Source organism: Aeromonas sp. A600620 (assembly GCF_029479985.1).
GTDB lineage: Bacteria > Pseudomonadota > Gammaproteobacteria > Enterobacterales > Aeromonadaceae > Aeromonas > Aeromonas veronii_A.
The window spans coordinates 57,458-153,411 of sequence record NZ_JAAKXB010000012.1 but is presented as its reverse complement, the minus strand read 5'-3'; the positions used below and the strand labels follow the sequence as shown (position 1 = coordinate 153,411).

Annotated in this window: 77 protein-coding genes, 3 tRNA genes and 2 pseudogenes (1 of these 82 cut by a window edge); 47 read left to right on the top strand and 35 right to left on the bottom strand. The window is 56.0% G+C overall.

Going from position 1 to position 95,954, the window contains the following annotated elements:
* Positions 1–272, bottom strand: a pseudogene (locus G5533_RS15360) (IS3 family transposase); the annotation flags it as partial.
* Between the two features lie 381 nt (positions 273–653).
* On the opposite strand from G5533_RS15360, the gene dptF reads away from it, so the two are divergent.
* From dptF to G5533_RS15330, 6 genes are read left to right on the top strand one after another with little or no spacing between them, the layout of a single operon-like run.
* A complete protein-coding gene (dptF, locus tag G5533_RS15355) occupies positions 654–2,273 on the top strand; it encodes a DNA phosphorothioation-dependent restriction protein DptF (RefSeq protein ID WP_441255004.1) in 1,620 nt (539 codons plus the stop codon).
* A 2-nt stretch (positions 2,274–2,275) separates the two neighbouring features.
* Positions 2,276–3,604: a DNA phosphorothioation-dependent restriction protein DptG gene (gene dptG, locus G5533_RS15350; protein WP_441255003.1), complete on the top strand. Its 1,329-nt coding sequence runs from the start codon at positions 2,276–2,278 to the stop codon at positions 3,602–3,604.
* Complete coding sequence (gene dptH, locus G5533_RS15345; protein ID WP_421231550.1) at positions 3,585–8,687, top strand: DNA phosphorothioation-dependent restriction protein DptH; 5,103 nt, start codon at positions 3,585–3,587, stop codon at positions 8,685–8,687. Before dptG ends, dptH begins: the two co-directional genes overlap by 20 nt.
* Positions 8,687–9,322: a hypothetical protein gene (locus tag G5533_RS15340; RefSeq protein WP_421231549.1), complete on the top strand. Its 636-nt coding sequence runs from the start codon at positions 8,687–8,689 to the stop codon at positions 9,320–9,322. Before dptH ends, G5533_RS15340 begins: the two co-directional genes overlap by 1 nt.
* Positions 9,319–10,020 carry a hypothetical protein gene (locus G5533_RS15335; protein ID WP_421231548.1) on the top strand — a complete coding sequence of 234 codons (702 nt, stop codon included), beginning with the start codon at positions 9,319–9,321 and terminating at the stop codon, positions 10,018–10,020. Before G5533_RS15340 ends, G5533_RS15335 begins: the two co-directional genes overlap by 4 nt.
* Before the next feature lies 1 nt (position 10,021).
* A complete protein-coding gene (locus tag G5533_RS15330; protein ID WP_421231547.1) occupies positions 10,022–12,217 on the top strand; it encodes a hypothetical protein in 2,196 nt (731 codons plus the stop codon).
* A gap of 23 nt (positions 12,218–12,240) precedes the next feature.
* Here G5533_RS15330 and dndE read toward each other — a convergent pair whose 3' ends face one another.
* From dndE to dndB, 4 genes are read right to left on the bottom strand one after another with little or no spacing between them, the layout of a single operon-like run.
* The gene (gene dndE / locus G5533_RS15325) at positions 12,241–12,606 is read right to left on the bottom strand and encodes a DNA sulfur modification protein DndE (RefSeq protein WP_421231546.1); all 366 of its coding nucleotides are present in this window, start codon (positions 12,604–12,606) and stop codon (positions 12,241–12,243) included.
* Complete coding sequence (gene dndD / locus G5533_RS15320) at positions 12,599–14,578, bottom strand: DNA sulfur modification protein DndD (protein ID WP_421231545.1); 1,980 nt, start codon at positions 14,576–14,578, stop codon at positions 12,599–12,601. The genes dndE and dndD overlap by 8 nt, the downstream gene beginning before the upstream one ends.
* Positions 14,575–16,239 carry a DNA phosphorothioation system sulfurtransferase DndC gene (gene dndC, locus G5533_RS15315; RefSeq protein WP_421231544.1) on the bottom strand — a complete coding sequence of 555 codons (1,665 nt, stop codon included), beginning with the start codon at positions 16,237–16,239 and terminating at the stop codon, positions 14,575–14,577. Before dndC ends, dndD begins: the two co-directional genes overlap by 4 nt.
* Positions 16,236–17,327 carry a DNA sulfur modification protein DndB gene (gene dndB / locus G5533_RS15310; RefSeq protein ID WP_421231543.1) on the bottom strand — a complete coding sequence of 364 codons (1,092 nt, stop codon included), beginning with the start codon at positions 17,325–17,327 and terminating at the stop codon, positions 16,236–16,238. Before dndB ends, dndC begins: the two co-directional genes overlap by 4 nt.
* Before the next feature lie 35 nt (positions 17,328–17,362).
* On the opposite strand from dndB, the gene dndA reads away from it, so the two are divergent.
* Positions 17,363–18,550, top strand: coding sequence for a cysteine desulfurase DndA (dndA, locus tag G5533_RS15305; protein ID WP_421231542.1), 1,188 nt, complete (start codon positions 17,363–17,365; stop codon positions 18,548–18,550).
* Positions 18,547–19,368 carry a restriction endonuclease gene (locus G5533_RS15300; RefSeq protein ID WP_211162445.1) on the top strand — a complete coding sequence of 274 codons (822 nt, stop codon included), beginning with the start codon at positions 18,547–18,549 and terminating at the stop codon, positions 19,366–19,368. The genes dndA and G5533_RS15300 overlap by 4 nt, the downstream gene beginning before the upstream one ends.
* Here the strand turns inward: G5533_RS15300 and G5533_RS15295 are convergent.
* On the bottom strand, positions 19,365–21,392 hold the full coding sequence (locus tag G5533_RS15295; protein ID WP_421231541.1) for a DNA phosphorothioation-associated putative methyltransferase: 2,028 nt from the start codon (positions 21,390–21,392) through the stop codon (positions 19,365–19,367). The two genes, G5533_RS15300 and G5533_RS15295, sit on opposite strands and share 4 nt — an antisense overlap.
* Positions 21,392–21,841, bottom strand: coding sequence for a hypothetical protein (locus G5533_RS15290; RefSeq protein WP_441254998.1), 450 nt, complete (start codon positions 21,839–21,841; stop codon positions 21,392–21,394). The genes G5533_RS15295 and G5533_RS15290 overlap by 1 nt, the downstream gene beginning before the upstream one ends.
* 359 nt (positions 21,842–22,200) lie before the next feature.
* Here G5533_RS15290 and umuD point away from each other — a divergent pair.
* A pseudogene (gene umuD, locus G5533_RS15285) lies at positions 22,201–22,643 on the top strand (translesion error-prone DNA polymerase V autoproteolytic subunit).
* Complete coding sequence (umuC, locus tag G5533_RS15280; RefSeq protein ID WP_227342628.1) at positions 22,624–23,883, top strand: translesion error-prone DNA polymerase V subunit UmuC; 1,260 nt, start codon at positions 22,624–22,626, stop codon at positions 23,881–23,883. The pseudogene umuD and the gene umuC overlap by 20 nt, the downstream one beginning before the upstream one ends.
* A 202-nt stretch (positions 23,884–24,085) precedes the next feature.
* On the opposite strand, the gene G5533_RS15275 is transcribed toward umuC, so the two are convergent.
* A tRNA-Asn gene (locus G5533_RS15275) sits at positions 24,086–24,161 on the bottom strand.
* 2 nt (positions 24,162–24,163) lie between these two features.
* Positions 24,164–24,239: transfer RNA gene (locus G5533_RS15270), tRNA-Asn, on the bottom strand.
* 487 nt (positions 24,240–24,726) lie between these two features.
* Between G5533_RS15270 and dauA the strand changes: the two genes are divergently transcribed.
* Together dauA and G5533_RS15260 are read left to right on the top strand one after the other, a co-directional pair.
* Entirely contained in the window at positions 24,727–26,463 is a 1,737-nt protein-coding gene (dauA, locus tag G5533_RS15265; protein WP_441254996.1) for a C4-dicarboxylic acid transporter DauA, read from the top strand.
* 183 nt (positions 26,464–26,646) lie between these two features.
* Positions 26,647–26,734: transfer RNA gene (locus G5533_RS15260), tRNA-Ser, on the top strand.
* 360 nt (positions 26,735–27,094) lie between these two features.
* On the opposite strand, the gene G5533_RS15255 is transcribed toward G5533_RS15260, so the two are convergent.
* The 9 genes from G5533_RS15255 to G5533_RS15215 form a co-directional block, all read right to left on the bottom strand.
* Positions 27,095–27,862, bottom strand: a complete 768-nt coding sequence (locus G5533_RS15255; protein ID WP_441254995.1) for an SDR family NAD(P)-dependent oxidoreductase — start codon at positions 27,860–27,862, stop codon at positions 27,095–27,097.
* Positions 27,863–27,904: 42 nt separating this feature from the next.
* Entirely contained in the window at positions 27,905–28,594 is a 690-nt protein-coding gene (gene ompL, locus G5533_RS15250) for a porin OmpL (RefSeq protein WP_216953422.1), read from the bottom strand.
* 95 nt (positions 28,595–28,689) lie between these two features.
* A complete protein-coding gene (locus G5533_RS15245; protein ID WP_441254993.1) occupies positions 28,690–29,556 on the bottom strand; it encodes an NAD(P)-dependent oxidoreductase in 867 nt (288 codons plus the stop codon).
* On the bottom strand, positions 29,553–30,440 hold the full coding sequence (locus G5533_RS15240; protein WP_216978947.1) for an SMP-30/gluconolactonase/LRE family protein: 888 nt from the start codon (positions 30,438–30,440) through the stop codon (positions 29,553–29,555). The genes G5533_RS15245 and G5533_RS15240 overlap by 4 nt, the downstream gene beginning before the upstream one ends.
* Positions 30,433–31,326 (bottom strand): aldose 1-epimerase, encoded by an 894-nt coding sequence (locus tag G5533_RS15235; RefSeq protein WP_441254991.1) that lies wholly within the window; start codon positions 31,324–31,326, stop codon positions 30,433–30,435. The genes G5533_RS15240 and G5533_RS15235 overlap by 8 nt, the downstream gene beginning before the upstream one ends.
* Complete coding sequence (locus G5533_RS15230; protein WP_216978945.1) at positions 31,326–32,114, bottom strand: HpcH/HpaI aldolase family protein; 789 nt, start codon at positions 32,112–32,114, stop codon at positions 31,326–31,328. The genes G5533_RS15235 and G5533_RS15230 overlap by 1 nt, the downstream gene beginning before the upstream one ends.
* 11 nt (positions 32,115–32,125) lie before the next feature.
* Positions 32,126–33,880: an L-arabinonate dehydratase gene (gene araD / locus G5533_RS15225; RefSeq protein ID WP_441254989.1), complete on the bottom strand. Its 1,755-nt coding sequence runs from the start codon at positions 33,878–33,880 to the stop codon at positions 32,126–32,128.
* Between the two features lie 64 nt (positions 33,881–33,944).
* Positions 33,945–35,402 carry a glycoside-pentoside-hexuronide (GPH):cation symporter gene (locus G5533_RS15220; RefSeq protein ID WP_216953426.1) on the bottom strand — a complete coding sequence of 486 codons (1,458 nt, stop codon included), beginning with the start codon at positions 35,400–35,402 and terminating at the stop codon, positions 33,945–33,947.
* A gap of 62 nt (positions 35,403–35,464) precedes the next feature.
* Positions 35,465–36,853, bottom strand: coding sequence for a glycoside-pentoside-hexuronide (GPH):cation symporter (locus tag G5533_RS15215; protein WP_421207035.1), 1,389 nt, complete (start codon positions 36,851–36,853; stop codon positions 35,465–35,467).
* Positions 36,854–37,142: 289 nt separating this feature from the next.
* Between G5533_RS15215 and G5533_RS15210 the strand changes: the two genes are divergently transcribed.
* Both G5533_RS15210 and G5533_RS15205 read left to right on the top strand, forming a co-directional pair.
* Complete coding sequence (locus tag G5533_RS15210; RefSeq protein ID WP_421207033.1) at positions 37,143–39,164, top strand: alpha-glucosidase; 2,022 nt, start codon at positions 37,143–37,145, stop codon at positions 39,162–39,164.
* Between the two features lie 96 nt (positions 39,165–39,260).
* The gene (locus G5533_RS15205; RefSeq protein ID WP_421207032.1) at positions 39,261–39,680 is read left to right on the top strand and encodes a GNAT family N-acetyltransferase; all 420 of its coding nucleotides are present in this window, start codon (positions 39,261–39,263) and stop codon (positions 39,678–39,680) included.
* 145 nt (positions 39,681–39,825) lie between these two features.
* Here the strand turns inward: G5533_RS15205 and G5533_RS15200 are convergent, their stop codons facing one another.
* Both G5533_RS15200 and G5533_RS15195 read right to left on the bottom strand, forming a co-directional pair.
* A complete protein-coding gene (locus G5533_RS15200; protein WP_421207031.1) occupies positions 39,826–40,857 on the bottom strand; it encodes a LacI family DNA-binding transcriptional regulator in 1,032 nt (343 codons plus the stop codon).
* A gap of 468 nt (positions 40,858–41,325) precedes the next feature.
* Positions 41,326–42,051, bottom strand: a complete 726-nt coding sequence (locus tag G5533_RS15195) for a DUF2982 domain-containing protein (protein WP_441254988.1) — start codon at positions 42,049–42,051, stop codon at positions 41,326–41,328.
* 214 nt (positions 42,052–42,265) lie between these two features.
* Between G5533_RS15195 and recR the strand changes: the two genes are divergently transcribed.
* The gene (recR, locus tag G5533_RS15190) at positions 42,266–42,868 is read left to right on the top strand and encodes a recombination mediator RecR (protein WP_019444931.1); all 603 of its coding nucleotides are present in this window, start codon (positions 42,266–42,268) and stop codon (positions 42,866–42,868) included.
* 165 nt (positions 42,869–43,033) lie between these two features.
* Entirely contained in the window at positions 43,034–44,947 is a 1,914-nt protein-coding gene (gene htpG, locus G5533_RS15185; RefSeq protein ID WP_441254987.1) for a molecular chaperone HtpG, read from the top strand.
* A gap of 104 nt (positions 44,948–45,051) precedes the next feature.
* Here htpG and G5533_RS15180 read toward each other — a convergent pair whose 3' ends face one another.
* The 6 genes from G5533_RS15180 to pspF form a co-directional block, all read right to left on the bottom strand.
* Complete coding sequence (locus tag G5533_RS15180; RefSeq protein WP_005333681.1) at positions 45,052–45,837, bottom strand: peptide ABC transporter ATP-binding protein; 786 nt, start codon at positions 45,835–45,837, stop codon at positions 45,052–45,054.
* Positions 45,838–45,871: 34 nt separating this feature from the next.
* On the bottom strand, positions 45,872–46,870 hold the full coding sequence (locus G5533_RS15175) for a peptide ABC transporter ATP-binding protein (protein ID WP_139429591.1): 999 nt from the start codon (positions 46,868–46,870) through the stop codon (positions 45,872–45,874).
* The gene (locus tag G5533_RS15170; protein WP_421263232.1) at positions 46,870–47,763 is read right to left on the bottom strand and encodes an ABC transporter permease subunit; all 894 of its coding nucleotides are present in this window, start codon (positions 47,761–47,763) and stop codon (positions 46,870–46,872) included. The genes G5533_RS15175 and G5533_RS15170 overlap by 1 nt, the downstream gene beginning before the upstream one ends.
* 35 nt (positions 47,764–47,798) lie before the next feature.
* The gene (locus G5533_RS15165; RefSeq protein ID WP_429034859.1) at positions 47,799–48,758 is read right to left on the bottom strand and encodes an ABC transporter permease; all 960 of its coding nucleotides are present in this window, start codon (positions 48,756–48,758) and stop codon (positions 47,799–47,801) included.
* A gap of 2 nt (positions 48,759–48,760) precedes the next feature.
* On the bottom strand, positions 48,761–50,356 hold the full coding sequence (gene sapA, locus G5533_RS15160; RefSeq protein ID WP_441255005.1) for an ABC transporter substrate-binding protein SapA: 1,596 nt from the start codon (positions 50,354–50,356) through the stop codon (positions 48,761–48,763).
* Positions 50,357–50,464: 108 nt separating this feature from the next.
* Positions 50,465–51,493, bottom strand: coding sequence for a phage shock protein operon transcriptional activator (pspF, locus tag G5533_RS15155; RefSeq protein ID WP_441254984.1), 1,029 nt, complete (start codon positions 51,491–51,493; stop codon positions 50,465–50,467).
* Positions 51,494–51,689: 196 nt separating this feature from the next.
* On the opposite strand from pspF, the gene pspA reads away from it, so the two are divergent.
* The 18 genes from pspA to G5533_RS15065 all read left to right on the top strand — a co-directional run bounded on the left by pspA (position 51,690) and on the right by G5533_RS15065 (position 68,176).
* Positions 51,690–52,376, top strand: coding sequence for a phage shock protein PspA (gene pspA, locus G5533_RS15150; protein WP_005361184.1), 687 nt, complete (start codon positions 51,690–51,692; stop codon positions 52,374–52,376).
* A gap of 3 nt (positions 52,377–52,379) precedes the next feature.
* Positions 52,380–52,616: an envelope stress response membrane protein PspB gene (pspB, locus tag G5533_RS15145; RefSeq protein ID WP_005333672.1), complete on the top strand. Its 237-nt coding sequence runs from the start codon at positions 52,380–52,382 to the stop codon at positions 52,614–52,616.
* Positions 52,613–53,017, top strand: coding sequence for an envelope stress response membrane protein PspC (gene pspC / locus G5533_RS15140; protein ID WP_005333670.1), 405 nt, complete (start codon positions 52,613–52,615; stop codon positions 53,015–53,017). Before pspB ends, pspC begins: the two co-directional genes overlap by 4 nt.
* Before the next feature lie 102 nt (positions 53,018–53,119).
* Positions 53,120–54,526, top strand: coding sequence for a YcjX family protein (locus G5533_RS15135; protein ID WP_421310004.1), 1,407 nt, complete (start codon positions 53,120–53,122; stop codon positions 54,524–54,526).
* A gap of 53 nt (positions 54,527–54,579) precedes the next feature.
* Positions 54,580–55,611: a YcjF family protein gene (locus G5533_RS15130; RefSeq protein ID WP_421310006.1), complete on the top strand. Its 1,032-nt coding sequence runs from the start codon at positions 54,580–54,582 to the stop codon at positions 55,609–55,611.
* 190 nt (positions 55,612–55,801) lie between these two features.
* Positions 55,802–56,725 carry a LysR family transcriptional regulator gene (locus G5533_RS15125; RefSeq protein ID WP_005346246.1) on the top strand — a complete coding sequence of 308 codons (924 nt, stop codon included), beginning with the start codon at positions 55,802–55,804 and terminating at the stop codon, positions 56,723–56,725.
* A 197-nt stretch (positions 56,726–56,922) separates the two neighbouring features.
* The gene (locus G5533_RS15120; RefSeq protein WP_213387350.1) at positions 56,923–58,068 is read left to right on the top strand and encodes an ABC transporter substrate-binding protein; all 1,146 of its coding nucleotides are present in this window, start codon (positions 56,923–56,925) and stop codon (positions 58,066–58,068) included.
* Positions 58,069–58,211: 143 nt separating this feature from the next.
* A complete protein-coding gene (locus G5533_RS15115) occupies positions 58,212–59,225 on the top strand; it encodes an ABC transporter ATP-binding protein (protein WP_219263761.1) in 1,014 nt (337 codons plus the stop codon).
* Positions 59,222–60,190 carry an ABC transporter permease gene (locus G5533_RS15110; RefSeq protein ID WP_441254982.1) on the top strand — a complete coding sequence of 323 codons (969 nt, stop codon included), beginning with the start codon at positions 59,222–59,224 and terminating at the stop codon, positions 60,188–60,190. The genes G5533_RS15115 and G5533_RS15110 overlap by 4 nt, the downstream gene beginning before the upstream one ends.
* A gap of 35 nt (positions 60,191–60,225) precedes the next feature.
* Positions 60,226–61,053 carry an ABC transporter permease gene (locus G5533_RS15105; RefSeq protein WP_005352644.1) on the top strand — a complete coding sequence of 276 codons (828 nt, stop codon included), beginning with the start codon at positions 60,226–60,228 and terminating at the stop codon, positions 61,051–61,053.
* A gap of 29 nt (positions 61,054–61,082) precedes the next feature.
* Positions 61,083–62,513 (top strand): gamma-aminobutyraldehyde dehydrogenase, encoded by a 1,431-nt coding sequence (locus tag G5533_RS15100; protein ID WP_005361166.1) that lies wholly within the window; start codon positions 61,083–61,085, stop codon positions 62,511–62,513.
* A 152-nt stretch (positions 62,514–62,665) separates the two neighbouring features.
* Positions 62,666–63,460, top strand: a complete 795-nt coding sequence (gene phhA / locus G5533_RS15095) for a phenylalanine 4-monooxygenase (RefSeq protein WP_421207020.1) — start codon at positions 62,666–62,668, stop codon at positions 63,458–63,460.
* Between the two features lie 63 nt (positions 63,461–63,523).
* Complete coding sequence (locus G5533_RS15090) at positions 63,524–63,862, top strand: 4a-hydroxytetrahydrobiopterin dehydratase (RefSeq protein WP_019444917.1); 339 nt, start codon at positions 63,524–63,526, stop codon at positions 63,860–63,862.
* The gene (locus G5533_RS15085) at positions 63,859–63,981 is read left to right on the top strand and encodes a 4a-hydroxytetrahydrobiopterin dehydratase (RefSeq protein WP_370688904.1); all 123 of its coding nucleotides are present in this window, start codon (positions 63,859–63,861) and stop codon (positions 63,979–63,981) included. Before G5533_RS15090 ends, G5533_RS15085 begins: the two co-directional genes overlap by 4 nt.
* A 148-nt stretch (positions 63,982–64,129) precedes the next feature.
* Positions 64,130–65,677, top strand: coding sequence for a transcriptional regulator TyrR (gene tyrR, locus G5533_RS15080; protein ID WP_005333656.1), 1,548 nt, complete (start codon positions 64,130–64,132; stop codon positions 65,675–65,677).
* 189 nt (positions 65,678–65,866) lie between these two features.
* Positions 65,867–66,424: a YfiR family protein gene (locus G5533_RS15075; protein WP_421207018.1), complete on the top strand. Its 558-nt coding sequence runs from the start codon at positions 65,867–65,869 to the stop codon at positions 66,422–66,424.
* A complete protein-coding gene (locus G5533_RS15070) occupies positions 66,421–67,662 on the top strand; it encodes a diguanylate cyclase domain-containing protein (RefSeq protein ID WP_421207016.1) in 1,242 nt (413 codons plus the stop codon). Before G5533_RS15075 ends, G5533_RS15070 begins: the two co-directional genes overlap by 4 nt.
* 25 nt (positions 67,663–67,687) lie before the next feature.
* On the top strand, positions 67,688–68,176 hold the full coding sequence (locus G5533_RS15065; RefSeq protein WP_227342665.1) for an OmpA family protein: 489 nt from the start codon (positions 67,688–67,690) through the stop codon (positions 68,174–68,176).
* Positions 68,177–68,248: 72 nt separating this feature from the next.
* Here G5533_RS15065 and G5533_RS15060 read toward each other — a convergent pair whose 3' ends face one another.
* Entirely contained in the window at positions 68,249–68,977 is a 729-nt protein-coding gene (locus G5533_RS15060) for a TerC family protein (protein ID WP_421207012.1), read from the bottom strand.
* Between the two features lie 120 nt (positions 68,978–69,097).
* On the opposite strand from G5533_RS15060, the gene G5533_RS15055 reads away from it, so the two are divergent.
* The 3 genes from G5533_RS15055 to G5533_RS15045 all read left to right on the top strand — a co-directional run bounded on the left by G5533_RS15055 (position 69,098) and on the right by G5533_RS15045 (position 72,354).
* Positions 69,098–70,213: an ATP-NAD kinase family protein gene (locus tag G5533_RS15055; RefSeq protein ID WP_441254980.1), complete on the top strand. Its 1,116-nt coding sequence runs from the start codon at positions 69,098–69,100 to the stop codon at positions 70,211–70,213.
* 99 nt (positions 70,214–70,312) lie between these two features.
* Positions 70,313–70,591, top strand: coding sequence for a YfcL family protein (locus G5533_RS15050; protein ID WP_139740389.1), 279 nt, complete (start codon positions 70,313–70,315; stop codon positions 70,589–70,591).
* Positions 70,592–70,689: 98 nt separating this feature from the next.
* Positions 70,690–72,354, top strand: a complete 1,665-nt coding sequence (locus G5533_RS15045; RefSeq protein WP_042052884.1) for an AMP-binding protein — start codon at positions 70,690–70,692, stop codon at positions 72,352–72,354.
* 109 nt (positions 72,355–72,463) lie between these two features.
* Here G5533_RS15045 and G5533_RS15040 read toward each other — a convergent pair whose 3' ends face one another.
* Positions 72,464–73,627, bottom strand: coding sequence for a trans-sulfuration enzyme family protein (locus tag G5533_RS15040; protein WP_042052882.1), 1,164 nt, complete (start codon positions 73,625–73,627; stop codon positions 72,464–72,466).
* A 133-nt stretch (positions 73,628–73,760) separates the two neighbouring features.
* Positions 73,761–74,804: an isopenicillin N synthase family dioxygenase gene (locus G5533_RS15035; protein WP_421212106.1), complete on the bottom strand. Its 1,044-nt coding sequence runs from the start codon at positions 74,802–74,804 to the stop codon at positions 73,761–73,763.
* Between the two features lie 142 nt (positions 74,805–74,946).
* Here G5533_RS15035 and G5533_RS15030 point away from each other — a divergent pair, with 142 nt between their 5' ends.
* Entirely contained in the window at positions 74,947–75,180 is a 234-nt protein-coding gene (locus G5533_RS15030; RefSeq protein ID WP_236322564.1) for a hypothetical protein, read from the top strand.
* 53 nt (positions 75,181–75,233) lie between these two features.
* On the opposite strand, the gene G5533_RS15025 is transcribed toward G5533_RS15030, so the two are convergent.
* Positions 75,234–75,872 (bottom strand): NAD(P)-dependent oxidoreductase, encoded by a 639-nt coding sequence (locus G5533_RS15025; protein WP_159143871.1) that lies wholly within the window; start codon positions 75,870–75,872, stop codon positions 75,234–75,236.
* 101 nt (positions 75,873–75,973) lie between these two features.
* Between G5533_RS15025 and G5533_RS15020 the strand changes: the two genes are divergently transcribed.
* Positions 75,974–76,855, top strand: coding sequence for a LysR family transcriptional regulator (locus G5533_RS15020; RefSeq protein WP_441254979.1), 882 nt, complete (start codon positions 75,974–75,976; stop codon positions 76,853–76,855).
* 7 nt (positions 76,856–76,862) lie between these two features.
* On the opposite strand, the gene G5533_RS15015 is transcribed toward G5533_RS15020, so the two are convergent.
* The gene (locus tag G5533_RS15015; RefSeq protein WP_441254978.1) at positions 76,863–77,768 is read right to left on the bottom strand and encodes a LysR substrate-binding domain-containing protein; all 906 of its coding nucleotides are present in this window, start codon (positions 77,766–77,768) and stop codon (positions 76,863–76,865) included.
* Positions 77,769–78,045: 277 nt separating this feature from the next.
* Between G5533_RS15015 and metE the strand changes: the two genes are divergently transcribed.
* On the top strand, positions 78,046–80,310 hold the full coding sequence (gene metE, locus G5533_RS15010) for a 5-methyltetrahydropteroyltriglutamate--homocysteine S-methyltransferase (RefSeq protein ID WP_421255437.1): 2,265 nt from the start codon (positions 78,046–78,048) through the stop codon (positions 80,308–80,310).
* Between the two features lie 176 nt (positions 80,311–80,486).
* The gene (locus G5533_RS15005; RefSeq protein WP_441254977.1) at positions 80,487–81,236 is read left to right on the top strand and encodes a substrate-binding periplasmic protein; all 750 of its coding nucleotides are present in this window, start codon (positions 80,487–80,489) and stop codon (positions 81,234–81,236) included.
* A gap of 46 nt (positions 81,237–81,282) precedes the next feature.
* Here G5533_RS15005 and G5533_RS15000 read toward each other — a convergent pair whose 3' ends face one another.
* Positions 81,283–82,146, bottom strand: coding sequence for a LysR family transcriptional regulator (locus G5533_RS15000; protein ID WP_021231364.1), 864 nt, complete (start codon positions 82,144–82,146; stop codon positions 81,283–81,285).
* Positions 82,147–82,313: 167 nt separating this feature from the next.
* Here G5533_RS15000 and G5533_RS14995 point away from each other — a divergent pair, with 167 nt between their 5' ends.
* The 4 genes from G5533_RS14995 to pflB all read left to right on the top strand — a co-directional run bounded on the left by G5533_RS14995 (position 82,314) and on the right by pflB (position 89,260).
* A complete protein-coding gene (locus G5533_RS14995; protein ID WP_021231363.1) occupies positions 82,314–83,747 on the top strand; it encodes a glycoside hydrolase family 1 protein in 1,434 nt (477 codons plus the stop codon).
* Between the two features lie 193 nt (positions 83,748–83,940).
* The gene (gene ycaO / locus G5533_RS14990; protein ID WP_005352574.1) at positions 83,941–85,701 is read left to right on the top strand and encodes a 30S ribosomal protein S12 methylthiotransferase accessory factor YcaO; all 1,761 of its coding nucleotides are present in this window, start codon (positions 83,941–83,943) and stop codon (positions 85,699–85,701) included.
* A gap of 381 nt (positions 85,702–86,082) precedes the next feature.
* Positions 86,083–86,931 carry a formate transporter FocA gene (focA, locus tag G5533_RS14985; protein WP_005333620.1) on the top strand — a complete coding sequence of 283 codons (849 nt, stop codon included), beginning with the start codon at positions 86,083–86,085 and terminating at the stop codon, positions 86,929–86,931.
* A gap of 46 nt (positions 86,932–86,977) precedes the next feature.
* Entirely contained in the window at positions 86,978–89,260 is a 2,283-nt protein-coding gene (gene pflB, locus G5533_RS14980; protein WP_005352571.1) for a formate C-acetyltransferase, read from the top strand.
* Between the two features lie 362 nt (positions 89,261–89,622).
* Here pflB and G5533_RS14975 read toward each other — a convergent pair whose 3' ends face one another.
* Together G5533_RS14975 and G5533_RS14970 are read right to left on the bottom strand one after the other, a co-directional pair.
* Positions 89,623–90,057: a YcgN family cysteine cluster protein gene (locus tag G5533_RS14975; RefSeq protein WP_421255472.1), complete on the bottom strand. Its 435-nt coding sequence runs from the start codon at positions 90,055–90,057 to the stop codon at positions 89,623–89,625.
* A 412-nt stretch (positions 90,058–90,469) separates the two neighbouring features.
* Complete coding sequence (locus G5533_RS14970) at positions 90,470–90,955, bottom strand: cell division inhibitor (RefSeq protein ID WP_421244962.1); 486 nt, start codon at positions 90,953–90,955, stop codon at positions 90,470–90,472.
* Between the two features lie 230 nt (positions 90,956–91,185).
* Between G5533_RS14970 and G5533_RS14965 the strand changes: the two genes are divergently transcribed.
* Positions 91,186–91,383 carry a DUF4250 domain-containing protein gene (locus G5533_RS14965; protein ID WP_005333612.1) on the top strand — a complete coding sequence of 66 codons (198 nt, stop codon included), beginning with the start codon at positions 91,186–91,188 and terminating at the stop codon, positions 91,381–91,383.
* Between the two features lie 375 nt (positions 91,384–91,758).
* Entirely contained in the window at positions 91,759–94,233 is a 2,475-nt protein-coding gene (locus G5533_RS14960) for a glycogen/starch/alpha-glucan phosphorylase (RefSeq protein ID WP_216978915.1), read from the top strand.
* A 366-nt stretch (positions 94,234–94,599) separates the two neighbouring features.
* Here G5533_RS14960 and G5533_RS14955 read toward each other — a convergent pair whose 3' ends face one another.
* Positions 94,600–95,954, bottom strand: the 3' portion of a protein-coding gene (locus G5533_RS14955) for an SLC13 family permease (protein ID WP_421249919.1). 31 nt of this gene lie beyond the right edge of the window; 1,355 of the gene's 1,386 nt are visible here — the last part of the coding sequence; its start codon lies off the right edge, out of view; its stop codon occupies positions 94,600–94,602.

Genomic DNA, 95,954 nt, shown 5'->3' with positions numbered 1-95,954 from the left:
AGCTGTTGCTCGAGTTCCTTGATGCGCTGTTCTGGCGTCTGGTTGTCGGGGTCAGGCATGGTGATGCTCCTGCCGGCGCGCACAGAAGCCCCCTGGCTCCAATCTTGCCGACCATGTTTACGTAACCATACCAGAATGGTCGAATTGCCCTGAATGCCATATCGGGCTTGTGCTTGCTGGCAACTGAGCTCGCCTTTTTCAATCTGCTCGACCAGTGCCAGTTTAAAAGTCAGTGAGTAATCGCGCTGTGTCCGTTTCACACCTTGTCCCATCGGGTTCTCCATTTATTGGGGGGGAAAGGTGTAAACCATATTCAGGACGGGACACTAACCAAGTGTCCGGATTTAGTTGACCACTACAGCCTGCTAGAAAGCACCAAGTGTAGCGTTCATCTGGGGTAGAGAGGAGGTAATGACATACAGGTTGATTTGGGAAAAAACGGCAAGAAAATCTCAAGAGTAATGCTATTTGTGCTGAGGGAAATTTAGACTAATAGCTGAATAAGTGGACTATGTGCCTGTATAAGATAAAAACAAATGTGAGTTCAGATTTGACGAACGTCAAGGATTCATACAAAGACTCATCCTTTCTTGTAGTCTCCCAATGATTCAATCAGTTAGTATCTGTCAGATATGAAATGATAGGGTTATACCGTGAGCACAATCTCCCTTCGCAAGGCCCTCGGGGTTTTGGCTAAATCTTCTTCCTTCTCGGTCAAGACGACAACACAACGTCAGAGAGATCTGTTTGATGACCTCAAGGATTATCTCTACGTTACACCCGAAATCGAGGATGATTTTGAGAAGTGCCTCCGTTCATTGCAGCCTGGTGAGTGCGTGTTTTTATGCGGCAGCAGTGGTGATGGTAAATCTGAAATATTGTCACGTAGCTATGACCAATATAAAAACAGATATACCTTCCATCTGGATGCAACCCATAGCTTTTCGCCTCATCAATCAGCAATCGATGCGCTAAACGAACTCTTTGATCGTGCAGGAGACGGGGCTCAACCCCTGGTGATTGGTATCAATATCGGTATGCTGGCCAACTTTGCCAAAGAAGGGGCTGAGCGGCACAGTGAGTTGCGTGGCGTGATCGAGCGTTTTTTGGATAGTGGCGAGAGAACGCAAGGGGCATATCACTTTCTGGATTTCGAGTCCTATCCAAAATTTCGTTTTAATGATGACGCTGGCAGCTATTCAAGCTTTATGCGTCAACTGCTCAAGCGGTTAACTCAGCCAACCGATGACAATCTGTTTCATGCTATTGCCCTTGCAGATGAGCAACGCCAACGCGATATGCGCCTCATCGCCAATTTCAGGCTGCTGGCCAATGAGCACGTGCAAGAGATTATCATTACCACTCTGTTCAAAACCCGTTTGATCAAGGATCAATTCATTACGACTCGTGCCTTGCTGGATCTGTTGCATCAGCTTCTGGCCGGGGAGCATTACCTCTTTGACAACCTGTTTCTGGCTAAAGACAGCGAGCTAAGCCTGCGTCTTGCTGACTTTGATCCTGCCTTGATTCATACCCAAGCGGTAGACCAGTTTGTGCTGCGTTATGAGCTGAATCTACCGGATGAGGCGCTGGATGCCTTTATGGTCGAGCTGGCAAAACTGGGGCTCATATTCAACGAGCCTCGTGATAAAGCGGGTCAAGCCGCATCCCTTCTGCGCCTTTTTTATCTGCTTAAGGACTGTGAGCTTGGCAATAACTACCATCACCAATTCAAAGTCGATTTTGAAGAGCAGGTACTTGAACACTATGCCACTGTCTGGCTGCAGCATAGTCAGTATCTTGGGGAGGGTGGAAGCCAGCTGGCCTTGCGCAATTTCTATGTGAAAGCGCTGATCCCGGCCATTTTTGTCTATGCCAACCGCAATGCCCCTGAGTTGTCAAAGCGAGAGCTTTCTCTTGGTCAATTTGGCCAGTGTCATGTCGCGGCACCTGTCGAGCTGAAAGCTGATTACGGCGCAATTCAGCGTCAGCATGTCGAGAAACACGATCATTTCAGCGCCTATCTGAAGGTTGATGATCAGCCCTTGGCACCAATGGCAATCAACCTCAATCTGTTTGAGCTGATCTGGAAGCTCAACAATGGCTATCGACCAAACAAGTACGACAAGAATGCCATCGTGTTGCTTGATGAGATGGTTGAGCAAATCCGCGCTGTCGCTAAAAAGAGCCCTGTTCTTCACTATTACGAAGGTGATCAGCATTACCGTCTTGGTTTGGATGACGGCATGATCACTGTAGAAGGAACCAGATAGTCATGTCTCTGTATCCAATTCCTGCCGGATTAGCTCCGGTTGATAAAAACAAGCTCACCAACTACTGGCCCATTCGCAACAAAGGCAATGAGTTTGACTGGGATACCGTGACAGGTGTCTTGCTGGGGCTTTCCTTGCGCAAGCAGGTGACTGCCTATGAATTCGAGCAGTTTAAGGAGGAGTGCAAAGCCCGGTTTGCAGGCAAGCTCGACGATCCTGATTTTTGGCAGGTGCTTGAGCGAGCCTATTTTTCAAATGATGCACTCTTTCATATTTCACCGCTGTTCCTGTTGTTCAAGGCCAAAGGGAAGAAGAGTGGGCAAGCCGATCTCAGCGCACCAGATACGCGGTTGTGCAAATTGTTTGCAGGTCTGTTGGGGGATTTCTTCCTGGAAGATGCGCTCGATGACAAGCTCAACTTTGTCGAGCAAGAACTGTTGTCCGTTTTGCAAGGCAGGCTGCAAAGCGGCAGCTTGGTAAAAAATGAGGATGAGCAACCTTATCTACCTTTTTTGAATGCCGTATTTCGTGAAGATATTCGCTTTTTGGCTGCGCATCCCCAGTATCTGCTGCAAGCCTTGCCTGGCACGCTCAAGCTGTATGCCTTTGCTTACTGTGCTCAGCTGGCACTGAATGTGACCGATTGGCAACATGAGCCCCAAAGCAAGCCTCTCTACTTTATTCTCGATTCGGAAAAGGCCAGCTCTGAACGTACTTCGGTAAAACGTTCTGGCTACAAGCTGCTGGCTGCTGCCAGCGAGCGGGTTTTCCCGCTGCTTTCCGCCCTTGACGTGCTCCAGTTGCCAGGGGATGCCAAGAAAAGACCGCTTTGGCAGGTTTATCACGATGCCACGCAATATGCTGACCAGACTCAGTTGCTGGAAGATTTGAACAACTATCTGCAGGCCTTTAGAGAGAAGCGTGGGTTACGGCCTGAGCGCCCTCTCACAAACAGCGTGGCAGAAGCCTTTGAGCAGCTCAAAGAGTTGGCTCTGGAGCAATTCCGTGATGCCAATACCTCCCGTGGCGGCGTGAACAAGAAATATGTCAAAGAGCTGGAGGAGAAGCTGCTCAGTGATTTTATTCAGGCACGGGGGGCCGCTGGCCGCACTCTGGTGCTGAATCAGGATCAGCTGTTGCTGTTGACCAATCTCACCATCGGCAAGGCCGACAAGCTGCGCCTGCACGATCTGCGCAAAGGCTTCGAGCAGCGCGGTTTTTATCTTGATAACCAGTCATTGCAGCAACTGGTCAGCTTCTATGAGCGCATGGGCAATGTAGAACGAATGAGTGACAGTGGAGACGCCGTATATGTCCGCAAGACCCTTTGAGCATTTTCTGGCCGAACGTTTCATCGAGTGGGTCAGTGCCGACATTGAACCCGGCTCTCGTTACCAGTTCAAATCCCCCAGTGCAGAAAACGGTCTGGTGCTCTATCAGTCACTGGTGACCTTTGCTGCCACAAATACTCTTGCTACGGCCGATGGCATTGACCTGCCATACGTAGAGTGCAATGGCGTGCGGGTTTTACCTGTGTTGCATGGTGAGGCTCCGGGATTTACCGAAAACTACATTTCCCGTTTGCGTGATCTGGTCGCAGGGCGCAGTGCAGAATTTGAAAAAGCTGCCCTGCTCATTATCCACAACAGCATGCTGGATACTCTGATCAACAGTGCGCTTGATTTGGGGGCGCCCGGTGCTGTCTGGCATCCGGATAGTCTCTCGCAGCAGCTTGGCGCGCTGATTGATGTTGGCAGCAGTAACAAGGAGCTGTCAGCCTGCCTGCTTGAAGAGCAACTGGCCCTCATCACCGAAGAGGGGGCGACTGTATTTGGTTTTGCTCCTCTGTTTAGTGCACTTGATCAAGATGGTGTTCTGGAGTTTGATGAGCTTCAGCTATTCAATGACCCGGTCATTTTGAGCTGGAGTGGCAAGAAGGCCCAGATCAGCAAGCGGCTCCAAGCAAACCGTAAGCTGCGACGCGAGATTGAAGATGCGGTTGAGCATTATGATCTCGATCAGCTCGAGAGTGTCCTGAAAGAGTTCAGCGCCAAGTTTATCCGCCAGCATTTTCAGGATGAGAGCTGGCGTGATCTGGAATTCGAGGCCTACCTCAAAGAGATTGACGCCAACAAAGCGCAAAAGTTGCTATTGGAAGAGGTGGCCGTTGACAGTGGTTCACTGCAACAAAGAGCCAAAAGCCAGAGCAAGGCGGGACAACGTGACCTGAGTCTGCTGATCCAGCTCCCGCCGGGAGAGAAAACCCTCAACCTCTCTTTGACCTTCATCGGTAATGATCTGGACGAGAGCCAGTTCAAACTGATGCACAATGGGCCGCTCAAAAATGCGGTCACTTATTCTGTCAGCCGTGTCGGTGGTAAACGTTGCTGGGCGACGGTGACCTTGCCCGTCACAGGAGAACCCACCTTTTTTAGCCTTGAGCTTAAACGCGATAACCGCTCCGAAGAGTACAAGTTCCGCTGTCTAGTGGTAGAGCAGGGGGATTTCTATTTCGATGAGTTGCTGCACTGCTTCCGAGTTGATGCGGGCAAGAAGTGGCTGACCCTGCTGCTGGAAGAGAACAAGTTCAAGGTCAACCCAGAGCAAGACGCCATCATGCATCTGGTTGACGATGAGGGCGAAGTGGACTGCAGCGCCTGTGGCTGGGTGAACTTTGATGCGCTGGCCGAGCAGAGCGAACAAATCCAGTTTGAGCTGGTCAATGGCGAGCGTCGCTTGCCCATCAATATTGAAGGCCCGGCCGCCGATGAGAGTATTTGCGTTCCGCTGCTGTTTGACCGGGACCGTTTCGCCAAGCTGCTCAGAGATGACCGTAATGCCGAGTATCTGCGGGCCAAAGGCAAGATCATTTTCGATAACAGCGAAAGTGGTGTGGCCGGGATCCGCCAGCAGCTGCTGAACCTCGAAGCTAGGATTGTTGATGAACGGGCCTTGTATATCGGTCTGACTGCCGATCCAATGCCACTTGCGGCGATTAGTGCAAGGTTCCCTGATTTGCATGGCGCTTATGCCGCCCTGTTTGACTATCTGCAACACCATAAAACCTTGCCGAGCCTGGTGGCCTGGGGTGACAGCTATTGCGCCCTGGTGCAGCGGGTGCTGGATGCCTACGAAGCGGCATTAAGCGAGATACCGACCAATGCGGTGTTGGCGCTCGAGCACAAACAGTTGATGCGCATCGGTCTGTGCCGCCAGGATGAGTGGCACCGCCTTAGCCCGCTGCACCCCTTGGTACTTGCCTATCACCTGCAACTGGTGGCCGAGATAAAAGCCGATCGCGATGAAGATGGCGTCAGCTCTTTTGCCGAATTGCCAGAGGTGACCCGCGAGCGCCTGGTGGCATCTGGCTTGCTGCCTTTCGTCTATGACAATGACTCTGGTTACGCCCATTTGCTGCCGGTGCGGGAGAACAGCTTCTGGCTCGATGTAGTGCCACAAAAGCAGGAGAGCTACAGCTACATCAAGCGTTTGGTGCGCGACAAATTGGCCGAGTTTACCCAGGCCTATTCCCGGCTGTTCAGTGCCGGGGCCAAGAGCACCCTGATCGTCAATGCCATCAATCAGGCGAGTGCGGCAGAGCTCTTCCTCGGTTTGATCGAGCACTTCAAGCTGCACAAAGAGCAGGCGATCGCCATTCATGTGAACTTCTACGATGAGCGGTTGCAATTCAATGACTTCGACCGCTTTGCCGAAACGGCCGCTTATGACGAGCTGAAAGCTTGGCTTGGCTTGAACACCACTGCGCTGCGTGCTGAGGCCGATATGCTGATCGACCTTATCCGCAGCCGTCTGACCTACAGCAAGTTCACCCTGCCCAACGAGCGTGAGCAGTTTGCCTATGCCCATCTGGCGTTCTTCCGCAACCAGGAGCCGGTAGAGTGCCATCCCATCAATACCGATGAAGCTCTGAGTGGTGTGCTGTGTGATGGCTTGATCGCCGGGGAAGCGGCCGAAACGAAAGGGGCGGCCTATTTCACCGCCTTTGGTCTGCGTGGCGTGCCCTATCAAGGGATACAGTCGCTGCGGGTGGCCCGCCTGCTGGGCAACCTGTGGCAACCGGCCAGCCAGAGCAATGCCCAGTATCTAGCAACCAGCCTAGGGCTGGCGGTCAGTGCCGATTTCAAGGCACTGCTGACCCGCTCTTATGACAGCGCACTGTGGACCACCATCATCGATCCCAAGGTAACCCTCGATTTCTTCACCAGTCAGCAGGATGTGGTGCTGATCCACTACTCGGATCAATACACCAGTGCGGCCGGTTATGACGCCATCACGGTAACCAAGCAGGTAGACCTCTTTAAACGCTTGCTGCAAAAAGAGGGTCACGGACAAGGTGAGACGTTGCTCTCCGAATTTAATGCCTTCAACGGCGAGTGGCTGCTCAAGCTGCTCACGGCCAACGACAAGGAGCGCAAAGAGAAGAACGGCATCATCGGTGCCTACAAGTTTGTCTCGGCCTTGTTGCGGCAATCCGATATCTGCTGGGTCCCCCTCTCTGTGGCCGAGATGATCCGCGTCTCCGGCAATGTTGGCCTCAAGATGAGCGACAGCGAGTTCTCCCGTCAGGTGCATGGGTATCGCAAAGGGGCCATTTCCGATGACGTGCTCTTTGTCGGCTTCAAGGGCAAGCAACTCTATCTGCTGCCTCTGGAGGTCAAGACCGGTGCCAGACCTGACTTTGCCTATGCCGGGCAACAGGCTCTGGAGCTTAAACGTTACCTGATGGAAGAAGTACTTGGCCCCAATACCCTGGCTGCGCGGCTCTACCGTGGTCTCTTTATTCGCCAGGTGCTGATGCAGGTCGACAAGCTTTGCCTCTATGAAGTGATGCAGCCGGCGCAGCTTGCACCGCTGTTGACCGAGCGGGAGTGGTGGCTCAAAGGGGAATATACCCTGTCCAGCGTGCCCGACTATCCCGAAGGCTTTGTGGTCGCCCATATCGAAAACGACAGCTTCTTTGTGCCTCACTACCAGATGACCGAGCGGGGGGTATTGCAGGTTGAACTGCCCTACGCCTTGCTGGGTAGCCTTATTCAGGCCTGTAGCGCTCCTGCGCTTGATGAGTTGGTGACCCTGTGCCATGTAGACCAACAATATCTGCTGGGGCCCAGAGAAGAGGCGGCTAAGCCTGAATCCGGCTCTCAACCGCAGCCAACAGAAGGGGGCAATCAGGCGGTGGATATGGCGCCAGTGGAAGCAGCCACTGATACCCAAAACACCGACCCGGTTACCCCAGTACCGGTGGAAACGGGACTGACCGGCGAGCCGACAAAACCCATGCGTATCCTGTTTGGCCACGAGGCGCTGCGGCAAACGCCGCTCTATTGGGAGCCGACCAATACCGCCCGCTTTATGAATACCAATACCGGCATCATCGGCACCATGGGCACCGGCAAAACCCAGTTTACCAAATCGCTGATCACCCAGCTGATGCGCCAGCAAGACAACAACGTCGAAGGCGCACGGATCGGTCTGCTGATCTTCGATTACAAATCTGACTATGTGGATGATGCTTTTAGCGAGGCCAACCAGAGCAAGCGGCTGCGGTTGTATCGCCTGCCGTACAATCCGCTCTCGCTCTATGGCGATATGCCGATGTTGCCGGTGCATACCGCGACCGGGTTTGCCGAGACCCTGGCCAAAGCTTTTGGCCTCGGGCCCAAGCAGCAGCTGCGACTGCGCAAGTTGATCCTCGATGCCTATGAGCTGGCGGGGATCAGCAAGTCTGACGCCAGCACCTGGTCAAGGCCTGCGCCTACCTTGGCCCAAGTGTGGGATCTCTATCTTGAGCAGGAGAAGGTGGAGGAGGACTCCCTCTATGCCGCGCTCGACTCACTGGTCACTTACGAGATCTTCGAAACCATGCCGGATAAGGTGAGCTCCCTCTATGAGCTGCTCGATGGTGTGACTGTGATCGAGCTGGCGGGCTACTCACCCCAGATCCAGAACCTGGTGGTAGCTCTGACGCTGGATCTCTTCTATTCGCAGATGCAAAAGCGCGGCAAACCGCAAGTCAACGGCGATTATCGCCAGATCACCAAGATGATCCTGGTCGATGAGGCCGACAACTTCATGTCGCAGGACTTCCCCAGCCTGCGCAAGATCCTGAAAGAGGGACGCGAGTACGGGGTTGGGGTGATCCTCTCAACCCAGGACTTAAGTCACTTTAAAACCGGGGAAAACAACTACGGCTCTTATATTTTGACCTGGGTGGTGCATCGCGTCGCCGAAATCAAGAATGCCGATATCAAGGCCATCTTTAATAAAGATGATAAGACCGAGCAAGAACAATTAATGGAAACCATCCGTAAGCTGGATAAGCACTTTAGTCTCTATATTGATGGAGATAAAAAGGTATCTATGATGCGGGATAGAGCGTTTTGGGAGTTATAATGCGTGAGTTTTTAAGTAGGCTGTTATGCCTGATTGTTTTTGCTCTAATGTCTATAATGCTTCCAGTTATATTTTATTTTATGTCGTTCGGTTACCCGTCCTCAGTTGATGAGATTGAGAAGTTTAGTGGTATTATTTCTGATATATCTGGACCATTGCTTTCATTTGTCGGTGTAATTGGTGTTGTAATGGCTATATGGGTGCAGCTTAATGAATTGAATGAGACCAGAAAGGAAATGCGGTTATCTACAGAGGCGTTGCAAAAACAACAAGAAGAGAAAACACGTGAGGTAGAAATCTCCTTGCGAAACTCTAAAAAAGAAGATTTGTTTAGGATTATTGATTTCTTGAATGCTGACATAAATTTAATTTTAGATAAGGTCATTGGTCACCCTATACATAGTGGTGTCAGCCTGTCGTTAGGAGAGCTAGTTATTTCATCTAAAAATAATATTTCATTGTTACAGAGTATAGATAAATCGACATATAGTGAGTTACAAAGATTAAAAAGACAACTGGATATGGTTGTTGAATATTCAAGTCAATATGATGTTATTAGTAGTGCAAAAATATCTGATATTGAAATGGATAAATTTGGTGAAGTATTAAATGTTTTAAATGAGCTTATTAAATGAAGATAAGTACCCAAGTATTAGAGTATACTGAGCTGCACAAGGCCAAAAATAAACCAGGAATTTACGCATGGTATGCCAAACCAAGTATTGGTGAGATGGATATATCTCATGATGATAACTTTCAGTCATTAATTAATATAATGAGTGGCTATATGACTGCTCATCATCCACCTATTCTTGACGTGAAGATAGAGGCATCATTTTATCACCGGTGGGAACATCAAATTGACGAAAACAGCCACAAAGAATGGCGTTCAAATCTAACAAATAAGATTAGGAAGCTTGATGAATTAGGCTTTTTTAAACATGAAGATGCAAAAAAAATAATAGTCGAAATGTTTAAGGCTACAGTACCATATATAGCATCACCTTTATATATAGGTTCAACTGGAAATTTATATAGGCGTCTAGATGAACATAAAAGAGAGTTAGATGAAGTATTCATGCTTACCAAAGGGGGGGCCAATGATATTGAAACTCACGAATTGGATTCGTTTGCTAAACGAGCTATTCATAGGAAGTTTCGACCAGCAAACCTAATGGTCTGGGTTATTTTTATTGAGTCAGAGTCAGAGTCAGAGTCAGAGTCAGAGTCAGAGTCAGAGTCAGAGTCAGAGGATCCTGGCTTGCGTTTATTATGTTATTTTGTCGAGTGGGTTTTGAACGGTTGTCACGCACCAAAATTAGGAGAGCGATAACATGAGCGATCTATTTAATTATGATAGTGTAAAAAAGAGTGAGTTTGATTGTGTTGCAACCGGTCGACTTGGTACGTTTAATAGTATTGCTGGTACTGTTGAATATATAATGACAACAGCTACACTAAAGGTAAATGCAGATGATGAGTCGTCAAAACTGACTAAGCATTTACTTCCAATCAGGGAAATAGTGGATGCAACTCAATTAGATTTTAATGAAATTCTTCAACGTGATTTAGATGATCATCGTGTTGCAACAAAACTAATTCCTTACTTATTGCAAGAGTCTAAAAATGGTCCATCATATTTTCCTCCGATTGTAGCAGTATTGTTACCATACAAGGATGGACGATTAGATGGAGAATTCCCTCATGGTATAAAATTTACCGATAGTGACTTTGCGTCATGGAGTGGAGAAATCTATGGCGATTATATGTCCCGAGAGGCTCTCGTAAATCCAAATACTCAAAAAAATCTTCCTCTAAACATAGGTCGTTATAAATGGAATTCCGATTTAACAAAATTGGTAGTTATAGATGGGCAACATAGGGCTATGGCATTAATTGCTTTATATAGAACGATTACATCTAAAGGATGGGAAAAGGCACAGCATGGGGGGGCTAAATTCCAATTCTATTATAAACAACGAATTGAGCGGTTATTTGAAACTTTAGGTGATAGAGATAGCTCAATTGAAAAACTAAAAGAAATGGAGTTTCCTGTAACAATTTTAAGATTCCCTGAAACTGAAACAAAACCGTTCAAGATTGCTAGAAAATTGTTTGTTGATGTTAATAAAAATGCAAGGCAGCCTAGTGAGTCTAGGATTAAACTTTTATCAGATAGCTCTCTGGTTGACATATTCACTAGGGAAGTTTTGAATAGATCAAAAGGTGGAGATAATAGCCTTCCTATCTATGCTATTGAATATGATTACCCTGGTGAAGGCAGTAGTTATACTCGTCCAGGGAAATGGAGTGCATTGATTAACTTGAATATGCTCTCATTGGCTGTATTACGGATGACTTTTGGCCCATCTAAGTACCTTGATAATATGAATATATCCTTTGGCGGTAAGGCTAATTGGACGGAAAAAAATGCATTTTTTAGAAAGAAGCTTGATATAGAAAATAACATCCCATATATGATTTCAGATGAAAAAGGAGAATATAATAGGGATGATATAAAAAATGATAGTTTTTCATCTTCAGTTCTACCAAGATTAAAAGACCTTTTCTGGGAGAAAGTTGGAAAACAACTTTCATATATAACTGCCAATATTCATCCATATAAAGTTCATATTGATGCATTAAATAAGCTAAAGCATGATTGGTTGGATGACGATACTGTCGGAGCTTTAGCAAAAGAAGCAATCTATAGTGGTGTTGGTGTGTATTGGACGCTACGAGATACATATCAACACTGGTCTGAGTTTGAGAGTGATACTACGGGTGCATCAGAACTTTCACTAGAAAAACCTGATGTAATAAAAGCTTGGCAATCAGTCTCTCACAGGGAGACGAGTTTCAATGAAACAAGAAACAAGATGTACTATGCAACAAGAGGTAATGAAATTCCTACTAATTCTAAAGCAAGTGTAGAGGTATATAATAAAACCAATACAAATGCATTTTACCTTGGCTTGATGTTAACTTATATGACGTTACGCCAATTTGCTTCGGTAAAACAAGAAGATCTAGAATTCGAAAAATTATTTGTTCAGGTTTTTAATACGGGATTGTTGGAAAAAAATAAAAAAGGGAAAGATCGTCTGGACATTTTTTCAACCAATATAGAAAATCCTATTAATTTAATATCAAAAATGGACACAAAGCATTTTGTATTTTTTAGATATTTCATTCTGGAAATATTGAATGCTTCCCCATTGTTTGAGGTTTTTGAAAAATTCAGTATAACTAAAGTTACGCTTTTAAAACTTGTTTCTGATGCTAGAAAAGCATATTTTTCATATCTAAAAAATGAAGAAATTAAGCGACTGGATAAAGACATTGCTATGCTTGGTAAATCAAAGAGCAATATTGAAAACCTGGCTATAATAAATGTGGCTCATAAGCTCAATGCATCACTATTATATTGGTTTGATTATGAACAGCTAGTGATTACACCTAGTGATTGTAACGAGACATCCACTGAAATTGAAAATATAAATTCATTTGATAATGATGAATCTGAATAATATCGTAATAATTAAAGAGCCGCTTATGCGGCTCTGTTATTAACTATACTATCTATAGATATAGCTTTAGATGAAAGATATGATATGCCTCTATGAATATGTAATTTGAAGAAAACACCAAATGGTATACGGATTATAGAGTTATAGCTATGATAACGCTGTAACAAGATAGATTGTAAAATTTCACTCTGCTCTCCTGTGAAAATCTTCCATGACATTTCAACCGAGCTATCGGTTTGAATATCTTCAAAAGGAGGGATAGATTCTTCTGCTAATGATAAACATAACGCCCAACGACAAAGCACATTCCAGTTCTCTATACCTGTCTTGCGCTTGATAACAATTAGCTGCTGTTTCGCTTTTTCTGACAAACGAATATTATCAATCATGTTTTCTCTCCGGGAAATATCCAGGATTTATCGTAGAGGTAAAATTTTGTTCCTCGAAACAAATATGATACTCCTTGGCTATATAAGGCTTGAGTTCCTTATAGTATTTGCCTTGGATCTCTTCATCGGTCGATAAAAGAATCACTTGAGGTGCAGCCTGTGGGAAATAGTGCTTGATTAAATGGCTTCTATGTTGTCCATCAAGGCGTCCCATGGGGGTATCAATAATCGTTGGTAACTCTTTACCTGACTCGTCGGCGAGCCCCCATAAGACGGCTATGGCCAGCAGTTGTCTTTCACCAGCGGAGAGCCGAGCAGGGGAGATAGGTTTATTATCTTGTGCATATAGAGTTAACACAAATGCATCAGCATCGATTTCAATCTTGGTGATTAGACTGTCTTTACGTTTGACCTGATTAAACTTGGAGATGATCTTGGTTTGTAGCTTATCGATATTATCTTTGATGAGATCTGCTTTAAAGGAATCCACAATATCTTGTAGTCTTCCCATATGAGCAAAGAGTTGCTGCTGCCGCTGCTGCTCAAAATCGATAGCATTACCTTGTACCCGAATTGAGGTAACCTGTATTTCTGCCTGTTCGATATCAGTTACCAATTTTTGTGCAGCTACAAGTAAATCATCTTTTTCTTTTTTAGCCTTGTCAAGTTCACTATCTGCGCTCACTGAGCGTGTAATGATATGTTCTACAGATGCAAATTCAGGAATGGCAGCTAGTTGCTGTTCTACGAATTGCAGCTCTTCGTACAATTGTTCTTTTTTCTGAATCAGATATGACGCTTCCTGCTCTTCGGCAGCTATCCTTTCAGCAAGACCATCGAAAATTGCAGGGCTACTGTTTAAATAGCAGGGTTCAGAGTAGAGCTGATCGGAAGCCTCTCTCTCTTTAGATAACTCGGTTTGCAGAGACTGGATGATACTATGATCCGTTCCTCGTTCATTTAATAATCCAAATATTTTATTCTCTTGGTTAATAAGTAAAGAGCGAGCGGTATGATAGCGTTTTATCTCATCTTCTTTATAAAGCTGAGACTTGGTCTGTTCTATTAATGAAGAGACAAGCTTCAAAGGTAAGACCCCAGCAGCAAGTTTGATCAACTCGCTATTGATGCCATCTATCTTTGTTGTAATTTCAACTTGTTGACGAGAGATCTCATCTTTTTTATGTAAAAGATGAGCTCCATTATCTTTCAGTTGTTGTCGCCAATAGGCGACTTCTGCTTCTTTATCTAGAATCTGTTCATCTATATCAATTAGGTTATTCTGTAATATCTTTTGAGCTTCCCGAAAGGCTTCAAGCCGAGCTTCAGCTTCTTCCAGTTTCACCTTTTGCTTGGGATCCAGCAGCTGGTTTTGACCGCGTTTTTTAAGCACGTCAAGGTCAATATTGAGCTGTGACAGCAATTCAAGACCGAGAAGGCTTTCGATACCCGTCTTTACCAGACTAGCGGAACGAGCGGGATCTGCAAGATGTTCAATTTTTTCACCGTCAAAAAAGAACAGTTCAGATAGTGATTGCGGGATAAATTCATTGATAAATTCTCCCCAATGCTCACTCAATAGTGCATCTGGATGACCGTTATGGCTAACAACAACAACTTCTTTGCACTCTTTGTCAGCCTCTTTCTCCCAAGCTCGATTTATTTCATAAGTATGATCTTTCCCGAGAATGGTATGTCTGAAGCGCAGTGAGAGAGAGGCTTTTTTTTCCGTTGCATAACGATTTATCGCCTGCTCCAGATATGCTGGATAGCTAAGGCGACCACGATTGGAGCATTTGGCATGCTTGCCATAGAGAGCCAACTGCAAGGCATCTAAAAAGGTTGTTTTACCACCACCATTGAGTGCACCAAAGAGGATTATCGGTCTTTTATGATCGGGGCTATCAAGGTCAACCTCATGGCGTCCTTTATAAATACCAAAATTTTCTAACACGAGTTGTTCAAAAATCATGCTGATAGCTCTTCAATATCAATTTGTTCATCTTCCAAGAAATGACTATTGTTCGTCAAAGCAAGTTGCAGCTTCTCATTTTCCCACAATAGTTGTTCTTTATCCTGCTCAGGTAAATTGGGCTGTAATAGCTTTATCTTGTTTTCATTGAGTTTTCTTTTCAGTGCAAAGTCTCTGGCCTCTTGAATATTGTTGAAGGCCATGGTCTGCAAGCTTGTATCCAGCTCTTTATATAGATTTGCACGACGCAGCATATTGCTATGCTTATCTTCAATTGAGATCAGTGTTCTAATTTGTTCGTATAGTAACCCATCCGGATCATTGTACGTGGAGCATTTATACCTCAGTTTGCTCATCACATTGCTATTCAATAAGCTATGGTGTGAGCGTTTGGTACCGGGATACTTTTTTCCCAGCGCACGTTCATAAATATGAGGGACGCTATCTTCGACTTCGTGTTTATCTTCCACCCATATATGACGAATTGCTTCCAAATCTTCCAAAGAGAGTAGTTCTAGGTTGCGAACTTCATCTGGACCTATCTCTTGTACGAGTTTTTGTGCTTCAAGCACTTTTTTGAGCATATGCTCTCTAAATGGCTGCCGATAAGGACCACGCACCAGATCTGCTCCATATTCATTGATATGAACGGTTAAGGAACCATTCATTCGACGAAAATCACGACGCTCCTTGTCAGCCTCTATTTTTTTACCTTTACGCTCTTTATTTGAATCATTAATGTCGATTTCGTTGCGGAGCTGCAGTAGAGGCAACATCCACTCTTTTTCAGTGTCATTTTGAATCATGGCTGCCATAGATTTATCTTCACCTACCATGGTACAGACATAACAGCCAAAACGACTATCTCCACAACTAGGTGTTGACTTATCAACGACCAGAGGACATTCACCATCCGCAGTTGCACCTTGATACATACCAAGTAGCTCTTGATTTTTAAAACCCCATGGATTTTTAACTTGCATCAGGTATTGCCAGACATCGTCATTACTCCAGTCGGCGATAGGAGTATATATCCAGACACGATCAAGCTGTTTGTTAACAGTTAATCCAACAGCGCTACGAGTATTATCTTCTCTGTTCTCGTAACTTTCCATTGTTGCTGCTCTTGTCGCGCTCTCCGCTTTTCGCGTACCAAGAACAAGAATCGCCTCACCGTTATTTTTAACGACTTTCTTAATAAAGTTATTAGATGGACTGATTTTTAGTCGATCGGTACACCAGCGAAACTTATAGCGAGGAGCAGGGTAACCACGACCAATCAAATTGACCCAGAAGCGATCTTTTACTTCTGGTGTCAGGCGATGTGGAATAATATTTAAGTGTTGCTCAGCTACCGCTTGTCGCATCTGTTCCAATGAGCGTCCTACCCACATGGCAACAATCGGATTTTCAACAAGCGTATCAGTACTGATCACATGGACAGGCTTATTGGCTTTACCTTCGGCATGCAGTTCTTGCATGGCATACCACACTAGTTGGAGTATAGCGGTGGAGTCTTTACCACCACTGTAACCAATTACCCAGGGGATCTGATCACTAAGATAAAGTGATTTGGTGCGGTCAACCAAGAACCGAATTGTCTCTGTAAACCCGGCCGCATCAAATGCGGAGCGGGAAGGGGTATGTATTTCGGTACTCATGCCTTACCTTTTCTAAATAGATATTCAGCTTGTTCCTCTCCTTCAGAGAGGGGGAGGCCAAGGTGTTGTTTGATCAGTGTTGCAGTTAATAACGTCGTATTTGATGTCTTTTGAATACGGCCAGCGATTAGAGCCCGACCTTCCCATATTTCTGCATTTTGACGTAGCCAATCTAGTGTCAATAGCCCAGATAGGGATTGCTTCAGGTCATAATTCTTTTCAAGAAGAGCCTTACCAACCAAACCTAATGCGTGCAGTGTTACGGCATGGCTATGGATAAAGTCTTCACGAACTTCCCCAGCAGTCAGTTTGGATAGCCTGACGAGTTTCCATTCTGGTATGACATTATCTACTTCATTCCAAAAACGGCATGCCTCACGGGTCGCTTTAGTTATGTCAATACTTTCCCAATTGCTAAACAAGGCATGAGTTGCCTGATGAATAGCGCTAAGAGTAAAGAGTTTGCGGGAGCGTTTACCAAGTTTGTTTTGCTCCATATCGACAATCCCTTTAAAGGCTTTGGATTTGGATGCAACAGCCCGAGCGACAGCAGCACTCTTATCTCGTTGGTCGTATGCGATGGCCAGAGATTTGCTGGCTTTGACCTGATTCTGATTGAGGTCTGTAAACATCTGCTGTGAACGCGCTAATCCCTGATCGAGGAAAAAAACCACAGAGATGCTTTCATCTGCCAAGGATGGATCTTCTTTTAGGGCTGCTTCAATCGCAGCTCTGCGATGTTGTCCATCATTGATGATAAATTGTGCGTCCAACCCAATTCTGAGGGCCCCGATACGGCTCGCTTCACCACTGGTTCCCATTGGTTCAAATCTCACATCTCCGTCAATCGAGGCGGTGATGGCAGAAAACACGTAGGAATCTCTATTGCGAACTATATAGTCAGCCATCACCGGGATCCGCCCTACGTTGAGGGTTCTCTGTGCGCGCAGTTCAGGCGAGAGATCCTCATCATCAAACCTGAAGATGCGTGGCAATAGCTTGAGAGGACACATTGACACGTAGTACTCAGAGCCCGCCTGGATACCACGAATTGCTGGAAAAACGAACTCAAAGGAGGGTTCAAACATGGTAACCTCTTGCGCTCCACACTGTATGTGACACCATGTCGATGGGTTCGAACAAAAGTCGTGTGTACGTACGAACATTGAAAGAGGTGGCAAGGATAATGGCAGTTTACTTGGATTGCAATGCGACAACCCCGGTTTCTTCAGGGGTCGCAGAGGTTGTCATGCGCTATATGACTGAGGAATATGGTAATTCTGGGAGCCGTACTCATGAGTTCGGGGTTGTAGCAAAGCAAGCTGTTGAGAGGGCGAGAGGGCAGGTTGCAGCTGTTGTTGGTGCTGACAAGTCTGATGTCTATTTCACCAGCGGTGCAACCGAAAGCAACAATTTAGCTATTTTGGGACTCGCTCAATATGCGGAACAGCAGGGACGCAAACATATCATCACAACGCCTATTGAGCATAAGGCTGTATTGGAGCCAATTGCTCAACTTGAGGCTAAAGGATTTGAGGTCACGTATTTGCCGATGGATTCTTCAGGCATGGTGGATCCTGCGCATCTTCGTGATGCATTGCGCCCCGACACCGCGCTGGTTTCGATCATGCACATTAATAACGAAACTGGGTCTATTCAGCCAATCAGCGAGTTGTGCGAAGTGCTTACTTCCCATGATGCTTTTTTCCATGTAGATGCGGCTCAGAGCTATGGAAAATATTCTGAGGTTCTTGAAGATCCACGTATCGACATGATCAGTGTCAGTGGTCATAAAATGTATGCTCCAAAAGGTGTGGGTGCTTTGTTACTGAAGCGGCGCAATTTTAAAAGGGCACCTCTTACCCCGCTGATGTTTGGTGGTGGGCAGGAGAGGGGCTTGCGCCCAGGCACTCTTCCTGTTGCCTTGATTGCAGGTTTAGGTCAAGCCTGTGAAGAAGCCAAACGCGATAGCGAGCAGCGTCGTCGTTATTGCGAGCAGATCAAGGAGCAATTACGTTCTGCCCTTCGCCCGCTCGGGTGTATTGAAAATGGCCAGAACACGGCTAGTCATGTTTTGAATGTCTCAATTCCTGGGATCAACTCTGAAGCGGCACTCGTTGTGCTTAAAGGTATCGTTGCGTTATCGAATGGTTCTGCATGCACCTCTCAAAGCTATGTGCCCAGCCATGTCTTGGTGGCTATGGGTCTAGATGAAGAAAGAATTGAAGGTGCGATACGGATCTCTTGGTGCCACATGACAAAAGACATACCATTGGCAGAACTTGTTGATCGGATTAAGAAATTACAGTGACTAATCGAACCATCGTTGAAGCAGCTAAGCAGGCTTTGTTATTGATTGGGCATTCTGCCTCGGTAGATGAGGTGTATGACGTAATCGTGACACATCAGCTATATGAGTTTGGGGCCAAATCACCTCACTCGGTGATTCGTGTCACCATGGATCGTCACTGTGCCAACAAGTCACTAGGCTCCATGCATAAGCAGCGTTTTTTCCAAAAGAACGATGATGGGTCATATGAGCTGCTGTCAGATGTGAAAGAAGTCCTACAGCCTGAACAGAATACCTCTTCTTCGGAACAGCAACGCTCTGCTCAGGAAGTTGAGAACTATATAGAGCAGATTCTTGATTTGGCTGCTGTCCAGCGTGAGAAAGTAAAAGCTGAAATTTTAAGCAGCCTGCGGAGCTTTTCTCCTGAGCAGTTTGAATCGTTTTGTCGCTTATTTTTATCAAAATATGGATTTACTCGTATGGAGTTAACATCTCGTGGTCGAGATGGCGGCATTGATGTAAGAGGATTGTTGAAAATGGGGCTTGCTGAAATGCGCGTAGCAGTGCAGTGCAAGCGATATGCAGAAGATAATAAGGTCGGGCGTCCATCAGTATCTGCATTTCGGGGTGATATTACCGGCGATTTTGAGCAGGGAATATTCATGACGACCAGCGGATTTACCAAAGAAGCTGAGGAAATTTCATTCAAGCCTGGCTGTGTTCCTATTATTCTGATTGATGGTGAGCAACTGGCAGATATTATGATAGATAAAGGAATTGGTGTTCAGCGCCAGCTCATTGATGTATTTGATTTTGATGCCTCATTGTTTATCAATTAACGTTTTTTGCCTCGATGTATTCGGTAACCAATGATTTTCATATCAGCATGATCTAGTGCACTGCTAAATTGAGAGCGGCTCAGGTTGAGGTCCTGAGCCAAGTCTATTGCTAGTAACTTGCTCAATCTTTGCTCCAGCGCTCGTTGTGCCTTGAAGCTCGGATCATCCGGTGCCATCAGATAGCTTTTGTTGAGCAGTGGTGGCCGGGTCTGCTCATTGATGTAGTCAAAGAAGTCGACCTCCTGCTCGGCCATCTTGATCTTGACCCGCTCCACCAGATGGGGGATGGGCTTGCTGAAGTCGTCATACCCCATCAGGCTCACCTTGCCGGAGCGGATGTGCAGCTTGATCACGTCGATATCGGTCAAGTCACCGTAGAGCTGGCAGGCCGCCCCGAGGTAGACACGCAGCAGCGGCGGTAATTGCGGAATAAAGCATTTGTGCAGCAGCAGTGAATGGCTGGGATAGAGCAGGCTGTTGGGGAGCTGTTGATGGGCCAGCTCGCAGGCCTGGTTGATGAGGGCGATATCCGCAATCTGGTAGAGCAGTGCTCTGGCTGCCTGCTGTGCCTGCGGGTTGCTACCGAAAAAGGCTTTGATATCCCGCTGCAGCTCGCTGGGGTACTGGGTATAGGCTTGGCGTTTGCCAAACAGGTTGAGTGCCAGGTAGACCAGCAAATCTTGCTGCCGCTCCAGCTCGGCCTGCTTTAACTGGGCAAGGTCAAAATGCTGGCCAAGCAGGGTCATGGCTTTGCGATGACTGCCTGCTATATCTCTTAACTCGTCGCTTTGTTCAAATTCGTCATTGGCCGGGATTCGGCCAAGGGTCAGCGCCCGCTGCCAGAAGGCTTCAAACAGCGTTTGATGACGAGTGATCAGTAGTGCTGCTGCGGCCTGATTGTTGGGGGTGGGCGAGGTCAGCTGCTGCCAGCTGTGGCTTCGGCGTTGACGCTGTGCCAAAAAGCGTTGCTCTTCGAGCTTGTCTTTGAACACGTAAAAGATGCCGGGCCCAACGGCGATGGCATTTTCATCCAGTGTTTTGTCTATGTAGTGCTTGAGCTCGCTTTGGTTGTAGTAGCGCTGAAAGGTGTTGCGCGAGGTGATAACGCCATCTTTATAAGGGGTGAACTGGGCAATAAAGCTGTCGTTGGCCAGCATGGCCGAGACGACCAGCAGGGTTTGGGTCAGCTCCCAGGCGCCGAGCAGCGCCTCCATTCGCTCATCTTGATCCTCAATCACGTTGATCACAAAACCGAGATTGACCAGATGGGAGATCACCTTCTCGCCATCCGGGCGAAAGTTCGGGTCCCAGCCCAGCGCGTCAATACCGTGTGCTTCGAATTCCCGCAGGTCATCCCCTCGGCCGCAACCGTAATCAAACAGCGCATAGTCGCCGTTGAGATAACCATGGCGTGCCAGCATCTTCATGGGGGCCGAGAGTTCATGACGAACCAGCGCGGTTTTATGGCGATCAATTTGTGGGCCACCCTCTTTGGGCGGCAGGGCGGAGATGCGAAACAGGCGCCCATCAACCAGTTGGTAGCCGTGTCTTGCGATAAGCCGTTCCCACGAGGCTTTGAAGCCAATCATGCGGGGATGATCGTAAAGTCCCGCCAACTCCCCCTCTTCGGTGATCTGGCGACAGCTCTCTGCCTGTGGGTGATCGGGGGTCAGCATGCACTCTTTGCGATGCAGAATGGGGGGATTGTCCTGGCTGTCGTAGCGGGTAACGGTATGGCTTAGTTTGGCCAGGTCAACGGTCACGCTCTGCTTGAGGCTGGGGTAGGCCTCTTCGAAGAAGGTGGGGTAGCTGAGCAGGGACAGCCTAAAGTCCTGCTTTGCCAACTTCACCAGATCCCATTCACACTCCGGCAGTTTGAGCGCTTGTGCCACCGCACAGACAAAGCGGTAGAGCTGTGGGCTGGTTGTGGCCAGGGTCTCTTTGTGCAGATAGACCGCGTCGGGCAGCACTTTTTTGTATGGCAGGGCAGCGACCAGTTGCGTGAAGCGCTCGGGGGTCAGCATCAGCACATTCCTTTGAGTTGGGTGAGTGTCAGCCGCTTGGGCATTCGTCTTCCATGGTGAGTGGTGAGTTTGACCAAGGCGCGGTTTTGCTCGGGCCCATAGCTGATATGCAGTGGCCGGTCTGGGCCATAGAGATAGAGACGATCAAACGGGGTGTGTTGCGCCAACCAAAGGGCTACCTGATAGCTGTTCTTCCCTGGGTATATCAGATCAACCGCGGCCCCTTGCCGAGGACAGATAACGCTTCCTCGCTGATTGAGTTCACAGGCCGCATGTTGGTCCAGTGTGGGGGCTATACCGGGGGAGGCGTTGGAAAGAATAGCTTTGCGCAGTGTTACCCCACAAAACCCATAGGTCAGCAATGGGTGACCAAATGTTTCTACCAGCGGATCGAGAATATGCGTTGCCAGTTCACGGTAGGCCAGCCAGCTCTCGGTTTGTTCAGGCAAGTTTGTGCATTGGATGCGTTGCCAAGTTTCACCACAGTGAAACAGCATCTCGAAGGTGAAATGTTGGCTGCAGGATTCCTTTATATCTATGGAGATGCCCCCTAACAGCTATCACAAATGGGAATGAACATGCCACGTTAGGCTGGGAAACCACATTCTGCCTTGACGGTATTATCTGTGGGGTTCCTAGCCAGAAAGCAAAAATTAGCACGCGGTGAGCTTTTCCTGCTATGCCCTTTTGTTGGTGGAAGCATTGGAACTGTGAGTGTGCGTGTGATTCATGCATCTGTGGATGAGGACTTGCGCTGGTTCAAAGGTGGTGCGCTATAATGGCTGTATATAAATACAGGTGTTTTGCCATGAAGCTGTTAACCCCAGACCCATCACCCGCCGAGGTGACCATCCCGCTGTTCTTGCACCGCGCCTCTTGCGGCTTTCCCAGCCCAGCCAGCGACTATCTGGAAGGGAAGTTGGACCTCAACACCCACTGCGTGGCCACCCTGCAGCAACCTTCTATCTGCGTGCCGAGGGGGAGAGCATGACCGGGGTCGGCATCTTTCCCGGTGACTTGCTGGTGGTCGATAAGAGCCTCACCCCGCGCCATGGTGATGTGGTGATTGCACTACTCGATGGCGGCTTCACGGTAAAGACCTTGCAGCTCAAGCCAAGGTTGCGGTTGTTGCCAGCCAATCCGGCGTTCGCGCCTATCGACCCTTGTATGAGCCTCTCCCTGGAGTTGTTCGGAGTGGTCACCCATGTGATTGGCAATCTGAGGCAGCGTGATGGCTATAGCGCTCGTTGATGTAAACAACTTCTACGCCAGCTGTGAGCGGCTGTTTCGCCCTGAGCTGCGTGGCCGCCCGATCGTGGTGCTCTCCAACAACGATGGATGCGTGGTGTCGCGCAGCCCCGAAGCCAAGGCGCTGGGTATCAAGATGGCCGGGCCCTACTTCAAGATCCGCGAGCAGTTCGAGGCGCATGGCGGTGTGGCATTCAGCTCCAACTACGCGCTCTACGGCGATATGTCTGGCAGGGTGATGAGCACGTTGGAGACCATGGCCCCTGAGCTTGAGGTCTACTCCATCGATGAAGCGTTCATGGCGTTGTCGGAGTCGTTTGCCGGGGACCTGACAGCCTATGGACAACAGATCCGGCAGCGAGTGTGGCAGTGGACCGGCCTAACGGTAGGGGTCGGGATCGGCCCCACCAAGACCCTCGCCAAGCTGGCCAATTATGCAGCCAAGAAGTGGCCTGCCACTGGCGGCGTCGTGGACTTGCGTGACGAGCTGCGCCGTGCCCGGCTGATGGCTATCACCCCGGTGGACGAGGTGTGGGGCATAGGACGGCGCTTGGGGGCCAAGTTGGTGGCACAAGGTATCAATACCGTTGCTGACCTGGTGGCTAGCGACGCCAAAGGGTTACGCACCCAATACGGCGTGGTGGTCGAGCGGATCGTACAGGAGCTGCGTGGCCTGCCTTGCGCAGAGCTGACCGTTGAACCGGCGGCGAAGCAGCAGATCCTCTCGAGCCGTTCCTTTGGTGAGCGCGTGACTGACCGTGGAGAAATGGCTCAAGCGTTGTCAGGCTTTATGGCTCGCGCAGCCGAGAAGCTGCGGGCCGAGGGGATGTGTTGCCAGCGGGTGCACCTGTTCGTGCGAACCAGCCCCTTTGACGAACGAGCGCCTTACTACAGTGAGCAGGCTGGCGTCCGGCTGGTCTGCCCTAGCGATGATACCCGGTTGCTGCTGCAGCAAGTGAACGTGCTTCTACCGCAGATTTGGCGCGACGGTTACCGCTATCAGAAGGGGGGCGTCATGCTGAGTGAGTTCACCCCCAAGGGGCAGCAACAGGCCGATCTGTTTGCCCCGTCCTCCGCTCAATCAGATGCGCTGATGGCAGTGATGGACCAGATCAAAGCCAAGGGATTGGGGCGCGTAGGTTTTGCCAGCCAAGGCACGGGGTCGCCTGAGTGGATGATGCGACAAGAGCACCTGAGCCCCTGTTACACCACCCGCTGGGAGGACCTGCCGGTGGCTAGGTAACCAAGGCACAAGGAACCTGCTACTTGGCTGTAGTAGGACGTTTTGGAAGTTAGTCGAATTTGAGTTGAGAGAAAACAGGGAGAGTGGATCGTTCACTGCGAGGGGAATGTGGCAGAGCAAGCGGTGAGGGGTAGCTGGCTCAGCTTGAAACAATGGAGAGATGGATATGAAAAAGCCCAGTTCGAAAACTGGGCTTCAAATGTGGCTCCCTCGACAGGACTTGAACCTGTGACATACGGATTAACAGTCCGCCGTTCTACCGACTGAACTACGAGGGAATTGGCTCCTCCTACTGGACTTGAACCAGTGACATACGGATTAACAGTCCGCCGTTCTACCGACTGAACTAAGGAGGAATTGCCTGTCTCGTTAAGGCGGGGCGAATATTAATGACCAGGGCGGCGGGTGTCAACCCGCGAATTTCTCGAAAACCGGATTTTCGGATTGTTTGCCCAAAAGTTGCGCTTTGCGGTTTATTTTCAGCACAATCAGTCCCTTGCCATCGCTCCCCCCAACCGGCGCAGGGGGCATTGGTTCGGTTCGCATCAACCTGATGATGACAGCATGATGTCGCGAACGTGCTGGTAACCAGGTGAGGCTCAAATGGTAATCTTTGTGGCTAAAAGGGGGAGAGCTGGAGTCAAGATCGGCGATTTGGCGGTAAATGGGCCAAATCATGGGGCAGAGTGCTTTTCATTGATCCTGCCCATCGAAAAAATGGCCCGTCTGGAGTAAGGTTACGCAGGATACCATCGCCGCGTCGACAGCCCTGCCGGCCCTTGATGATGATCGGGCGCCGGATCTCTCCGGCCTTTATCTCCCTCTTCTGGTATTACGATATACATGCACAAGCAAGCCTCTTTAAATAGCGTGAAGCTCGCCATAGCCTTACGCCAGTCCTGTATTGATGAACCCTATAGCATGGCCCGCTTCGGCCGTGATCTTATCGCCGGTGTGACGGTGGGCATCATCGCCATCCCGCTCGCCATGGCACTGGCCATCGCCAGCGGTGTGCCGCCGCAACACGGTCTCTATACCGCCATCATTGCTGGAATCGTGATCGCCGTGACCGGTGGCTCCCGCTACTCCATCTCCGGCCCGACCGCTGCCTTTGTAGTGATCCTCTATCCGGTCGCCCAGCAGTTCGGGGTCGGTGGTCTGTTGATGGCGACGCTCATCTCCGGCCTCTTTCTGGTGGCGATGGGGATGGCCCGTCTTGGCCGCCTTATCGAGTACATTCCCCCGTCAGTGACGCTGGGCTTTACCGGTGGTATCGCCATCGTGATCGCCACCTTGCAGATCAAGGACTTCTTTGGCCTAAGCGTGCCCGAGATGCCGGATACCTATCTGGGCAAGGTCGAGGCGCTGGCCGCCGCCCTGCCAAGCTGGCAGTGGGGCGATACCCTGGTGGGGGTCGCAACGCTGGCCGTGCTGCTGCTCTGGCCACGCCTGCGTCTGCCGGTGCCCGGCCACTTGCCCGCGGTGCTGGTCGGGGTAGGTCTGGGTTTTGGCCTCCATTACTTTGGGGTGGATGTGGCCACCATCGGCAGCAAGTTCAGCTATACCCTGGCCGACGGCACCCAAGGGATGGGGATCCCGCCCATCGCGCCGACCCTGGTGATGCCCTGGGCCTTGCCCGGACCTGATGGCTTGCCAGTTGAATGGAACCTGGCGGCTGTTGAGCGGCTGCTGCCTGCCGCCTTCTCCATGGCGATGCTGGGGGCGATCGAATCGCTGCTCTGCGCCGTGGTGCTCGATGGCATGACCGGTCGCAAACACAGCTCCAACGCCGAGCTGGTGGGGCAGGGGCTTGGCAACATCTTCGCCCCCTTCTTTGGCGGCATTACCGCTACCGCTGCCATCGCCCGCTCTGCCGCCAACGTGCGTGCCGGTGCTACGTCCCCTATCTCGGGGATTGTTCATGCGCTGGTGGTGCTGGCCGCCATTCTGGTGCTGGCCCCCTGGCTCTCCTGGTTGCCGCTTTCGGCCATGGCTGCCTTGCTGCTCATCGTGGCCTGGAACATGAGTGAAGCGCACAAGGTGGTGGAGCTGATCCGTCGCGCCCCCAAATCCGATGTGCTGGTGCTGCTGGTCTGCCTGTCACTCACCGTCATTTTCGACATGGTCATCGCCATCACCTTCGGGGTGATCCTGGCCTCCCTGCTCTTTATGCGCGAAATCGCCAAGATGACCAAACTGCACGATTTGGCCGAGCACAAACGCTATGCCCGCGAGGTGCCGGACAACGGCCTGCTCTACAAGATCAACGGCCCGCTCTTCTTCGCAGCGGCCGAACGGGTCTTTGCCGAGCTGGAATCACAAGTGAAAGGGCACAAGGTGCTGGTGTTGCAGATGGAGGCGGTTTCCATCCTCGATGCGGGCGGCCTGTCTGCCTTCCTCCACTTTGGCAAGCAGATGGCTAAAGCCGGTGTCGAGTTGCGGGTGGCCGAGTTGCAGTTCCAACCGCTCAAGACCCTGGCCCGTGCCAAGGTGCGGCCGCAGCCCGGCAAGCTGGAATTTTACGGCTCGCTGGAAGAGGCGCTCAAAGGTGAACATTTGCACGAAGCGGCAGTAAATTGATTGAAAGGGATACGAAACGGCATATTTTTAGTCACTTGGTTCGTATATTGAGCAAACGAACGCAAAAAGTAAAAAATTGCATTGACCAAAAGCCATCGTATCCCTTACATTACGCCCCGTCGCCGCGGCATGGTCCGCCAGCGAATGTGCAGCTCAAGCACATAAAACAGTGAGCAAAAATTTGGTGAGGTGTCCGAGTGGCTGAAGGAGCACGCCTGGAAAGTGTGTATACGGCAACGTATCGAGGGTTCGAATCCCTCCCTCACCGCCAAACAGTAAACCCCTGCTTTAGAGCAGGGGTTTTTCTTTATGCATGATTTATTATGCGCCCCGACTATCTCAACTGTTGGTGGTTTGCATATCAGTTGATCGCATCATTCTGAAGATGGTGGGATCTTCTTCCGGTACCCTCAGATGTAAGAGAGGGTCATGGAGACCACTCTTGCTCGGATTAATGGCGTTTTCCCCATTTGCATCGAGACCTGTCCCATCTAGCCAAGCGCGTATCTATAAAAACAAGCAATATCTGCAGCATTTGCCTCTTCTGGATTGCCCGGCATGGTTGAATGCCATGCCAGCCAGATATTGCTCAAACCTCATCATTTCAAGCAGACAGCCTTGGGACAGAGCCCTAGTTCAGAGTAAGCCCTGCATCAACAATGAAATCTTGGCCGGTACAGCCATTGGATTCGTCAGAACCCAGGAAGAGGGCCATGCGAGCACAATGTGAGCCATCGAGACGGAATTTGAGAGCTTGCAGTTCGACAAACTGGTTCACCGTGGCAGGGTCGAGTTGCGCCCACATCGCATCCTGTTTGGGGGTGCGGATTGCGCCTGGTACCAGGCTGTTAACCCGAATGCCTCTCGCGCCCAACTCCTGCGCCAGGGTACGGGTAAAACCATGGATGGCGGCTTTTGACAGGGAGTAGCAGACTCTCCCGGGGCGGCCCCGCATCCAGTTGATGGAGCCCATATTGATGATGCTGCCGCTCCCTTTTTGCTCCATGCCTGGCAGCACGGCTTGGATCGCAAACAACTGGTGACGCAGATTGATATTGATGCGGTTTTCGAAATACTCCTCGGTCAGATCCTCAATTTTATGGTGATCATCGCTGCCCGCGTTGTTGATCAGGATATCGACACTGCCCAGCTGTTGTTCAATGGTCGTAAAACACGCTTTGAGCAGAGTCAGGTCGGTGACATCGCAAAACAGAAACAGGCAGCCGAGCTCATGCGCGAGTGCTTCGCCTGCTGATTTATCAAAATCGAGGAAGGCGACTTTGGCTCCTTGGCTGACAAATGCGCGCACCAACTCTTCGCCAATGCCACTGGCGCCACCTGTAATAACGGCGACCTTGCCGGCAATAGAGTGATATTGTACTTGCTGGGAATAGTTCATAACTGCTCTCCGTGAGTCATAGATTGAATTCATCTGGCAACATTAGAAAAAGTATTTAACACCAATACGGATCCGGTATGCCTCTGCATCATAGGCAATATTTCTATCGTACCACTGTAATTCCAGATAAGGCATCCATTGTGGATTGATTCGATAGCGGGTTTGACTGGTTAGCTCCCAGTGATGATCTTTCCCATTAGCACTGTTGAAATTATTAACGCGAGAAAAATAGTGCGATTCAAAAGTATGGGTCAAAGCTGGCGTTATTTTATTGACAATATACAGTGCGTATTCATTGGTATCGTTATTATCGCCATAACCATCAAGATCCGTAGTTAGATAATTTTGATGATTGTAACGGTATCGTGCAATAACGGAAAAGTTATCGGTAAAGTTGTACTTTCCATCCAGATACGCAGAGCCACCAGAGCCAGAGCTAGAGGAGTTAACCAAACCACCGGCATTGACCGAGAGTTTGGTGGTTAAATTTAATAGCGGATACCACCCTTCAATTTCGTTATAACTGTGCTTTAGCTTGTCTAGTTTATCGGTATTATACGCATTGCTGGCCATAATACCCGCACCAGATTCCCAGTTATAGCCGAGTCGCAACAATAACTCATGTTGGTCGGTAGCAAAGTTAAATGCCTCACGGCTTTCAAAATAACCGCCCGCGAAAGCTGCGTTGCAGCATATAAGAGGGATTAAGCATATTTTGGGGTGGATACGCATAGTGATTGACTCGCCAATGGTAAATTGATATTAAATCGTGCAGCGATTGGCATGAGGTAAATTAATTACCTCATGCGATGGTTTTTATCAGCCGGCTATTGAATGTTTTGCTTTACCAACTTATAAGTGGCACAGAAATCCTCACTGCCCAAACCGTTATTCAGGCCTTGCTGGTAAATGTTATTCACCAATTCGACTCCGGGCAGGGTCAGCGCTTCTTCGCCCATGAGGTTCTTCATAATGCCGATATCTTTGGCCATGTTCTCCAGCGAGAAGACAGTGTTGTAGTTCTCGGCGATCAGGGCACCTATCTTGCTGGTCAGATAGAAGTTGCTGCCGCCACCGTAAGAGACGGCGGTGTTGAAGCTCTCTTTATCGATGCCGAAATGAGCGGCGGTGGCCAGCATTTCGTTGACACTGTTCTGAATTTGGGCGACCAAGGTGTTGTGCAGCACCTTCATGATCAAACCACGGCCGTTGCCCCCCAGGTGGATCTGGTTGCTGCCCATCATGGCCAGCAACGGCTTGACCTTTTTGTAGGCGGACAGGTCGCCACCTATGTAGATCCCGAGCTCGGCAGCCACGGCGGCAGGGACCGATTTGACCACGGGCGCATCGAGCATCACGGCACCGGTTTCTGCTACCTGGCGGGATAAGGCGATTGACACGGCCGGGTCAATGGTGGACATGTCGATGGTGATCTTGCCGGGGCCAAGGTGTGGCAGCAGTTCGGTATAGACCGCTTTGACGTGTTCGGAGCGCGGTACCATGGAGATGATCACATCCGCATCGGCTGCCAACCTGGCAATGGAAGGGGAGGCGATGGCCCCTGCATCGACCACCCGGGCGACAGCCTCCAGATTGATATCGAATACCAACACATTGCCATCAAATTTTTTGACGATGTTCTTTGACATCGCTTCGCCCATCAGACCAAGACCGATAAAGCCAATAGTTTTCATCTGTTGTTTTCCTTAAATGTGGGTTTAGCAAGACCGGCGATGTCAACACGCATGCTGAACAGCGCACCTGAGAGCGGACGTGCTGCCAGTTCGGCGGCGTCCATATTTTCGCGAGTGGTGGTGATGAAGAGGGTCTTCATGTCTTCACCACCAAAACAGACCATGGTGGGGCAACGTACCGGCAAGGGATATTCGGCCAGCAATACCCCCTCTGCAGAGAAGCGGGCGATACGATGGCCATCAAACAGGGCGCTCCAGTAGCATCCTTCGACATCGATTGCAGCCCCATCCGGGCGCCCTTCGTCGGCGCGGGCTGCAAACTCGCGCAGCAGTTGCCGTTGACCGAGTGAACCGTCGCGGGCCAACGGAGTGCGATAAAGGCGGCGGTTGGGGGTATCAGTGGTGTACATCCAGCGCATGTCTGGGCTGAATGCCAAGCCATTGGCTCCCAGAATGTCGCACTGGATCACCGACATCTGCAGCTCGGCATCAACCCGGCATAGCAGGGCGCCGTTGTAATCTCGTGGGCTCCAGTAAGTGCCCGCATAGAAACGACCCGCCTGATCGGTACCGCCATCATTAAAACGTGCCAGCGCTGGGTTATTGGGGTTATCGGCGACTTTACGCTCAATTTGCCCGTGTTGATCACACAGATAGATCCCGGTGCGCATCGCTGCGATAAAGCCACCCTGTTCGCGCAGGGCAAAACAGCCCACTTCTTCGGGGAAGGGGATTGTCGTCATGGCGCCGCTTTCGGGGTGATAGCGGTGCAGGCAACGCTCGAGAATATCGGTCCAGTAGAGCGCCTGTTCATCAGTGCTCCAGGTCGGGCACTCGGGCAGATGGCCGCGGTAGTCGGCAAGTAGCAGAGCAGGATTAGGCATAGTGAGAAACCTCAAGCAGCATGGAGATCTGCAACTGCCCATTGGCTGGCACAGTGGCCATGGCCAGCGCAGGGTCACCAAAGCCACCGTTGTTGATGGCATCATTGATATGAGAAACCGGCTCGATGGCGATGAAGTCACGATCGGCGGGCGGCAGAAACAGGATGGCGTGAGGCGCATCGGGTGAGCTCAGGGTCACCATCAGCTTCTCATCTGGCCAGCGCACCCGTGCACAGCCACTCCAGTGATGGAAGCAGTTATCGACACTGGCGGGTTCAGGTTTGCGCCAAGTGCGATAGTTCCATTGGGTCGGTAGTGGCGCGAGACCAGTGGGCAGGGACTTGTGGTCGTTGAGTACCACACCGCCTGCGTCGAACTGGATCTCGGCGTGCGCCGCACGGGGAAAATAGGGGTGAAAGCCCAGCCCAGCCGGGACAGCGTGATCGGCCAGATTGTGGTAAGTGAGTATGATATGCAGCGCATTCTCTTGCAGGGTGAAGCGCTGAGTTGCCCGATAAGGCCAGGGCCATTGCGCCGCGGATGCTCCCTGTGCGTCATGGTGCAGGGTCAGCACGACAGAGTCATCATCTGCATCCCCTTCTTGCCATGGCTGCTGCCAGCCGTTGCCATGAATTGAGTGGGGATGATCGCCAAAGTTACGCAGCAGGGCGTAATCATATCCGGCGAAGTGAAACCGTCCATGAGCAATACGGTTGGAGTAAGGTACCAGGGGAAAACAGCCCCCCTGGTTGACTGTGACGCTCTGACCATCGGGCAGGGAGCGCAAGATCTCCCTGCCATGCCAGGTCAGTTTGCCGATAGCGCCACCAAGCTCGGGGATGAGCTCCAGATCAAGCGGGCCGCTTTGGCGGTGAAGCCTCTTCATCAGTAAACCTCGCCACCGGATATGCTCAGACGTTCCCCCCGGATCGCGGCGAGCTGTTCACGGGCGCGAGCCAGCAGGTAACTCATGTCGGAGCCGAGCGCCACGAAGCTAAAACCCATCTCTTGATATTTGTTCACCAGCTCGGGGTTGCCACCGACGATCCCGCAAGGCAATCCCAAGCGCTGGCACTTCTCCAGCCCTTCACGGATCTTGGCTTGCACCTCGGGGTGAGAGGGATTGCCAATATGGCCCATGGCTGCGCTCATATCGCCGGGGCCGATAAAGAAGCCGGTCACTCCTTCAATGGCCATCTCTTCCATGGCATCAATGGCGTCAGGGGTCTCAATTTGCAGGATAAGGCAGAGCTCTTCCCGGGCTTTACGCACGAATTCGGGTTCGGCACCGTAACCGGACGCACGATGCACCGCGGCAAAGCCGCGTTTGCCTAGGGGAGGGTAGTAGGCCGCCTCTACCGCTTTGCGGGCTTCTGCTGCACTGTTGACAAACGGCACCATCAGCGACGTTGCACCGCCATCAAGCGCCCGTTTGATCAACACAGTGTCGTTCCAGGCCAGGCGGTAGAGTGGGGTGGTGGCCGGGTTGCTGGCACGAATGGCGCGATCGATACGGATCGCATCCAGGCTATCGACCGGCACATGTTCCTGGTCCAGCACCAAGAAATCGAAACCGACAGTCGCCATGGCTTCCGCCACCGTATCGCTGCCAGTCATCATCCAGGTGCCCAGTGGGCGTGGACCTTGAGTAATCGCAAGTTTGAACGGATTCATTGTTTGCTCCTTTAGAAAATCGGGGGCTCGGGCACTTTGCTGCCAGCCTGGAGGAAATCGAAGTCACAGCCCTGATCGGCCTGGGTCACATGTTGTTGATAGAGTGCGGCATAAGAGCGTTCATAAACTTTGTGTACCGGTTTGAGCGTGCGGCGGCGCTCGGCCAGCTCTTCATCACTGACCAGCATGTTGAGGCGGCCATTGGCGATATCGAGCTCGATGAGGTCACCGGTACGTACCAGTGCCAGTGGGCCACCAATGGCCGCTTCAGGGGCAACGTGCAGGATACAGGTGCCATAGTGAGTACCGGACATGCGGGCATCGCTAATCCGCACCATGTCGGTGACGCCTTGTTGCAGCAGCTTTTTCGGGATCGGCAGGTTGCCCCACTCCGGCATGCCCGGCGCGCCGACCGGGCCGGCATTGCGCAGGATAATCACTGATTCCTTGGTTACCTCCAGGGCGGGGTCATCGATGCGATCCGAGAGCTCTTGATGGCTGTCGAAGACGATGGCAGGGCCCTTGTGGTGGCGCAGTTCGGGTTTGGCGGCAGATGATTTCATCACAGCCCCGTTGGGGCACAGATTGCCGCGCAATACTGTCAATGCACATCCACGGGAGAGCGGTACCACAGGGTTATCTAGCGAGCGGATCACGTTGTCGTCATAACAGGTCGCGTTGGCAATCCACTGTGCAACGGGACGATTGGTGACCCCGATCGCATCGAGGTGGAGGAATGACTCCACCTTTTTCAGCTGGGCCATCAGACCGCCGGCGAAGAAGAACTCCTCCATCAACTGATCACCAGAGGGAAACAGATTGGCCAGCACAGGGACTTCCCGTGCCACCGACTCCATGTCTTCCAGAGTGAGGTTGATGCCCGCCCGGTTGGCCATCGCAATCATGTGGATCGCGGCATTGGTGGAGCCGCCGAGCGCCATGTAGGCTACTACGCCATTGAGGAAGTTGGCTCGGGTCAGCCAGCGGGAAGGTGTGTGATCATGCCACACCATGTCGACGATGATTTGGCCGCATTGGGCTGCCATCTGGACGTGTCGCGAGTCAGCGGCGGGGATGGAGCTGGCCCCCGGCAACATAAAGCCCATGGCATCGGCGATGGAGGTCATGGTGGATGCCGTGCCCATGGTATTGCAGGTGCCGATGGAGCGAGTCATCGCCCCCTCCAGTTCGATCCAGTCATGCTGGGTAATGGCCCCCAAGCGTAATTGATCCCAGAACTTCTTGGTATGGGTACCGGCACCGGTGACATGACCGCGCCATTTGCCGCTCGACATGGGGCCTGCGGGGCAGAAGATCACTGGCAAGTCCATCGAAATGGCGCCCATCAGCAGGGCTGGCGTGGATTTGTCGCAACCGCCGAGCAGCACGGCCCCATCGATCGGATGCTGGCGCAGCAGCTCTTCTGCCTCCATCGCAAGAAAGTTGCGATAGAGCATGGTGGTCGGCTTGACCAATACTTCCCCGACCGACAGCGCGGGCAATTCAACGGGGTAGCCTCCCGCGGCCCAGACGGCTCGCTTGACGGCCTCGGCGCGCTCACGCAGGTGGCTATGGCAGGGGCTCATTTCACTCCAGGTATTGATGATCCCGATCACGGGCTTGCCCATGAATTCGTCGCGGTTCAAGCCACTTTGCTGACTGCGCTGACGGTGAGCGAAGGCACGGATGGTGTCGGGGGCATACCAGCGTTGGCTACGCAGCGCCGAGATATCGAGCTTGGCCAGGTTTTCACTGTTGAATGACATAGGAATAGCGCTCTCTTTGTCTGATTTGATTAAGGATTAATTCAATAAAAACAGTATGTTAAATTCAGCCGTTCTGACCTGCGCGAAGAGGATGGCTGTCAGGCGATGGAGTAGATTGCTCATTTATCCGGTGATGGGGTCTCCGGGGAGAAGCAAGGGCATGGCGTTGTGCCAGCTCCCGGACGATCTGTTGATAGCGGGCATCAGTGAGCGGGTAGAACAGCAACATCAAGGCTGCAGCGCAAATCAGGGCGCAGATCGGGTAGAGAAACATCAGATTGGCGATGCTGCTTTGGGTCTCGGTGCTTTGCGTCGCGTTGGGAACATAGCCTGACCATGCCAGCACCAGCCCGGGAATGAGGCCCGCAAGCGCGGCCGAGCATTTGCGGCAGAAGGTCAGACTGCAGTAGACCAGCCCCTCGGTGCGGATGCCGGTTTTCCATTCCCCATACTCGACGGTGTCAGAGATGAACGCCCAGTTGAGACTGTTGACGAAAGCGGATCCCCACAGGGCCAGGGAGGTGAAGAGGATGTAATCGAGAGCACTCTCGCTGTAGAGGTAGTTGAGCAGGTCACCGCATATCCACACGCCAATGCCGGCCAGATAGACAGGCAGTTTGCCAAAACGGTGCACGGCAAAGGGGACCAGCAATACACCCAGGTAGATACACCCTATGCTGATGAAGCTCATGTAGGCGATCATCGATACGTCGCCAATCACATATTGGGCGTAAAAAACCTGAACAATCAGCTTGGTGTTGAACGCTGCTAGCGTCAGCAGATTGGCCAGCGCCAGGATGCCCAGCGGACGGTTTGCCAGCACGGCCCGTGCGTTGGTTTGTACTGCCGAAAACCCCGATTCGTTGACAACCGATGGCAGCACATGGCGTTCACGAACTCTGCTGTAGCAAAAGAGTACTGCTGCTGCCCCCATGACCGAATAAATCAGTACCGCAACGCTATAGCCGACCTGTGGTTTGTCAAACAGCAATACCAGCGGCATGAACCCCACCGAGCAGAGCAGTAATCCGGTATTGGCTCCGCCCTGGCGCCAGGCGGCGAGCTCGGCTCGGTCCTGGAGTCGCTTGGTGAGGGCCGGGACCATGGCGCCATAGGAGGCATTGCCAAAACTGTAAAAGGCACCAAACATCATGAACAGCAGGGTAAACAGTACTGTTTTAGCGATGACCGGGAGCTCAACGCTGGTAAACAGGGCGGTGTTGATAAGAGCCAGTGGCACTATGGTCCAGAGCAGGAAGGGGCGAAATTTACCTCTGGGGCCGAGCTCGGAACGATTATCCAGCACGCTGCCGGTCACCAGATCGGTGCAGGCGGTAAAGAACTTCGAAACCAGAAAGATTGCTCCGGCCCATGCTGCCGGAATGGCTGCCACATCGGTCAGGAAGATCAGCAAATAGAGAGTTGTGCAGTTGAGCAGGAAGTTATAGCCGAGATCACCCACTCCGTAGGCCATCTTTTCCTGCCATGCCAGACGGTCACTTGCCACATTGCGATATGTCATGGGATCACATCCTTGAAGAGAGCAACAGCGTAGCCAGCACGCCGCTGCCAGTTGCATGAGAGTCAGCTTTGGGTGGTCGCCACACGGCGGGCACCAAGGCTGGCGATGATCTCTTGATAGCGCTGCTCGTTGAGGGTGTAGAAGAGGGCCATCACCAGTGCCGTTACGATGGCCAGGCTTGCCGGGTAGATGAAAATCAGTCCGGTGATCCCGGCTTTGGCGGCATCGGTTTGCTCCACATTGGGCATGTAGCCAACCAGTGCCAGAGCAAACCCGGGGACGAACCCTGCGATAGCTTGCGAACACTTTCTAAAGAAGGTCATGCCGCAGTAGACCAAGCCTTCGGTACGGGTACCGGTTTTCCACTCACCGTACTCAACGGTATCTGAGACAAACGCCCAGTTAAGGCTGTTGACGAAAGAGGTGCCAAAGAACGCCAGCGAGGTGAACAGCACGTAACTCATGACGGTGCCACCGAACAGGTAGTTGGCAATGTCGCCGGAGATCCACAGGCACAATCCGGCCAGATAGACAGGTTTTTTGCCAAAGCGACGTACCAGCGCAGGCACAGACAACACCCCGAGGTAGATGCACCCCATGCTGACAAAGCTCATGTAAGAGACCATGGAGACATCACCCAGAATGTACTGGGCGTAGAAGACCTGCACGGTGAGTTTGACGTTGAATGCGGAGAGGGTCAGCAGGTTGGCTACTGCCAGCACCAGCAACTGGTTGTTCTTGAGTACCGCCTTGAGCCCCTCCTTGATGGTGGGCTTCTCGACTATCTGGTCAGGGTCATTACCTATGATGGTGTGGTGTTCTTTGACGTTGAGGTAGCAAAAGAGCACCGCCGCCAAGCCGACCGAGGTGTAGGCCAGGGCTGCCACCATGTAGCCGGTCTCCTGGGATTCAAACAACATGGCGATGGGCATGAAACCGACGGTGGCTAACAACAGGCCGGTGTTGGCTCCGCCCTGACGCCATGCTGCCAGCTCTGCGCGATCCTGAACATTTTTGGTCATAGAGGGCACCATGGCGCCATAGCTGGCATTGCCCAAGCTAAAGAACAGGCCAAAGGCCATAAAGCAGACGATGAACAGGGTGGTCTTGGTCTCGCTGTTGAGCTCAAAATTGCAAAACAGCAACATATTGCAGACAAACAGGGGCACTATGGTCCAGAGCAGCATCGGACGAAACTTGCCGCGAGGTCCGAAGCTCTTGCGTGTGTCGAGGAAAATGCCGGTGCCCAGGTCGGTGAAGCCGGTGAACACTTTCGCCACCAAAAAGATGACGCCTGCCCACGCCGCATTGATACCTGCTACATCGGTCAGAAATTTAAGCAGGTAGAGGGTGGTGATATTCAATACAAAGTTGTAACCAAAATCGCCGACGCCATAGGCAAGTTTTTCCCTAAAAGGCAGTCTGCTTTCGATATGCGCCTGAACAACCATTTTATTCTCCATAGTGTGGAACCCATCCGGCACGACAATAATCGTAGCGATGCGATTGCGGGCGCAAGGGTGATTGTTAAAAAGTGGGATCCAGATCGAGAGATTGCGCTGGTGGTTAAGGATTCTCTTACAAATGGTGTTTGCAAACGAGCCAAACGTTTTCGTGTGGCGAGTGTTGATTGGTGATCGAGATCGCTGTTTGGGTTTTACGCGATTGAAATGAAATCGTAGCGCTATTATTGTGTTTGCGAGCAAGCGGGGATGGCCCGACTAAACAGGAGCTTATGCAATGCAACTCGAATTTTCGTCACAGGCGTTAACGATTCAGCACCAGCAGCAGTTGTTATTTTCTCATCAAGCGGATGCCCCGGCGTTTTATATAGGTAAGGGCCGGGAAAAAATGGAAATTTATCGCGGCAATTTTGATATCGAAGACTATATCGAGTCTCGCGTCGCATTGACTCATATCGAACAGGTTGACAACAACCTGTTCGTTTTTGCCCCGAATGCCTTGACCCCGGCTTTGCTACAGGTGGCTGTGGTGTGTGATGGCGATGATGTGATGCTTTATCCGACCATACTGGACGAGGCATATAACCGCTTTTGGGTCAGATTGCCGGCCGAACGTAAAGAGCATGTCTGGGGTTGTGGCGAGCAGATGTCCTATTTTGATTTGCGTGGCCGTCACTTTCCGTTGTGGACCTCAGAGCCCGGTGTTGGTCGCCATCCCCACAGCGAGATCAAATGGAAAGCCGATGTGATGGGCAAAGCCGGTGGGGATTACTACCACACCAACTATCCGCAACCCACGTTTGTCTCCTCTCGCAAATACAGCTGCCATATCGACACCACCGCTTATGCCGATTTCGATTTTCGTCACGAAGGGTTTCATGAGCTGCAAGTGTGGGCGATCCCGCAGGCCATCGAGTTGCGCACCGCAGAGAGCTATCTGGGCATTATCGAAAAACTGTCTGCCCGGTTTGGCCGCCAGCCCAGGTTGCCGGAGTGGGTTTACAAGGGGGCGATCCTTGGTCTGAAGGGGGGGGAGGTCAATACCTTCAGTCGTCTGGAAAACGCCCTTGACCATGGTATCAAGGTTTCGGGTCTGTGGAGTGAAGACTGGTGCGGCTTGCGGGTCACCTCGTTTGGCAAGCGCCTGTTCTGGGACTGGGATTGGCAGCACCATCAGGATCGCTACCCCAATCTGCCCGCCAGGATCAAGGCGCTCAATGACCAGGGCATCGAGTTCATGGCCTACGTCAACCCCTACCTGTGTGAAGATGGCAAGCTGTTTCCAATCGCCAAAGAGTTCGGCTATATGGCGCTGGACAAGGATGGTCAAGTTGCGCTGGTCGACTTTGGCGAATTCTATTGCGGCTGTGTCGACTTTACCAATCCAGACGCCATGGCCTGGTTCCGTGATACCGTGCTGCGTAAAAACATGCTGGACATGGGGATCAAGGGGTGGATGGCTGACTTTGGCGAGTACCTGCCGACCGATAACATCTACCTGCACAACGGTGTCGATGCCAAGCTGATGCACAATGCCTGGCCGACTCTGTGGGCCCAGTGCAACGCAGAAGCGATCGCGATGAACGGCCAAACCGGTGATGCCCTTTTCTTTATGCGAGCCGGTTACACCGGGGTGCAGCAATACTGCCCGCTACTGTGGGCAGGCGATCAATGTGTCGATTTCAGCCGTCACGACGGTCTGGTTACGGTGATCTCGGGGGCGCTCTCCTCCGGTATGTTGGGGAACGCGTATCACCACTCGGATATCGGTGGCTACACCTCACTGTTTGGCAACCGTCGAACCAAGGAGCTGTTTGACCGCTGGGTTGAAATGGCTGCCTTTACCCCAGTCATGCGTACCCACGAAGGTAACCGCCCTGATGAGAATTTCCAGTTTGACCAGGATGGCAGCACGTTGGCGCATTTTGCCCGGATGACCCGAGTTTATTGCCACCTGACTCCTTACTTGCGTAGCCTGGTGGATGAAGCGGCCGAGAAAGGGTATCCGGTTCAACGTGCCCTGATGCTGCATTTTGAACATGATCCCGAGACCTACGTCATACAGGATCAATACCTCTATGGGTCAGAGTTGCTGGTGGCACCGGTTCACCAAGGGGATGTGCGTGAGTGGACAACTTACCTGCCTGCAGGTGAGCAGTGGACGCATGTCTGGAGCGGCCAACGCTTTACAGGGGGCCAGCGGGTCACTCTGCCTGCACCGATTGGCCAGCCCCCGGTGTTCTATCGTGCCAAAAGTCCCTGGGCTTCGCTGTTTGCCGAGCTAAAGGATCTGGCGTAAATCGCACCGGCGTTCGCCATAGAGGATGCGACCCAGATAACCCATGGCCGTGACAATGTTCACGGCCATTATGTTTCACCAGAGGAGCAGAGCAGCATGATTGACACTCTTGACGTTGTGCAAAACCCCAGCCAGGACGACATCGATTTTTTACGAGACAACCTGATCAAAACCAATCGTGAGTTTGTCGGTGAACAGATACGTCGCCCACTTGCCATCTTCTATCAGGATGAGCAGATGCGTCGTGCCGGAGGATGCAGTGGCCATACCTACGGTAACTGGCTCTATATCGAGTATCTGTGGGTGGCCAGTAGCCTGCGGGGGCGCGGTGTAGGAGGCCGGTTATTGGCAGCAATGGAGCAGGCTGCCCTAGAGCGCGGCTGCCGTTTTTCACAGCTCGATACTTTTAGTTTTCAAGCAAAGCCTTTTTACCAAGCGAGGGGTTATTCCGTCGTGATGACGTTGGAAAAGTGCCCGGTGTTTCATCAGCGATATTACTTAACCAAAATCTTGTAGCGCTGGCAGTGACTGGTGCCCTGCTTAAAAATATCTGACGCAATGGATAGTGTTCTGGTAGATACATGGGGGGCATTTATCTTTATGGGCTATTTATCAAGGCCATGGTTTTGTGATGGTTCATGGTGTGACTATATTGGCTTGGTCACAAAACAAACCGGGTACTCTGTCTGGGGATCAAGTCAAATCCGGCATCAATGATCTCGCCTTTATAATCGGGATCGCGAGCCATCCGCAACATCATAGATGCAGCTTGGCTGGCAACAGAGTGAATATTGATATTGATACTGGACAAGGTCACGGGGGCCAGATAGCCGCTGCCTGGAAAATCGCCAAACCCGATGATAGATAGTTGCTCTGGTACCGGGATATTGCGTGCAATCGCCTCCATCAGCAATGCAGTACCAATGGTATCGTTTGATGCAAAAATGCCGTCGAGTTTGCGCTCTTTGAGCAGTGTCTTGATGAGTAGTTCGCGTGTGGCGGGGTAAATATTGTCGCTGTAAGGGATTTCGACCAACAAGGGATCCATACCCGCCGTCTCAAGTGCCTGGCAAAAGCCGCTGTAGCGGCTCTGCGCACGCACGTCATCGTTAAAACGGGTCGTGAAATAGGCAATTTTATGGCAGCCGGAGCGTATCAGGTAAGATGCGGCATCGTAACCCACCTGAAAATGATCTATACCGACCTGCGCGACAAACGGACTGGCTTCACCGATTTGCCATGCTTGAACCACAGGCACCGCACTGTGCTCCAGCATACGAATCGTAGTATCACTGTGCTTCGCGCCAGTGAGGGTTATGGCGGCAGGAGACCATTGTAAAATGGAGCGGATCTGCTGCTCCTCTTTTTCCATTGAGTGATCATGAGATGCGATATAGAGCTGAAAACCTGCATCACTCACGATATGTTCAATCTGCTGGACAAAGGTACTAAAGGTAATATTGGAAATGGAAGGAACGATAATTGCCATTGCCGAGCTTCGCCCGGCAGTAAACTGACTGGCAATTTTGTTGTGCACATAACCCAATTCATCAATGGCACGCTGAATTTTATGGCCGGTATTGGCTTTTACCTTGTCTGGATGACGTACATAAAGTGAGACTGTCGAGGGGGACACCTTGGCCAAGGCCGCGACATCATCAAGCTTGACGGTTTGTTTGCTTCTCGAGGACACGTGTTCTGCTTCCTGATTGGTTTTACTCGGCTCGACATCCTTCGTTATCTGAGGGAAAAGCCATCCAATAATCTCCCGACATGTATTTAAGTGTATAAAAAATAAGGCTTAAATAAAAGTGATGATTCGCTGTAGGAGGTGCGTCGGCAATTCGGGTTACTTGTATGGTAATTAGATTTTGGTTAGCCATTACAAATAAAAACGTGTTGCCAAGAGCGCTTGAGCGTTTTGGCATCCAATGTCGAAAAATGAGCCTCTTTAACTGCCATGACCCATGGCAGTTAACTGTTCAAATAAACACCGCACCACATGGTGAAGGGTGGTTACTTCAGGGTATGAGTATTTAGTGTTATGGGAATCGGTAGTTCTCATCAGCACTCTCTGCAATCGTCTAATGGGTGTTACAACCGCGTTGGATAGCTCACCGTTCAGTGCCTGGGACGTAGCGACAACCACTTGGCAGGGGGGTTATTGAGCGTGTGGCTCTGATGAAGGTAGTGGAGAGACGATCGCCTCCTGCCTGTATTGGCGCAGCAGTTTGAGGAAATCATCCGGTTCCCGATCCAGGCTGCCTACCGGGATCAACAGGTCATAACCGAGCAAGTGGCGCATGCGAATCATCCGTTGAGCCAGCATGGCCAATGCGCCATCGTAGTGCAGCCCTTGCGGGGAGCAAAAGTGACTCTCCTCCAGCCAGTCGATGCCTTGTAAGGGGTCATTTGTATGCACTGGCTGCCCATGGAGCTGCTCATTATGCAGGGCATGCAGCAACACAGGGCGCTGCTCTGTCAACAGATGCACGGCCAGTCTGGGAGTGATCAGTGTCAGAAACTCGTCATACTGTTTTATCTTGAAACCGATATAGGGCAGGGGCTGGAGATCCCAACCAACATGGATTCTGGGTTGATCGATACGCTGGATGTTGTGCCACCTCAGTGCCCAGCCGCCATATTTGTGGTGATAGTGGAGGGAGTGCTGGCATAGGGAGAGGCTGATCGGGGGCTCATTGAGCTTGAACCAGCCTATCAAGGTTATCATCATGCCACTCAGTAGCAACAATATATAGGCCGGGAGCACCGGGCCTTCCACAAGCAACCAGAGTAGTAATAGCATCAGGCTGGTGATGAGCCCCCCGGCCCAGATCAGGGTTAGTCCGTTTCGGCGGACCAGAGGCTTTATATGTTGTGTCTCCATTTAACCTCCTTGTCCTGATGAGGGGAGCGATCTTTTATTACACCACCCGTTTGTCTTTGACCAAGTATAAGCGCCGCGTTTTTGCGCTGGCCAGCAAAGCAAATGGCAGTCATGGGCCGGCTCGGGTATAGTCCTGCGCCATTGGCTTTATCCTGTTTTGCTGACCCGTCGTGGCCCTAGTGGTGGCGAGGGGCAGGCCTGTGTAAGGAGTGTTATGAAGTTCAGTCCCCTGCTCGATGAGATGATGAAAGCCCTGCAGGTATTGCCGGGGGTGGGGCCTAAGTCTGCCCAGCGGATGGCCTTTACCCTGCTCGAGCGTGAGCGCAGCGGCGGCTTGCGGTTGGCCCAACTGCTCTCTCGCGCCCTGACCGAGATTGGCCACTGCAGCCACTGCCGCACCTTTACCGAGAACGATCGCTGCGATATTTGCGCCAATCCCAAGCGGGAAGAGAACGGTCTGCTCTGCGTGGTGGAGAGCCCGGCGGACGTGGCCGCCATCGAGCAGACCGGCCAGTTCTCCGGCCGCTACTTCGTGCTGATGGGCCACCTCTCGCCGCTGGACGGCATAGGCCCGGAGGAGCTGGGACTCGATATTCTCGAGCGCCGCCTGAAGGAAGAGCACATCAGCGAACTGATCCTCGCCACCAATCCCACCATCGAGGGGGATGCTACCGCCTGGTATATCGCTGATATGGCCCGTGCTGCCGGGGTAGAGGTGAGCCGCATCGCCCACGGTGTGCCGGTGGGCGGAGAGCTGGAGCTGGTGGATGGCACCACGCTCTCCCACTCCCTGATGGGGCGTCAGCGCCTCAAATAAGGGGCGGGATAGGGCTGTATCATTGCGGCTTGATCAGAAAATCGGCAGTTGAATGGAAAAAGGGGGCGAATGAGCAGGATTGCACATTCGCCCCCTTGATATTTGATTGGCCGTCCCCATCTAGGTTGGGCATATGTTCAACCCGATGTTTCTGAGGATTGGTCCATGACCCAAAGTGTTCATGCCGAAACCCACGGCTTTCAGACTGAAGTCAAACAACTGCTGAGCCTGATGGCTCACAGCCTCTACTCCAACAAAGAAGTATTCCTGCGCGAGCTGATCTCCAACGCATCCGATGCGGCGGACAAGCTGCGCTTCAAGGCGCTTTCCGATGCCTCTTTGTTTGAAAACGACGGCCAGTTGCGTGTGCGCCTGGTGGTGGACAAAGAGAAGCGTACCCTGACCATCTCCGATAACGGGATCGGTATGACCCGTGATCAGGTGATCGAGCATCTGGGTACCATCGCCAAGTCCGGCACCGCCGAATTCTTCAAAAACCTCTCCGGCGATCAGGGTAAGGATTCCCAGCTGATCGGTCAGTTCGGGGTCGGTTTCTACTCCGCCTTTATCGTGGCCGACAAGGTGACCGTGGTCTCCCGCGCCGCCGGCACCGCGCCGGAGCAGGGCGTACAGTGGGAATCGGAAGGGGAAGGCTCCTTCACCGTGGCTGACGTGACCAAAGAGGGTCGCGGTACCGATGTTATCCTGCACCTGCGTGCCGAAGAGGACGAGTTCCTCGACGACTGGCGTCTGCGCTCCGTGGTGGGCAAATATTCCGATCACATCAGCGTACCGGTCGAGATGTTCAAAGAGGGTACCCCGGATCGTGAAGAGGATGGTGAAACCATCGTCGGCACCCCGGGCGAGTGGGAGCAGGTCAACCGCGCGACTGCACTGTGGACCCGCAACCCGAAAGATATCAAGGACGAGGAGTATCAGGAGTTCTACAAGCACGTCGCCCACGACTTTGAAGATCCGCTGCTCTGGGGTCACAACCGGGTGGAAGGGGCGCAAGAGTACACCAGCCTGCTCTACGTACCGGCCCGCGCACCGTTCGACCTCTACAACCGCGAGCAGAAGCACGGTCTGAAGCTCTACGTACAGCGCGTCTTCATCATGGATGACGCCGAGCAGTTTATGCCGACCTACCTGCGTTTCGTCAAAGGGGTGCTGGACTCCAACGATCTGCCGCTCAACGTCAGCCGTGAAATTCTGCAGGACAACAAGGTGACCGCTTCCCTGCGCAAAGCTTGCTCCAAGCGCGTCCTGACCATGCTCTCCAAGCTGGCGAAAGACGATGCCGAGAAGTACGCCAAGTTCTGGAAAGAGTTCGGTAACGTGCTCAAAGAGGGCCCGGCCGAGGATTACGCCAACCGCGAAGAGATCGCGAAGCTCCTGCGCTTTGCCAGCACCGCTGGCGAGGGCGAAGCCCAGACAGTCTCTCTCGAGGATTACGTTGGCCGCATGAAGGAAGGTCAGCAGAAGATTTACTACATCACCGCCGACTCCTATGCCGCTGCCAAGAACAGCCCGCATCTCGAGATCTTCCGCAAGAAGGGTGTCGAAGTGCTGCTGATGTGGGAGCGAGTGGACGAGTGGCTGATGAGCCACCTGACCGAGTTCGACGGCAAGCAGCTCATCTCCGTCACCCGTGGCGAACTGGATCTCGGCGATCTGGAAGATGAAGCCTCCAAGCAGGCGCAGGAAGAGGCCGAAAAAGCTAACGCCGGTCTGGTGGCGCGGGTCAAGAAGAGCCTGGGCGATGCAGTGAAAGAGGTGCGTGTCACTCACCGTCTGACCGATTCACCCTCTTGCATCGTCACTGACGCCTACGGTATGAGCACCCAGATGATCAAGCTCATGCGTGCGGCTGGCCAGCCGGTACCGGAGCAGAAGTACATTCTGGAGCTCAACCCTGACCATGCGCTGGTGAAGAAACTCGACACCATTGAAGACGAGGCTCTGTTCGGTGAGTGGGTCACCCTGCTGCACGAACAGGCCCAGCTGGCCGAGCAGGGCGGGCTGAACGATCCGGCGAGCTTCGTCTCCCGTATCAACCGTCTGCTGCTGCAAGCCTAAGCAGCAACGCCGGTAACAGAAAGCCCACTGCATGCAGTGGGCTTTTTTGATCTCGCCGAGTGAGCTCGGCGAAACACAGCGGCAAGGGAGCGGCCAGCGCCTCTCTATTTGCGGTATTCGTTGTTGTAGTTCTGGATGAGACGGCGAGTCACCTCATGCTGGGGATCGGCAAACACCTTGAGAGTCTTGCCGCGCTCCACCACCCGACCTTCGTGCATTACCAGCACCTCGTCGCTGATATGGCTGACGATGCCCAGATCGTTGGCTACCAGCACATAACTCAGTCCCATGGTCTCCTGCATCTCCAGCAGCAGATTGATGATCTGGGAGCGTACCGAGATATCCAGGGTGGAGAGCGCCTCATCGGCCACCACTATCTTGGGGTTGAGGATCAGCGCGCGTGCCAGCGCCACCCGCTGTTGCTGACCGGAGGAGAGCATCTGCGGATAGAACAGGGCGTGGTCCGGCAGCATCCCCACCATGCGCAGGGTTTGCACCACCTTCTCACGGCGCTCCTCCTCGGTCATCTCGGTGTTGAGACGCAGCGGGGTTTCCAGGATCTGGCCGACCCGGATCTTGCGGTTCAGCGAGGTGTTGGGATCCTGAAAAATCATCCGCAGCAGTTTGCAGCGAGTCTGGTAATCGCCATGCACCATCAGCTGGCCGTCGATGGCGATGTCGCCGCTGGTGGGTTCGATCATGCCAGCCAGAATGCGGGCGAGGGTACTCTTGCCGGAGCCAGCTTCGCCGACGATGGCGAGGGTCTGACCCACCTCGAGATCGAACGAGAGGGGCTTGATCGCCTCCACCGCCTGACGACGGAATAGACCGGTGCGGTTCTGGTAGGTTTTGCTAAGGCCTCTGACCTGCAACAGGGATGGCTCGATCACAAGCGGGGCTCCTTCATGGGGGCATTAACGGTCATCATTTTTTTGGCTCCTCCATGTTCAGCGGGAAGTGGCAGCTGAACTGATGGCCCTTGATCTTGTTCATCAACGGAGTCTGCACGCACTGCTTCTGGGCGTAGGGGCAGCGCGGCCCCAGACGGCAGCCGATGGGCAGGTGTTGCAGCGGCGGGATGACGCCGGGCAGGGTCTCGAGGCGCGACTTGTGGCGCACCAGCTTGTCAAAGTCGGGGATCGATTTGAGCAGGGCATCGGTATAGGGGTGGTGCGGGGTCTCGAGGATCTGCTCCCGGGTGCCCACTTCCACCATCTGGCCGCAATACATCACGTTGATGGTATCAGTCAGATTGGCGATGGCGGCGATATCGTTACTGATGATCAGGATGGTGGTATTACCCAGCTTGTTCATCTTGTCCAGCAGTCGCAGGATCTGGGAGTGGGTGGTGGACTCCATGGCGCTGGTGGGCTCGTCGGCTACCAGCAGACGCGGCTGGTTGGCAATGGCCATGGCGATCATCACCTTCTGGCACATGCCATCCGACAGCTCATGGGGATAGGCGCGCATCACCTTGCGGTGATCCTTGACGCCTACCCGGTGCAGCAGGGCGATGGCCCTCTTCTTGCGCCACTGGAAGCGCTGCCAGAATTGTCCCTCGAACGAATCGGTCGGGATCGCCTCTTCCAGCTGGGTGCCGATCTCCTCGGAGGGATCGAGACAGCTGATGGGGTCCTGGAAGATCATGGCGATCTCGCGGCCCATGATGCGACGGCGCTCCTTGGGGGCCATGGTCAGCAGATCCATATCGTTGAAGCGCATCCGGTCGGCACGTACCGTCCAGTTGTCCTTCTCGATGCCGACGATCACTTTGGCGATCAGGCTCTTGCCTGAGCCGGATTCACCCACCAGACCGCGGATCTCCCCCTCGGTCAGGGTCAGGCTCACCTTGTCCACCGCCTTGACCTTGCCTTGCGGTGTGTCGATCTCGATGGTGAGATTGCGAATATCGAGCAGCGGCATCAGTCATTCCCCTCTTTGAGTGCTTCGCGGATGCCTTCACCAACCAGGTTGGTGGCCAGCACGCTGAACAGGATAGCCATGCCCGGCAAAGTGACGGTCCAGGGGGCGAGATAGATGAGGTCACTCGAATCGGCCAGCATGGTGCCCCACTCCGGTTGAGGGGATTGTGCGCCGAGGCCGAGAAAACCGACTGCCGAGATATCGAGAATGGCCGCAGACAAGGTGCGGGTGGTCTGGGCCACCAGGGTCTCGACGATATTGGGCAAAATAGCCAGCCGCATGATCCTGAAGGGGGGCGAGCCATCGAGCCGACTGGCAATGATGTACTCCTTCTGCATCTCGGCATGCACCGCGTTGTAAGTGGCCCGGATAAAGGGGGGGATCAATGCCAGGGTAATGGCGATCAGGGTATTGCCAAGGCCCGGCCCCAGAATGGCAACCATGATGATGGCCATCAGCAGGGAGGGGATGGAGAGCAGGGTATCGAGCAGGTGGTGCAGCACGCTCGATTTCAGCCCCTTGCTCATGCCGCCGAGTATGCCGATGGCGGAGCCCACCACCATGGCGATCACCACCACGACAAGGGCACAGCCGAAGGTGAGACGTGCCCCCACCACCAGCCGGGAGAGCATGTCGCGCCCCAAATCATCGGTGCCAAGGAAGTAGTCGATATTGCCGGTCGCCGCCCAGGAGGGGGCGAGCAGCAGCCTGTCGGTGTGCTGTTCATCAATACCGTAGGGAACGACCAGCGGCCCCACCAGCGTGATAAGCAGCAACAGCAAAAAACACCAGAGCCCCGCCATGGCGAGCGGATTGCGGCGATAGGATGCCCACGTCTGCTCAAGGGGCGAGAGGATCTTGAGTTCGGGATAGATGTTCGATTTATCTTGCATAGAGTACCTGGCTCCTGGTCACGCCATGAGCGCGTTCAATCCTGTTTGGCATAGAGCTCTTTGCGCCGTGCCGGATAGATAAGGGTGGTCAGCAACTCTGTGCTGACGCTGATCAGAATCACGAAACTGGCCACCACCAGAGTGGCGCCGCGGATGGCCGCGTAATCCTGCAGGGCGATGCTGCTGATGAGCCAGCGGCCGATCCCGTGCCACTCGAACACCACCTCGGTGATCATTGCGGAGGTGAGCACACTGCCCAGTTGCAAACCCAGCAGCGGCAGTACCGGCGGCAGGGCGTTCTTCAGACCATGGCGCCAGACGATCTGCGCCTTGGAAAGGCCCCGGCTCGCCGCCGCCTTGATGTAGTTCTGCTTCATCACGTCGATGAGGGAGCTGCGCACATGGCGGATCACCTCGGTGGTGGGCACCACCGCCAGCACCAGTGATGGGAGAATGAGGTGGCGCAGGGCATCGTGCAGCGCCGCTTGCCGCCAGGGCTCGTTGCTGAGCAGCACATCGATCACCGCGATGCCGGTAATGGGGGGCACGTCGTAGAGCAGGCTGATCTGGCCCGACGCCGGCAGCCAGCCGAGATCCAGTGAAAAGAGCATCACCACCAGCAGCGCCAGCCAGAACACCGGCACCGCATAGCCGATAAGACCGGCAGTCATGATGGAGAGATCCAGCGTCTTGCCCTGTGACAGGGCCGCCAGGGTGCCGAGAGGAATCCCCACCAGCAGCGAGATGGCGAACGCCGCCAGACAGAGGATCAGGGTCGCCGGGAAGTAGTGGCGGATCTCGTCCAGCACCGGCAGTCCGGAGACGCTGGAGAGCCCTAGGTCGCCTGCGAAAATGCGGCGCAGGAAGTCGGGATAGCCGCTCCAGAAGCTGAGCTGATTGCCGATCAGCCGATAGTCCAGCAGGTAGGCGACAAAGGTCAGCGCCAGCAGGGTGATGAGCAGCAGGTTGATGCGGCGCAAGGTGTATAGAAGCATGCTTACTCCCTGTGAGCCTGGTTGAAGGAGGTGCCGCCAAAGGGCATCAGCGTCAGCCCCTCGATGTCGCTGCGGCTGACCTGGGTACGCAAGGCGTGCGCCAGCGGGATCAGCGGCAGCTGTTCGTTGAGCAGGGTCTGGGCATAGTAGTAGTTGCGCAGCCGGAACGAGAGCTGGGGCGTGGTGACCGCATCATCCAGCAACTGATCGAAGGCCGGGCTACACCAGCGGCTGTAGTTGTTGCCGCGCTCCACTGCCGAGCAGCTCAGCAGCTGACGGAAGAAATTGTCCGGGTCGGCGTTGTCGGCAATCCAGCCGGAGAGCAGGCTGTCGTACTGCCCCTTGGTGAGGCGGCTTTCGATCACCGGCCACTCCCGTTGCACGATCTTGAGCTTGATCCCGACCTTGGCCAGATCGCTGCGGATCAGCTGGGCAGTCTTGACCGCATCCGGGTTGTAGGGGCGGGCGTCCGGCTGTACCAGCACCTGCATCTCGAACCCTTTCTCCAGTCCCGCCTCCTTGAGCAGCTGGCGCGCCCGTTTCAGGTCGGGTTTGCGCTCGGGCAGGCTGGGGTTGTAACCCCATGAGAGGGTCGGCAGCAGGCTGTTGGCGGGCAGGCCGGTATCGAAATAGACCGCCTGCAACAGGTTGTCGATGTTGATGGCGCTGGCAATGGCCTGACGCACCTTGACGTTGTTGAAGGGCGGCTTGCGGGTATTGAGGGCCAAAAAGGCGACGTTCATCCCCGACTGGACCGAGAGGCTCAGCGCCGGATTTTGCTTGATCACCGAGAGCTGGCTGGCGGAAGGGGTGCTCATCACGTCGCACTCGCCGGTCAGCAGCTTGGCCAGCCGTTTGGCGGATTTGGGGGTGATGTCGTAGACCAGCTGTTCAATCTTGGCATCGCCGCCCCAATAGCCGGGATGGCGCTGATAGCGAATGAACTCGTTGTGGCGATACTCCTTGAAGCTGAACGGCCCGGTGCCGATGGGGCGGCTATCCAGCAGGGCCGGGGTGCCCGCCTGCAACATCTGCTCGGCGTATTCGGCGGAGAGGATCACCGCATAGTCGCTGGCCAGGGTGGCGAGGAAGGAGGCGTTCGGCTGGTTCAGCTCGAATACTACCGTCTGCGGCCCCTTCTTGCTCACCCGCTTGATCAGCAGATCTTGCCCCAGGCTGTAGAAGTAGGGGTAATCGCCGCCGGAGACATTGTGATAGGGGTGCTGCTCGTCAAGCTGGCGGGCATAGGTAAAGACCACATCATCGGCATTGAAAGTGCGGGTGGGCTTGAACCAGGGAGTATGGTGAAACGTCACCCCCTTGCGCAGGGTCAGGGTATAGGTGAGGCCATCCTCGCTGACATGCCAGTTGGTGGCGAGCGCCGGCTCCAACGCCAGGGTGTTGGGGTTCACCTCCAGCAGGCGGTCGTAGAGCGGACGGGCACTGGCATCCAGTGTCACCCCGGAGTTGGAAACATGGGGATTGAAGGAGAGGGGGGATCCCTCAGCACAATAGATGAGTCCGGTTTTGGAGGCCTCGGGTTGCTTCTGGCAGCCGGTGACCAGCACCAGCAGACCCAGCAGCAAGGGTGTGAGCATTCTCATTGTTGAACCATGTTCTTATAGGGGTTTTGTACGCACGTTTTGATACAAATGTGCCAGCGCGAAGGCTGGCGTGTTGCTGGAGTCGGCATCAACCGCGCTCCTTCACTCTTGTTCTGCATCGTTATCGCCATCCAGCAGCTGATATTTGCGTAGCATGCCACGGAACTGGTGATAGCTTAAGGCCAGCAGTTGAGCGGCTTTGCGCTGATTATACTGGGATTGCTGCATCGCTTGCTTGAGTAAATTAATCTCGTACTCCGCCACCGCCTGCTTGAGATCGAGTGGCAAGGCGAGGGGGGATGCAGATTGTACCTCGCTTCGGGCCTCTTGCGCAGGTTGCGTGACCTGTGGTCGCCAGGGGGAATCAAACGGGTTGAGCACCAGGGTCGAGAGCGGCAACTGGGGATTGCTCTGACGATAGATACTGCGCTCCACCACGTTCTTCAGCTCCCGCACGTTGCCCGGCCAGTGGTAATCCAGCAGTAGCTGGGTTGCCTTGCGCGAGAAACCGGCAAACAGCGGATAGCCCAGCTCCCGGGTCATGCTGTGGGCGAAGTGCTCCGCCAGCATCAGGATATCTTCCCGCCGCTCCCGCAAGGGGGGGAGGGTGATCACATCAAACGCGAGCCGGTCGAGCAGATCGTGGCGAAACTGCCCCTTGTCGGCCAGCGCAGGGAGATCCTCGTTGGTGGCGCAGACCAGCCGCACATCCACCTTGAGGGGCTTGGCCCCACCCACCCGCTCGAACTCGCCATACTCGATGACCCGCAGCAACTTCTCCTGCACCCGGGCGCTGGTGGTGGCCAGTTCGTCGAGGAAGAGGGTGCCGCCATCGGCCCGCTCGAAGCGGCCCTGATGGCGCTTGGCCGCACCGGTAAACGACCCCGCTTCGTGACCGAACAGCTCGGTCTCCAGCAGGCTCTCGCTCAGGGTGGCGCAGTTGATGGTGACAAAGCTTTGATCCCAGCGCGCCGAGAGATAATGTAGGCGGTGGGCGATCAGCTCCTTGCCTGTCCCCCGCTCACCGATGATCAGCACGGGTTTGCGCAGTGGGGCGAGCCGTGAGGCCTGCTCAATGATCTCGAGAAATGCGTTGGATTCCCCCAGCAGGCTTTCCGTGGCCGTGGTCATAGTGATCCCTGTCAGTTGTAAAAGCTGGTCAATCTTACCAAAAGTTGGTGATTTTAATCATCACTTGCGCGAGGCATCTTGCAATCCGGCTATTCTGCCCCATATAAATCAACAAGTTAAATTTTTTTCCAGATTGGCACACAAGTTGCCATTGTCAATGGAGAAACAACGCCATGCCAATAACAGGAGTGCAATCATGAGTATTTTTTCCCGTCTGGCCGACATCATCAATTCCAACCTGACGGCCCTGCTCGACAAGGCAGAAGATCCCCAGAAGATGGTGCGCCTGATCATCCAGGAGATGGAGGACGAGCTGGTCAAGGAGCGTTCCAATCTGGCCCGCTTCCTCGCCAGCCAGAAAGAGATTGGTCGTCAGGTCGCCCGTCATCAGGAGCGGGTCGACGAGTGGCAAGCCAAGGCCGAGCTGGCCCTGACCAAGGGACGTGAAGATCTGGCCCGCGCCGCCCTTATCGAGAAGAAGAAACAGACCGAGTTGTCAGAGACCCTCTACCGCGAGCAGCAGGCGGTCGACAGCGGCATCGAGAAGCTGGGTGAGGAGATCCGCCAGCTCGAAGCCAAGCTGGAAGATGCCCGCGCCCGTCAAAAGGCGATGGCCATTCGCACCGAAGCGGCCAGCAGCCGTCTCAATGTGCAGAGCCAGGTAGCCCGTGGCGAGAGCCAGGCGGTGGTGAGCAAGTTTGAGCGGATGGAGCGTCGCATCGACGAAATGGAAGCGCGCGCCGATCTGGGACAGTCCGACAAGGCGCTGGCGCAGCAGTTTGCCGAGCTGGAAGTGGACGATCAGATAAGCCGCGAGCTGGAAGCCATGCGCCAGAAGCTGGGTCAGGGCGACAGCAAAAGCGAAGGCAAACAGGGGGAGTAACAGATGGAAGATCTGCTGGGTGTATTGATGGTTCCCATGGTGGTCTTCATGGTGGTGGTAGCCCCCATCTGGCTGGTGCTGCACTATCGTGCCAAGGGGCGCATTGGCGCCGGTCTTGCCGATAGCGAGCGGGAACAGCTGCAAGGGCTGCTGGCTCGCACCGAGAAGATGCAGGAGCGAGTGGGCGCGCTGGAATCAATTCTGGATGCAGAAGTACCCGGTTGGAGGAACAAGGTATGAGCAGTGTCAGTCGTGAAGGGCGTAACCTCTATCGCGATCCCCAGCGTGGCAAGATAGCCGGGATCTGCGCCGGTTTGGCTGAGTATTTCGGGGTGGAGACCTGGATCGTGCGGTTGCTCGCCATCAGTGGCCTTATCTTCGCCGGTTTCATTACCTTCACCGCCTATATCGCCGCCTGGTTCTTGCTCGACAAAAAGCCGGTCACCCTCTATTCGCAAGAGGATGCCGACTTTGCCGAGGTGCGGATGAAAGCGCGCAGCTGGCAGGCGGGGATCACCCCTCATCAGGCGCTGGGCCGCATCGCGCAGGAACTTGACGCGCTGGAGCCCAGAGTTCAGCGGATCGAGAAGCTGGTGACCTCCAGGGAGTTCACCCTGCAGCGGGAATTTCGCAAGCTGTAGTTCTTGCTCAAGCACTCAATGTCGATGGCGGCGCCTCCCGTGATGCGCCACCATCGACACCAGCTATCCAGATGCAACCACCAAGGGAGAACGGGTCAAGCCTTGATACTCAATAAACTGGAACAGAAGTTGACTCGCCTGCAGAGCAAGGCGAACGACGTGGTGAACCGGGTGCGGGATCGCCATATCCGGCTGGCGGTGACCGGCCTCTCACGCAGCGGCAAGACCGCCTTTATCACGGCGCTGGTCAACCAGCTGGAACACGCGGCCATCGATGGCCGCCTGCCCCTGTGGGATGCCCTGCGTCAGGGGCGCATCCTCGGTGCCCGCCGGGTGCCGCAGCAAAATGCCCACATTCCCACCTTTGCCTACGAGCGCGGTCTCGACTCCCTGTTTGGCGATCCGCCTGCCTGGCCCGAGCCCACCCGCGGCGTGGCGGAAGTGCGCCTCGAAATTCGCTACCGCACCCGTCACCCCCTGCGCAAGCATCTGGGTGAGATCTCCACCCTCTACGTGGATCTGGTGGACTATCCCGGGGAGTGGCTGCTCGACTTGCCGCTGCTTGAGATGAGCTACGAGAAGTGGAGTGAACAGGTACGCGAGCAGCTGCGCCGCCCCGAGCTGCAGGCCCTTGCCGCCAGCTGGCTGACCCCCGGGTGGCAGGCTGAGCAGCGCTTCGAAGAACGACCGGTGGCTGAGTTGGCCGAGCGCTACACCGCCTATCTGCACGCCTGCAAACAGGAGCTGGGGCTGCACCTGATCCAGCCCGGCCGCTTCGTCTTGCCGGGGGAGTATGCCGGAGCCCCCATGCTGCAATTTGTCCCCTGGGTGTGGGAGATGCCCGCCGGCGAGCCTGCAGATGGCACCCTCTATGCCACCCTCAGGCAGCGCTTCGAGCAGTACAAGCAGCATCTGGTGCAGGGTTTTTATGAGCAGCACTTTGCCGGCTTTGATCGCCAGATCGTGCTGGTGGATTGCCTGCAGCCCCTCAACGCAGGGGCGGCCAGCTTTGGCGACATGCAGCAGGCCATCGCCCGCATCATGGAGAGCTTTGCCTACGGCAAGAGCAACTGGTGGCGGCGACTCTTCTCGCCCCGTATCGACAAGCTGCTGTTTGTGGCGAGCAAGGCCGATCACGTCACCCCCGAACAGCATGGGCCCATGGTCTCCCTGCTCCAGCATCTGGTGCGCAGCGGCCGCGGCCAGGCCCGTTTTGAGGGGATCACCACTGAGTGCTTGGCGCTTGCCGCCATCAAGGCGACCGAAGTGGGCAAGGGGGTGGCCAATGGCCGCGAGTTCCCCGCCATCCGCGGCACCAGCCTGAGCGGTGAGCCGCTGCTGCTCTTTCCGGGGGAGGTGCCGCCCCATATTCCGCCCGCGCAGTGGTGGAACAATCAGGGCTTTGATTTTCAGGCGTTTCGCCCCATGCCCATGAGCCCCCATCAGGCGCTGCCCCATATCCGGCTCGATGCGGCGCTGGAGTTTCTGCTCGGGGATCACCTCGAATAATGGTGTGCGGTCTTGGCACCTGAGCCGAAGGCTGTGCACAGGAGAACAATGCGATGAACGATCAGATAAAAGAGCGGCCACCGCTGCAGGGCAAGGTGATCCTTGAGCCTGCCTTGACGGTGGCCAGTGACGAGCGCCCGCCCGCGCCGGCCCAGCGGCTGGAGGAGGCGAGTTTCGAGCGTCTCGACGAGCTGGACGATTTCACCGAGGTGGAGAGCGCCCTCGTCATCAAACCGCGCCGCCGCCATCGGCTGCTGGCGTGGGGGCTGGGGGCAGTCGGTCTGCTCTCGTTGGGCCAGTATGGCGCCTTTCTTTACGATCAATTCCTCACCACCCCGCTCTGGGGCAGCGCCTGGCTGGCGGCCTCGGCGCTGGTGGCGGCGGGCACCGCCAGCGTGGTGGGGCGCGAGTGGCTGCGGCTGCACACTCTCAAGCGGCGTCAGGATGTGCGCTCGCGAGCAGAAGATCTGCTGGCCCATCAGGGAGTCGGGCAGGGGCAGGCCTTTTGCGAAGGGTTGGCGGTCAAAAGTGGCGACAAGGGGCGCGAGGGGTATCAAACCTGGCTGGCCCAGCTCGACGAGAGCCACAGCGATCGGGAGGTGCTGACCCTTTACAGTCAGCTGGTATTGAGCGAACGCGACAAACTGGCGCAGGCGCGGGTGGCCAAATGGTCGGGGGAGGCCGCTGTGCTGGTGGCGCTCAGCCCGCTCGCCACCGTCGACATGATGCTGATGTTGTGGCGCAACCTGCGGATGATCGAGGATATCGCCGATGTCTACGCCATCGAGCTCGGCTACTGGAGCCGCATACGCCTCATCCGTCAGGTGTTTCGCAACATGCTCTACGCCGGTGCCACCGAGCTGGTGACCGAGGTGGGGATGGACTTGCTGGGCGCCGAGTTTGCCGCCAAGCTCTCTGCCCGCGCGGCGCAAGGGGTGGGGGCCGGGCTGCTCACCGCTCGCCTTGGTCTGCGCACCATCGAAGCGTGCCGCCCGCTGCCCTGGTGTGCGGACGAGAAGCCGAAACTCGGTGAGCTGCGCAAGCGGCTGATCGGCCAGCTGGCGGGGTATCTCAACAAATCCTGATAGCCCTGTCTGCACCTTGCTGCGATGACCCATGCCCCTGTCGTGCTCGCCAAGCCGCAGGGGCATGGTTTTAATCGGCAGATCATTGAGTTGGCAGCAGTGCCCGGTTTTGGCGAGACGCCCGTTTACGGTTAAGCTGGCAGTCAATCTTACCAATCACACCAATAGTACCAATCGGCAAGGATGCCCGATGAACTTTACCTTTCGCCAGATCCGTTATTTTGTGGCCGTGGCCGACAGCTTCTCAGTGAGTCGTGCCGCCGCCGAGTTGCATATCTCCCAGTCGGCGGTCACCAGCGCCATTCGCGAGCTGGAGACCGAGCTCGGCGCCCCGCTATTCGAGCGCAATCCGCGCGGCGTCACCCTCACCACTCAGGGGCACCAGTTTTTGCTCCACGCCCGCCGCATTCTCGGCGCCATGACCGAGGCGAGCCACTCCCTCAAAGCGGTGGCCCAGCAGGATCAGGGGCGACTCACCATCGGCGTGACCACCTTGGTGGCGGGTTACTACCTCTCAGAGGCGCTTGGCCGCTTTCGCCGCGCCTTTCCGGCGGTACAGATCGAGGTGAAGGAGGATGAACAGCCTTTTCTGGAGCACCAGATCGTCAACGGCGAGGTGGATGTGGGGATCCTGATGACCAACCGCACCATCCGGCAAGAGGCGTTTGATACCGAATTGCTGACCCGTTCGCCGCTGCGGCTCTGGCTGGCCGCCAACCACCCGCTCTGCGCCGAGTCGACCCTCTCGCTCACCGCGCTGGGGGAGGAGCCGATGATCTCGCTGACCGCCGATCAGCTCGATCAGATCATCGGTGGCGGCCTGCGCCGCTACGGCATCTCTCCCCGCATCGTGCTGCGCACCGCGTCGGTGGAGGCGGTGCGCAGTCTGGTGGCAAGCCAGCTCGGGGTCGCCCTGTTGCCCGACTTTGCCTATCGCCCCTGGTCGCTGGAACAGGAGCGGGTCGAGGCGCGCCCCATCAAGGAGCCCATTCCCGCCATCGATATCGGGCTGGTGTGGCGCCGTGGTTCTCGGCTGGATTGGACTGCGCGGGAATTTATCGATATTGCGCGGGATCAGAGCCGGTTGCGGGCCCGTCAGGCGCTCCCTCGCTAGCCATCTCTTGCGGGGTAGCCACCAAAAATCAGATTCATCTGCACTCGATATCGATTTAGCTGATACCTGAGCCACCAAAAATTGAAATATTCATCGTATTGCCACTCCCCTAAGCTCATTGCTGGTTAACAGGATGTTAACGCCAATGGCGGCGTTCCTTCACCTGATGCAAGTCAACACAATGCAAGGAGTGCATGATGAAATTGACCCCTCTGATGCTGGCTCTTGTGCCGGCGCTGCTGGTAGGCCAGACCCAGGCTGCCCCGACCGAGCTCGGCAAGGGTGAAGGCCAGCTCAATATCGTGGCCTGGGCTGGCTACGTTGAGCGTGGCGAGACCGACAAGAACTACGACTGGGTGACCGGATTCGAGAAAGAGACCGGCTGCAAGGTGAGCGTCAAGACGGCGGCCACCTCGGACGAGATGGTGGCGTTGATGAACGAGGGGGGCTTCGATCTGGTGACCGCCTCCGGCGATGCCAGTCTGCGTCTGATTGCCGGTGGCAAGGTGCAGGCGCTCAATCTGGCGCTCATCCCGAGCTACAGCAAGATTGATCCCCGGCTGCAAAATGCCCCCTGGCACACTGTGGATGGCAAGCACTACGGCGTGCCCTACCAGTGGGGCGGCAATATCCTGATGTACAACACCAAGGTGTTCCCCAAGGCACCGGACTCCTGGAACGTGGTATTCGAGGAACAGACCCTGGCGGATGGCAAGTCCAACAAGGGGCGGGTGCAGGCCTTTGATGGCCCGATCCACATCGCCGATGCCGCCCTCTATCTGATGACCCATCAGCCTGCCCTGGGCATCAAGGATCCTTACGAGCTGAACGAGGATCAGTACAAGGCCTCCCTCGATCTGCTGCGCAAGCAGCGCCAGCTGGTGGGACGCTACTGGCATGATGCTTTCGTCCAGATCGATGACTTCAAGAACGAAGGGGTGGTCGCGTCAGGCTCCTGGCCGTTCCAGGCCAATGCCCTGATTGCCGACAAGCAACCCATCGCCACCACTGTGCCGAAAGAGGGAGTGACCGGTTGGGCCGATACCAGCATGGTGCACAGCGATGCCAAGAACCTCACCTGCGCTTACAAGTGGCTGGAGCACTCCCTGAGCAACAAGCTGCAGGGGGATCTCGCCGCCTGGTTTGGCTCGGTGCCTGTGGTACCTGCCGCCTGTGAGGGCAATGCCCTGCTGGGCCCGACCGGGTGCAAAACCAACGGTATCGACAACTTCGATCGGGTTCGCTTCTGGCGCACTCCGGTCTCCCAGTGCAAGAGCCAGGGAACTTGCGTGCCCTATTACCGCTGGGTTTCCGACTATATCGCCATTCTGGGCGGCCGCTAAGGCGGGGTGAGCAAGGTGGTCGGAACCGCTGCCACCTTGCCAACGGCAGGGGCGCTGCGCCTCCTCTGCACGACTGCCGAGAGCGGATAATCAAGCGGGCCGGACAGGAGTCCGGCCCATCCCTGCACAGACAAGGATGCCCCATGAACGCCGTACAATTTGACCGGGTCAGCCGCCACTATGGCGAGGTGAAGGCGGTCGACGACATCTCTTTCCAGATCCCCTCCGGGGAATTCTTTACCCTGCTGGGGCCGAGCGGTTCCGGCAAGACCACTTGCCTGCGGATGATCGCGGGCTTCGAGTACCCGAGCGACGGGGAGATCCGCCTGTTTGGCGAACCCTGCTCCACCGTGCCGCCCTATGATCGCAACCTCAACACCGTGTTTCAGGACTATGCCCTGTTCCCCAACATGGATGTGCGCGACAACATCGGCTATGGCCTGATGCTCAAGGGGGTCGCCAAGGCGGAGCGTTACCGCAAGGTGGACGAGATGCTGGAGCTGGTGCGACTACCCGGGGTCGGCAAGCGCCGCCCAAGCCAGCTCTCCGGCGGCCAGCGCCAGCGCATCGCCATCGCCCGGGCGCTTATCAACCAGCCACGCATCCTGCTGCTGGATGAGCCGCTGGGGGCCCTCGATCTCAAGTTGCGCGAGCAGATGCAGCTTGAGCTCAAGGCGCTGCAACGCCAGCTGGGCATCACCTTTATCTTCGTCACCCACGATCAGCAGGAGGCGCTCTCCATGAGCGACCGGATCTGCATCTTCAGTCAGGGCAAGATCGAGCAGATCGCTGCGCCAGATACCATCTACGATGCTCCGGCGACGCCGTTTGTGGCCCGCTTCGTCGGTACCGTCAATCTGTTCGAAGGGGAGCAGGCCAGACGGCTGTGCGGCGACGGCAGCCAGATGATGGTGCGCCCGGAGCGGATCCGGCTCGCTGAGGCGGGTGCGCCGGGCTGGTCGGGAGAGATCCGCGAGGTGGAGTATCTGGGCCCCTTCGTCCGTTATCGGGTTGATCTCGGGGAGCAGCTCGAGATCATCGTCAACCACCCCAATGAGGGGCAGGCCCGTCTGGCCCGTGGCTGCAGGGTCAGCCTCAGCTGGCCGGAGCAGGCTATCCATCGCCTGAGCGGCGCCCATCAGGGGGCGCAGCCATGAGTGCCCCTCACAGTGCGAGTCTTGCCATGAACTATCAGCCCGAACCTGCCCGTTTCAGGCCGCTGCGGCGCCTCTCGACCCTGCTCTATGGTCGGCCCGGCCTGCTGCTGGCGATCCTGCTGGGGCCGCCGCTGCTGTGGCTCGGCATCATCTATGTCGGCTCCTTGCTGATGCTGCTCTCCAACTCTCTGTTCGGGCTGGACGAGTTCAGCGGTCAGGTGCGCCACGAGCTGGGGCTGCAAAACTTCGTCGCCCTGCTGCGGCCGGAGAATCTGGATGTGATCGGCCGCACCGTCGGCATGTCGTTGCTGGTGACCCTGGCCTGCGCCCTGCTCGGTTTTCCGGTTGCCTACTACATGGCACGCTACACCAGTGGCAAGACCCGGGCGCTGTTCTATGTGGGGATCATGCTGCCGCTCTGGTCCAGCTATCTGGTGCGGGTCTACGCCTGGAAGCTGATCTTGGCCAAGGAGGGGGTAGTGAGCTGGCTGGCCGACAGCATGGGGCTGGAGTGGCTGCTCGATGCCATCCTCTCCCTGCCGGTGATAGGTGGCCCGTCGCTCTCTTTTTCGCGGCTCGGCACCTTTATCGTGTTCGTCTATGTCTGGCTGCCCTTCATGATCCTGCCCATTCAGGCAGCGGTGGAGCGTATTCCGCGATCCCTGCTGGAGGCGAGCAGCGATCTGGGGGCGACACCCGCCCAGACCTTTCGCAACCTGATCCTGCCGCTGGCGTTGCCCGGTGTGGTGGCGGGCTCCATTTTCACCTTCTCGCTGACCCTAGGTGATTACATCATCCCCGGCATCATCGGCAACTCGACCATGTATATCGGTCAGGTGGTCTACATGCAGCAGGGAACGGCGGGCAATCTGCCCTTTGCCGCCGCCTTCTCGCTGGTGCCGATCCTTATCATCGCCATCTATCTGGCGATTGCGAAACGACTGGGGGCTTTTGATGCGCTTTGACCCTATCGATTTGAACCGGCAGCAAGGAGGCCGTCATGTCAGCTAGCTCAGTGAGCCGTCAGGGAGAGCGCCCTTCGGGCCTGCTCAAGTACGCCGCCATCGGTGGACTCTTGTTCCTGCACTTTCCCATTCTGTTTATCTTCCTCTACGCCTTCACCAGCGAGAGCAAGAGCTACCAGTTTCCGCCCCCCGGACTCACCCTCAAGTGGTTCGAGGTGACCCTCAATCGCCCCGATGTGTGGCGTGCCATCCAGCTGTCGCTGGAGGTCGCGGGGCTGGCGACGTTGGCAGCCATGATCCTCGGCACCTTGGCGGCAGGGGCCATTGCCCGCAGCCGCTTCTTCGGTCAGGAGGTGGTGTCGCTGTTGCTGGTGTTGCCCATCGCGCTGCCCGGTATCGTCACCGGTATCGCGCTGCGCTCGGCCTACGGCTTGATGGAGATCCCGTTCAGCTTCTGGACCATCGTTATCGGCCACGCCACCTTCTGTGTGGTGGTGGTCTACAACAATGCGCTGGCCCGTTTTCGCCGCACCAACCAGAGCCTCATCGAGGCGTCGATGGATCTCGGGGCCGACGGCTTCCAGACCCTGCGCTACGTGATCCTGCCCAATCTGGCCACGGCGCTGCTGGCGGGGGGCATGCTGGCCTTTGCCCTGAGTTTTGACGAAGTGATCGTTACTACCTTCACGGCGGGCCAGCAGACCACGCTGCCCATCTGGATGTATCAGGAGCTGATCCGTCCCCGAGACAGGCCGGTCACCAACGTGGTGGCCCTCATCATAGTGGCCTTCACCACTATCCCCATTTTGCTTGCCTACTACCTCACTCGCGACACCCATGATGTCGCTGGCAGTGGCAAATGATGATTCAACGCGTGCGCAAGGATGCAACCATGAAACTCTCAACTCAACTCTTGATTGATGGCCAGTTTGTGACCGGCGAGGGGCAGGCCGAACCTATTCTCAACCCGGCTAACGGCGAACAGATCGCCGCCGTGCCCGAAGCCTCGTTCGAACAGGTGAACCGGGCGGTGAACGGTGCCCAGCGCGCCTTCGCCCAGTGGAGCCGTACCACCCCGGCAAGCCGCAGCAACCTGCTGCTGCGTCTGGCGGATCTCGTCGAGCGCCACGCCGAGGAGTTTGCGGCGCTCGAATCCCTCAACTGCGGCAAACCCTATCTGGCTGTGCTCAACGACGAGCTGCCCGCGGTGGTGGACTGCTTCCGCTTCTTTGCCGGGGCGGCCCGCTGCCTGCAAGGGCCGTTGGCGGGGGAGTATCTCGAGGGGCACACCAGTATGATCCGGCGCGACCCCATAGGTGTTGTGGGCAGTATCGCCCCCTGGAACTACCCGCTGATGATGGCGGCCTGGAAGATGGCGCCGGTGCTGGCGGCGGGCAATACGGTGGTGCTCAAACCCTCCGAACAGACCCCGCTCACCGCGCTGCGTTTGGCGGAGCTGGCCAGCGAGATCTTCCCCCGCGGCGTTATCAACGTCATCTGCGGGCGGGGCGAGAGTGTAGGGGCGCCGCTGGTGGAGCACCCGCTGGTGCGGATGGTGTCGCTCACCGGCGATATCGCCACCGGCCAGAAGATCCTGCAGAGCGCCGCCCGCACCATGAAGCGCACCCACCTTGAGCTGGGGGGCAAGGCGCCGGTGATCATCTTCGACGATGCGGATCTGGAGGCGGTGGTGGCGGGCATTCGCACCTTCGGTTTCTATAACGCCGGCCAGGACTGCACCGCCGCCTGCCGTATCTATGCCCAGGGCAAGATCTACGACAAGTTTGTCGCCGCCATGACCGAGGCGGTGGCCTCCATCAAGGTGGGTAGCCAGTACGAGGAGGGGGTCGAGATGGGGCCGCTTATTTCGGACAGACAGCGCAACCGGGTCGCCAGCTTTGTCGAGCGGGCCCAGAGCAGCGGTCATGTGGAGGTGACGGCGGGGGGCAAGATCCGTCCCGGCAACGGCTTCTTCTTCGAGCCGACCCTGATTGTCGGGGCCCGGCAGGAGGATGAGATCGTGCGCCGCGAGGTGTTTGGCCCCGTGGTGTCGGTGACCCGTTTTAACGATGCCGAGCAGGTGGTGCAGTGGGCCAACGACTCGGACTATGGCCTCGCCTCGTCGGTCTGGACCAAGGATCTGAGCCTCGCCAGCAAGGTGGCCAGCCACCTGCAATATGGTTGCACCTGGATCAATACCCACTTCATGCTCACCTCCGAGATGCCCCACGGCGGCATGAAGATGTCGGGCTACGGCAAGGATCTCTCCCTCTATGCGCTGGAGGATTACACGGTGCCGCGCCATATCATGGTCAAGCTGTAGTGGGGATTGGTTAGCGGGTTGTCACAATTTATTTACAACTGTTTCAGACTGCCGACTCATGGGTCGGCTGCTTTTTTTGTTGCCATTTCGTTACAGTGAAGCCGTGATGAAACGGCAAGGCGCCTGATGTGGCGCCAGAGGATGGAACCGCTATGGCAACCTTCTACACCGCCCACCAGCCGGATGCTGACGGGGTGATCCACTACAGCAACGAGGAGCATGGCACCTGGCAGATCCTGATCGAACGCCAGTTCGCCGCCCTCGATGGCAAGGGGTGTAACGAATATCTGGCCGGTCTCGACAGACTGGGGCTGCCCCGTGATCGCATCCCCCAGCTGGCCGAGATCAACGCCGTCTTGCAGCCTGCGACCGGCTGGTCGGTGGCGGCGGTGCCCGCGCTTATCTCGTTCGATCGCTTCTTCGCCCTGCTGGCCAATCGCCAGTTTCCGGTGGCCACCTTTATCCGGCGCCGGGACGAGCTCGACTACCTGCAAGAGCCGGATATCTTTCACGAGATCTTCGGCCACTGCGCCATGCTGACCAATCCGGCCTTTGCCCACTTCACCCACCTCTACGGTCAGTTGGGGCAGCAGGCGAGCAAGGAGCAGCGGGTTTTTCTGGCGCGGCTCTACTGGTTCACCGTGGAGTTTGGCCTCTTGGCGACACCTGGCGGGCTGCGTATCTACGGTGGCGGCATTCTCTCCTCCATCGGCGAGACAGCTTATGCCCTTTCCGGCAAGCCGCTGCTGCAACCCTTCGATCTACTGACTATGCTGCGCACCCCGTATCGCATCGACATCATGCAGCCCACCTATTTTGTGCTGCCGAGTCTCGATCATCTCTACCAGCTGACCGGGGAGGAGATCATGGCTGCTCTGGCCGAGGCCAGTCGGCTTGGCCTCTATCCGCCACGTTTTGAGGTTGCCGCTGGCAAACAGGCGAGCTGACCAAAAGCAAACAACCCTATTTCATTTTCATTAATTTTTCATTAATTCAAGCAGGAGTAACCCATGTCCGAACTGGCCAGCCAACAGTGTGAAGCGTGTCGCGCCGATGCCCCCAAGGTGAGCGATGAGGAGCTGCGCGAGCTGATGCAGCTTATTCCCGACTGGCAGCCGCTGGTGGAGGAGGGGGCGCTGCAACTGCGACGGGAATTTACGTTTCGCAACTTCAAGGAGGCGCTGGCCTTTACCAACCGCCTGGGCGAGCTGGCGGAGGCGGAGTTCCACCATCCGGCCATTCTGACCGAGTGGGGTAAGGTGACCGTCAGCTGGTGGACCCACAAGATCGGCGGCTTGCACCGCAACGACTTCATCATGGCTGCACGCACGGATGAGCTGCTGAAGTGAACGCCACCACTCATCCAGTGAGCGATATGGTGATCGTCAGCTGGTGGATGCATAAGATCGGCGGTTTGCATCGCAACGACTTCATCATGGCGGCGCGTACCGATCAGTTGCTCCGGTAATGGCGCCCCACACCAGCGTCATCGGTTGACCCGGGCCTGCCTGCGAAAGCGGGGCGGGCCCGCATTTTTATGGGCTGGCGCTCGCACTGGGGGGATCGAGACTGTATTATCCGCTCATTCATAGAGTTAGCTAGGAAGTGTGTCCCGAATGCGTCTTGAAGTCAGCTGTGAAGACCGCCTGGGCCTGACCCGGGAACTGCTCGACCGCCTGGTGGAGCACAATATCGATCTGCGCGGCATCGAAATCGATACCTCAGGCATCATCTATCTCAACTTTCCCGAGCTGGAGTTCAGTGATTTTCAGCACCTGATGCCGGAGATCCGCCGCATTCCCGGCGTCTACGACGTCAAGACCATCCCTTACATGCCTTCCGAGCGAGAGCACCACGAAATCGAGGCGCTGCTCAAGGCGCTGCCGGACCTGGTCTTCTCCCTCGACAGCAAGGGCAAGGTGACCCAGGCCAACCAGTCGGCCCTCACCACCCTCGGCTTGCCGGTGGAGGAGGTGCGCGGCGTGGCGCTCGGTTCGCTGGTTAAGGGTTTCTCCTTCACCCGCTGGCTGGAGGCGAGCGAGATCAAGCCGCAGACCTGCAAGCTCAGTTTCAATGGCGAAGAGTATCTGGCAGATCTGATGCCGCTGTTCGTGGCAGAAGCCCGCGGCAAGCAGGCGCTGGCCGGTGCCGTGGTGGTGCTCAAATCTGCCCGGCGGGTCGGCCTGCACTTCAGCGCGCTTCATGCGGTGGAAGTGGGGGGCTTCGAGCATCTGCAGGCCGAGAGCCCCAAGATGAAAGAGGTACTGTCGCAAGCGCGAAAACTGGCGATGCAGGACGCGCCGCTGCTGATTGTCGGTGAGACCGGTACCGGCAAGGAGCTGCTGGCCCGTGCTTGTCACGGTGCCAGCCTGCGCTCCAGCCACCCCTTTATGGCCCTCAACTGCGCCGCCATGCCCGATAACGTGGCCGAGAGCGAGCTGTTTGGTTATGCCCCCGGCGCCTTTGGCAACAACACCGAGGGCAAGCGCGGCGTGCTGGAGCTGGCGAGCGGCGGCACCCTGATGCTGGACGAGATCGGCGACATGTCTCCCCATCTGCAGACCAAGTTCCTGCGGGTGTTGCAGGATGGGGTGTTCCGCCGGGTCGGTGACGAGCAGGAGGTGAAGGTCAACGTGCGTTTCATCTGCACCACCCAGAAGCAGTTGCTGGATCTGGTGCACGAAGGAACCTTCCGCGAGGATCTCTACTATCGCCTCAACGTGCTCAGTCTGGCGCTGCCCCCCTTGCGCGAGCGCAAGGCTGACATCATGGTGCTGGCCCAGCAGTTTGTCTCCCGCTTTGCCAGCGAGTTGCAGCGACCCCGTCCGCGCTTTACCCGCAACATGGCCGACTACCTGACCGCCTATCGCTGGCCGGGCAACGTGCGTCAGCTGCGCAACTGTCTCTACCGTGCCATGACCCTGCTGGAAGGGGATGAGCTGGGGCCCGAGCAGATCGACCTGCCGGTGGCGGCCGATACCATGCCGCTGATCGACGAGTGGTTTGAGGGGAATCTCGACGATGCGGTGAAGCGCTTCGAGAGCCAGCTGCTGGCCCGGCTCTATCCCGCCTTCCCGTCGACGCGCCAGCTGGCCAAACGCCTGGGCGTGTCGCATACCGCCATCGCCAACAAGCTGCGAGAATACGGCATCAGCAAGAAGTGATTTCCGTCTTGTTGCCTGTCACCAGAGAGCCCGTTACCAGACGGGCTCTCCGTTTTCTTTACACGAACTCGGTAGATGATGGCGGGGTGAGACTTGTCAGGCCAGTGTCAGCCAACTTACTATCTGGGTTCATCTACCCGAACCGCAATGCCATAGCAGCGGTATTGTCAAGGCGACCACCTCCCGATCATGCTGTTACTCTTTTCCCCCCGTTTAACTGCCCGTCTGGCGCTCCTGTTGGTTGCGTTTGGCCTGCTGTTGCCCCGCGCGCTGGCGGAAACGGCCGCAGAGAGCCGGGCGACGGCGGTCAGGGAGCTGGTGCTCGATATCATGAGTTACACCCGCTGGCCCACCGAGCCTGCGGTGCTGCGCATGTGCGTGGCGGCACCGACCGAATATGCCGGTGCCCTCTTTACCATCGATCGTCAGGCTAATGGCCGTGCCGTGCAAGTCCATCGTTACGAGGCGAGCGATCCGGCCATCAGCGATCACTGCGATGTGCTCTATCTGGGAGTGCTCGACGAGCCGACCCGGATTGCGCTGTTTGCCCGCCTGCAGGGGCACCCTGTGCTCAGCATCAGCGAATACAACCACGACTGTTCCACCAGCTCGGTATTCTGCCTGCAGACCTCGCCGGACAGCGTGCGGGTGCGGTTTAAAGTGAACCTCGATGCCCTGGCCCTGAGCGGCGTGCGGGTGCATCCCGCCGTGCTCAAGCTGGCCCATGCCGACAAGGGGGTCCCATGAGACGACAGGTGAGCGCGGCTCCCCGCCGTCTGACCCTGCGTCAGAGCCTGGGGCGAACCCATCTGGTGGCCGCCATCACAGCCGTCAGCGTGGCGGGACTCTTTTTTACACTGGTTGCTTTGCTGGTAGTACGCTTCTACGCCGATCACAATCTGGAGCTGGTGGCCCGCGCCATCAGCTACAGCGCCGAGGCTGCGGTGGTGTTCCACGATGAGGAGGCTGCGAGCGAGGCACTTAGCGGCATCGTTGCCAAGGAAGAGGTGGCCGAAGCCAGTATCTTGCTGGCCAATGGTCAACAGCTCGCTAAATGGGTTCGTCCCGTCAGCAATCCGCTGGCCACAGTCGAAGATTATCTTGCCCGCCTGCTGTTACCGGGACCGGTCACCTATCCCATGCTGCGGGGCGGTGAGCAGATTGCCACCATAGAGCTGCGCGGTCATGGCGAGTATCTGTTGCTGTTCTTGCTCTCGGTGCTGCTGGTGATGGTGGTTTGCCTGGTGTTGAGTGTGATGGGCGCCTTCTATGTCGCCGGGCGGATGCAGGTCGCGATCACCTCGCCACTGCGACAACTGGCACAGGTCGCCCACTCGGTGCGTCGACAGCGCACCCTGGGAATGCGGGCGCCACCGGCCGATATCGTCGAGCTCAATGAGCTGGGAGAGGATTTCAACGCCCTGCTGGATGAGCTGCAAGCCTGGCAGGCTCATCAGGCGCGGGAGAACGCCAGTCTGCTCCACCAGGCGACCCATGATGCGTTGACCGGGTTGCCCAACCGGGCGTTATTCGAAGCTCGCCTCGAGCATGCCATTGGCGAGGTAAGCGAGGGGGGGGCCCCGTTCGCCCTGCTTTATCTCGATTGCGATCGTTTCAAACAGATTAACGACACCCTGGGGCACAACGCCGGTGACGATGTGCTGGTGACCCTCTCCCGGCGGGTACAGCATCAGCTGCGCCCCGGAGATCTGGTCTGCCGGCTGGGGGGAGATGAGTTCGCCATACTGCTGACACCTGTGCATCTGGGGCAGGATGTGGAAGAGGTGATCGACCGCATTCAGCAGGCGATGAGTGATCCTGTGGTATTGCGGGATGGACAGCAACTGGTGGCAGGGATCAGCATCGGTTTTGCCATCCATCAACCCGGGACCCGCGCCAGCGAGCTGTGCGAGCTGGCAGACAAAGCCATGTATTTGGCAAAACGTACACGCCGTGAGGAGGTTGAGGCCGCCAAATCGGCGTGAGTCAAGGTGTAAAGGAGTCATAACAATGAAACTATCCCTCTCCATCAAGGCTGTTGTGCTGGGCCTGTTGTTCTCTCTGCTGGCGGGTTGTCAGAGCACCCCCAGGGGGTTGACCCCGGAACAGCTGGCAGTATTGAAGGAGCAAGGTTTCTATCTGACCGATGAGGGCTGGACACTGGATCTGGCCAACCGGGTGCTGTTTGCCAACAATGTGGGTGAACTCAATCCGCAGACCCGGCTGATAGTGGAAAAACTGGGCAAGGCCCTGCTTGGGGTCGGGCTCGACAAGGCGAGGGTTGACGGCCATACCGACAATACGGGCGAGAGCAGCTACAACCAGCAGCTCTCTCTGAAACGAGCCCAATCGGTGGCAGATGTGCTGATCTCGGTGGGGATGATGCCCGCCAATCTTGAGATCCGTGGCCGCGGTGAGACGGCCCCGGTTGCGGACAACAAGAGCGCAGCCGGACGAGCAGAAAACCGCCGGGTGGCCATTGTGATTGCCAACCAGTGATCTCTATCCGGCAGCATGCCGTGTGCATAACAAAAGAGCGCCCCGAGAGGCGCTCTTTTTGATCCGGCGACACTACTTCCCTGTGTCGACCTCGCTGTGCTTGCGCAAGCGGATGTTGATCATCTCCACCACCAGCGAGAAGGCCATGGCGAAGTAGATGTAGCCTTTCGGTATGTGCAGATCCATCCCCTCCGCCATCAGGGCAAACCCCACCAGGGTGAGGAAGGAGAGGGCCAGCATCTTGATGGTGGGGTGGTCATCGACGAAATCGCCAATAGACTTGGCGGCAAACATCATGATGAAGACGGCAATCATGATGGCCAGCACCATCACCGGCACGTGATCGGCCATGCCGACCGCGGTGATCACCGAGTCCAGGCTGAACACTATGTCCAGAATGGCGATCTGGATCAGGGTGCTGATAAAGCCCGAGGCCGCTTTGCTGACGCTCTGTGGCTCGGCGGCGCCTTCCAGAGTGGCGTGGATCTCGTGGGTACTCTTGCCGATAAGGAACAGACCACCCAGCAGCAGGATGAGATCGCGGCCCGAGATAGCCTCGTTCAGCACGGTGAAGAGCGGTTCGGTGAGACGCATCACCCAGGCGAGCGAGAGCAGCAACAGGATCCGGGTGCCCATGGCGAGCCCCAGACCCAGAATGCGCGCTTTTTGGCGCTGAGCCTCCGGCAGGCGACCTACCAGGATGGAGATAAAGATGATGTTGTCGATGCCCAGCACGATTTCGAGCAGGGTAAGGGTAGCGAGAGCGACCCAGGCGGAGGGATCAAGAACCCATTCCAGCATGATTGAACCTTGATTGAACATTGGTTGGAAAATTGAAGATGCGAATTCTAGCAGGGGTGCCACTGCTTGTCCCAGAGGGGCGAAAAGATAAAAATGGGGGCCATCGCAAGGGAGGCAGGCATGTTTCGATTAGGGTTCATTATTAATCCGGTCGCCGGGATTGGCGGCGCAGTGGGGCTCAAGGGGAGTGACGGCGTGGTGGATGAGGCGCTTGCTCGTGGTGCCGTGCCCAGAGCACAAGATCGAGCGCGGCAAGCTCTGTTGCCACTGTGCGAGCTGAGCATCCCGTTCGAACTGCTGACGGTGGCGGGAGAGATGGGGGAGGCGGTGGCCCGCGAGCTGGGGTTGCCCTGTCGGGTCATCTATCAACCGGTCGGGGAGAGCACCTCGGCCGATGATACCCGCCACGCCGCCGAGTTGATGCGCGAAGCCGGGGTCGATCTGCTGCTGTTTGCCGGTGGCGATGGCACGGCGCGGGATATCTGCGCCGCGGTGGGGGAGTCTTGCCATGTGCTCGGCATTCCGGCGGGGTGCAAGATCCACTCCGGCGTCTACGGGGTGACGCCCACTGCCAGCGGGCGGGTGGTAGCGCGGATGATCGCAGGGGAACTGCTCAGCCTGATCGATGCCGAGGTGCGCGACATCGACGAGGAGGCGTTTCGCGTGGGCAAGGTGCGGGCCCGCCACTACGGCCAGCTGAAGGTGCCCGGCGATCTGCGTTACGTACAGGCGGTAAAACAGGGGGGCAAGGAGTCCGAAGAGCTGGTGTTGGCGGATCTCGCAGCCGGTGTGGTGGAGCAGATGGAGCCCGATACCCTCTATCTGATGGGCTCCGGCAGCACGGTGGCAGCCTGTATGGCTGAGCTCGGTCTGGAAAATACTTTGCTCGGTGTGGATCTGGTGGAAAATAGCCGACTTATCGGGCAGGATCTCAGCGCCGCCGAGATCCTGACCCGGATCCGCGGCCGTCGCTGCCGACTGATCATTACCCTGATAGGCGGACAGGGACATCTGTTCGGGCGCGGAAATCAGCAATTGAGTCCTGAGGTGATTCGGTGTGTCGGGCTGGAGAATATCCAGGTGCTGGCAACCAAAGCCAAGCTTGCCGCCCTTGCGGGCAGGCCGCTGCTGGTGGACACCGATGATCCCGAATTAAACCGGGCGTTGCGTGGTTATCTGCGAATAACCACGGGATACAAGGATCAGGTCATCTACCCGGTGGCCAACCCGGAATAGGACGCCAAGGACGCTGCTGGCCTGGCGCCAGAGAGCTGCAATCAACCGGATTGCGGTTCCATACCCCCGAATTTTTTGCCGCAAATGAGGCTGCGTTACATGACGATTCACGATTTTGAGCACAAGTTGTTGGGACTGATCGACAGCATGGTTGCTACCGCGACCGACGATGAGCTGTTTGCGGGGGGTTACCTGCGAGGTCATATCTCATTGGCCGTTGCCCGGGCCGAGCTGGAAGGCAAGACCCTGGTGCGGGACGTCAAGAGCTATGTGCTGCGCAGCCTCAACGAGGCGATCTTGCAAGGTGAGCTATCTGAAGAGGATGAAAAACTGGTGCAGGCGATGTGGATTCGTCTGCAACAAGACGCAGAAGCTTGATCGGATACACAATTCAAACTGAAGTTTGAGTTTATCCTTCCCCTGAAGTTAGTGAAAGGTTAATAATAAGTTTCGCCTTTTGTTTCAGGGATTAAACTATGGCCTCCTCCTCACGCATTGCCAATAAACTGCCGCTCGAGATGCTCTATCACTGGGAGCGGCAGTGTCCTGATCGAACCTACCTGCGTCAAACCATCAACCGCGAATATGTCGATTTCACCTGGGGTGAAGTGGCCGATGAAGCGCGGCGGATGGTGACGGCCTTGCGTCACCTCGGTCTGGTGGCCGGTGACAAGGTGGCGCTGCTCTCCAAGAACTGCGCCCAGTGGTTTATCGCCGATCTGGCGATGCAGATGGGGCAGTATGTGAGCGTGCCCATCTATCCGACAGCCAACGTCGACACCATCGAATATGTGCTGCGCCATAGCGAAGCCAAGGCGATCTTCGTCGGCAAGCTGGATGACTGGAAGAGTCAGGAGGCTGGAGTACCCGCCGATCTGCTGCGCATCGCCTTCCCCTACGACACCATGCCAGCCAGCCACCAGTGGGATGATCTGCTGGAAGCGCATGAGCCGATCCCTGACAGCCCGGTGCAGGCCCCTGACTCCCTGCTGAGTCTGGTCTACACCTCCGGCAGTACCGGCAAGCCGAAAGGGGCCATGCTGAGCGTTGAGCGTTACGCCTGGTCGTGCGAGAAGCTGGTGGAGACGGTGAGCCTGAGTCAGGCCGATCGGGGCTTCTCCTACCTGCCGCTGGCCCACATTACCGAGCGGGTCTACATCTACGGCGGCAGTCTCTATGGCGGCGCTACCATCGCGTTCCCCGAATCCCTCGACACCTTTATCGAAGATGTCAAACGCTGCCGTCCCACCGTCTTTATCTCGGTGCCGCGGTTGTGGGCCATGTTCCGCATCAAGATCCACGAGAAGCTGCCCCAGAAGAAACTCGAACTGCTGCTCAAGATCCCGCTTATCTCCGGCCTGATCAAACGCAAGCTGCAAAAGGGGTTGGGACTGGATCAGGCCCGGGTACTCGGCTGCGGCTCCGCGCCTGTCTCTCCTGCGCTGCTTGAGTGGTATCTGAGCATCGGCCTCAAGGTGACTGAAGCTTGGGGCATGACCGAGAACCATGCCTATTCCACCATCAACTACCCGTTCCGCGCCGACAAGATCGGCACCGTCGGCAAGGCGGGGATCGGGGTGACCATCAAGATCTCTGACGAAGGGGAGATCCTCTGCCGCTGCGAAGGGATGATGCTGGGTTACTACAAGGATCCCGAGCACAGCGCCGAGGCCATTGATGCCGAGGGGTGGCTCCACACCGGCGACATGGGCAAGCTGGACAAGGAGGGTTATCTCACCATCACCGGCCGGATGAAGGATGTGTTCAAGACCGCCAAGGGCAAGTATGTGGCGCCGGTACCCATCGAGGGGCTGCTTGGGCAGGAGCCCATTATCGAACAGCTCTGCGTGATTGGTTACGGCATGCCCCAGCCCATTGCGCTGGTGCAGCTGGCCGAGAGCGCCATGAAGGGCAATCGGGAGGAGGTCAACGCCAGACTGGAAGCGGCGCGGGTTCGGGTCAACGATCAGCTGGAATCTCATGCCAAAATTCGCGGCATTCTGGTGGTGAAAACCCCTTGGAATATCGAAAACGGTGTGCTGACTCCCACCATGAAGATCAAGCGTCACCTGCTGGAGCAAAAGTACGCCCAGGTCGGGGATCGCTGGCCCTCATCCCAGGTGGTGGTGTGGGAGGAGTAAATCCCGTCTTTCCATAGCGCAACAAACAACAACGGCCCTTGATGGGCCGTTGTTGTGTTTGAGGCATATCACTCGCCGCTGTTTTGCCGGCGAGTAAAAGCGCGCCCGGTTAGATCTGCGCCAGCGCGGCGGCCAGATCGGCGATCAGATCGTCGGCGTCTTCCACCCCGATGCTGAAGCGGATGAGATCGTCGTTGACCCCGGCGGCGAGGCGGCTCGCCTCGTCCATGGCGGCGTGGGTGGTGCTGGCCGGATGGCAAGCGAGACTCTCGAGATCCCCCAGACTCACCGCCTGCACAAACAGTTGCAGGTTATCGAGCAGGGTGGCGCAGCGCTCAAACCCGCCCTCCAGCTCGATGCTCACCATGCCGCCAAAGCCGCTGGCGAAGGCTCCGAGGGCATCGTGGCCCGGATGGTTGGCAAGGCCCGGGTAGATCACCTTCTTCACTGCCGGGTGGGCGGCCAGAAACTCGGCAACTTTCTGGGCATTGTGCAGGTGGGCATCCATCCGCAGCGGCAGGGTCTTGACTCCACGCTGCAGCAGGTAGGCCTCCTGCGGGCCGATGGGGGAGCCGATATGCTTGAGGGCCACGGTGCGGATCGACTTCATCAGGGCGTGGGAGCCCGCCACCACCCCGGCGATGATGTCGCCGTGGCCGCCCAGATATTTGGTACCGCTGTGCATCACCACATCGACCCCGAGCTCCAGCGGACGCAGCAGGTAGGGGGTGAGGAAGGTGTTGTCACATACCGTAATGGCGCCCACCTTGCGGGCCGCTTCCACCACCAGCCGCGGATCCACCACCTTGAGGGTGGGGTTGGTCAGGGTTTCGAACAGTACCACCTTGGTAGCAGGGCGGATGTTGGCCAGCAGATCCCGGTCGCTCTCGTAAGCGGTGACCTTGATACCGGCGCGGCTGAAGGTCTGCTTGAGGAACGCATCGGTGCCGCCGTAGAGCGGGCCGATATAGGCCACCTCATCGCCGCTGTCGGCAAGCGCATACATGATGGCGCTTACCGCCGCCATGCCGCTCGCCACCACCAGCGCTTCATCGGCACCTTCCAGCGCCGCCAGTTTCTGCTCCAGCTCGGCGGTGGTGGGGTTGCCAAAGCGACTGTAGATAAAGCCGGGGGCTTGACCTGCAAAGCGCTCCTTGCCCGCCTGGGCGTTGAAGTAGCTGAAGGTGCTGCTCTGGTAGAGCGGGGTGGTGAGGGCGCCGGTCTGTGGGTCGATCCGCTGGCCGCTGTGTACGCTCATGGTCTTGAATTTCATCGTGTTGCTCCGTGATGGCCAGGCTCTGGCCATGACTTGTTTTGTTGTTCGTTGCTTGTTGTTTTTGTCAGCGCGGGTATGTGCATGCGGCTTGTGGCTTATGCATATACCCGCATGCGCATCTTTGCGCTGCTCAGGCCGGTATCGCTTCGCTTTCAGTGCGCGGGAGGTGAGCAGGTTCCACCGGCCCATAGTGGCGCGCCGCCACATCCGGGTGGGAGCGCAGCCGCCCTTTCAGCACGTTCTCCCCTACCTGATAGAAGAGCGGGTTGGTCGGGTCACTCTCCGGCCCTTGCGCCTGCGCTGCCAGCTCTGGGGAGAGGCTGAGCAGTGGCACGGTGGCATCGAGCCGCGCCGCCATAAAGAAGGCGCAGGAGAGGCGCGATACGCCGGGCGGCGGGCTCACCACCCGATGCAGGGTCGCCTTGAGATAGCCGTTGGAAGCCAGTTCCAGCAGCTCGCCGATATTGACCACCAGTGCTCCCGGCAGGGGCGGCGCGGAGATCCAGCCGTCGGCCGTCTCGACCTCAAGCCCCGAATGATTGTCCTGCATCACCAGCGTCAGGTAGCCGGGATCCTTGTGGGCGCCGACCCCCTGACTGCTGCCACCCGCTTCTTGCCCCGGGTAGTGAATCAGCTTCATGTGTTGGTAGAGGGCGCCGCGAATACTGTCGTCAAACACGTTGGCCGGTTGCTCCAGTACTTCGGCAAAAGCGGCCAGCAGGGTGAGGGTGATGTCGCTCAGCCGATTCTGCCACGCCAGCAGATGGGCTTTCATCTCTGGCAGGGCGGTCGGCCACTGGTTGGGGCCGATCAGCCGCTGCCAGGGTTCACGGATCAGGGCTGCAGGCAGAGCCTGCGCCTCATTCATGATATCGAACTGCTCGCGCAGGTCCGGCCGCGCTCGGGTGAGCTCGGCACCGACCCGGTTATAGCCGCGAAAGTGGGGGCTGTTGACCATCTGCACCGCCAGCTTCTCCTGCTCCGGCAGGGCAAAGAAGCGCTCTGCCAGCGCCAGGGTCTCTAGCATCTCAACCTTGCTCAAGCCGTGGCCGACCAGATAGAAAAAGCCCACATCGCGGGCGGCCGCGGCCAGCCTGGCCAGCATAGGGCGACGCACCTCGGGCGCCCCGTTGAGGGCAGCCAGATCGATGATCGGCAGTGGTGAATGTTCCATGTGCACCTCCTCACTCTTTCGTTATCTCTGGCGCCATCTCTTGCACTGCCTCCGCTGTTGGCAGACCTGATAAGTGGCAAACGGGATGGCGCGACAGTGTGGCGGTATGCGCAGCGGTGTGGCGCCATCTGGAATGAAGGGGATGCTACTGTTCGGCGTTATAAGACGGAAACAACAAATTATTCTTAGTTATATACAAAATTCGAAATGGAATTCGGCTCCTGATGAGCTGACGGGTTTTTGCGCAGCAATTAAGGGCGGAATGGGAAATGATGAGAGGGAGAGTGATAACCAGAGGCAAGCTGCAACCGGTAAAAATGACCAAAACAGAAGGGAGGCGGATGCCTCCCTTCTGGTTGAGCGGTTTTTTACCTGACCGAAAGCACAGGCGAGTGACCGCGTATTCTGGCCTTAACCGCCTGCTGGCTCTCAGTAACCCAGGGTAAAGCGCTGGCGCTGGTGAGCCGGTTTTTCCACCTCGTTCAGCACACCGTCAGCCAGATCACCGGCGGTGATCCCGGCAGGCTGTTCGCCGCTGAACAGCACCTGATCGCCACCAATCCGATAGCCACCGCGCTTCTCGCCCGGTTCGAGGAACACCGGGGGAGAGACAAAGCGCCAGTCGAGGGTGGTTTCACGACGCAGGGCGGTGAGACCGTCGCGGGCCGCCAGCGCCCCCTGTTTCCACTCGGCCGGAAACTCAGGGGTATCCACCAGTTGCACGCCGGGGGCAACCTCCAGACTGCCGGCGCCACCTACTATCAGCAGCCAGCTGTTGGCCGCTTTGGCTGCTGCGACGATCGCGTTGGCGCCCTTGAGGTACTGGTCGTAGATATCCGGTGTGCTCCAGCCCGGGTTGTAGGCGCTGATCACCCGATCGTGCCCCTTGAGCACCTCGGCCAATGCCTGCGGGTTTTGGGCATCCACCGCCACGGCGGTGACCTGCGGATGGGCGGCCACCTTGCTGACATCGCGGACGATGGCGGTGACGTGATGGCCGCGGCTGATGGCCTCGTTCAGGATGGCTGAACCGACAAAACCGCTGGCACCGATCAGGGCAATCTTCATGGGGAACTCTCCTTCACTGTTGGAATGGGGCTATCCTACGCCGCCATTTATGATTTAATAATCACCTCAAAAATGCATTCACTTATAAGCTGGATTTAATAATGGAACAGCTCAGACGTTACGCCATCTTCGCCGCCGTGGTGGAAGCGGGCAGCATGACAGGGGCGGCCAAATCCCTTGGCATGACCCCCTCCGCCGTCAGTCAGCATATCAGTCAGCTGGAGAGCCTGCTCGGACTGCCCCTGCTCCATCGCTCCACCCGTCGTCTCAGTCTGACCGAGGCGGGAGAGGTGGTGTGGCAAGGGTGTCGGGCGTTGCAGCAGACTCTGAGCGAGACCGAGCTGCGCCTCTCGGAGGTGCGCGACGCCCTGCTCGGGGAAGTGCGGATCACCGCCCCGGTGGGGATGGCGGGCCAGCCGCTGGCGCTGGCCCTCTCTCCGCTGCTGCAGGCCCACCCCGGCCTCACCATCCAGATCATCGCCGACGACGAGAAGCGGGATCTGATTGCCGAGCGGATCGATGTGGCACTGCGGGTCGGCACCTTGCCCGACTCGACCCTGGTGGCCCGCAAACTGGGGCAGACCCGGATGCTGCTCTGCGCCGCCCCCGCCTATCTGGCGCGCAAGGGAGCGCCGCGCACGCCCGCCGATCTGGCCACCCACGACTGGCTTTGCGGCGACATGCTGGGCAACGGTTTGCTGCTGCAGGATGAGAAGGGGGGCGAGCACAGGGTGAGGTTCAAGGCCAAGGTGCTCTGCAATAACGTGTTGCCCTTGCGCCAGTTTGCGCTGGCGGGGCAGGGGATCTCGCTGCAACCGGAGGGGGAGATTGGCGAGGATCTGGCGCAGGGGCGTCTGCTCGAACTGTTGCCCGGTTTTCGGGTGCAGCCGATGGAGATCCACGCCATCACGCCGCAGCGGGAGATCCCGGAGAAGGTGCGGCGGGTGGTGGAGGCGCTGCGTAGCTACTTCGGAACGCTCTGAGCCATCATCAAGCCATGGTAGTCCGGATACGAGCCAAGAGGCTCTGCAGGCAGGCTTGATCCCGATCGGCGGCCCGCACCGCGCCGTACATATGGCGACGAATACCGCTCCCGAGGGGGCGGGCGCAGAGCATCCCCTGTCTGACAAACTCCTCGCTGGCCCAGCGCGGCAGGGCAGCGACCCCGAGCCCTGCGGCGGCCATCTGCAGCATCACTGAGGTGTTGTCCACCGGCTTGCAGCGGGTGGGCTCCACCCCGGCGGGTTGCAAAAAGCGGCTGAAGATATCCATGCGGCTGCGCTCCACCGGATAGACCAGCAGCACCTCCGCCTCCAGATCGCCCGGCTCGATGTGGCTCTGGTGGCAGAGGGGGTGATCCGGCGCCATCACCAGAGTCAGATCGAAGGCAAACAGCGGCTCGAAGTGGAGATCGCCACGGGCCTGCACATCGGAGGTGAGCAGCAGGTCGAGCTGGCCACCGAGCAGGGCATTGATGGCATCAAAGCCCGGCACCGACTCCACTTCCAGATCCACCCCGGGCCACTGGCGGCGAAATTCCGACAACAGCGGCAGCAGCCACTGGATGCAGCTGTGGCAATCAAGCGCCAGATGCAGCCTGCCCGCATCGCCGCTCTGCAGGGCCTGCAGCTGTTTCTCGGTCTGGGCCAGAGCGGGCAGGACCTGACGGGCGAGGGCGAGCAGCTGGCTGCCGGCTGCGGTTAGCACCAGAGGGCGGCTTTTGCGCAGGTAAAGCTCCAGATTGAGGCGGGTCTCCAGCTCTTTGAGCTGGTGGGAGAGGGCGGACTGGGTGAGGTTGAGGGTCAGCGCCGCACCGGCCAGCGAGCCCTGCTCGGCCAGCGCGGTCAATGTTTTCAAGTGTTTGATCTCTATCCCTGCATTGCTTGGCACTGTCATAAGATGGCTCCTTGTGAGATTGCGTATGGCGCTGAGGTTGCGGCCGGCGGTTACCCTGCTGCGCTTCTTGACTCCGGCACCTCTTGCACCTGTAAACATCGGCCTCTGCATCCTCGCGGTGAACCTGACTGGCGGTCAGTTGAGGATTATTTGAGAGCCACTTGAAGAGGATTCAATAGCCAGCGTCACCTTATCTTGTCATTTTGGATGTGTAAACATCTGGATGGCCAAATCATCCAGTTTCCCATCAGATGAATGAGCATAAGGAAATGAACCTATGACACGAGCACACACCCTGGGCTTCCCCCGTATCGGCGCCAAGCGTGAGCTGAAATTTGCCCTCGAATCCTACTGGCGTGGCGAGACCACTCAGGCCGAACTCGTTGCCGTGGGCAAGACGCTGCGTGAACGCCACTGGCAGGCCCAGCACGGCGCCGGGGTCAATCTGCTGCCGGTGGGCGACTTTGCCTGGTACGATCAGGTGCTCGGTACCAGCCTGCTGGTGGATGCGGTGCCTGCCCGTCACCGTCATGGCGAGACCGATCTCGACACCCTGTTCCGGGTGGCCCGCGGCCGTGCGCCGACCGGCCCGGCGGCGGCCGCCGCCGAGATGACCAAGTGGTTCAACACCAACTATCACTATCTGGTGCCGGAGTTCAGCCGTGATCAGCGCTTCAAGCTGGGCTGGAGCCAGCTGTTTGACGAGGTCGAAGAGGCCAAAGCTCTGGGGCTGCCGGTCAAGGCGGTGCTGCTGGGACCGGTCTCTTATCTGTGGCTCGGCAAGGAGAAAGAGAGCGGCTTCTCGCGCCTTGAACTGCTCGATCGCCTGCTCATCGTCTATCAGGAGGTCCTGGCCAAGTTGGCCGCCCAAGGGGTGGAGTGGGTACAGATCGACGAACCGGCGCTGACGCTGGACTTGCCGGACGAGTGGCGGCTGGCTTACCTCAACGCCTACGAGCGCCTCGCGGGCCCCTGCAAGCTGCTGCTCACCACCTATTTCGGTTCGGTGGCTCATCAGCGCGACATCATCACCAGCCTCAAGGTAGATGGCCTGCATCTGGATCTGGTGGCCGCCCCCGAGCAACTGGAGACCCTGGTGCCGCATCTGCCCGCCCAGTGGGTCATCTCAGCCGGGGTGATCAACGGCCGTAACGTCTGGCGTGCCAATCTGGCCAAGCTGGCGCCGACTCTGAAGGCACTGAAAGCCAAACTCGGCGAGCGGCTCTGGGTGGCCTCATCCTGCTCATTGCTGCATAGCCCGGTGGATTTGACCCTGGAGCAGGAGCTGGATCCCCAGACCCGCAGCTGGTTCGCCTTCGCCTTGCAAAAATGTTTCGAGTTGGGGCTGCTCAGAGAGTATCTGGATGGGGGCGAGCTCGACAAAATCACCGCCTACAGCCAGCCCATCGTTGATCGGGAGTCCGACAGCCGGGTGCACAAAAAAGCGGTGCAGTCACGGCTCGCCAGCCTCACCAACAGCGATTTTGATCGCCACAGCCCCTATCCGGTCAGGGCCGAGCTGCAGCGCTCGGATCTCAAGCTGCCGCTGCTGCCCACCACCACCATCGGCTCTTTCCCGCAGACCTCGCAGATCCGGGTATTGCGGCAGGATTGGCGCGCCGGTCGCATCGACGACAGCGCCTACGAGGCGGGCATTAAGGCGGAGATCCGCGATGCCATCGCGCGTCAGGAGGCCATCGGGCTGGACGTGCTGGTACATGGCGAGGCCGAGCGCAATGACATGGTGGAGTATTTCGGTGAGCTGCTGGATGGCTTTGCCATCACCCGTTTCGGCTGGGTACAGAGCTATGGCTCCCGCTGCGTCAAGCCGCCGGTGATCACCCGCGATATTGACCGCCCGACTCCCATGACCCTAGCGTGGACAAAGTTTGCCCAGAGCCTGACCGACAAGCCGGTGAAGGGCATGCTGACCGGTCCTGTGACCATCCTCTGCTGGTCCTTCCCGCGGGAAGATGTGAGCCGCGAGCAATCCGCCCTGCAAATCGGCCTTGCCATTCGCGACGAGGTGGCAGATCTGGAAGCCGCTGGCATCAAGATCATCCAGATCGACGAACCGGCGATCCGCGAAGGCTTGCCCCTGCGCAAGCAAGATCATCAGGCCTATCTCGACTGGGCGGTGCGGGCCTTCCGTCTGAGTGCAAGCCCGGTGGCGGACAGCACCCAGATCCACACCCACATGTGTTACAGCGACTTCAACCTCATCATCGAGGCGGTGGCGGCGTTGGATGCGGATGTGATCACCATCGAGACCAGCCGCAGCCAGATGCAGCTGCTCGAAGCGTTCGAACGCTTCAACTACCCCAACGAGATTGGCCCGGGCGTCTACGACATCCACTCGCCGAACGTGCCGAGCCAGAGCTGGATTGAGGGGTTGCTGCGCAAGGCCGCCAAACAGATCCCGGCCGAGCGGCTCTGGGTCAACCCGGATTGCGGCCTCAAGACCCGCGGCTGGGAAGAGACAGAAGCCGCCCTCAAGGTGATGGTCGATGCCACCAGGGCGCTGCGCGCCGAGCTGGCGTGATCAGAAGGTCGTGACCGCCATCGATAAGGTGGCGTAATGAAAAACGAACGAGAGAGGGGAAGCCACTGCTTCCCCTCTCTTTTTCCGTTGGCCACTTTTTCCACTGGATCCTGAACCTTGCCGCAGCCCGCTTTGCACTAGGCTCAGAGGTGGCAGAAGTGGATGGAGTCGCGGCCATGAGAGTCAGTCTGGGGAGTGCAATCTTGTGGGGATTGCTGATGTGGCAGAGTGTCTGGGCGGCGCCAGCGGCCGAGTTGAAGCTGGTCTACTTTGACGACTTTGCCCCATATTCGTGGCGTGACGAACAGGGCAAGATGCGCGGGCTGATGATCGACGTGATGGAGCGGGTGGCAGCGCAGATGGGGCTGCGGGTGCGCCATGAAGGTTATCCGTGGCAACGGGCGCAAAAAATGGTGCGGATGGCGCAGGCCGATGGCTTTGTCACCATCGCAACCCGGGAGCGGCGCAGCTATACCTTGGTTGTGGAAGAGCCGGTCACTACCACTGTGCTAACCATTTTTACCCAGCGCGCCCATCCCCGAATGGCGGAATTTCAGCGAGCCAGCAGCTTGAGCGATTTCAAATCACTTACCTTTCTCGACTATTTCGGTAACGGCTGGGGCAAGGAGAACCTGGCGGGCTTCACCGTTCATCACACCATCAATGTCGATAATGTTTTCAAAATGCTGGCGGCGGGTCGGGGGGACCTGATGGTGACCGACCCACTGGTGGCACGTTTCAAACTCAACCAGCTGGGATTGTCCGGGCAGGTGGTCGAGGTGCCGCTGCAGCTTGCCTCTACCCCGTTCAATCTCTGCATCGGCAAGCACTCCCGCTTCAATACCCGGATAACCGAGTTCAACCGTGCCCTGCAACAGCTGCGACAAAGCGGCGAGTTGGCGCGTATCGTCGAACGTTATCGTTGATGCGTTGCCGCCATCTGCGGTTTGCCAAGGTTTGCCAAGGGCGTGTCTATCTTGGCGTCATATCGGCGATGGTTGCCCAGAAGGCATCGATCAAGGGCCCCTTGCTGTGGGGCGGACGGATAAGGCCAATGGTCCAACAGGCTTCCCCGTCTCTCAAGGGGAGGGTGAGCACATCCGGGTGCTCTATGGTGGTGGAGGAGGGGACCAGGGTCCAGGCGATCTCGGCTGCCGCGGTGGCGACGCCAGCGGCAAAGTCGTTGACGTACTGGATATCGCGAAAACGCAGCCCGCTCTGGGCCAGATAGTTCATCAGGTGATCGTAAAACGACGGGGCCTTGTCCCGACGCAGGATCGCCAGCGGCTTGTCCACCAGATCCGCCAACTCCCTCACATCGCGGTAGCTGGCGGGCAGCACGGCGACAAAGTGTGCTTCGACCACTGGCAGGGCGTGCCACCCCTTGGGGGCGGGCAGGCGGCAAAAACCGAGATCCAGCTTGCCTTCACTGAGCGCCAGTAGCTGGTGGTGGGTAGAGAGATCGTTGAGCTCTATGGTCACTTGCGGCCGCTCGGCGCGAAAACGGGCGATGGCGGCGGGCACCAGGATTTTGGTGGCCACGCCAAAGCCGATGCGCAGGGTGCCGACATTGCCCGCCAGCACGTCGCGGGCGGTGCGCGAGAGCTGCTCGCTCTGGATGACCACAGCGCGGGCATCTTCATACAGCGCCCTGCCCAGTCCGGTGAGGCGAGTGGTGCTGGCGTTGCGCTCGAACAGCTCGCCGCCCAGCTCCTCCTCCAGTCGCCTTATCTGTTTGCTCAGGGCCGACTGGGTAACGTGCTGACGTACCGCCGCCTGGCCGAAGTGCAGCACCTCCCCCAGAGTGACGAAGGCTTTCAGATCCCGTAGCTCCATCAGGGCTCCTTTCATTCCTGTTGGGAATGTTGAGTGGTCATATTTGTCATTGGACGGAATTTTAGAAGTGATGGATGCTTATGCCAATTCATTTCGGGTGCCCCGGCACGGGGGCGCCGAGTTATCAGAGATGGCTGACACCATCAGCGCAGAAGGAGCAACACCAGATGCATCACCACAAGTTCAACGACTTCCCGAGCGATTTTCTGTGGGGTGCCGCCTCCGCCGCCTATCAGGTGGAGGGGGGCTGGAATGCCGATGGCAAGGGGCCCTCGGTGTGGGATCTCTTCACCAAGCTGCCGGGCAAGACCTTTGAGGGGAGCAACGGCGATGTGGCGGTGGATCACTACCACCGCATGGAAGAGGACGTGGCGCTGATGGCCGAGATGGGGCTCAAGGCTTACCGCTTCTCGGTGAGCTGGCCGCGCATCTATCCCACCGGTCGGGGGGAGGTGAACGAGGCGGGGCTGGCCTTCTACGAGAAGCTGATCGACACCCTCTTGGCCCACCAGATCGAACCGGTGCTGACCCTTTATCACTGGGATCTGCCGCAGGCGCTGCAAGATGAGTACGGCGGCTGGGAAGACCGACGCATTATCGAGGATTTCGAGCGCTACTGCGTGACCCTCTATCAGCGTTTTGCCGGCAAGGTGAAGTACTGGGTGTCGCTTAACGAGCAGAACTACAACCTGACTAACGCCTATCAGCTCGGCACCCATCCGCCCGCTGTGCAGGATCGCAAGCGCTTCTTCGCCGCCAACCATATCGCCTTTCTGGCTAACGCCCGGGTGATCAAGGCGTTTCGCCAGCATGTGCCAAATGGCCTCATCGGCCCGAGCTTTGCTTACTCCCCAGCCTATCCGGCGTCGTGCGATCCGAAAGATATGCTGGCCTACGAGAACGCCGAGGAGTTCAACAACCTCTGGTGGCTGGATGCCTACTGCTTCGGCCGCTATCCGCAGGCGGCGCTCGCTTACTTGCGGGAAAACGGCGAGGCGCCGGAGATCCTGCCGGGCGATATGGAGTTGCTGCGAGAGGGGACGCCCGACTACATCGGCGTCAACTACTACTACACCCTGACCTACACAGATAACCCCTTGGGCGGTCAGACCCTGCAGCGGATCAACACCACCGGCAAGAAGGGCACTACCCCGTCCAGCGGCATCCCGGGTCTTTACAAGACGGCGCCCAATCCGCACCTTGAGACCAGCAACTGGGACTGGGCCATCGACCCGACCGGGATGCGCATCGCGCTGCGTCGCCTCTCTTCCCGCTATGGCCTGCCGCTGATGATCACCGAGAACGGTCTTGGCGAGTTCGACAAGCTGGAGGCGGGCGACAAGGTGAACGATGAGTATCGCATCGATTACCTGCGCAGCCACGTCAAGGCGTGCCAGGAGGCGATGCAGGATGGGGTGGAATTGCTCGGCTACTGCGCCTGGTCGTTCACCGACATCCTGAGCTGGCTCAACGGCTACCAGAAGCGTTACGGCTTCGTCTATGTGGAGCGTGACGAGCAGGGGGGCTCCCTTCGCCGGATCAAGAAAGCGAGCTTCCACTGGTACAGCCAGGTGATTGCGAGCCAGGGTAAGCAGCTCTGACGGTTTATCGCGTCGCGTAACAAGCGGGCCCGGGCAATCCCCGGGCCCGCGCTTTTTTTGGCGGGGGAGCGGGGACAAGCCGGTTTCTCACCGTGCGACTCATCCCTGTTTACTGATTTTTGTCCTGCCAAAGCCGCCGACCCCTGCTATTATCTGCGGCCGAACATGAGCCAATAAAAATCAGGATATCGTGATGACTGACCACACTTTTATTCCCGGCAAGGACGCGGCGCTGGAAGACTCCATCGAACGCTTCCAGACCAAGCTGCAAGCCTTGGGCTTTGATATTGAAGAGGCCTCCTGGCTCAACCCCGTGCCGAACGTCTGGTCGGTGCATATTCGCGACAAAGAGTGCGCCCTCTGCTTTACCAACGGCAAGGGTGCCAGCAAGAAGGCGGCCCTCGCGTCTGCCCTTGGCGAATATTTCGAGCGTCTCTCCACCAACTACTTCTTCGCCGACTTCTATCTTGGCGAGCAGGTCGCCAACGGCGATTTCGTTCACTACCCGAACGAAAAGTGGTTCCCCATCGAGGGTGACCAGTTCCCGGCCGGTCTGCTAGACAGCTTCACCCGCAAGTTTTACAACCCGGATGGTGAAGTGACCGCCGACATGCTGGTGGATCTTCAGTCAAACAACGAAGAGCGCGGTATCGTCGCCCTGCCGTTCGAGCGCCAGTCCGATCACGAGACCGTCTACATCCCGATGAACATCATCGGCAACCTCTATGTCTCCAACGGCATGAGCGCTGGCAACACCAAGACCGAAGCGCGCACCCAGGCGCTCTCCGAGGTGTTCGAGCGCCACGTGAAGAACAAGATCATCGCCGAGGCTATCAGCTTGCCGCTGATCCCGGACGAGGTGATTGCCCGTTATCCGGGAATTGCAGCCTCCATCGCCGCCCTCGAAGCGGAAGGCTTCCCCATTTACAGCTTCGATGCCTCCCTGGGTGGCCGCTATCCGGTCATCTGTGTGGTGCTGCTTAACCCGAGCAATGGCACCTGCTTTGCCTCCTTCGGTGCCCACCCGCGCTTCGAAGTGGCCTTCGAGCGTACCGTCACCGAGCTGCTGCAGGGCCGCGGTCTCAAGGATCTCGACGTATTCGTGCCGCCGTCATTCGACAACGAGCAGGTGGCGGATCACCACAACCTCGAGACCCACTTCATCGACTCCTCGGGCCTTATCAGCTGGGATCTGTTCAAGCAAGATGCGGACTTCGAGTTTGCCGACTGGGACTTCCGTGGCACCTCGCAGGAGGAGTTCGACCACCTGATCGGCATCTTCCACGAGCTGGAGCAGCCGGTCTATATCGCCGACTACGAGCATCTGGGTGTCTACGCCTGCCGCATTCTGGTGCCCGGCATGTCCGACATCTATCCGGCCGAAGATCTGCTGCTGGCCAACAACAATATGGGAGCCAACCTGCGCGAAGTGATCCTGGCACTGCCATCACTTGATTGGGATGCCGAGCAGTACATGGCGTTGTTTGATCAACTGGATGAAGAGGGGCACGACGAGCGTACCCGTGTACGCGAGCTGCTGGGCATCGCCGCCGCCAAGGGGACCGCGCTGCACACCCTGCGCGTTGGCGAGCTGAAAGCCATGCTGGCGCTGGCCGCCGGTGAGCTGGAGACGGCGCTGGATCTCATCGACTGGACCATGGAGTTCAACCAGTCGGTGTTCACTGCCGAGCGTGCCAGCTACTACCGCGCCCTGCGCGCCTGCGTCGAGTTGTTCCTCGACGAGGAGCGGGATCCGGAGCAGTATCGCGCCGTCTTCACCCGCATGTATGGTGAAGAGACGCTGGCACAGGCATGGGCCAACGCCACTGGCGAAGCACGCTTCCACGGGCTGGAGGCGGCTGACCTGTCCCTCTCCCAGTTCCCGCTGCACCAGAAACTGCTGGCGGCTTACGAGAAGCTGCAGAAGGCCAAGCGAGCCCATCACTGGGCGTGATCGTTGCTGTAAAGGAAGGGGCCGTGTGGCCCCTTCTGTTTATCGTGCGACAAGGCACGGGATTGTTATTCAAAGATGAAATAAAAAACAAAAAATACCCCTAAGGGGGTTGATGGCAGGGCAGGGGATGTGCTGTCGATCTGCAAAGATATCTTGCCAATGCCACATTTCCATGCTCTAGAATAAATTCTTTAAAATCATTGCATTAAAAATGTGATATTTCTGTTTCAGCTGATACCTGGTGTAAAGTGGCGTAGCCATCACACTAAAATATTTGTAGTAAAATTACATTCGCACTCTGATAAACTTGATCAATGTCAATTTTGGCTATTTGGCCCTTTGTTATGATTTCAACAGGCAAAACATTCAGGTAGAAAATAATTGAAAGCTGAATCTCCATTCGATTGTCTCAAGCCCGAAGCCATCGCTGCACTGGCTGAAGACATCACCTATGCCAAGGCTACCAAGCCGGCATACAAGGTCATTCCACTGGCCATCACCGCAGGCGCTTTCATCGCCATCGCATTTATCTTCTACATCACAGTGACGACCGGAACCGGCTCCATGCCTTGGGGTATGGCCAAGTTGGTGGGCGGTCTCTGCTTCTCTCTCGGACTTATTCTCTGTGTGCTGCTCGGTGCCGAGCTGTTCACCTCCACCACCCTGACACTGGTGGCCAAGGCTGCCAATCGCATCAGCTGGGCTCAGCTGCTCAAGAATTGGGGTCTGGTCTACTTCGGTAACCTGATTGGCGGTCTGCTGATGGTGGCGCTGATCATCGTTTCTGCCGAGTACACGGCAGCAGACGGTCAGTGGGGCCTTAACGCCCTCAAAGTGGCCCAACACAAAATTCACCACACCTTCTTCGAAGCGGTGGCGCTGGGTATCCTCTGTAACCTGATGGTATGTCTTGCTGCATGGATGGCCTTTGGTGCCCGCAGCGCGACTGACAAGGTAGTGGTTATGCTGCTGCCGGTTGCCATGTTCGTTGCCTCAGGTTTCGAGCACAGCATCGCAAACATGTTTATGATTCCGGTTGGTATCGCTATCCACAGCGTGGCTAGTCCGGAATTTTGGCAGGCCATCGGCCAGGATCCGGCAACCTTTGCTGACCTGACCGTATCCAACTTCGTCCTACACAACCTCATCCCCGTGACCATCGGCAATATCATCGGTGGTGGCGTGATGGTTGGTCTGACTTACTGGTTTATCTTCCGTCGTCATCATTAAGGATGATTGCGGGATACTACATCAATACCGTGTGAGGTAATGAAAAATGGCAGAACTTAACGAACAGTTCCAAAAAGCATGGGAAGGCTTCGCGGCCGGTGAATGGCAGACCTCTGTCAACACCCGTGACTTCATCCAGAAGAACTACACCCCGTATGAAGGTGACGAGTCCTTCCTGGCTGGCGCGACCGAAGCGACCACCAAGCTGTGGGACAAGGTCATGGAAGGGATCAAAATCGAAAACCGCACTCATGCGCCGGTTGATTTTGATACTGACCTGCCCTCCACCATTACCGCACACGATGCCGGTTATATCGATCAGAGCCTGGAGCAGATCGTTGGTCTGCAGACTGACAAGCCGCTGAAGCGCGCCATCATCGCCAACGGCGGTATCAAGATGGTTAAAACTTCTTGCGAAGTGTACGGTCGTCAACTGGACCCGATGGTCGAGAAGATCTTCACCGAATACCGCAAGACTCACAACCAGGGCGTGTTTGACGTTTACACCAAAGACATCCTGAACTGCCGCAAGTCTGGTGTTATCACCGGTCTGCCGGATGCCTACGGCCGTGGCCGTATCATCGGTGACTACCGTCGTGTTGCTCTGTACGGTGTTGACTTCCTGATGGCCGACAAACTGGCCCAGTTCAAGTCCCTGCAAGCTGACCTGGAAAACGGCGTCAACCTGGAAGCCACCATCCGTCTGCGCGAAGAGATCTCCGAGCAGCACCGTGCCCTGGCACAGATGAAGGTGATGGCTGCCAAGTACGGTTGCGATATCTCCGTACCGGCCAAGAACGCCAAAGAAGCCGTACAGTGGACCTACTTCGCCTACCTGGCGGCAGTCAAGTCCCAGAACGGTGCTGCCATGTCCTTCGGTCGTACCTCCAGCTTCCTGGATATCTACATCGAGCGTGACCTGCAGAAAGGCCTGATCACCGAGCAAGAAGCCCAGGAGCTGATGGACCACATGGTCATGAAGCTGCGTATGGTTCGCTTCCTGCGTACTCCGGAATACGATTCACTGTTTTCCGGCGACCCGATGTGGGCGACCGAGACCCTGGCTGGTATGGGCGTTGATGGCCGTACTCTGGTCACCAAGAACAGCTTCCGTATGCTGAACACCCTGTACACCATGGGCCCGTCCCCTGAGCCGAACCTGACCATCCTGTGGTCCGAGAAGCTGCCGGTCGGTTTCAAGAAGTACTGTGCCAAGGTATCCATCGAGACCTCTTCCGTTCAGTACGAGAACGACGATCTGATGCGTCCGGATTTCAACAACGATGACTACGCCATCGCTTGCTGTGTATCCCCGATGATCGTTGGCAAGCAGATGCAGTTCTTCGGTGCTCGTGCCAACCTGGCCAAGACCATGCTGTATGCAATCAACGGTGGTATGGACGAGAAGCTCAAGATCCAGGTCGGTCCGAAAACCGAGATGGTCAAGTCCGAGTACCTCGACTACAACGACGTAATGGATCGTCTGGACCACTTCATGGATTGGCTGGCCAAGCAATACGTTGCTGCGCTGAACATCATCCACTACATGCACGACAAGTACAGCTACGAAGCCTCTCTGATGGCGCTGCACGACCGTGACGTATATCGCACCATGGCGTGTGGTATCGCTGGTCTGTCTGTAGCCGCTGACTCCCTGTCTGCCATCAAGTACGCCAAGGTCAAGCCGATTCGTGACGAAGATGGCGTTGCCATCGACTTCGAAATCGAAGGCGAATACCCGCAGTTCGGTAACAACGACGCTCGCGTCGATGATATCGCCTGTGACCTGGTTGAGCGCTTCATGAAGAAGATTCAGAAGCTGAACACCTACCGTGGTGCTGTTGCTACCCAGTCTGTTCTGACCATCACCTCCAACGTGGTATATGGCAAGAAGACCGGTAACACCCCGGATGGCCGTCGTGCTGGTGCTCCGTTCGGCCCGGGTGCCAACCCGATGCACGGTCGTGACCAGAAGGGTGCTGTTGCTTCCCTGACTTCCGTAGCCAAGCTGCCGTTCGCTTACGCTAAAGATGGTATCTCCTATACCTTCTCCATCGTTCCGAACGCACTGGGTAAAGATATGGAAGCCCAGAAAGCCAACCTGGCTGGCCTGATGGACGGTTACTTCCACCACGAATCCAACGTAGAGGGTGGTCAGCACCTGAACGTTAACGTGATGAACCGTGAAATGCTGCTGGACGCCATGGAAAACCCGGAGAAATATCCGCAGTTGACCATCCGCGTATCTGGTTATGCCGTTCGCTTCAACTCTTTGACCAAAGAGCAACAGCAAGACGTCATCACCCGTACCTTCACTGCTTCTCTGTAATCGAGACATAGTGAGCAAAAACCGGCGCCAAGGCGCCGGTTTTTTTATGCGTGCGATTCAGGGGGAGTAATCATCCCCTGTGAATCGCCCCCAGTTCCATCGCAACCACAACAGTTGTTACTGGGGATTTGAAGAGGATCAAGGGGAGGGGCTCACCAGGATTGACCTGGGCCCCGTCTGTAATGCGATTATGCTTTATTCGCGCTCTAAGGGGATAGGCGGTTGCTCTGCCTGCCATTGCATCAGTGTTGCTATGGCTCGTGGAACAGCTGATCAGGTTTAAGGGGTGAACAGAGGCGCCATCGCGGGTATCAAGCAATACCCATAAGCCCTTGTCTTTGGAGAATAGCGGGTTGAGCGTGTCAGCTGGCCCAGGTGATGATGTGATCGATCCATTCACCCGCCTGATCCTCGTGAATGACTTTGCCACGGACGGAATGACCAGCCTGATGCATCGCGGAACGACTGCCGGTCAGCAGAGGATGCCATTCTGGAAGAGCGTCACCTTCAGACAGCAGGCGATATGCGCAGGTTGAGGGGAGCCAGTCATATTCGGTGATCTTGTCATGGGTGATCTGCAGACAGTCAGGCTCTTTTTTGAAACGATTGGCGTAATCAGAGCACTGACAGGTCTTGGTGTTAAGCAAATTGCAGGCGACATTGGTGAAAACCAGTTCGTCGGTATCTTCATCGATCAGCTTGTTGAGGCAGCATTTTCCGCAACCATCGCAGAGGGATTCCCATTCGGATTCAGTCATCTGCTGCAGACTCTTGGTCTGCCAAAAGGGGGCTTGCATCATACCGCTCACTTATTACACCTGATAAAACGCGTGGTTATACCCCTTGTTACCCGGTATTTCAAGGAGAGGGTCACTCCGGTGGGCAAATTGTCGTGATCAGCTCAAATGAATGCAATGACTTTCAGCCTCATCATATTGCTCAAACGGGTTCGCTGGTGGGCAGGAAGTCCCGCAGGTTTGAATACTTGGGCTGCATGATTGTCCAGTTCAGGTTTTATTTTCTGCTTCTTTATCCGTTACATCTTTTGATGTTTGTCTGCTTGCAGCAAGCAGGGTCAAATGATCTCCGATGCCTACCGTCAGGCTGTTGCAAGCTTGTCTTTCAAATAAAGCCGCTGGTCACATATTGTTTGCGCCCTTCTGTCACTGCGACCCGCGGGAGAGCCTGCGTAGGCGTTCGTTTTTTGTCTTAATGATTGAGATAGATATCTTGCTCTGAATAAGCCAGCAGAGGTGTGCCGAGGTTAGTCCGTTTCGCGCCAAAGAAGCGGGTGAGTACGCCAGATTGCTGTCCCAGTCGCTGCAGCTTGACGTGATCCAGCTCGATCTGCTCGGGTAGCCAGGTAAATACGGCGGCGCAGTGACCATTGCCCAGACTGCGCTCCAGGGTTTGCTGCCAGTTCTTGATTTTGGGGCTATGTACCACCAGCACTCTCTTGGGATCGATACCTCGCTCTTCCAGACAGCTGACTGTGGGGCGTCCCGGCGGGGCGATCAACAAGATCCAGCCGGTATGAGAGTCACCTAACTTGCTCAGTTCGCTCAGAAACTGATCATCAGACTGGATAGTCACACCATCATGAGCCAACTCCGCTTTGCAGGCGGTTCTGGTTGGCCAGGGCTTGCTCATGACACGATTCATCGCAAAGGGCAGTGAGTGCAGGGGCTGGTTCATATATGGGATTCCTGTATGAATATCCAAGCTGTATGTGTATACAGTAGTTATATCCTGTGGCAGTGACAAGGTGTTTTTGCTGAAAAATGTGATGGTGTTAGCATGTGACGTTAGTAAGACTATGTTTTTAAAAGTTATTTAATATAAAACTGGCTGGGTGTTTTTCGTACTATGGACAAACCTTGCGTAACCACCCATGGTTATACAGGTCATTTACAGGAGGTGCCGCCATGGATATCAGTACCTTGCAACGTCTTGATGCCAACATCTTGCTGGGCATCATCAATGAGAAGCTAAGGCTTGAGTGTGACGGGTTGGAGGAGTTGCTGGCCTATTACGATATGAGTGAAGAGCAGTTGGCAGGGCGTCTGGATCAGATTGGGTACCATTACGATCCATTGAGCAATCAGTTCAAAGCACATCTTTAAGGATGCAATGATTGCTTCATATTTATACGGTAATTTTTCAGGCACATTGAAACCGGTTTCAATGTGCCGTCTTGCTGCCTATTTTCAGGGATTTTCAAGGCTTGGCAATCTCTGAAAACCTATTCATGCCAGAATATTTTTATTTTTTCATTAAGCTTATGATAATAAAGGGAATGTTTGTTTTTGTGCGATCAATTTAAGGAAAGGGTTTTCAAGCTTTTCAGGCTGTTTTTATCGGTTAAAGTGTGACTTGCGTTAACTTTTAATTCTGCCGCTTTAGTTAGTATTCTCACGCCGGTACATATTTTGAGATAACAACAGCGCCGGTCCCGCAAGCGGGATAACAATTTTATTTGTAACGAAGGAATATGGTTTATGGCTACCAAGAAGAAGACAGACCAGGATCTCCAACTGGATAAAGATCAGCTCAAGGCGAGTATCGTGCGTCACCTGCGTTCTACCTTGGGAACAAGCGAACAGAAAGCCTCTCCCGAAGCGTGGTGGAAAGCCACTGCGGCGGCCGTCAATGAACAGGTGTACGAGCGCCTGACCCGCACTCAGCAGACTCATTTCAAGAAAGATACTCGTGCGATTCACTACCTCTCTGCTGAATTCCTGATGGGAAGATTGACCTCCAACAACCTGCACAACCTCTCCCTCTACAAGACTTGCGAAGAGGCGCTGGGCGAACTCGGCCTGGAACTGACCGACCTGTGCGAACAAGAGCCGGATATGGCACTTGGCAACGGCGGCCTGGGTCGTCTGGCTGCCTGCTTTATCGACTCGCTGGCCACCCTGAACTATCCGGCGGTTGGTTACGGTATCCACTACGAACACGGTCTGTTCCGTCAGGAAATTCAGGATGGTCGCCAGATTGAGCGCCCAGACTCCTGGCGTGAATATGGCAACCCCTGGGAGATCTGCCGTCCCGAGTCGGTGCAAGAAGTGCCGCTCTATGGCTACGTCGAGACCGTGTTTGGTGACAATGGCGGCCTGAAGAAGGTGTGGCACGCCGGTCGCAAGATTAAAGGGGTGCCTTGGGATATTCCGGTGGTCGGTTTTGGCGGTCACACCGTCAACATCCTGCGTTTGTGGGAATCCCGCGCCTCCGAGTTTTTCGACTGGGACGTATTCAACGCCGGTGGTTATATCGACTCCCAGGCTGAGAAAGCCCAGGCCGAGACCATATCCAAGGTACTCTATCCGAACGATGAGACCGATGCCGGTAAAGAGCTGCGTCTGATCCAGCAGTACTTCTTCTGTGCTTGCTCCATCAAGGACATCATGCGCCGCTACAAGCGGGTGCATGGCGCCGACTTCAGCAACTTTGCCGCGCAAATTGCCATTCAGCTCAACGATACTCACCCGACTGTCGCCATCCCGGAACTGATGCGGGTACTGGTTGACGAGGAAGATCTGAACTGGGATGCCGCTTGGGCCATCTGCTATCAGGTCTTCTCTTATACCAACCACACTCTGCTGCCGGAAGCGCTGGAGAAGTGGTCGGTCAGCCTGTTCGAGAAAGTACTGCCTCGCCATCTGGAGGTGATTTACGAGATCAACGCCCGCTTCCTGAACGAGTTGGTGGAGCCCAAGTGGCCGGGCAACGACGCCATCAAGGCCAAGCTCTCCATCATCGAAGAGGGGGCCGTGCGCAAGGTTCGCATGGGCAACCTGTGCGTGATCGGTTCGTCCAAGGTGAACGGTGTGGCCGAGATCCACTCCAAGCTGGTGAAGGAAGATCTCTTCCCCGAGTATGCCGAGCTGTGGCCGGAAAAAATGTGCAACGTGACCAACGGGGTAACCCCGCGTCGCTGGCTGCTGGCCTGCAACCCGGAGCTGGCGGGTCTCTACAACGAAGTGGTCGGCAAGGAGTGGCCGCTGCAACTGGACAAACTGCGTGGCGTGGTGAAATTTGCCGACGACAAGGCGTTCCAGCAGCAGTTCATGACCATCAAACGTCATAACAAAGAGAAGCTGGTCAAGGTCATCAAAGACGAAACCGGTATCGATGTCAGTGCCGAGGCGATCTTTGACGTTCAGATCAAGCGTCTGCACGAGTACAAGCGCCAGCAACTGAACCTTATTCACATCATGGCACTCTATCGTCGTCTGCTGGCCAACCCGGACTATGACATGCATCCGCGTGTGTTTATCTTCGGCTCCAAAGCGGCGCCCGGTTACAAGCTGGCCAAAGACATCATCTATGCCATCAACAAGCTGGCGGATCGGGTCAACAACGATGCTCGTATCCAGGGCAAGCTGAAAGTGGTGTTCATGCCGAACTACCGCGTGAGTCTGGCCGAGAAGTTGATCCCGGCGGCAGATGTCTCCGAGCAGATCTCTACTGCTGGTTACGAAGCATCCGGTACCGGCAACATGAAGATGGCACTCAACGGTGCAATCACCATCGGGACGCTGGATGGAGCCAACATCGAGATCGCCGAAGAGGCGGGGGCCGAAAACTGTGCCATCTTCGGTCTGAACGTGGACGAAGTGAAGTCGCTGAAGGCGCGCGGTTATAATCCGTACGACTTCTACTATGCCAACTCCGAGCTCAAGGCCGTGCTGGACTGGTTTGATACCGACTACTTCACGCCGGGTCGTCCGGGTGAGCTGGCCTCCATCAAGCGCTCTTTGCTGGAAGGGGGAGACCCTTACCTGACCTTGGCGGACTTCCAGTCCTACTCGGATGCACACAAGCTGATCGATACCTGGTATCGGGATCCGGCGCTGTGGGCGAAGAAGGCTATCATCAACTCGGCCACCATGGGTAAGTTCAACTCAGACCGTTCCATCCAGGACTATGTGGATCGTATCTGGAAGCTGAAACCCTGCAACATCGGTTGATCACCTCTTAATATGAGAACCCCGCTATGCGGGGTTTTTTTATAGCTGCTTGGATTCGTAAATATTTGTACACCATTTGCAAAAAGCTTGATCATCTGTGATAGATGTACAGGGCATCACATATTATTTTAATGTCGTTATTACCAGCCTTTCCCGGGAACACCTCATCTCATGGCACCCGTATCGCTCATAAGTCTGAAGTCATCATCATGTGTACTCTCGCTGCTGTCGCATGGCACAAGCTGACGATGGTCAGGGATGTGACAGATGGCCGTTGGGGTGCAGGAAAAGAGAAAGCCCCGATGATACGGGGCTTTGTTGGAACCTGGTGTTGATTGAGGAGCCCGGCGAGCGAGCCACCAGCCATCAATGCAGTATGTCGCCCATAAAATAGGCAAGCAGGGTCAAAATGACGGTGAAGACCAGGTTCAGCACCAGGCCGGCCCGCATCATTTCACGCTGCTGGATATGGCCGCTGGCGAAGACAATGGCGTTGGGCGGGGTAGCCACTGGCAGCATGAAAGCGCAGGAGGCACCGACAGCGATCAGCACGGATACGACAATGGGAGAGACTCCCAGTGCCTCTGCGACTCCGGCAAACAGTGGAACCAGCAGAGCGGCGGTAGCGGTGTTGGATACCAGCTCGGTCAGGAACACCACGAAGGTGGCAAGACAGAGCAGGATGACGAAGATCGGCATGGTGGCCAGACCGTTGGATAGGTGCTCCGCCAGGAAGGCGTTGGCCCCGGTCTGCTTAAGGATGGCGCTCAGGGTCAAGCCGCCACCAAACAGCATCAGTACTCCCCAGTCGGTGTTCTGGTTGATGTCATCCCAGCTAGCTACCCGGCTGACGGCGATGGCGATGATGGCTCCCATGGCGATCAGTGTATCAAATTGAGGTATTCCTCCCAGCGCCTGGGCAATAGGCTGGGAGCCAATCCACAACAGCACTGTGGTCAGAAATATCAGCATGGTCACCTTGCGTTGGCCGGTCCACTCTATGGTCACTCGCTCTGTGCTGACCTGATGTGAGAGGTTGGGGCGGGTTACCAGATAGAGCAGCCCGATGCCTACTGGCATGAAGATGAGGACAACAGGAATGCCAAATTTCAGCCAGTCAGTGAAGCCCAGCCCCATCTGGGCGGCCGCAATGGCATTGGGCGGGCTGCCTACCAGGGTGCCGATGCCGCCAATACTGGCGCTGTAGGCAACACCAAGCAATACGAAGACCAGTGTGCGGCGCTCCTTGTGAATGTCGAGACCTTTGAGCATGCCAAGGGCCAGCGGCATCATCATGGCGGCGGTAGCGGTATTGCTGATCCACATGGAGAGTGCCGCAGTAATACTGAAGAGTACGATGGCAGCCCAGCCGAGGTGTCCCTTGGCGAGCTGCATCACCTTACCGGCAATCTGGGTGTCTAGCCCCTGTTTGGATAGCGCTGCCGCCAGGGCAAAACCGCCAAAGAAGAGGAACAACACCGGGTTTGCGAAGTCGGTCAACGACTTGCTCATATCAAACACCCCGAGCAGGGTGGCAAGTACCGGGATGGAGATCGCGGTGATAGTGATGTTGACCGCTTCGGTCAGCCAGAGAATAGCTATAAAGACCAGAATGCCCAGCCCCTTGTTGACCATAGGATCAAAAGGGAGCCAAGCGAGCATGATGCATAGCAGGAGCAGATCCAGGATCACGATCCCGGTCTTGATATCCAGCCAGCGAG

Bases quoted from the DNA above. Each gene is read 5' to 3' on its own strand.
- G5533_RS15040 (WP_042052882.1), bottom strand. From the start codon at position 73,627: ATGAAATTCAAGACCATGAGCGTACACAGCGGCCAGCGGATCGACCCA.
- tyrR (WP_005333656.1), top strand. From the start codon at position 64,130: ATGCGTCTTGAAGTCAGCTGTGAAGACCGCCTGGGCCTGACCCGGGAA.
- G5533_RS15340 (WP_421231549.1), top strand. From the start codon at position 8,687: ATGCGTGAGTTTTTAAGTAGGCTGTTATGCCTGATTGTTTTTGCTCTA.
- dndE (WP_421231546.1), bottom strand. From the start codon at position 12,606: ATGATTGATAATATTCGTTTGTCAGAAAAAGCGAAACAGCAGCTAATT.
- phhA (WP_421207020.1), top strand. From the start codon at position 62,666: ATGGCAACCTTCTACACCGCCCACCAGCCGGATGCTGACGGGGTGATC.
- pspA (WP_005361184.1), top strand. From the start codon at position 51,690: ATGAGTATTTTTTCCCGTCTGGCCGACATCATCAATTCCAACCTGACG.
- G5533_RS15175 (WP_139429591.1), bottom strand. From the start codon at position 46,870: ATGCCGCTGCTCGATATTCGCAATCTCACCATCGAGATCGACACACCG.
- G5533_RS15090 (WP_019444917.1), top strand. From the start codon at position 63,524: ATGTCCGAACTGGCCAGCCAACAGTGTGAAGCGTGTCGCGCCGATGCC.
- G5533_RS15220 (WP_216953426.1), bottom strand. From the start codon at position 35,402: ATGACATATCGCAATGTGGCAAGTGACCGTCTGGCATGGCAGGAAAAG.
- umuC (WP_227342628.1), top strand. From the start codon at position 22,624: ATGGCTATAGCGCTCGTTGATGTAAACAACTTCTACGCCAGCTGTGAG.
- G5533_RS15295 (WP_421231541.1), bottom strand. From the start codon at position 21,392: ATGCTGACCCCCGAGCGCTTCACGCAACTGGTCGCTGCCCTGCCATAC.
- pspC (WP_005333670.1), top strand. From the start codon at position 52,613: ATGAGCAGTGTCAGTCGTGAAGGGCGTAACCTCTATCGCGATCCCCAG.
- G5533_RS15195 (WP_441254988.1), bottom strand. From the start codon at position 42,051: ATGGAGACACAACATATAAAGCCTCTGGTCCGCCGAAACGGACTAACC.
- G5533_RS15025 (WP_159143871.1), bottom strand. From the start codon at position 75,872: ATGAAGATTGCCCTGATCGGTGCCAGCGGTTTTGTCGGTTCAGCCATC.
- pspF (WP_441254984.1), bottom strand. From the start codon at position 51,493: ATGACCACGGCCACGGAAAGCCTGCTGGGGGAATCCAACGCATTTCTC.
- G5533_RS14995 (WP_021231363.1), top strand. From the start codon at position 82,314: ATGCATCACCACAAGTTCAACGACTTCCCGAGCGATTTTCTGTGGGGT.
- G5533_RS15070 (WP_421207016.1), top strand. From the start codon at position 66,421: ATGAGACGACAGGTGAGCGCGGCTCCCCGCCGTCTGACCCTGCGTCAG.
- G5533_RS15240 (WP_216978947.1), bottom strand. From the start codon at position 30,440: ATGCCTAATCCTGCTCTGCTACTTGCCGACTACCGCGGCCATCTGCCC.
- G5533_RS15030 (WP_236322564.1), top strand. From the start codon at position 74,947: ATGCTACTGTTCGGCGTTATAAGACGGAAACAACAAATTATTCTTAGT.
- G5533_RS14975 (WP_421255472.1), bottom strand. From the start codon at position 90,057: ATGCAAGCCCCCTTTTGGCAGACCAAGAGTCTGCAGCAGATGACTGAA.
- dndD (WP_421231545.1), bottom strand. From the start codon at position 14,578: ATGATTTTTGAACAACTCGTGTTAGAAAATTTTGGTATTTATAAAGGA.
- G5533_RS15005 (WP_441254977.1), top strand. From the start codon at position 80,487: ATGAGAGTCAGTCTGGGGAGTGCAATCTTGTGGGGATTGCTGATGTGG.
- G5533_RS15020 (WP_441254979.1), top strand. From the start codon at position 75,974: ATGGAACAGCTCAGACGTTACGCCATCTTCGCCGCCGTGGTGGAAGCG.
- G5533_RS15210 (WP_421207033.1), top strand. From the start codon at position 37,143: ATGCAACTCGAATTTTCGTCACAGGCGTTAACGATTCAGCACCAGCAG.
- G5533_RS15045 (WP_042052884.1), top strand. From the start codon at position 70,690: ATGGCCTCCTCCTCACGCATTGCCAATAAACTGCCGCTCGAGATGCTC.
- sapA (WP_441255005.1), bottom strand. From the start codon at position 50,356: ATGCTCACACCCTTGCTGCTGGGTCTGCTGGTGCTGGTCACCGGCTGC.
- htpG (WP_441254987.1), top strand. From the start codon at position 43,034: ATGACCCAAAGTGTTCATGCCGAAACCCACGGCTTTCAGACTGAAGTC.
- dauA (WP_441254996.1), top strand. From the start codon at position 24,727: ATGCACAAGCAAGCCTCTTTAAATAGCGTGAAGCTCGCCATAGCCTTA.
- ompL (WP_216953422.1), bottom strand. From the start codon at position 28,594: ATGCGTATCCACCCCAAAATATGCTTAATCCCTCTTATATGCTGCAAC.
- G5533_RS15110 (WP_441254982.1), top strand. From the start codon at position 59,222: ATGAGTGCCCCTCACAGTGCGAGTCTTGCCATGAACTATCAGCCCGAA.
- G5533_RS15130 (WP_421310006.1), top strand. From the start codon at position 54,580: ATGAACGATCAGATAAAAGAGCGGCCACCGCTGCAGGGCAAGGTGATC.
- G5533_RS15000 (WP_021231364.1), bottom strand. From the start codon at position 82,146: ATGGAGCTACGGGATCTGAAAGCCTTCGTCACTCTGGGGGAGGTGCTG.
- ycaO (WP_005352574.1), top strand. From the start codon at position 83,941: ATGACTGACCACACTTTTATTCCCGGCAAGGACGCGGCGCTGGAAGAC.
- dndC (WP_421231544.1), bottom strand. From the start codon at position 16,239: ATGAGTACCGAAATACATACCCCTTCCCGCTCCGCATTTGATGCGGCC.
- G5533_RS15035 (WP_421212106.1), bottom strand. From the start codon at position 74,804: ATGGAACATTCACCACTGCCGATCATCGATCTGGCTGCCCTCAACGGG.
- G5533_RS15050 (WP_139740389.1), top strand. From the start codon at position 70,313: ATGACGATTCACGATTTTGAGCACAAGTTGTTGGGACTGATCGACAGC.
- G5533_RS15235 (WP_441254991.1), bottom strand. From the start codon at position 31,326: ATGAAGAGGCTTCACCGCCAAAGCGGCCCGCTTGATCTGGAGCTCATC.
- araD (WP_441254989.1), bottom strand. From the start codon at position 33,880: ATGTCATTCAACAGTGAAAACCTGGCCAAGCTCGATATCTCGGCGCTG.
- G5533_RS15170 (WP_421263232.1), bottom strand. From the start codon at position 47,763: ATGCAAGATAAATCGAACATCTATCCCGAACTCAAGATCCTCTCGCCC.
- metE (WP_421255437.1), top strand. From the start codon at position 78,046: ATGACACGAGCACACACCCTGGGCTTCCCCCGTATCGGCGCCAAGCGT.
- G5533_RS15015 (WP_441254978.1), bottom strand. From the start codon at position 77,768: ATGACAGTGCCAAGCAATGCAGGGATAGAGATCAAACACTTGAAAACA.
- G5533_RS15115 (WP_219263761.1), top strand. From the start codon at position 58,212: ATGAACGCCGTACAATTTGACCGGGTCAGCCGCCACTATGGCGAGGTG.
- dndA (WP_421231542.1), top strand. From the start codon at position 17,363: ATGTCGATGGGTTCGAACAAAAGTCGTGTGTACGTACGAACATTGAAA.
- G5533_RS14960 (WP_216978915.1), top strand. From the start codon at position 91,759: ATGGCTACCAAGAAGAAGACAGACCAGGATCTCCAACTGGATAAAGAT.
- G5533_RS15230 (WP_216978945.1), bottom strand. From the start codon at position 32,114: ATGAATCCGTTCAAACTTGCGATTACTCAAGGTCCACGCCCACTGGGC.
- G5533_RS15215 (WP_421207035.1), bottom strand. From the start codon at position 36,853: ATGGTTGTTCAGGCGCATATCGAAAGCAGACTGCCTTTTAGGGAAAAA.
- G5533_RS14965 (WP_005333612.1), top strand. From the start codon at position 91,186: ATGGATATCAGTACCTTGCAACGTCTTGATGCCAACATCTTGCTGGGC.
- dptG (WP_441255003.1), top strand. From the start codon at position 2,276: ATGTCTCTGTATCCAATTCCTGCCGGATTAGCTCCGGTTGATAAAAAC.
- G5533_RS15330 (WP_421231547.1), top strand. From the start codon at position 10,022: ATGAGCGATCTATTTAATTATGATAGTGTAAAAAAGAGTGAGTTTGAT.
- G5533_RS15165 (WP_429034859.1), bottom strand. From the start codon at position 48,758: ATGCTTCTATACACCTTGCGCCGCATCAACCTGCTGCTCATCACCCTG.
- dndB (WP_421231543.1), bottom strand. From the start codon at position 17,327: ATGTTTGAACCCTCCTTTGAGTTCGTTTTTCCAGCAATTCGTGGTATC.
- pflB (WP_005352571.1), top strand. From the start codon at position 86,978: ATGGCAGAACTTAACGAACAGTTCCAAAAAGCATGGGAAGGCTTCGCG.
- G5533_RS15125 (WP_005346246.1), top strand. From the start codon at position 55,802: ATGAACTTTACCTTTCGCCAGATCCGTTATTTTGTGGCCGTGGCCGAC.
- G5533_RS15120 (WP_213387350.1), top strand. From the start codon at position 56,923: ATGAAATTGACCCCTCTGATGCTGGCTCTTGTGCCGGCGCTGCTGGTA.
- recR (WP_019444931.1), top strand. From the start codon at position 42,266: ATGAAGTTCAGTCCCCTGCTCGATGAGATGATGAAAGCCCTGCAGGTA.
- pspB (WP_005333672.1), top strand. From the start codon at position 52,380: ATGGAAGATCTGCTGGGTGTATTGATGGTTCCCATGGTGGTCTTCATG.
- G5533_RS15105 (WP_005352644.1), top strand. From the start codon at position 60,226: ATGTCAGCTAGCTCAGTGAGCCGTCAGGGAGAGCGCCCTTCGGGCCTG.
- G5533_RS15335 (WP_421231548.1), top strand. From the start codon at position 9,319: ATGAAGATAAGTACCCAAGTATTAGAGTATACTGAGCTGCACAAGGCC.
- G5533_RS15060 (WP_421207012.1), bottom strand. From the start codon at position 68,977: ATGCTGGAATGGGTTCTTGATCCCTCCGCCTGGGTCGCTCTCGCTACC.
- G5533_RS15055 (WP_441254980.1), top strand. From the start codon at position 69,098: ATGTTTCGATTAGGGTTCATTATTAATCCGGTCGCCGGGATTGGCGGC.
- G5533_RS15075 (WP_421207018.1), top strand. From the start codon at position 65,867: ATGCTGTTACTCTTTTCCCCCCGTTTAACTGCCCGTCTGGCGCTCCTG.
- dptH (WP_421231550.1), top strand. From the start codon at position 3,585: ATGTCCGCAAGACCCTTTGAGCATTTTCTGGCCGAACGTTTCATCGAG.
- G5533_RS15100 (WP_005361166.1), top strand. From the start codon at position 61,083: ATGAAACTCTCAACTCAACTCTTGATTGATGGCCAGTTTGTGACCGGC.
- G5533_RS14970 (WP_421244962.1), bottom strand. From the start codon at position 90,955: ATGAACCAGCCCCTGCACTCACTGCCCTTTGCGATGAATCGTGTCATG.
- G5533_RS15065 (WP_227342665.1), top strand. From the start codon at position 67,688: ATGAAACTATCCCTCTCCATCAAGGCTGTTGTGCTGGGCCTGTTGTTC.
- G5533_RS15205 (WP_421207032.1), top strand. From the start codon at position 39,261: ATGATTGACACTCTTGACGTTGTGCAAAACCCCAGCCAGGACGACATC.
- G5533_RS15255 (WP_441254995.1), bottom strand. From the start codon at position 27,862: ATGAACTATTCCCAGCAAGTACAATATCACTCTATTGCCGGCAAGGTC.
- G5533_RS15245 (WP_441254993.1), bottom strand. From the start codon at position 29,556: ATGAAAACTATTGGCTTTATCGGTCTTGGTCTGATGGGCGAAGCGATG.